Source organism: Aromatoleum toluvorans (assembly GCF_012910905.1).
Lineage (GTDB): Bacteria > Pseudomonadota > Gammaproteobacteria > Burkholderiales > Rhodocyclaceae > Aromatoleum > Aromatoleum toluvorans.
The window spans coordinates 1-115,343 of the sequence record NZ_WTVN01000001.1; the positions used below are offsets into that span (position 1 = coordinate 1).

104 protein-coding genes and 2 pseudogenes are annotated in these 115,343 nt (G+C 64.5%); 27 read left to right on the plus strand and 79 right to left on the minus strand.

Annotated features, from left to right (window positions below; translation table 11 throughout):
• The 12 genes and pseudogenes from GPA22_RS00005 to GPA22_RS00060 all read right to left on the minus strand — a co-directional run.
• A pseudogene (locus GPA22_RS00005) lies at positions 1–1,424 on the minus strand (indolepyruvate ferredoxin oxidoreductase family protein); the annotation flags it as partial.
• 37 nt (positions 1,425–1,461) lie between these two features.
• Positions 1,462–2,160, minus strand: coding sequence for a glutathione S-transferase N-terminal domain-containing protein (locus GPA22_RS23000; protein WP_169254054.1), 699 nt, complete (start codon positions 2,158–2,160; stop codon positions 1,462–1,464).
• Positions 2,161–2,176: 16 nt separating this feature from the next.
• Complete coding sequence (locus GPA22_RS00015; RefSeq protein WP_169254055.1) at positions 2,177–3,586, minus strand: FAD-binding oxidoreductase; 1,410 nt, start codon at positions 3,584–3,586, stop codon at positions 2,177–2,179.
• Between the two features lie 304 nt (positions 3,587–3,890).
• Entirely contained in the window at positions 3,891–4,670 is a 780-nt protein-coding gene (locus tag GPA22_RS00020) for an enoyl-CoA hydratase/isomerase family protein (protein WP_169254057.1), read from the minus strand.
• 30 nt (positions 4,671–4,700) lie between these two features.
• Positions 4,701–5,933 carry an NAD(P)/FAD-dependent oxidoreductase gene (locus GPA22_RS00025; protein WP_169254058.1) on the minus strand — a complete coding sequence of 411 codons (1,233 nt, stop codon included), beginning with the start codon at positions 5,931–5,933 and terminating at the stop codon, positions 4,701–4,703.
• 47 nt (positions 5,934–5,980) lie between these two features.
• Positions 5,981–6,298, minus strand: coding sequence for a 2Fe-2S iron-sulfur cluster-binding protein (locus GPA22_RS00030; protein ID WP_169254060.1), 318 nt, complete (start codon positions 6,296–6,298; stop codon positions 5,981–5,983).
• A 63-nt stretch (positions 6,299–6,361) separates the two neighbouring features.
• Complete coding sequence (locus GPA22_RS00035) at positions 6,362–7,762, minus strand: enoyl-CoA hydratase-related protein (protein WP_169254061.1); 1,401 nt, start codon at positions 7,760–7,762, stop codon at positions 6,362–6,364.
• A 10-nt stretch (positions 7,763–7,772) separates the two neighbouring features.
• Positions 7,773–8,981, minus strand: a complete 1,209-nt coding sequence (locus GPA22_RS00040; protein WP_169254063.1) for an acetyl-CoA C-acetyltransferase — start codon at positions 8,979–8,981, stop codon at positions 7,773–7,775.
• The gene (locus tag GPA22_RS00045; RefSeq protein WP_169254064.1) at positions 8,978–9,760 is read right to left on the minus strand and encodes an SDR family oxidoreductase; all 783 of its coding nucleotides are present in this window, start codon (positions 9,758–9,760) and stop codon (positions 8,978–8,980) included. Before GPA22_RS00045 ends, GPA22_RS00040 begins: the two co-directional genes overlap by 4 nt.
• Before the next feature lie 257 nt (positions 9,761–10,017).
• The gene (aldA, locus tag GPA22_RS00050; protein ID WP_169254065.1) at positions 10,018–11,460 is read right to left on the minus strand and encodes an aldehyde dehydrogenase; all 1,443 of its coding nucleotides are present in this window, start codon (positions 11,458–11,460) and stop codon (positions 10,018–10,020) included.
• Positions 11,460–12,644, minus strand: coding sequence for an alpha-hydroxy acid oxidase (locus GPA22_RS00055; protein WP_343035925.1), 1,185 nt, complete (start codon positions 12,642–12,644; stop codon positions 11,460–11,462). Before GPA22_RS00055 ends, aldA begins: the two co-directional genes overlap by 1 nt.
• A 49-nt stretch (positions 12,645–12,693) precedes the next feature.
• Entirely contained in the window at positions 12,694–13,947 is a 1,254-nt protein-coding gene (locus GPA22_RS00060) for a cytochrome P450 (RefSeq protein ID WP_169254069.1), read from the minus strand.
• A gap of 332 nt (positions 13,948–14,279) precedes the next feature.
• Here GPA22_RS00060 and GPA22_RS00065 point away from each other — a divergent pair, with 332 nt between their 5' ends.
• The 3 genes from GPA22_RS00065 to GPA22_RS00075 are packed head-to-tail and all read left to right on the plus strand — an operon-like array spanning position 14,280 to position 16,391.
• On the plus strand, positions 14,280–14,990 hold the full coding sequence (locus GPA22_RS00065) for an ester cyclase (RefSeq protein WP_169254071.1): 711 nt from the start codon (positions 14,280–14,282) through the stop codon (positions 14,988–14,990).
• Between the two features lie 14 nt (positions 14,991–15,004).
• Positions 15,005–16,051 carry an aldo/keto reductase gene (locus GPA22_RS00070; protein WP_169254072.1) on the plus strand — a complete coding sequence of 349 codons (1,047 nt, stop codon included), beginning with the start codon at positions 15,005–15,007 and terminating at the stop codon, positions 16,049–16,051.
• A 34-nt stretch (positions 16,052–16,085) separates the two neighbouring features.
• Positions 16,086–16,391: a Rieske (2Fe-2S) protein gene (locus GPA22_RS00075; protein ID WP_169254075.1), complete on the plus strand. Its 306-nt coding sequence runs from the start codon at positions 16,086–16,088 to the stop codon at positions 16,389–16,391.
• 108 nt (positions 16,392–16,499) lie between these two features.
• On the opposite strand, the gene GPA22_RS00080 is transcribed toward GPA22_RS00075, so the two are convergent.
• From GPA22_RS00080 to GPA22_RS00100, 5 genes are all read right to left on the minus strand, one after another.
• Positions 16,500–16,952: a nuclear transport factor 2 family protein gene (locus tag GPA22_RS00080; protein ID WP_169254076.1), complete on the minus strand. Its 453-nt coding sequence runs from the start codon at positions 16,950–16,952 to the stop codon at positions 16,500–16,502.
• The gene (locus tag GPA22_RS00085) at positions 16,949–17,902 is read right to left on the minus strand and encodes an EthD domain-containing protein (RefSeq protein ID WP_169254077.1); all 954 of its coding nucleotides are present in this window, start codon (positions 17,900–17,902) and stop codon (positions 16,949–16,951) included. Before GPA22_RS00085 ends, GPA22_RS00080 begins: the two co-directional genes overlap by 4 nt.
• Positions 17,890–18,678, minus strand: a complete 789-nt coding sequence (locus GPA22_RS00090; protein ID WP_169254079.1) for an SDR family oxidoreductase — start codon at positions 18,676–18,678, stop codon at positions 17,890–17,892. Before GPA22_RS00090 ends, GPA22_RS00085 begins: the two co-directional genes overlap by 13 nt.
• A gap of 133 nt (positions 18,679–18,811) precedes the next feature.
• Positions 18,812–19,222, minus strand: a complete 411-nt coding sequence (locus GPA22_RS00095) for an ester cyclase (protein WP_169254080.1) — start codon at positions 19,220–19,222, stop codon at positions 18,812–18,814.
• Positions 19,223–19,419: 197 nt separating this feature from the next.
• Positions 19,420–22,245, minus strand: coding sequence for a winged helix-turn-helix domain-containing protein (locus GPA22_RS00100; RefSeq protein WP_169254081.1), 2,826 nt, complete (start codon positions 22,243–22,245; stop codon positions 19,420–19,422).
• Positions 22,246–22,684: 439 nt separating this feature from the next.
• Between GPA22_RS00100 and GPA22_RS00105 the strand changes: the two genes are divergently transcribed.
• On the plus strand, positions 22,685–23,788 hold the full coding sequence (locus GPA22_RS00105) for an AraC family transcriptional regulator (protein WP_169254082.1): 1,104 nt from the start codon (positions 22,685–22,687) through the stop codon (positions 23,786–23,788).
• Between the two features lie 65 nt (positions 23,789–23,853).
• Here GPA22_RS00105 and GPA22_RS00110 read toward each other — a convergent pair.
• The 5 genes and pseudogenes from GPA22_RS00110 to GPA22_RS00130 all read right to left on the minus strand — a co-directional run.
• Positions 23,854–24,185: pseudogene (locus GPA22_RS00110) on the minus strand (IS3 family transposase); the annotation flags it as partial.
• A gap of 79 nt (positions 24,186–24,264) precedes the next feature.
• Positions 24,265–25,053 carry an IS21-like element helper ATPase IstB gene (istB, locus tag GPA22_RS00115; protein ID WP_169254084.1) on the minus strand — a complete coding sequence of 263 codons (789 nt, stop codon included), beginning with the start codon at positions 25,051–25,053 and terminating at the stop codon, positions 24,265–24,267.
• Positions 25,054–25,095: 42 nt separating this feature from the next.
• Positions 25,096–26,622, minus strand: coding sequence for an IS21 family transposase (gene istA, locus GPA22_RS00120; protein WP_169254353.1), 1,527 nt, complete (start codon positions 26,620–26,622; stop codon positions 25,096–25,098).
• Positions 26,623–27,470: 848 nt separating this feature from the next.
• Entirely contained in the window at positions 27,471–27,869 is a 399-nt protein-coding gene (locus GPA22_RS00125; protein ID WP_246263968.1) for a VOC family protein, read from the minus strand.
• Positions 27,870–27,950: 81 nt separating this feature from the next.
• Positions 27,951–28,730, minus strand: a complete 780-nt coding sequence (locus tag GPA22_RS00130; protein ID WP_169254086.1) for an SDR family oxidoreductase — start codon at positions 28,728–28,730, stop codon at positions 27,951–27,953.
• A 257-nt stretch (positions 28,731–28,987) separates the two neighbouring features.
• Between GPA22_RS00130 and GPA22_RS00135 the strand changes: the two genes are divergently transcribed.
• From GPA22_RS00135 to GPA22_RS00155, 5 genes are all read left to right on the plus strand, one after another.
• On the plus strand, positions 28,988–30,382 hold the full coding sequence (locus tag GPA22_RS00135; RefSeq protein ID WP_169254087.1) for an aromatic ring-hydroxylating dioxygenase subunit alpha: 1,395 nt from the start codon (positions 28,988–28,990) through the stop codon (positions 30,380–30,382).
• Positions 30,383–30,416: 34 nt separating this feature from the next.
• On the plus strand, positions 30,417–30,986 hold the full coding sequence (locus tag GPA22_RS00140) for an aromatic-ring-hydroxylating dioxygenase subunit beta (RefSeq protein WP_169141840.1): 570 nt from the start codon (positions 30,417–30,419) through the stop codon (positions 30,984–30,986).
• Positions 30,987–31,078: 92 nt separating this feature from the next.
• Positions 31,079–32,395 carry an amidohydrolase family protein gene (locus tag GPA22_RS00145; protein WP_169254088.1) on the plus strand — a complete coding sequence of 439 codons (1,317 nt, stop codon included), beginning with the start codon at positions 31,079–31,081 and terminating at the stop codon, positions 32,393–32,395.
• A 113-nt stretch (positions 32,396–32,508) separates the two neighbouring features.
• The gene (locus tag GPA22_RS00150; protein WP_169254089.1) at positions 32,509–34,092 is read left to right on the plus strand and encodes a phytoene desaturase family protein; all 1,584 of its coding nucleotides are present in this window, start codon (positions 32,509–32,511) and stop codon (positions 34,090–34,092) included.
• A 72-nt stretch (positions 34,093–34,164) separates the two neighbouring features.
• On the plus strand, positions 34,165–34,386 hold the full coding sequence (locus GPA22_RS00155; protein ID WP_211168871.1) for a hypothetical protein: 222 nt from the start codon (positions 34,165–34,167) through the stop codon (positions 34,384–34,386).
• 66 nt (positions 34,387–34,452) lie between these two features.
• On the opposite strand, the gene GPA22_RS00160 is transcribed toward GPA22_RS00155, so the two are convergent.
• The 18 genes from GPA22_RS00160 to GPA22_RS00245 all read right to left on the minus strand — a co-directional run bounded on the left by GPA22_RS00160 (position 34,453) and on the right by GPA22_RS00245 (position 55,155).
• Positions 34,453–35,607 carry a Bcr/CflA family efflux MFS transporter gene (locus GPA22_RS00160; protein ID WP_169254091.1) on the minus strand — a complete coding sequence of 385 codons (1,155 nt, stop codon included), beginning with the start codon at positions 35,605–35,607 and terminating at the stop codon, positions 34,453–34,455.
• A gap of 48 nt (positions 35,608–35,655) precedes the next feature.
• Positions 35,656–36,699 carry an aromatic ring-hydroxylating oxygenase subunit alpha gene (locus GPA22_RS00165; protein ID WP_169254092.1) on the minus strand — a complete coding sequence of 348 codons (1,044 nt, stop codon included), beginning with the start codon at positions 36,697–36,699 and terminating at the stop codon, positions 35,656–35,658.
• Positions 36,696–37,652, minus strand: coding sequence for a Rieske 2Fe-2S domain-containing protein (locus GPA22_RS00170; RefSeq protein ID WP_169254094.1), 957 nt, complete (start codon positions 37,650–37,652; stop codon positions 36,696–36,698). Before GPA22_RS00170 ends, GPA22_RS00165 begins: the two co-directional genes overlap by 4 nt.
• Positions 37,653–37,677: 25 nt before the next feature.
• A complete protein-coding gene (locus tag GPA22_RS00175; protein WP_169254095.1) occupies positions 37,678–38,604 on the minus strand; it encodes a quinone oxidoreductase family protein in 927 nt (308 codons plus the stop codon).
• A 10-nt stretch (positions 38,605–38,614) separates the two neighbouring features.
• Positions 38,615–39,445: an SDR family NAD(P)-dependent oxidoreductase gene (locus tag GPA22_RS00180; protein ID WP_169254096.1), complete on the minus strand. Its 831-nt coding sequence runs from the start codon at positions 39,443–39,445 to the stop codon at positions 38,615–38,617.
• Positions 39,446–39,485: 40 nt separating this feature from the next.
• A complete protein-coding gene (locus GPA22_RS00185; protein WP_169254097.1) occupies positions 39,486–40,322 on the minus strand; it encodes an enoyl-CoA hydratase/isomerase family protein in 837 nt (278 codons plus the stop codon).
• Position 40,323: 1 nt separating this feature from the next.
• Positions 40,324–41,289, minus strand: coding sequence for a VOC family protein (locus tag GPA22_RS00190; protein ID WP_169254098.1), 966 nt, complete (start codon positions 41,287–41,289; stop codon positions 40,324–40,326).
• Positions 41,290–41,370: 81 nt separating this feature from the next.
• Positions 41,371–43,812 carry an efflux RND transporter permease subunit gene (locus GPA22_RS00195; protein ID WP_169254099.1) on the minus strand — a complete coding sequence of 814 codons (2,442 nt, stop codon included), beginning with the start codon at positions 43,810–43,812 and terminating at the stop codon, positions 41,371–41,373.
• Between the two features lie 36 nt (positions 43,813–43,848).
• Complete coding sequence (locus GPA22_RS00200; RefSeq protein WP_169254100.1) at positions 43,849–44,976, minus strand: WD40/YVTN/BNR-like repeat-containing protein; 1,128 nt, start codon at positions 44,974–44,976, stop codon at positions 43,849–43,851.
• Between the two features lie 134 nt (positions 44,977–45,110).
• On the minus strand, positions 45,111–46,466 hold the full coding sequence (locus GPA22_RS00205; RefSeq protein WP_169254101.1) for a DUF1329 domain-containing protein: 1,356 nt from the start codon (positions 46,464–46,466) through the stop codon (positions 45,111–45,113).
• Positions 46,467–46,492: 26 nt separating this feature from the next.
• On the minus strand, positions 46,493–48,193 hold the full coding sequence (locus GPA22_RS00210) for a DUF1302 domain-containing protein (protein ID WP_169254102.1): 1,701 nt from the start codon (positions 48,191–48,193) through the stop codon (positions 46,493–46,495).
• 272 nt (positions 48,194–48,465) lie between these two features.
• Positions 48,466–49,317, minus strand: a complete 852-nt coding sequence (locus GPA22_RS00215; RefSeq protein WP_169254103.1) for an SDR family oxidoreductase — start codon at positions 49,315–49,317, stop codon at positions 48,466–48,468.
• A gap of 37 nt (positions 49,318–49,354) precedes the next feature.
• Entirely contained in the window at positions 49,355–50,527 is a 1,173-nt protein-coding gene (locus GPA22_RS00220) for a thiolase family protein (RefSeq protein ID WP_169254104.1), read from the minus strand.
• Positions 50,524–51,429, minus strand: a complete 906-nt coding sequence (locus GPA22_RS00225) for a 3-hydroxyacyl-CoA dehydrogenase (protein ID WP_169254105.1) — start codon at positions 51,427–51,429, stop codon at positions 50,524–50,526. Before GPA22_RS00225 ends, GPA22_RS00220 begins: the two co-directional genes overlap by 4 nt.
• Positions 51,430–51,446: 17 nt before the next feature.
• Complete coding sequence (locus GPA22_RS00230; protein WP_169254106.1) at positions 51,447–52,319, minus strand: fumarylacetoacetate hydrolase family protein; 873 nt, start codon at positions 52,317–52,319, stop codon at positions 51,447–51,449.
• On the minus strand, positions 52,316–53,407 hold the full coding sequence (locus GPA22_RS00235) for an amidohydrolase family protein (protein ID WP_169254107.1): 1,092 nt from the start codon (positions 53,405–53,407) through the stop codon (positions 52,316–52,318). The genes GPA22_RS00230 and GPA22_RS00235 overlap by 4 nt, the downstream gene beginning before the upstream one ends.
• A gap of 184 nt (positions 53,408–53,591) precedes the next feature.
• Positions 53,592–54,293, minus strand: coding sequence for a TetR/AcrR family transcriptional regulator (locus GPA22_RS00240; protein ID WP_169254108.1), 702 nt, complete (start codon positions 54,291–54,293; stop codon positions 53,592–53,594).
• Between the two features lie 61 nt (positions 54,294–54,354).
• Positions 54,355–55,155 (minus strand): SDR family NAD(P)-dependent oxidoreductase, encoded by an 801-nt coding sequence (locus GPA22_RS00245; RefSeq protein WP_169254109.1) that lies wholly within the window; start codon positions 55,153–55,155, stop codon positions 54,355–54,357.
• Between GPA22_RS00245 and GPA22_RS00250 the strand changes: the two genes are divergently transcribed.
• Entirely contained in the window at positions 55,136–55,984 is an 849-nt protein-coding gene (locus GPA22_RS00250) for a DUF2889 domain-containing protein (RefSeq protein ID WP_246263969.1), read from the plus strand. The genes GPA22_RS00245 and GPA22_RS00250 overlap by 20 nt on opposite strands.
• Before the next feature lie 162 nt (positions 55,985–56,146).
• On the opposite strand, the gene GPA22_RS00255 is transcribed toward GPA22_RS00250, so the two are convergent.
• The 7 genes from GPA22_RS00255 to GPA22_RS00285 all read right to left on the minus strand — a co-directional run bounded on the left by GPA22_RS00255 (position 56,147) and on the right by GPA22_RS00285 (position 63,097).
• Entirely contained in the window at positions 56,147–57,382 is a 1,236-nt protein-coding gene (locus GPA22_RS00255; RefSeq protein WP_169254110.1) for an NAD(P)/FAD-dependent oxidoreductase, read from the minus strand.
• Between the two features lie 37 nt (positions 57,383–57,419).
• Positions 57,420–57,740, minus strand: a complete 321-nt coding sequence (locus GPA22_RS00260; protein WP_169254111.1) for a 2Fe-2S iron-sulfur cluster-binding protein — start codon at positions 57,738–57,740, stop codon at positions 57,420–57,422.
• 27 nt (positions 57,741–57,767) lie between these two features.
• Entirely contained in the window at positions 57,768–59,039 is a 1,272-nt protein-coding gene (locus tag GPA22_RS00265; protein ID WP_169254112.1) for an MFS transporter, read from the minus strand.
• 102 nt (positions 59,040–59,141) lie between these two features.
• Positions 59,142–59,705 (minus strand): 3-phenylpropionate/cinnamic acid dioxygenase subunit beta, encoded by a 564-nt coding sequence (locus GPA22_RS00270; protein WP_169254113.1) that lies wholly within the window; start codon positions 59,703–59,705, stop codon positions 59,142–59,144.
• A 39-nt stretch (positions 59,706–59,744) separates the two neighbouring features.
• Positions 59,745–61,139: an aromatic ring-hydroxylating dioxygenase subunit alpha gene (locus GPA22_RS00275; protein WP_169254114.1), complete on the minus strand. Its 1,395-nt coding sequence runs from the start codon at positions 61,137–61,139 to the stop codon at positions 59,745–59,747.
• 172 nt (positions 61,140–61,311) lie between these two features.
• On the minus strand, positions 61,312–62,298 hold the full coding sequence (locus tag GPA22_RS00280) for a fumarylacetoacetate hydrolase family protein (protein WP_169254115.1): 987 nt from the start codon (positions 62,296–62,298) through the stop codon (positions 61,312–61,314).
• 97 nt (positions 62,299–62,395) lie between these two features.
• The gene (locus GPA22_RS00285; RefSeq protein WP_169254116.1) at positions 62,396–63,097 is read right to left on the minus strand and encodes an SDR family NAD(P)-dependent oxidoreductase; all 702 of its coding nucleotides are present in this window, start codon (positions 63,095–63,097) and stop codon (positions 62,396–62,398) included.
• A 150-nt stretch (positions 63,098–63,247) separates the two neighbouring features.
• Between GPA22_RS00285 and GPA22_RS00290 the strand changes: the two genes are divergently transcribed.
• The 9 genes from GPA22_RS00290 to GPA22_RS00330 all read left to right on the plus strand — a co-directional run bounded on the left by GPA22_RS00290 (position 63,248) and on the right by GPA22_RS00330 (position 71,839).
• Complete coding sequence (locus GPA22_RS00290; protein WP_169254117.1) at positions 63,248–63,646, plus strand: Zn-ribbon domain-containing OB-fold protein; 399 nt, start codon at positions 63,248–63,250, stop codon at positions 63,644–63,646.
• Positions 63,643–64,836 carry a thiolase family protein gene (locus GPA22_RS00295; protein WP_211168850.1) on the plus strand — a complete coding sequence of 398 codons (1,194 nt, stop codon included), beginning with the start codon at positions 63,643–63,645 and terminating at the stop codon, positions 64,834–64,836. The genes GPA22_RS00290 and GPA22_RS00295 overlap by 4 nt, the downstream gene beginning before the upstream one ends.
• A 74-nt stretch (positions 64,837–64,910) precedes the next feature.
• On the plus strand, positions 64,911–65,780 hold the full coding sequence (locus tag GPA22_RS00300; protein ID WP_246263970.1) for a cache domain-containing protein: 870 nt from the start codon (positions 64,911–64,913) through the stop codon (positions 65,778–65,780).
• 234 nt (positions 65,781–66,014) lie between these two features.
• A complete protein-coding gene (locus tag GPA22_RS00305) occupies positions 66,015–66,803 on the plus strand; it encodes an IclR family transcriptional regulator (protein WP_169254118.1) in 789 nt (262 codons plus the stop codon).
• Between the two features lie 147 nt (positions 66,804–66,950).
• Positions 66,951–67,175, plus strand: a complete 225-nt coding sequence (locus GPA22_RS00310) for a ferredoxin (protein ID WP_018990607.1) — start codon at positions 66,951–66,953, stop codon at positions 67,173–67,175.
• 60 nt (positions 67,176–67,235) lie between these two features.
• Positions 67,236–67,994, plus strand: coding sequence for an SDR family NAD(P)-dependent oxidoreductase (locus GPA22_RS00315; protein ID WP_169254119.1), 759 nt, complete (start codon positions 67,236–67,238; stop codon positions 67,992–67,994).
• A 130-nt stretch (positions 67,995–68,124) separates the two neighbouring features.
• Positions 68,125–69,066 (plus strand): VOC family protein, encoded by a 942-nt coding sequence (locus tag GPA22_RS00320; protein ID WP_169254120.1) that lies wholly within the window; start codon positions 68,125–68,127, stop codon positions 69,064–69,066.
• Between the two features lie 114 nt (positions 69,067–69,180).
• Positions 69,181–70,233 carry a universal stress protein gene (locus GPA22_RS00325; protein ID WP_169254121.1) on the plus strand — a complete coding sequence of 351 codons (1,053 nt, stop codon included), beginning with the start codon at positions 69,181–69,183 and terminating at the stop codon, positions 70,231–70,233.
• Between the two features lie 19 nt (positions 70,234–70,252).
• Complete coding sequence (locus GPA22_RS00330; protein ID WP_169254122.1) at positions 70,253–71,839, plus strand: MFS transporter; 1,587 nt, start codon at positions 70,253–70,255, stop codon at positions 71,837–71,839.
• Positions 71,840–71,913: 74 nt separating this feature from the next.
• Here GPA22_RS00330 and GPA22_RS00335 read toward each other — a convergent pair whose 3' ends face one another.
• The 4 genes from GPA22_RS00335 to GPA22_RS00350 all read right to left on the minus strand — a co-directional run bounded on the left by GPA22_RS00335 (position 71,914) and on the right by GPA22_RS00350 (position 77,745).
• Positions 71,914–72,132, minus strand: coding sequence for a hypothetical protein (locus tag GPA22_RS00335; protein ID WP_169254123.1), 219 nt, complete (start codon positions 72,130–72,132; stop codon positions 71,914–71,916).
• Between the two features lie 277 nt (positions 72,133–72,409).
• Entirely contained in the window at positions 72,410–73,339 is a 930-nt protein-coding gene (locus GPA22_RS00340) for an electron transfer flavoprotein subunit alpha/FixB family protein (protein ID WP_169254124.1), read from the minus strand.
• Complete coding sequence (locus GPA22_RS00345) at positions 73,339–74,100, minus strand: electron transfer flavoprotein subunit beta/FixA family protein (RefSeq protein ID WP_169254125.1); 762 nt, start codon at positions 74,098–74,100, stop codon at positions 73,339–73,341. The genes GPA22_RS00340 and GPA22_RS00345 overlap by 1 nt, the downstream gene beginning before the upstream one ends.
• 87 nt (positions 74,101–74,187) lie before the next feature.
• Positions 74,188–77,745 (minus strand): indolepyruvate ferredoxin oxidoreductase family protein, encoded by a 3,558-nt coding sequence (locus GPA22_RS00350; protein ID WP_169254126.1) that lies wholly within the window; start codon positions 77,743–77,745, stop codon positions 74,188–74,190.
• Between the two features lie 97 nt (positions 77,746–77,842).
• On the opposite strand from GPA22_RS00350, the gene GPA22_RS00355 reads away from it, so the two are divergent.
• Complete coding sequence (locus tag GPA22_RS00355) at positions 77,843–78,754, plus strand: LysR family transcriptional regulator (RefSeq protein ID WP_169254127.1); 912 nt, start codon at positions 77,843–77,845, stop codon at positions 78,752–78,754.
• Between the two features lie 63 nt (positions 78,755–78,817).
• Here the strand turns inward: GPA22_RS00355 and GPA22_RS00360 are convergent, their stop codons facing one another.
• The 8 genes from GPA22_RS00360 to GPA22_RS00395 form a co-directional block, all read right to left on the minus strand.
• Complete coding sequence (locus GPA22_RS00360; protein ID WP_169254128.1) at positions 78,818–79,690, minus strand: AEC family transporter; 873 nt, start codon at positions 79,688–79,690, stop codon at positions 78,818–78,820.
• Between the two features lie 72 nt (positions 79,691–79,762).
• Entirely contained in the window at positions 79,763–80,209 is a 447-nt protein-coding gene (gene aroQ / locus GPA22_RS00365; RefSeq protein ID WP_211168851.1) for a type II 3-dehydroquinate dehydratase, read from the minus strand.
• Between the two features lie 109 nt (positions 80,210–80,318).
• Positions 80,319–81,329: a TRAP transporter substrate-binding protein gene (locus GPA22_RS00370; RefSeq protein WP_169254129.1), complete on the minus strand. Its 1,011-nt coding sequence runs from the start codon at positions 81,327–81,329 to the stop codon at positions 80,319–80,321.
• A 121-nt stretch (positions 81,330–81,450) separates the two neighbouring features.
• Positions 81,451–82,269 (minus strand): shikimate dehydrogenase, encoded by an 819-nt coding sequence (gene aroE, locus GPA22_RS00375; RefSeq protein ID WP_169254130.1) that lies wholly within the window; start codon positions 82,267–82,269, stop codon positions 81,451–81,453.
• 10 nt (positions 82,270–82,279) lie between these two features.
• A complete protein-coding gene (locus GPA22_RS00380) occupies positions 82,280–83,521 on the minus strand; it encodes a CaiB/BaiF CoA transferase family protein (protein WP_169254131.1) in 1,242 nt (413 codons plus the stop codon).
• A 10-nt stretch (positions 83,522–83,531) separates the two neighbouring features.
• On the minus strand, positions 83,532–84,017 hold the full coding sequence (locus tag GPA22_RS00385) for a MaoC family dehydratase (RefSeq protein ID WP_169254132.1): 486 nt from the start codon (positions 84,015–84,017) through the stop codon (positions 83,532–83,534).
• A gap of 27 nt (positions 84,018–84,044) precedes the next feature.
• Positions 84,045–84,443, minus strand: coding sequence for a VOC family protein (locus tag GPA22_RS00390; RefSeq protein WP_169254133.1), 399 nt, complete (start codon positions 84,441–84,443; stop codon positions 84,045–84,047).
• A 10-nt stretch (positions 84,444–84,453) separates the two neighbouring features.
• Positions 84,454–85,395 (minus strand): ketopantoate reductase family protein, encoded by a 942-nt coding sequence (locus GPA22_RS00395; RefSeq protein ID WP_169254134.1) that lies wholly within the window; start codon positions 85,393–85,395, stop codon positions 84,454–84,456.
• Between the two features lie 125 nt (positions 85,396–85,520).
• On the opposite strand from GPA22_RS00395, the gene GPA22_RS00400 reads away from it, so the two are divergent.
• The gene (locus tag GPA22_RS00400) at positions 85,521–86,438 is read left to right on the plus strand and encodes a LysR family transcriptional regulator (protein ID WP_169254135.1); all 918 of its coding nucleotides are present in this window, start codon (positions 85,521–85,523) and stop codon (positions 86,436–86,438) included.
• 515 nt (positions 86,439–86,953) lie between these two features.
• On the opposite strand, the gene GPA22_RS00405 is transcribed toward GPA22_RS00400, so the two are convergent.
• The 18 genes from GPA22_RS00405 to GPA22_RS00490 all read right to left on the minus strand — a co-directional run bounded on the left by GPA22_RS00405 (position 86,954) and on the right by GPA22_RS00490 (position 106,435).
• Positions 86,954–87,388: a bacteriohemerythrin gene (locus GPA22_RS00405; protein ID WP_169254136.1), complete on the minus strand. Its 435-nt coding sequence runs from the start codon at positions 87,386–87,388 to the stop codon at positions 86,954–86,956.
• A 13-nt stretch (positions 87,389–87,401) separates the two neighbouring features.
• The gene (gene folE, locus GPA22_RS00410; RefSeq protein ID WP_050416190.1) at positions 87,402–88,040 is read right to left on the minus strand and encodes a GTP cyclohydrolase I FolE; all 639 of its coding nucleotides are present in this window, start codon (positions 88,038–88,040) and stop codon (positions 87,402–87,404) included.
• A gap of 169 nt (positions 88,041–88,209) precedes the next feature.
• Complete coding sequence (locus GPA22_RS00415) at positions 88,210–89,334, minus strand: acyl-CoA dehydrogenase family protein (RefSeq protein ID WP_096447416.1); 1,125 nt, start codon at positions 89,332–89,334, stop codon at positions 88,210–88,212.
• Positions 89,335–89,371: 37 nt separating this feature from the next.
• Positions 89,372–90,172 (minus strand): crotonase/enoyl-CoA hydratase family protein, encoded by an 801-nt coding sequence (locus GPA22_RS00420; RefSeq protein WP_169141487.1) that lies wholly within the window; start codon positions 90,170–90,172, stop codon positions 89,372–89,374.
• A complete protein-coding gene (locus tag GPA22_RS00425; RefSeq protein WP_169254137.1) occupies positions 90,169–91,224 on the minus strand; it encodes an acyl-CoA dehydrogenase family protein in 1,056 nt (351 codons plus the stop codon). Before GPA22_RS00425 ends, GPA22_RS00420 begins: the two co-directional genes overlap by 4 nt.
• Before the next feature lie 2 nt (positions 91,225–91,226).
• Entirely contained in the window at positions 91,227–92,372 is a 1,146-nt protein-coding gene (locus GPA22_RS00430) for an acyl-CoA dehydrogenase family protein (protein ID WP_169254138.1), read from the minus strand.
• Between the two features lie 133 nt (positions 92,373–92,505).
• On the minus strand, positions 92,506–93,813 hold the full coding sequence (locus tag GPA22_RS00435) for an amidohydrolase family protein (RefSeq protein ID WP_169254139.1): 1,308 nt from the start codon (positions 93,811–93,813) through the stop codon (positions 92,506–92,508).
• Between the two features lie 162 nt (positions 93,814–93,975).
• Positions 93,976–95,250: a cytochrome P450 gene (locus GPA22_RS00440; RefSeq protein ID WP_169254140.1), complete on the minus strand. Its 1,275-nt coding sequence runs from the start codon at positions 95,248–95,250 to the stop codon at positions 93,976–93,978.
• Between the two features lie 266 nt (positions 95,251–95,516).
• Positions 95,517–96,287 carry an SDR family NAD(P)-dependent oxidoreductase gene (locus tag GPA22_RS00445; protein WP_169204545.1) on the minus strand — a complete coding sequence of 257 codons (771 nt, stop codon included), beginning with the start codon at positions 96,285–96,287 and terminating at the stop codon, positions 95,517–95,519.
• On the minus strand, positions 96,278–97,477 hold the full coding sequence (locus GPA22_RS00450; RefSeq protein ID WP_169204546.1) for an MFS transporter: 1,200 nt from the start codon (positions 97,475–97,477) through the stop codon (positions 96,278–96,280). Before GPA22_RS00450 ends, GPA22_RS00445 begins: the two co-directional genes overlap by 10 nt.
• 26 nt (positions 97,478–97,503) lie before the next feature.
• Entirely contained in the window at positions 97,504–98,559 is a 1,056-nt protein-coding gene (locus GPA22_RS00455) for a phosphotransferase family protein (protein WP_169204547.1), read from the minus strand.
• Positions 98,556–99,830: an acyl-CoA dehydrogenase family protein gene (locus GPA22_RS00460; protein ID WP_169204548.1), complete on the minus strand. Its 1,275-nt coding sequence runs from the start codon at positions 99,828–99,830 to the stop codon at positions 98,556–98,558. The genes GPA22_RS00455 and GPA22_RS00460 overlap by 4 nt, the downstream gene beginning before the upstream one ends.
• Before the next feature lie 12 nt (positions 99,831–99,842).
• Positions 99,843–100,580 carry an SDR family NAD(P)-dependent oxidoreductase gene (locus GPA22_RS00465; RefSeq protein ID WP_096447434.1) on the minus strand — a complete coding sequence of 246 codons (738 nt, stop codon included), beginning with the start codon at positions 100,578–100,580 and terminating at the stop codon, positions 99,843–99,845.
• A gap of 26 nt (positions 100,581–100,606) precedes the next feature.
• Positions 100,607–102,838, minus strand: coding sequence for a CoA transferase (locus GPA22_RS00470; protein ID WP_169204549.1), 2,232 nt, complete (start codon positions 102,836–102,838; stop codon positions 100,607–100,609).
• A gap of 4 nt (positions 102,839–102,842) precedes the next feature.
• A complete protein-coding gene (locus tag GPA22_RS00475) occupies positions 102,843–103,352 on the minus strand; it encodes a carboxymuconolactone decarboxylase family protein (protein ID WP_050416200.1) in 510 nt (169 codons plus the stop codon).
• Positions 103,353–103,668: 316 nt separating this feature from the next.
• Positions 103,669–104,025, minus strand: a complete 357-nt coding sequence (locus tag GPA22_RS00480; protein ID WP_096447438.1) for a hypothetical protein — start codon at positions 104,023–104,025, stop codon at positions 103,669–103,671.
• Positions 104,026–104,063: 38 nt separating this feature from the next.
• Positions 104,064–105,095 carry a hypothetical protein gene (locus GPA22_RS00485; protein WP_050416202.1) on the minus strand — a complete coding sequence of 344 codons (1,032 nt, stop codon included), beginning with the start codon at positions 105,093–105,095 and terminating at the stop codon, positions 104,064–104,066.
• Between the two features lie 65 nt (positions 105,096–105,160).
• Positions 105,161–106,435 carry a cytochrome P450 gene (locus GPA22_RS00490; RefSeq protein ID WP_169204551.1) on the minus strand — a complete coding sequence of 425 codons (1,275 nt, stop codon included), beginning with the start codon at positions 106,433–106,435 and terminating at the stop codon, positions 105,161–105,163.
• A gap of 194 nt (positions 106,436–106,629) precedes the next feature.
• Here GPA22_RS00490 and GPA22_RS00495 point away from each other — a divergent pair, with 194 nt between their 5' ends.
• Positions 106,630–107,349 (plus strand): TetR/AcrR family transcriptional regulator, encoded by a 720-nt coding sequence (locus GPA22_RS00495; protein ID WP_169204552.1) that lies wholly within the window; start codon positions 106,630–106,632, stop codon positions 107,347–107,349.
• A gap of 33 nt (positions 107,350–107,382) precedes the next feature.
• On the opposite strand, the gene GPA22_RS00500 is transcribed toward GPA22_RS00495, so the two are convergent.
• Together GPA22_RS00500 and GPA22_RS00505 are read right to left on the minus strand one after the other, a co-directional pair.
• Positions 107,383–108,963, minus strand: coding sequence for a phytoene desaturase family protein (locus GPA22_RS00500; RefSeq protein WP_169204647.1), 1,581 nt, complete (start codon positions 108,961–108,963; stop codon positions 107,383–107,385).
• 189 nt (positions 108,964–109,152) lie between these two features.
• Positions 109,153–109,842: a TetR/AcrR family transcriptional regulator gene (locus tag GPA22_RS00505; RefSeq protein WP_050416206.1), complete on the minus strand. Its 690-nt coding sequence runs from the start codon at positions 109,840–109,842 to the stop codon at positions 109,153–109,155.
• 188 nt (positions 109,843–110,030) lie between these two features.
• Here GPA22_RS00505 and GPA22_RS00510 point away from each other — a divergent pair, with 188 nt between their 5' ends.
• The 5 genes from GPA22_RS00510 to GPA22_RS00530 all read left to right on the plus strand — a co-directional run bounded on the left by GPA22_RS00510 (position 110,031) and on the right by GPA22_RS00530 (position 115,293).
• On the plus strand, positions 110,031–111,662 hold the full coding sequence (locus tag GPA22_RS00510; protein ID WP_169254141.1) for an ATP-dependent acyl-CoA ligase: 1,632 nt from the start codon (positions 110,031–110,033) through the stop codon (positions 111,660–111,662).
• A 35-nt stretch (positions 111,663–111,697) separates the two neighbouring features.
• Positions 111,698–112,090, plus strand: a complete 393-nt coding sequence (locus GPA22_RS00515) for a VOC family protein (protein WP_169254142.1) — start codon at positions 111,698–111,700, stop codon at positions 112,088–112,090.
• Positions 112,091–112,104: 14 nt separating this feature from the next.
• Entirely contained in the window at positions 112,105–114,051 is a 1,947-nt protein-coding gene (locus GPA22_RS00520; RefSeq protein WP_169254143.1) for a putative bifunctional diguanylate cyclase/phosphodiesterase, read from the plus strand.
• A gap of 180 nt (positions 114,052–114,231) precedes the next feature.
• Positions 114,232–114,870: a GTP cyclohydrolase II gene (ribA, locus tag GPA22_RS00525; RefSeq protein WP_169254144.1), complete on the plus strand. Its 639-nt coding sequence runs from the start codon at positions 114,232–114,234 to the stop codon at positions 114,868–114,870.
• A gap of 183 nt (positions 114,871–115,053) precedes the next feature.
• Complete coding sequence (locus tag GPA22_RS00530; protein WP_281374074.1) at positions 115,054–115,293, plus strand: IS4 family transposase; 240 nt, start codon at positions 115,054–115,056, stop codon at positions 115,291–115,293.
• The last annotated feature ends 50 nt before the right edge of the window (positions 115,294–115,343 follow it).

Sequence of the window (115,343 nt, forward strand, 5' to 3'; positions counted from 1 at the left end):
TCCCCGCCCATCTGGGTGTTGGGCAGCATGGCCGGGCCGCTGTACATGGCCATGGCATGGCAGCCGATCCCGCCGGCGGCAATGCTGCCTTCCGTGGTACGGGTGCCCGAGTTGTGGGGGCAGCCGGAGCAGAAATAGGGGGATCGAGCCGCCTCGGCGGGCGCCAGCGCGGCGGCCCAGGTCAGCTCGTCGGCCAGTTGGCGGGCGCGCTCAGCCACACCCACCGACTCCACCCCGAGGCGACGCAGGCGCTCGGCGATCACCACCGCGATCTGGATAGGCTCCAGCTGGACGTCGGAGGGGATCATGAAGGCCCCGTCCTCGTCCTGCTTGCCCACCACCAGGGGCGCGCCGGGACGACCGTAAAGCAGCGCCTTGGCCTGGGCCTCGGTAAAGCCCTCCTTCTCCTCCACGAAGAGCAGTTCTCGCTGGCCCGCGGCAAACTCGAACAGTCCCTCGGGTTCGACCGGGTACATGCAGCCCAGCTTATAGAAGGAAATGCCCAAGGCGGCCGCAGCGGTCTCGTCCAGCCCCAGGAGCTGCAGGGCCTGGATCACATCCTGCACCGCCTTGCCGGTGGCCACGATGCCCAGCACGCGCCGGGGGGCGGCGATGCGAACCTGGTCGATGCCATTGGCGCGGACAAACTTGGCGACCAGGGGCCAGCGGTAGCGCTTGGCCACCACTTCCGACTGCTGGCGGTCCAGGTGGGTGGGATGGTTGTGGAGTCCGCCGGGAGGCAGTTCCCCCCGATCCGGTTCGACCGACGCCGGGGTGGCAACGCCCCTTGCCTCCACGGTCATGGTCTGCTCCAGCACCTCGTTGCAGAGCTTGAAGCCGGTGTAGAGGCCGGTATAGCGGGACATCGCGAAGCCGAGGAGGCCCAGGTCCAGCACGTCCTGGACATTGGACGGCGCGAGGACGGGCATGCCCGCGTGCATCAAGGCCATTTCGCTTTGATGGGCCAGGGTGGAGGACTTGCCGGAGTGGTCGTCTCCCGCCACGACCAGCACGCCGCCATGGGGATGCGTGCCGGCGATGTTGCCGTGCCTGAGGGCGTCGCCGGAGCGATCCACGCCGGGCCCCTTGCCGTACCAGATGGCGAAGACACCGTCCTTGTTGGCTTGCGGCGTGGTGGCCAGCATCTGGGTGCCCCACACGGCGGTCGCGGCGAGGTCCTCATTGACCCCGGGCTGGAACAGGATGTCCTGCTGTTCCAGCAGTTCGCGGACCCGCCACAACTCCTGGTCGTAGCCCCCCAGCGGCGAACCGCGATAGCCGGAGATGAAGCCGGCGGTGTTGAGCCCGGCCTGCCGGTCGAGCGCCCGCTGGATCAAGGGCACCCGGACGAGGGCCTGGGTGCCAGTCATCATCACGGTGCCGGTTTCGAGGGTGTACTTGTCTTCAAGCTTTACGTCGCGCATGGCAGTTCCAATCAGGGGCATCAAGGGCGTTTGGGGGTCACGCGGGGCGATACACGGCGTTCTTCTCCGCCAGGTAGTCGGAGAACGCCTCGTCGAAGGCGGCCAGCACCACCCGGGCGCTGTCCCGCTGCGCCATTCGAGCCGACCAGCCGGAGAGCCCGTCCACCTGCGCCAGGAGGGACTCCCCGTACACGAAGCGGCTCAGCCGCTCGGCGATGTCCAGGCAGTAGAAGGCGAAGAGATCGGCGTAGGTCAGGGCCGGACCAAGGAGGAAGGGCCCGGGGGCAACCAGCTGGCGCAGAGCCCGCATCGCACGGGCGAGGACCGGGCGCGCGGCGGCGACCGTCGCCTCGCTGTTGCTGCCACCCATGAATACCCCGGGGAACAGGGAGCGGGCCGGCACCTCCACGTACATCTGGACCACGTTGATCGTCTGGCGGACCTTGGCCCGCTCGAAGGGATCCCGCGGGTGCAGCCGAGGCTCGGGCAGCACGTCCTCCAGGAATTCGAGGATCGCCACCGTTTCGGCGATGCAGCCCCGCGGGGTTTCCAGGAAGGGGATCTTCCCCATCGGGCTCAATTCGAGGAATTCCGGCTCCTGGCTGGCGCGCCGGGTAATCACTTCGAATTCCACACCCTTTTCCAGCAGGGCGGCGCGCGCGATATTGAAGTAATTGCTCACCGCATAGCCGTGAAGGCGGAGGTGCGATTGGGCGGGAAATTGGACGTTGTTCACGGTCGGCTGTCCGTCATCAGCTTTGCGCGGCCGGTTCCAGATCGAAGATCTTTCCCGGATTGAGAATCGAATGGGGATCCAGCGCACGCTTGATGATCTGCATCACGAACCGCTCATCCCGGCTGCGGCTGATCGGGAACCAGGCCTTCTTCTCCAGCCCGATGCCGTGCTCGGCGGAAACCGAACCGGCATACCCCGCCAGCGGCTCGTACACGCAGGCTTCCACGGTCTCCCGGTCCTCCGGCCCGCCGGCGCCGATGGCGATGTGGAGGTTGCCGTCCCCGACGTGGCCGAGAAAGGCGATCGCACCGGCCGACCAGCGGGCCGCCAGCCGGGCCTTGACCTGCGCCATGTAGCCCTCCATCGCCCCAACAGGAACGGAGATGTCGAAGGCGTAGAAGGGACGAAAGTCCCGCACCACGTGCTCCAGATCTTCCCGGATGGCCCAGATGGCGTCCCGCTCCCGCTCGGAACGGGCGATCACCGCATCGCTCGCCAGGCCGCGCTCGAACGCGGTTTCGAGGGCCTGCTCGAACAGCTCGGAATCCCGCGCCTGATTGGCCCCCAAGGCTTCGATGATCGCGTAGTAGGGCTTGTCCGTCGGCAGGGGCGGGGTGTGGCGCCCTTCCTTCGTGTTCAGGGTGTAGAAGCTGTTGTCCAGCATCTCGAAGGCGCTGAGCTGGCCGCCCAGAGCGCCATCCATATGACGAAGCAGGCCGGCGATCTGCTCGAAGCGATCGGCGCACACCATGGCCGTGTTGCTGCTCGACGGCCGCTCCCGCAGCCGCAGGACCAGGCGGGTGATGACGCCCAGTGTTCCCTCGCTGCCGATGAAGAGTTGCTTGAGGTCGTAGCCGGTGTTGTTCTTGATCATCCGATTGAGGGAGGACACGACCCGGCCGTCCGCCAGCACCGCTTCGACCCCCAGAACCTGCTCCCGCATCATCCCGTAGCGGATCACTCGCACGCCGCCGGCGTTGGTCGAGGCATTGCCCCCGAGCTGGCAGGAGCCCCGGCCTCCCAGGTCCAGGGCGAAGATCAGGCCGTCCTGCTCCAGCCGGTCCTGGAAAGCCTCGAGCACGACTCCCGCCTGGACCGTCGCGGTCCGGTTCGCCAGGTCGATTTCCTCGATGGCGTTCATCCGCTCCAGGGAGAGGATCAAATCTCCGCGACGGCTTTGCGTGGCCCGCACCCAACCCGACATCCCCCCCTGTACCACGACCGGCTGACGGGCCTCATGGCAAAGGCGCAGGACTTGGGAAACCTGGGCCGTAGTGGACGGCCGGACCAGGATGGAGGCCTCGATGCGGGACATGAAGACGCCGGGATTGCGGGCATGCACATCGTCCCCGGTCAGGATCCCTTCACTACCCACGATATCCCGCAGCCTGGAAATGAACTCGCGGTCGATGACTTCCCGTTCCATGCCACTCACCTCTTCTTGTGCGGCGCGCGAGGCGCCTTCGTCTCTCTGTCCGTATTGCCGGGACCCCGCCCGCCTGCTCCACTGCCGGAATCGGGCCGACGTTTCATGGGGCCTATTCTTCGTATTCCACACAGGCGATTCGATGGCACCTCGGCGGCCGAAAATGCAATTCGTGCCAAAATCGGCCATCCGGAGTCGGGGACCAGCAACTCGATGTGCAGGCTGAAAAAACGAAAATCCCGCCGGCGGCGGGATCTTTTGAACTGCTGGGCACGGGGCGGAATGCCCGTGGCGGATACCGCGCTCAACGGCCTTGGAACTGAGGTCGGCGGCGTTCGAAGAAAGCCGCAACCCCCTCGCGGAAGTCCGGGCCCGCGGCGCATGCACGGAATTGGTCGTGCTCGCTTGCCAACTGGGCAGCGTAGTCCCGGTTGCCCGCCTCCCGCAGCAGGCGCTTGACTCCGCCATATGCGAAGCTTGGACCGGCTGCGAGACGTGCGACGAGGAGGTCAGTTTCTTCCGCCAGGCGCTCCGTGGGCACCACCCGCGCTATGAGTCCGAGGGCAGCCGCTTCGTCGGCGGAAATGCTGCGATTGGTATAAGCCAGCTCCATTGCGCGCTGCAAGCCCACCTGCCGGACCAGATGCCAGGAACCACCGCCGTCGATGGTGGTGGCGATGCCCAGATAGGCCAGGCAAAATCGGGCATCCTGGGCGGCGAGGGTCAGGTCGCAACCCACGGCCAGACTGAAGCCGGCCCCGGCGACCGCCCCATGGACACTACCGATCACCGGCACCGGCAAGGCGGCCAGGATTTCCAGAGCGGCGTGGAGCGGGCGGATGATGGCCGAGGCCAAACCCGCCGGATCCTCCGTGGTGCTGAAAGCCGCCAGGTCGCCACCTGCCATGAAGGCGCGGCCGTTGCCCGCGAGCACCACCACCCTGACATCGTCCCGCTGCTGGAGTGCCCGACAGTGCGCCAGCAGGCATTCGGACGTCGCCACGTCCACCGCGTTGAGGGCCTCGGGGCGATCGAAGATCAAGCGCGCCACCCCATCCGATACCACCAGGTTCACTGGCTCCATCCGCTTCTCCATGCTTGCAGACAGGCGCGGTCAGGCGGCCGCCAGGGACTTCAGGGGGGTGGCACCGTCCGCCAGGAGGGGCGGTTCCACCTTCATGCGCGCCTTCACGAGCGCCTTGCCCTGCACGTAGTCGCGCACGATATTGACGCAATCTAGAGCGATCACCGCCCCGTCCTTCAGATATACGATCGAGAAGGAGCGGGTCGCCGGATCGCCGCGAACCACGGTCTCGTCATAGCCGGTCGACAGCCCCACCGTCTGAAGCCGCAGGTCGAACTGGTCGGACCAGAACCAGGGCACCGCGTCGTAGGCCTCCGGCTGGCCGGTGAGGAACTTGGCCACCACCTTTGCCTGATCGTTGGCGTTCTGTACCGATTCCAGACGGATCGGCGCGGCGCTGGCCGCGTAGGGGTTGCGATGGGCGGCGCAGTCGCCCACGGCGAAGACGTCCGGAAGAGCCGTGCGGCAGTACTCGTCCACCTCTACGCCGTTGGCAGGAGGCAACCCGGCCGCCACCAGGGGCTCCACCGCCGGAACGATGCCGATCCCGACGATCACCATGTCGGCGGGCAGCAGGGAGCCGTCCACCAGGCGCACCCCCGTGACGCGGCCGTCCTCGCCTTCCAGACGTTCCACAGCCACCGACAGCCGCACGTCCACCCCGCGGGCCCGGTGCTCCGCCTCGTAGAAGCGGGACAGGGCCTCCCCCGCCACCCGGGCCAGGACCCGATCCTGGGCCTCCAGCACGGTCACCGACTTGCCGAGTTTGGTCAGCACGGACGCGGCTTCCAGGCCGATGTAGCCGCCACCGACAACCACCACGCGCTTCGTGCGGTCCAACCCCGCCATCATCCGATCCACGTCCGCACGGGTACGGACGGAATGCACTCCTTGAAGGTCGTGACCCGGGCAACTCAGCTTGCGGGGCGCTCCCCCGGTCGCCCATATCAGGGACCCGTACCCGAATTCCTCTCCACTGGCGGTTCGCACCCGGTGGGCCTTTGCATCCACCGCGACTACCCGCCGGCCCGGCACGACCTCGATTCCTTGCTCTGCCCAGAAGGAGAGAGGACGCAGCGCCAGGCGATCGAAGGTCTTTTCGCCGGACAGATAGTCCTTCGACAGAGGCGGACGTTCGTACGGATGCTCCGGCTCATCGCCAAACATGGCCACCGAGCCCTTGAAGTTCTGCTGCCGCAGGAGGGAAGCCACCTGCGCCCCGGCGTGGCCGGCCCCGACGATCAAAACGTCCCAGTGTTGCATTCTGCTACTCCCGTTTGGCAAATGATTGATGGATAGGCGAAAGGTCTTCAGTCCTCGGGAGCAATCTTTACCCGGAGACCGTCCATCGTCTCTTTGAAAACGATCTGGCAGGCCAGTCGGGACGTGGGACTGCGGTGTTCCGAGTTATCCAGCAGATCGTGCTCGTCCGAACCCATCGGGTCCAGGCGGTCCACGAAGGCCGGGTCGATGATCACGTGGCAGGTGGAGCAGGAGCATGTCCCGCCGCACAGGGCGAGGATCTCGCCCACTCCGCCCTCGCGCATGACTTCCATCAGGTTCCGGGAAAACTCCGCCTTCAACGTCGTTTCCACGCCTGCCCGGTTCTCGACAAGAATCGTTCCCATATCGCACTCATTTATTTGATCAAGCGTTCATCTCGGAACGTGCTCCCCGCGGGGAGACAGCGTTCAGCCATAAAAGCCTTGCCCCGCGACAACACGCTCGCGCAGGCTGGGCGAAACCTGAAAGCGCGGCCCGAACCACGCCGCCAGGTCGTCCGCCCGGGTTACGAAGGCTTCCATTCCTTCCATCTCGACAAAGGAAACCGGTCCTCCCGTCCAGGCAGGGAAACCGGCGCTCACCGCAATGGCATCGGCTTCCAGGGGATCGGATACCAGGCCTTCGTCTAGAGCCTGCAGCGCCGCCAGAACCTGGGCGTAGAGCAGGCGCTGCTCGACGCTGCCGGCCTCGGCCAGGTCGAAATCCGCCGCGCTGCCGTTCGCCACCGTCTCGCCGGCACCTTCGGATCGAACGGCGACCTGGGCGCAAAGTCTGTTCAGGACGGTTTCCGGTACGTCCTCCTGCGCCAAGGCCTTGCATTCCCGCGCCACCGCCAACCGCAGGCGCTCCAACAAGGGGGCCGGATCGTCCCGGTGCGGGCGCTTAGCCAGCTTCTGACGCGACAGGAAGAAGGTGCGCACCATCGCCCGGGACCGCGCGGACCTGGCCGTATTGAAGAAGTAACGGGCCTCGATCCGCAGGCCGGAGTCGATCGGCACCTGCGTGCCTTCGTAGACGCACTTCAGGATGTTGCCAGTGGCCGGAAGCCGGTCGCCCCCATCCGCCAGCCGTGCCGCCATGGCCGGCGCGAAGTCGCGATAACCGTCACTGCCCTGGGCGCCGCCGCCGGGCACGCGGAAGCCCTTTTCGTCCCAGGGTGCGACCGCCCCCGGGTGCTCCAGCACCCAGCGGCGGGCCATCTCCAGCAGCTCGCCGGCGGGAGCGGTGGCATGCACCACGCCGCTGCTCAAAGCGTCGGCCAAGCCGATGGGCTTGCCGTCCAGCAGATGCGGCAGCGTGGCCGAGACGCCCATGATGCGCGGCAGGCGCTGAGTCCCGCCGGCGCCCGGCAGCAAGCCGACCCCGGCTTCAGGGAAGGCCAGACGCAGAGTGGGGTCATCCACCGCCACCCGGTAGTGGCACGCCAGGGCAAGCTCCAGGCCGCCCCCCAAGGCCATCCCGGCGATCACCGCCGCCACCGGCTTGCCGCAGGTTTCGAGGGCGCGGACGCGCCGCGACCAGCTGCCGGCATCAGCCACCCCCGCCTTCAGTTCCTCCTGACTGCGGGCCTCACTCCAGCGGGCCATGCTATCCACCAACTCGGCGAGATCGGCTCCGGCGCAAAAGCCGCTGGCCTTGCCCGACACCAGCACCGCGCCGCGGATCGCCGGATCGGCGCGCAGGGTTTCCACCACCTCGTCGAACTCCCGCTGCACCTCGTCGGAGATCACGTTCATGCCCTTGCCACGCACGTCGAAGCGAACCACCGCTACGCCCTGTCCGTCCACATCGATCGAAAAGTTGTTCATGATTCAGGCCTCAAACACGCTCAATGACGGTGGCGGTACCCATTCCGGCACCCACGCACAGGTTCACCAGGGCCGTGCCCTTGCCGGTGCGCTCCAGTTCGTCCAGGGCTATGCCCAGGATCATCGCGCCGGTAGCGCCGAGGGGATGGCCCATCGCGATGGCGCCGCCATTGACGTTCACCTTTGCCGGATCGAGGTTCAGAACCTGGAGGTAGCGCAGCACTACCGAGGCGAAGGCCTCGTTGAGCTCGAACAGATCGATGTCCCCGACCGTCATGCCCAAGCGGTCCAGCACCTTGCGGGTGGCCACAGCCGGCCCGGTCAGCATAATGGTGGGCTCGGAACCCACCGAAGCCGCCCCCAGGATGCGGGCGCGGGGCTTGAGGCCGATAGCCTCCCCGGCCTCCCGCGAGCCGATCAGCACTGCCGCCGCCCCGTCCACGATCCCCGACGAATTCCCGCCGTGATGGACGTGGTTAATCTGGCTGACCTGGGGGTAGCGGCGCAGCGCTGCGGCGTCGTAGCCCGACGCCCCCATGGCGAGGAATGCCGGCTTCAGTCCCGCCAAGGTTTCCAGGCTGGTCTGGGGACGGATGGCTTCATCACGGTCCAGCAGCACCACTCCGGCTTGATCGGTCACCGGCACCACCGAACGCGCAAAACGTCCTTCCGCCCACGCCAGGGCGGCGCGACGATGGCTTTCCACCGCATAGGCATCGACGTCCTGCCGGTCGAAGCCGTAAAGGGTCGCGATCAGATCGGCCCCGATACCTTGGGGCGCATAGCAATGATCGAAGGCGAAGCTCGGGTCCACCATCATGGCCCCGCCGTCGGCAGCCAAGGGCACGCGGGACATGGACTCGACACCACCGGCCACCACGAAACGCGCTTCGCCACTGGCGACCTTGCCGGCGGCCATGTTGCAGGCCTCCAGGCCGGATGCGCAGAAGCGGTTTACATGCACTCCAGGCGTGGTGACGTCGTAACCGGCCACCAGCGCCGCGATGCGGGCGATGTCGCTGCCCTGCTCTCCCACCGGCATCACACAGCCAAGGATTACGTCGTCCACCAGGCGCGTATCCAGCCCGTTGCGATCCCGGATGGCGCCCAGCACTTGGGCGGCCAGGGCCAGCGGGGTGAGCTCGTGCAGCGCCCCGTCGGGGCGGCCCCGCCCTCGGGGAGTGCGGACCGCATCGAAGATATAGGCGCCGGTACTCATCGCGGTGCCAGCCTGATGGCGCCGTCCAGCCGCACGGCTTCACCATTGATGTAGCGGTTGCTGACCATGAAGGCCACCAGATCCGCATATTCGGCAGGATCGCCGAGACGCCGGGGGAACGGCACACCGGCCGCCAGCGGCTCGCGGACCGCATCAGGCAGGGATGCCATCATGGGGGTATTGAAGAGTCCGGGCAGGATGGTGTTCACCCGGATACCTTCGGTCATGAAGTCCCGCGCCACGGGCAGGGTCATGCCCAGCACGCCGGCCTTCGATGCGGCGTAGGCGGCCTGCCCTATCTGGCCGTCCTGGGCCGCCACGCTCGCGGTATTGACGATCACCCCCCGCTCGCCGTCGACCAGCGGTTCGGCGTCCATCATGCCGGCGGCGGACTGGGCCATGCAGCGGAAGGTGCCCAGCAGATTGATCTGCACCACCCGCTCGAAGTCCGCCATCGGAAAGATCTTGACCTCACCACTCTTGCGGTCCCGGGCGGCGGTCTTGACACCGGTGACGATGCCGGCGCAATTCACCAGGATCCGCTCCTGGCCGTTGACCTTCCGCGCACGGGCGAAGCCCGCTGCAACCGATTCGTCGGAACTGACGTCCACCTTGCAGAACACCGCCCCCAGTTCCCCGGCGAGGATCTCTCCCCGCTGCCCGTTCATGTCGAAGATCGCGACCTTGGCCCCCTCGGCCGAAAGGCGTCGCACCACCGCTTCCCCCAGACCCGAAGCGCCGCCCGTCACCACGGCTGAAATCCCTGCTCCAAGCTTCATCGATACGCCCCTCGCAATATGCACTTTGGAAATCCCTTGCTCCGGTACCGGAGGCCCGGGCTTGGTAGTAAATGTGCCCGTCCGCACCGCTGCGAGACAGAACCCAAGGTGCCAGCAGCTAACATTTCATGCCAATAATGCGAATCACCCGGAGAAGCCTGCTCGGATTCGCCCGGCACAAAAAAAATCGGACGGCCGCCGGAAACCCGCCTTTCGGCGAACCCCGGACGAACCGCCCGCAAAGTGGAGAGTTCGGATCAGTTCTGGACGTAGGCAACCTGGGTGTGAGTGAACTCGTACAGGCCGTGCTTGCCGTCGGCACCACCGATACCGGACCGCCGAACGCCGGCATGGAAACCCTGGATCGCCTCGAAGTTCTCGCGGTTCACATAGGTTTCGCCGTACTTCAGGCTGTTCATGGCCTTGAAGGCCGCCCCTAGGTTGGTGGTGAAAATGGAAGACGTCAGGCCGTATTCGCTGTCGTTGGCGCGGGCGATGGCTTCATCGAGGTCGTCCACCGGGTCCACCAGCACCACCGGCCCGAAGATTTCCCGCTGGAGAAGCTGCATGTCCGGACGGGTACGTGTCACCAGCGTCGGCTGGAAGAAGCAGCCGCTGCCGACCGCCGAACCTTCACCGCCCGCCAGGATCTCGGCGCCCTTGGCCCGGGCGTCGGCGACCATGGCGCCGATCCGCTCCACGGCCGCGCGGTTGATGACCGGCCCCATTTCCACCGGCGTCGTGCCAAGGGGATCGCCGTACACCACCGAGCGCAGGCCCGCCGCCAGCTTGTCGCAGAACTCGGCATAGACTTTGCGCTCGACATACACCCGCTCCGCACAGTTGCAGGCCTGGCCGCTGTTGAGGGCCTTGGCGCCGCGGACCGCCGCCACGGCCAAGTCCAAATTGGCATCAGCGAGCACAATGGCCGGGGCCTTGCCGCCCAGTTCCAGGCTCACCTTGGTGATGTTGCGCGCGGCACTGGTCATGATTGCCGAACCCGCCGCGGAGCTACCGGTGAAGCTCACCATGTCCACGTAGCGATGCCCAACGAGGGACTGGCCCACCGTCCTGCCGAGCCCCCCCACCAGGTTGAACACACCCGGGGGCAGCCCCGCCTCATGAGCGATCCGGGCAAATTCGTAGGCGCAGTAGGGCGTCTCCTCGCTCGGCTTGACGACGATCGTGTTGCCCGTCACCAGGGCTGGCGCTACCTTGCGGGCGACCATGAAGAAGGGAAAGTTCCAGGGAAGGATCCCCGCCACCACGCCCAGTGGCCGGCGAAACAGGAAGATGTTCTCGCCCTTGCGGTCGCTGGTGATGACCTCGCCTTCGATCCGGCGCCCCCACTCGGCGTTGTAATCGAGGTATTCGGCCGTGATGAACACCTCCATCTCCGCCAGCGGCAGCACCTTTCCCTGCTCCAGCGCCACCACGCGGGCGAGCTCGGGCAACCGCGCGCGTATCAGCTGGGCCATCTTGCGCAGGTAGTTGCCCCGTTCGTTGGCCGGGATTGCGGCCCAGCCGTCCTGGGCCGCCCGCGCGGCGGCCACGGCCTCCTCGGCCAGGCCCTCACCGCCGTCGCTGACGGCGCCGATCTCTCTCTCGTTTGCGGGATTGAACACCGGGATGCTTGCCGATGGCCCCGACACGAATCGTCCGCCCAGGTAATGCTGAAAATTCAGTTCCAAATTAGCCATCAAGTCCTTCCTCCGATTTCTGTGAATTCCGTCCGGACACGCCGCTCCCGAAGGAAATCGGGCACCCGGGCATTAACCGTCAGGTGATGACGACCCACCTCGTCCACGCTGGCGCAACCGATCAGCGCCAGGGTTCGTTCCGTTTCCTTGCGCAATAAGGTCAGCGCCCGTGCCACCCCGGCTTTGCCGAAGGCCGACAAGCTGTACAGGTAGGGGCGCCCGATCATGCACGCGCGGGCCCCCATCGCCAGGGCCTTGACCACGTGGCTGCCACGCCGGACGCCGCCGTCCATCACCACCTCGAGCCGATCCCCCACCGCATCGACGATGTCGGCCACCAGGTCGATGGTGGCCGAGCCGCCATCCAGCTGACGGCCGCCGTGGTTCGAGACGATGATTCCTGCAACACCGCAGGCGGCTGCATTGCGCGCATCCTCCACCGACTGCAGCCCCTTCACGACGAAGGGCTTGCCCCAGTAGGCCATCAGCCGCTCGAGGCGCGACCAGGTGATGTTCTGTTCCATCTTGCTGGCGAAGTAGGCCGCCAGGCTCCCCAGATCGCCGCCGCTTGCGGCTGGCACGTTGGGCAGGCCGACTCCACCCGCGGCCAGATAGCGCAGGCACCAGGCCGGTCGCTGGACGAAGTGGCGCAGGTTGCGCCGGTTCAGGCGGGGCGGCACCGTCAGTCCGGTACGGTGGTCCCGTTCCCGGTTGCCGGCCACGATGGTGTCAACGGTCACGCAGATGGCATCGAAGTTCGCCGCTTTGCACCGATCGATCAGGCCGAAATTGAGCGCATCGTCGTTCAGCAAGTAGAGCTGGAAGATCTTGGGTCCCTGCGTCGCCGCCCCCACTTCCTCGATGCTGCTCGTAGCCATGGTGGAAAGTGCGTAGGCCGTCCCCGCCGCCGCTGCCGCCTCGGCCACCCCCACCTCGCCGTCGGGATGGAATACCCTGGTGAGGCCCGTGGGGGCCAGCATCAGGGGCCATTGCAGCTCGCAGCCGAACACCGTTCGGCGCATGTCGATCGCGCGGATATCGCGCAGGTAGCGCGGAATCAGGTGGTACTGCTCGAAGGCCGCAGTATTCGCCCGCTTCGTCACCTCGTCGTCGGCACCGCCGTCGATGTAATGAAAGACGGGGCCGGGCAATACGTCCCGCGCCGCACTCTCAAAATCGACCACGTTCAAACAGTCCTCGAGTCGCCTCATTGTCGGGCCCCGCTTCAGTCCTTCAACGAACCTTGAACCGCACCGGCAAGGTGTGCGGACCGCGGGCGAAGTAGGAGTCGATCCAATGCACGTGATCCGACACCGGGCTCAATTCGGCGAAGCGCCGGAACACGACCTCCAGCGCCACCTTGGCTTCCATGCGGGTCAGGTAGCTACCCAGGCAGAAGTGGGGCCCCTGACCGAAGGACATCAGCGGCGACTCGATGCGGCGGTCGATGTCGAACACCTCCCCGTTGGGGAAGCGGGTCTCGTCCCGGTTGGCGGAAGCCAGTAGCGGAATCATCGTGGAACCCTTGGGAATCTTCACCCCGCCCAGTTCGGTATCCTTGGTCGCGTGGCGGAAGATCATCTGGACCGGGGGGTTGTAGCGGAGCACCTCCTCGAGCAGCGGGCCGATCAGCGACGGATCCTGACGCACCCGCGCGTACACCTCGGGATGGCGATCGAGCTCCACCAAGGTATTGCCGAGCAGGTTGGTGGTGGTTTCCACCCCGCCGATGAGGAGCAGCACCGACATCTGGAGAACTTCGGAACGGGTCAGCTTCTCCCCATTCACCTCGGCCTGGATGAAGGCCGAGATCAGGTCCGGACCGGGATTGGCGGCGCGCAGGTCGTACAGTTCCTCGAAGAAGGCGCGCAGCGAGTCGCGGCTATTGGCGATGTGGGCCAACCGCTCGGGGCTATAGGCCAGCCGGTTCGCGGCGGAGAGGATGTCATCCACCCACACCTTGAACTCTGCCCGCCGCTCGGTGGGCACCCCTAGGAATTCGGCGATCACGGTTACCGGAAACAGGGCGGTGAATTCCCAGGCCCAGTCGAATTGGCCTTCCTGTCCATGCTTCGCGATGATGTCATCCACCAGGGCGTTCGCGATCTCGCCGGCGCGGTTTTGGAGTTGGGCCACCTTCGAAGGCGTGAAGGCCTTGGTGGTGAGCTTGCGCAGGTGGGTGTGGTTCGGCGGGTCCATGGAGATCATGGGAGGCACTTCCGGCACCGGATCGTATTCGCCGAGAAGCTCGGGCCAGAACTTGGTCGAAGTGTAGGTGGCGGGATCCTTGAGCATGGCATCCACATCGTCATAGCCCGCGACCGCGAATGCCTTCATGTTCTCGAGCCAGATGATGGGCTGCTCCCGGCGCATCTTCTCGTAATACGGATAGGGACTCTGCTTCACCTCCGGGTCCAGGGGATCGTACTTCTTCCCGGATTTTGCATCGGGGCGCATCTCATGTTTTTGTGCGGCACTCTCGATCATGATTTTCTCCTCCTGACCTGTTTGAAGTCCGACCCCGGCCTCGCCGATTTCCTTCCGGAAGGTTGCGCGGACTCGATGTGTTGAATGGCAGGGCGAGATTAGGCCTGCCCCCTTGGGCCCCGAAGAGCCGAACGTGCCAACGGCAAACAAGCCGTGACAAATCAAGGCAGCTGACTACCTTTTCTGCTCCGCCACACCCCGCGAAATCGAAGTTGTCACGATCAGCCACGCCATGACTTCCAATGCAGTGGAGTCCGCTTGAGGGACGGGCTAAAACTCTGCTCGCTGCAACGCACGGCATTTGACGATTCCGATATTTCGAGGAGACAACCATGCATATCCTTTATGGCCATCAGGTTCGCGACGAGCACATGTCCCGCGAACAGCAGGAGTTCGCCCGCAGGCTGCGCGGCGGCACTTCCCCCTCCATCCACGGTGAATCCGCGATGGCAGGCGGCCGCCCGCGCAAGAATTTCGCCTCCGCTCAGGACTGGGTGACCGCCTTCTTCGAAAAGGGCGCTGATGAGGTGCTGGGTTACTACGCCGACGATTTCGTCTGGGAAGACATCGAATTTGCCCAGACCATCACGACCAAGGAAGAGCTCTACAAGGCCTTCGTGGTGTTCAACAATTCCGGTCCCGACTCACCGTTCGGCGTACACCTCTTCGAGATGATCAGCTACGACGGCGGCACTGCGCCCAGGGGCAGCAAGCCCGAAACGCGCAAGGACGGCGTGCCCGCGGGCTGGAACGCCAAGGACTATCACCGTCTGGCGGACAACATCCTGATCGGCTCGGATTTTGAGTACGACGAGTGGGGCTACATGCAGTGGGTCTGGAAAGCCACTCACAATTCGGACTTCTTCGGCATTCCCGCCGCCGGCAAGACCACTGTCACCCGGGGCACCACGACCCAGTTCTACCGCGACGGGAAGATCGTTCGCTGCCGCACACACTGGAATTTCCGCGAATTCGCGATGCAGCTGGGCGTCATCCCGGCCCCCGACGAAAGCTGGCGCAACAATCCGGAGTTGGTCCGCTGAGCCGGGAGACGAGCATGCGCTATTCCATTCTCGGACGCAGCGGCCTGCGGGTCTCCCGACTGTGCCTGGGGTCCATGACCTTCGGCCCCGGCGCCGACTGGTCCCGTCCCGAAGGAGACGTCCGCGCGGTGTTCGACGCTTACGTGGAGGCCGGAGGCAACTTCATCGACACGGCCAACATGTACACCGGCGGCGAGAGCGAACGCATCGTCGGCCGGCTGGTTGCCCCCGAGCGGGAGCGATTCGTCGTCGCCACCAAATATGCGAACGCGACTCCCGGCAGCGGCAATCCCAACGCGGCGGGCATGCACCGCAAGAGCCTGCGGCAGTCCCTGGACGAGAGCCTGAAGCGGCTCAACCTGGACTACATCGACCTTTACATCGTGCACTGGTGGGATTTCACCACGCCGGTGGAAGAGGTTCAGCGGGCTCTGGACGACGCGGTACGGGCCGGAAAGATCCTGCATGTGGGTTTGTCGGACGTGCCAGCCTGGGTGGTATCCCGGGCCCAGACCTTTCATGAGCTGCGGGGCCTGGCACCGGTGAGCTGCATGCAGCTCGAGTACAGCCTGGTGCAGCGCTCGATCGAGCGGGAACACTTGCCGCTGGCCAAGACATACGGGATGGGCGTAACCGCCTGGTCGCCGCTGGCAGGCGGCATCCTCAGCGGAAAGTACACTCGCCCCCGGCGCGCCGACGGGCCGGTGCGGCTCGACTCCATGCAGCTGCAGGCCCTAACCGAGCGCAATCGGGAAATCGCCCTGGCGGTGGACTCGGTCGCGGACCGGCTGGAGGTGGCGTCCTCCCAGGTGGCCCTGGCCTGGATCATGTCGCGGGGCGTGATCCCCATCGTGGGGGCGACCACCGCCGCGCAGATGCGGGAAAACATGCGGGCCGCCGACCTGCGTCTGGACGACGCCTCCCTCGCCATACTGGACAAGGCCAGCACCTTCGATCCAGGCCACCCCTACAACATGCTGGAATGGGACATGTCCATGTCGCTGGGCTACGGCGGAATGTTCGAGCAGATCGACGTCCCCCACTTTCCCTTATCCCGCTAGGCACGTTCATTTCGTACTTGAAAGGAGATCATTCATGTGTACTTTCCATCGGGTTTGCTCTGTCGCCGAGTTGCAGAGCAAGGGGCAGCTCGGCGCTGAAGTGGGCAATCAGAAGCTCGCGCTTTTCAAAGTCGGCGAAGACTTCGTCGCCACCAACGGCCTGTGCCCGCACGCCAACGGCCCGCTAGAGGAAGGAGAGCTGGACGGCACGACCATCAGCTGCCCCTGGCACGGCTGGACCTTCGACCTGACCACCGGCGTATCGCCGGACGACCCCTGCATGATGCTGCAGCGCTACGAGGTCAAGGTGGAAGGGGACGACGTGCTGGTGGGACTATAGAGCGACCCGTAACGACAAGAAGAGAGGGGCGGATCCTGCGATCCGCCCCCTCTCCTTTGCCCCCTTGCAGCCCCGCCATGCCGGTGACGGGCTGCCGGGTGACAGAGGCTAACCCGCAGGCATCACGCCCCGCAAAGCAACGCCCACATCCCCCGCCACGTGCTGCACCACCAAAGTCCGATGGACGATCCGCCAACCCTGCGGACGTCGCTCCAGGCTATCCTGGTACTCGCCCCACACCGTCATCGTATGCCCGGCATGGGGGCCGATACCGCCATGGGTGGCCTGAAGGTAACAGCTGGACCGCGCCGTGCTGCCCTGGAGCTCTATCCGGATGTTGGTGATCATGTGCTGCGTCGGGCCGCAGGCCCCGAGAAAATCCTGCACCACGGCAACGATCGCCTCGCGCCCCTCGAACACCCCGATGCCTCGGTAGTCGGTCACCGCGTCGGTGCTGAACACCTCTTCCAGGCCCGCCCAGTTCCGCTCGTCCAGCGCTGTGGCATAAGCCAGCAGCACCCCCTCGACGTTCTTCTGCTCCAGCAGCACTTCCAGTTTCACGATGTCACTCCTGTCTCCATGTCGCAGGTAGACGCGGGCGCGACCCCGTAGATCGCTTCCAGCACCGGGGTACTGCGCTGGTTCTCCGCTCCGGCGGCCGCAATCGTGTTCATCACACTGAACCCACGGAGACCGAGATGCGTGGGGCGTCCGCCGCGCACCATCTGGAAACGGCCCCGCACCTCATACGCGTGCAGCTTCCCCAGCGTGTCCAGCTGGCTCGGGGAAATCCGCCCCAAGCCCTGATTGACCAGTTCCACGACCCGGCTACCCGGCTCCCCCGTCAGCTGGAGCACGATGTCGAAAGCGGTGGCGGATGTCTGCCGGTTTTCGACGCCGGTCGTACACCACAGGCTCGGATCGCCGGATGCCAGGGCATGGGTGCGCAGCTTGCGGATCCCCTCCTCTTCTGCCAGGGCCGGAATCAGACCGGCCTCCAGGCTTGCGGCAAACTCGTCAGGCGAGCAGCCCTTGCGACGCCCCAGCAGCAGGAACAGGGTGGCGTTGGCCGCCGTGCTCACGGTTGCATCGGACTCCGCGCGCCCCCGGCACACATGCGTCCGGCTCGCCCCCGGCGCCAGGTTGTAGAGCAAGGAAGTCCGGAAGACGTATTGCTCGTCCCCCTGGATATGAGCGGCTACCGTGCTGGACGCGAGCCCAGCCCGATCCTCCTCCGCATTGAGGATCACTTCCGCGATCCCGTGGATGCGCGTGCCCGACGGCACCGCCGTGGACACCCCCTCGGGCAGGTTCAGCCATCGTTGCATGGCTCGGCCGAGGTGGAACTGGGTGTAGGCCTCGAATCCCGGGATGCGGGCGGCAAGAATGCCGTGCACATCGCGCCAATAGGCGCTGAACAATTCGGGCGACAGGCCATTCTTCCTCGTCAGCAGGGCGATGGTTGTCACCTGGCTCGCGGGCCCCACCTCCGGGTTATTCACGCTGCGCATAGGAAGCCCCCATCCACCTGGGTGATGGTGCCGGTCAGGTAGGCACCGGCGCGCGAACACAGGAAGATCACCATGCCCCCCAGGTCCTCTGCGGTCCCGAGCCGATGAGCCGGGATCTTCCCGATCACCGCCTGCTTCAGGTCCGGGACAGCCTCGAAGAAACCTGCAGTCATGTCGCTCGGGAAAAATCCGGGCGCAATGGCATTCACATTGATGTTGCTGGCTCGCAGGTCCGACGCGAGCATCCGGGTCAGCTGGTGCACGGCCGCCTTGCTGCACCCGTAGGCGTAGGCGCCATTGCTCTGGGGCATCAGGCCACCGATGGAGCCGATGTTGATGATCCGGGCCGGATCCGCGCCGGAGGCCCGGGCGGTCAGGAGCGGCATTAGCGCCTGTACCAACAGGAAGGGCGTACGCAGGTTGAGGGCCATCAGGCTGTCCCAGTCCTCCGCCTTGACTGAAGCGATGTCGGCCGCGTTGAAGCTCCCGGCATTGTTCACCAGGATGTCCACCGCGCCGGCTCGGCGCCCGAGTTCCGCCGCCAGGACCTCGATTTGGGCGGGGCTGGCCAGGTCATGCTGAAGATAGGTGCACGACCCATGGGCCGCCATCCGCCGGGCAAAGGTTTCCCCGGCGTCCCGCGAGCGGCCGGTGACGAACACCCGGCAACCCGCCCGCACCAGCGATTCGGCAATGAAGGCACCAACCCCCTTCGCGCCGCCGGTGACCAGCGCCGTCTTGTCGGCCACCGAAAACAGTTCTTCGTAAATATTCATGTTCGCTCAGACCCATCCGCACTGGAAAATGAAGGTCGGGAGCCGGTCTGCTCCACGACAAGCCGCCCCGGCCGACGCTGGCGTCGTCGGGGCAAGAGCCATTCCGAGCCGGCCTCGGAGGGCCGGCCCTAGGTCAGGCTATGACTTCAAGTTGGCGGAACACGGGCACCGCGTCCCAGATGCTGCGCTCCAGAATGATCTTGCCGTCCCGCCAGCCCATCACCGTGACGCCCCGGGTCTTGGTCACCTTGCCGGCCGCCGGCACGCCAAGGAAGTCCCCCGCGTGTTTGGTTTCCCACGTCCACTGGAAGGAGCCGAGCTTGTCGTCGCCCATGTAGTCGAAGACCTCGAACTTGTTGTAGGACTCGTCGGGGTTGGCGATCACGAAACCGGAGAAGAACTCCCGCAAGGCCTTGAGATCCCCGTTGATACGGAGGTCGAAATTCACGTCCTCGAACTGGATATCCGGGGAATAGAGGGACATCAGTTCATCGGTGCGGCCGGCAAAGAGGCCGATCCAGTTTTGGGCCCATTTCAAATTCATCTACGTCTCCTCGGGGAACGGCTCGGCGGCGCGCCGGTGCGCGCGACGATGGCGGTTCAGTATTCGTGGGATCGACGGGCGGCACGAAGCCGGCGTCGATGAGGAGACGTTAGACGACGCGCTGCGGAGACGGGATGGCAAAGGGCGCCACGGCAGGGCCGGACACGCCAAATATCATCACCAGGTCCCTCCTCCGCTCAGGGCAGGCGGGCGATGAGCCCGGCAAGTCGCGCCTTCTCGATGACCTGGAAGCGGTCTGCTGCATCCAATTTGCTGAAAATGTTCTTCAAGTGCCATTTGACCGTGTCGATCGAGACGTTCATCGTCGTCGCAATACGCTTGTTGGGCATCCCCTGGGCGAGGAATTGAAGAACGTCTCTTTCGCGCATGCTCAACTTGAACGATCCGACCTCGGGAGACATCTCCCGTCGAGTCGGCACCGTCTCAGGCATCGGTTGTTGGGGTGCACCGAACGAGGCCAGAATCCGATCCAAATGAGCGCGCACATCATCGAGGTCCCGCTTACCCCCATCGAACTTTGCAGCAATCGCTCTAAGCACGGTCTCGCAGGACTTTCCTTCATCGGTAAAGCTGCGCACCACGCCTGCCGACGCACTCAACCGCAGTGCGACATCCATTTCCTGCTCTGCCCCTTCCCTTTCCTTCTGACTTTCCAGCGCCATCGCCCGCAGTATGTGAACCCGAATCGAGATATCGAAGCGCTCTGAAATCACCGGAAGACGTGCAAGCGAATCCAGGAATTGCAGCGCGTTGGCCGCATCGCCACTGGCGATCATGCAGCGGATACGTGACAGACGCGCCGTCAGCGGTATCTCAAGGGCGCTACCCAGAGACGGCCAGCAACTCTCGTCGCCATAACCATCGGCGATGCCATCGAGTCGGCTTTGCAACGACTGCGCACTTGCTCTGTCTCCCTGCAGCAGCGCCATCCGGACCCGTTCACCTATCGCTGCTGCGACCGGCCGCACGAGGCCCTTGCTGTTTCCATAGCTCTTGAGTCGGTCCAGCAGGTCATGGGCGCCATGCACATCACCCTGCACGAACCGTCCCCTCGCGCCCATCACGTACGCGCGAACAAGGCTTTCGAAGAAAAGCATCCGGTTCATCACGTCCAATCTGCCTGCCAACAGACCTTCCAAGTCGTCGAGTGCATTAGTCACATAGAGCACTTCGGCGAGATAGCCTGCAACGGCGCATGCCGGAATCGATCGCCGCCCGTACTTTTCCTCGGTAATCGAGACGGCGTCACGGAGCATCCTTTCAGCCGACGCAAGATCGCCCTGAATCACCGAAGTCCAGGCGATGACACCACGGTTGTATGCGAAAGTGATATTTGGCGCACGCACATTCTCCATGAGCCACGCCTGAACCTCCCTCACCTTCTCATGCCGTCCGGCAAAGGAATAGGCATAGCTCAGTGCGTTGCAAGCCACCTCATTATGAAATGTGTCGCCCGAAGGCGGCCAAAGTTCGTCGAGCTCCAGCACGTCCGCACTCTGTTCAGCCACGCAAGCGAACGCGGCCCGGCACACGGCAAACTCGAAGGGGGTGATTCCATTCGGAACAGAAACGCCAGCAGAGAGCTTCTGCAGATCGACTGACGAGGCGCGCAGATCATTGCTCAGCACCGCTGCCCAGTACTTCGCCAGACGCAGGCGCCAGCGCTTCGACAATTCCGCCTCCGGCATGTTGGTCAGCCAGGCGAGCACGGTGTTCAAGTCCCCGTCCGCCACGACCGTCATCGCGCATCGTTCAATCAGGTCGTAGGCATACTCGTCCTCATCTGCGCCGACAGCATGCTGCACAGCCTCGATATAGTAGCCGTGCTGCTCGAACCACACGCTGGCCTTGAGATGCAGGGATCCAAGATCTACGGTGGAAAGCGCGACGCGGCATTCCCGAATCAAGGCGATGAACTCGCGCGAAAGAGACGCGTCCTTACGCTCCAGGTGGGCGCGCGCCCTAGCATGCAATACACCCAAGTCGTCGACAACACCTGCCACCAGACGACGACCCAAGTAGTCCGCGAAGAGCGGATGAAAGCGATACCAACGGTCCTTGTGATCCAACGGCACGAGCAGTGCGCAATCCGCAGCCAACTTTTCAAGCGCTTCTTCCGCATTGCTTATGCCAATTACAGCTTCGCAGAGCTCTGCCGAGAAACGGTCGAAAATGGATAGCCGCTGAAGCATGTCGGCAATTTCGGGTGCCATGCTGTCGAGCGTGCTCTGCAAGATCGCTTCCGACATCTGGGGGCGCAGGGCACTGAGCGCCGTATGCGCGACGTCAGGATCGTCCGCACGCCAGGCCATCGAAAGCATCTGAATGCCCGCCACCCAGCCTTCCGTGGCGTCGTGAATCTCACGACTTTGCTCCTGACTGACCTCTGCGGGCACGCGCTTGGATAACACCTCGCGAGTCTCGTCGTGGGTGAACCTCAAAGCCTTGATCCCGACCTCGGTGACCCGATCGTGAATTCTTAGCTGCTGCAGCGCAAAAGGCGGTTCAGTGCGGGATGAAATCGCCAGATGAAAGTTGGTTGGCGCATACGCAAGCACACGCTCGAGCAATGCATGGATCTCGTGGTTGGTGATGCAGTGGTAATCCTCGAGCACGAGATAGATTTCGCTGTCCAGGGTGGACAGGTCATTGATGAGCGCAGTCACGAACAATGCCGCCGCGTTGGGCTCACCCCGCTGATAGACTGCCAGTGCTCCCTGGCCGAAATCGCAGCCTGCCTGTTGCAGCGCCGCCATGACATATCCAAGAAACTGGCTCTCCTCGTTGTCCGAGTCGTCCAGGTTTATCCAGCCGACCTTGCAGCCCTGCGCCAGCAAACTCTGGCGCCACTGGCTGAGCAGCGCCGTCTTGCCGAACCCGCTAGGAGCCTTGATCAGGAAGAGGCTGCGATAAGCCTCCTCATTCAACCGATCGACCAGGCGCGGCCGTTCGACGAGCTTGACTCGGTATGACGGAGGGACAAGTTTGGTCGCAATCAACACGGGATTTCAAGCCAGAACGGGTTGAAGAAAGCGATGCCGCAACGGGAACGTGCGCTATCACTAATGGAATTTGGTCGGGCCGGGCGGTTCGCACAGGGACCCACAGCCCCTGTGTCGAGTTGACGCCACCTGTTACGGGGCCACCGACCGTTCGCCCCCACTCTACCCAAGGAAGCCGGCGGGACGCCACAGACCGCAGCGGCGGCGCAAATGCATCAATCGCCGCAGTGAGGCGGGACAAGAAGCCCCAGTTCATCCCAAGCTCGAATCGAAGTCAAGTCGCGGAAGTGCGGCCGACCGTCAAGACCCGGAAGCCCGAGGGTGCCGCCACCCACCCCAAAACCACTCGTTCGGAGTGGGCCAAATTCCCCACCAACGCTCTAAATTGCACTCAACAAAAACAAAACCGATTGCACAGCCAACGGAGTGAGAGAGACAAATGAAAACAGGAATGTCGGGATGGGTGCTTGCCATTGCTCGCACCCTTGACGCAGAAGGCGTACCTCATGAGCGGATCTTTCGTCAGATCGGGATGGATCCCCGGCGCCTGAGCGACGGCGTAAACCGCTACTCGCAAGAGGCCGTCAGCAGCCTGTGGCGCGCCGCCGTAAGCGAAACGTCGGATCCGTACTTCGGCCTGAAGCTTGCCGCGCACATTCGGCCTTCGACCTTCCACGTCGTGGGTTACGCAATGAGTTGCAGCGCTTCACTCGGCAATGCCCTGCAACGCTTCGCGCGCTATGCAAAGCTGGTTTCCAGTTCCGCGACAGTAACGCTGACCCAGACCCCCGGTCACCGCCGACTCGCGTTCAGTTTCGACACCGGCGATGCGCCCCCCATCTTCCAGACGATAGACGCCGTTGTGGCCGGCATCGTGCATTTCAGCACTTGGATCGTGGGTGAGGATATCGTTCCCGCCGCGGTGCATTTCAGGCATGCGCCACCCGACGGAAGCGAGGAATACTCCAGAGCATTGAAGTGCCCCGTCGCTTTTGGCCAACAGGAAGACTGCATCGTCTTCGATGCCAGCGACATGGATCGCCCGATCCTCGCCGCCGACGAGCAGCTTGCGTCCTTGCTCGACCACATGGCGCTCAATCACATGGCCCAGATGTCGAGGCGCTTTTCGAGCAAGGTGCGCGACTACTTGTTGAAGGAGCTTTCGAACGGCGAGATCTCGAAGAGAGGAACGGCGTCCGCGATGCACATGACAGAGCGAACCTTGCTCCGCAGGCTGAAGGATGAAGGAACGACCTTCCAGGAAATACTGGACCATCTTCGCGAGCAGCTCGCCTATGACTACCTGCGTCGCTCCGACCTGACCGTTCAGGACGTCTCCGCGATGCTGGGATTCTCCGACGCTAGCACCTTCTCGCGCGCGTTCAAGCGCTGGACAGGCCGCCGACCGAGTTGCGCGCAACACGATCGCGGGTATCACGAAGAGGTTCCGAAGGTCGCAGATGATGAGCTTCCATCTACGTCGCCGTGGTCGCGGGGCAGTTTCAGCCGACGGCACGTCCCTGTCATGCAAGCGGGCTGCTGAACGCGAGCAACGCGTCACGACGCGACGTTATAGTCCCGGCGCCAAGCTGCGATGAGGACACGCCCGAGACCCTGATCAACCGCGAACTCGATCGCCTTCTTCGTGAAATGGTCGACGATGGTCAGGATCTTGATCCGTCGTCCATTGGCCAGCGTTTCGCGTCGCCGATACCCGAATCGGCGCCGCTCGGCTGCCAATTCAATGAGCCGGCCCCACAAGGCGGCAGTATCGGCCCTATCGCTGAGTCGATAGTGCAAGACGGTGCGCGAGATCCCCACAAGACCGCACGCGCGGCGCCCAGAGAGCGTCGTCTGCGCCTGCGTTGCCATCACTGCCTCTCGTCGGTCCTGTGGGGTCAGCGCTTTCGGCCCAGCGCAGCTTTGAGCGCCTTGCTGTCACTGACCGGCACAATAGAGCCACCGATGATCGGCATATAGGAGCCAGCAGGAAGGGCTCTGACGAACGTCTTCGGGGGTTCAAGATTGGCTGTTTTTCGGGGTGCCGGCAAGGGCTGTTTTGGCCTTGTTCGGGCCCTGTCGCGGAGCGCGGTAAGAGGCCCCGTCGAGCGTCAGGCAATAGGCGTTGTGGCGCAGGCGATCGACGGTGGCGGAAGCCAGCAGGCGATTGCCGGGGAAGGCCTGGTCCCACTCGGTGAAGTCGAGATTGCTGGTGACGACGGTGGCGGACTGTTCGTAACGCTCGGCGATCAGGTCGTGCAGATCTTCGTCGGCGGGTGAACGAAGTGGTTTCAGTCCGAAGTCATCAATGATGAGGACCGGAACGCGCGCGAGTTGTTGGAGCTTCCGTTCATAGGCTCCCGTTGCCCGCGCGGCGTTGAGGCTCGCGAGCAGTTGCGAGCAGGAGGCGAAGACGACGTCGTGCCCCTGGCGCACGGCGCAGTGCCCGAGCGCCTGCGCGAGGTGGCTCTTGCCGGTGCCGCAGGGGCCGACGATCAGCACCGGGGCACGCTCGTCGATGTAGCGGCCGGTGGCGAGATCATGCACCAGCGCGCGGTTGGTCGAGGGCAGCCGGTCGAACTCGAAGCCTTCGAGCGTCTTGGTGGCGCGGAAGGCCGCGCGGCGTAGCCGTGTGGCGAATTTCTTCTGCTCGCGCCGCGCGACCTCGTCCTGGATCAGCAGCGCGAGGAATTCCGTATAGGCGAGCTTCGCGTCGATCGCTTGGCGGTTGCGGGCATCGAGCGAATCGAGGATGCCGGAGAGGCGCAGCTGCTTGAGTTGCGGCGCCAGTTCGGTGGTGGGATTCATGGTGGCAGACTCCTTGGGTTAAAAAGGGCGCGACGCGCCCGGTCAGTGACAGGTGGTGGATTCGTCGGCGAAGAGCGCCGCGGTGGCGCGGGCGAACCGGGCGCGGCCGGCATACGGTTCGGTGCTCATCGGGGTGAGCGGCTGCAGGTCGTGACCGCCGGCGAGGATGGTCTTGACGGTGCGGTAATGCGGGCTGTCATGGGCGAGCGCACGCTCGCAGGCCGCCTCCAGACGGGCGGCGCCGTAGCGGGCCTTCAACTGCAGCACGCCCTGCGCGGCACGTAGCCGCTCACTGATGCGGTCGCTGAGCAGGCGCCCAATGAGCCGGGCGCAGGCCTCGCCGATCTCCCCGGCCTGCTGCAGACACCAGCTGCGGTCGTGCGCGAAGAAACGCTGGGCGGCGAGCGGTAAATGATCGGCGACGGTGCGTCGCTCGCCGGGACGACGGGCGCGGGCATGCGTGGCAACGGGCTTGAAGTCCAGATAGACCGTCACCACGGTGTCGGTCGCCCGCAGCCACAGGCGCTTGCCGACCAGCGCGCAGGGCACCGAGTACAGCGCACGCTCGAAGCTGACGTGGCAGTCGCGATGCACCGACACCTGATGCCACGAGCCCAGATCCGGCGGCACTGCGGGCAACGGCCGCAGCACGCAGCGCTCGACGGCGAAGCTCGCGAGCGGTTTGACGCGGGTCGTGCCGTGAATGCGCAGCCCCGCTTCCTTCAACACCCAATCGCGCACCTGGGCGTTCAGGTCGGCCAGATCGCGGAAGTTGCGCGTGGGCAGGAAGTTGCCTTTGACATATTTGACGCCCGCCTCGACGACCCCCTTCTTCTGCGGATCCTGGGGCGGACACGCGTCGATCCGGAAACCGTAGCCTTCGGCGCACTCGGCGTAGGCGCGCTGCACTTCGGGGTCGTGCGCGCAGGCCTTGGTGATGGCGCACTTGGCGTTGTCGATGATGAGCCGTGCAGGGACCGCGCCGAACCACTCGAAGGCACGCCGATGGCAACCGAGCCAGGTGCGCACGCTCTGGTCCCACACGAACTCCACGTACTGATGCCGCGAGAAACACAACGTCATCACGAACGCCCACGTGCGGCGCAGCTCGCCGGTGGCGGGATCCACAAGGTGCGGTCCGGCGCCGAAATCGACCTGTGCTGCTTCGCCCGGCGCGAACGACAGGCGCACGGTCGCCTCAGGCGGGCGCTCGCGCTCGATCGCCGCGACAAGCCGGCGCACGCTCGAATAGTGCCCGGTGAAACCGTGCTCGCGTTTGAGCGTGGCGTGGATCACCACGCCCGACACCCCCTGCGCCAACCATTGCTCCACCAGCGGCCGGTAGGCGGCGATCGACGATTGCGCGCTCGCCGGCAGCCGCGGACGGCCGATCGCCGCTGCGATCTCGGCATCCTCCGGCACCGGACTCGCCGGATCGAGCCAACCGCGGGCCGCGGCCAGCTCGCGGAAACGGGCGGCCTTCACCCGTCCCATCAGTTTCGCGCGCGCAATCTCGCGTTCGGAATCGCCCTGACGCATGCGCATCAGGGCCTGGCGGTACTCGTACATCTCGATGCTCCTGCGGGCCACCGGCTCCCTCCTGCCAAACCAAAACCCGGCAGGGTAGCGATGGACCGCTCAAGGTCGAGACGTCCGTCAGAACATCGCTGGCTCCATTACGCCGATCCGGCGCTGGCGCCTATGTGCCGATCCGTGACTGGCTCCAATATGCCGATCACGCGCTGGCCTCAATGTGCCGATCACAAGGTGGCTCCATTGTGCCGATCATCAACTGGCTCCTATGTGCCGGTCGGTGACACTTGCCATCAAGTATGGTCTCGGCCAGCAGCATTTTGGGGAGAGCCGTGGAAGTTTCAAAACAACCTGCGACCTTGGGGTAGCGTCGGCCTAGATGTATCCCACATCATGCCCGGCACAAGCCGGGACGGAGGGGCTGAGAGCCGTGTGAGAAGACGGCTACGCGGGATCTAGGACCGTGGCGCACAGGAACCGGAGAGCTGCGCTCCTGTGCTCGCGTCTGGTAAAATAGGCACTTACAGCGCATTTCGTAATTTTCATAAGATGCTCTAAGCATCTCGAAAACACGTAAGTGCTTGAAAAAATGGGGCGACATACCGGGATCGAACCGGTGACACCTGGAGCCACAAGACTGGGGCCTAACGCGTAAAATCAAACACTTGCGCCACTTTTTTTTCAAAACAACGTCTCGCCAACCCCAGCAACGGCACCGAACTACGCCGGACTTTTGAAAGTTTCTTGGGTGCAATCTGACCTTTCCAGCGTCCTAATCAAACGCCAGTCACCGCGGTCACTGCGGCTGGATTACGGCCACTCACCGGGCAGCAATAATAGGTCGAGCAACGGCGGTGCGGGTATGACTTGTGATTCAGCACAATTCAGAGCGCCCTTGTCCGGAGAGCCCAATCATCGGGACCGCTCTCGGCCGGGTCGAAGTCGAGTTCGACTTCGACCCCGTTCGGATCCATGAAAAAGACCTGCCACGTGCGCAGTTCGCCCGGCGCGCGAATGATGCGGTAGCTGACGCCCGCAGCATCCAGGCGCTCCAGCGTGGGCATCAGTCCCTCCGCGCGAAATGCCATGTGGTCGAGAACGCCCCGACGCGGCTCGGGCATCTCCTTGACACTGATGACGTGCAGCACGGGTTGCTGCGATATGTAGAGCCAGCAGCCTGGGACGGGAAAAGGCGGACGCGGCCCTTCCTCCATCTCGAGCAGTTCCGTGTAGAAGCGACGCGTCACATCGAGCCGATCGGTAACGATCGTGAAGTGGTCCATTCGCGTGATCATGAATTGCTCCGTCGGAGGTTGAATTCTGTAAGGCGTCCGGACGCCGTGAGTTGCAACGGGTGAATGCTCTTACATGAGCCCGCTGTAGCTTCCCCCATCTACCTGCAGGTTCTGTCCCGATATGTAGGAAGCCTGCATTGAACAAAGAAACGCACATGCGGCGGCGAACTCCTCGGGGCGGCCGAATCTGCCTGCAGCGACGGGCTTGAGCATGTCGTTCCGGGCCTCCTCGAAGCTGCACCCGGCTCTCCTCGCCTGCTGTTCGATTATGTAGCGCAGCCGGTCGGTTTCGATCCGCTCCGGCAGCAGGTTGTTGATCGTGACATTGTCACGCGCGACAGCTCTCGATAGCGCCTTGGAGAAGGCGGTCAATCCGGCACGCGCGGCAGTCGAGAGCCCTAGCGGGAGCTGCGGCGATTTCACCATCGCGGAGGTGATATTGACGATGCGCCCGAACTTGCGTTTCCGCATTCCCCCCACGACGGCCTGGATGAGGAGTATCCCGGACAGCATGTTGGCTTCGATAGCGCCCAGCCACGCTGCGTGATCCCAATCCTCGATCCTGCCGGGCGCGGGCCCACCGTTATTGGTGACGAGGATGTCCGGTTCGTCGCATGCGGCGAGCAGAAGCTGCCGCCCTCGCTCGGTATCGAGGTCGGCGACGACGGTGGCGGGCCTCACTCCGGTCTCCCACGCGATCTCGTCTGCCGCCAAGGTCAGGCGCTCCTCCTCGCGTCCGTTGAGGAAGACCGTACAGCCTTCCCGCGCCAACTCCAAGGCACAGGCTTTTCCAAGTCCTCGCGAGGAGGCGCACACGATCGCCCGACGTCCATTGATTCCGAAATCCATTCAGCTCTCCTGCCGTCTTGAATTTGCCTCGCAGGGACGGCATTGATTCACTTTTTGTAAAAAGTGTTCAACTTCACCAAAGCCACGCAAGCCTGCGCATGTCGCGTTTAGTCGAGGCACCACTGCCCGTTTTGTTGACATAGATCAAATCGAACCGTGAACAACGGTAGGATACTGCGCTTAAATTATACATCTTTTGTGTTTGTGTTCAGTTTTTAAGCGCAGACGAACGGACAACCTTCAAGGAGGAGGAACACATGGACAGAACATCAAACCCCAAACTCTCGGACGGCACCCTGCTTTCCGACCTGATCAACCTCGAAACCCGCGAAGTCAAGATGCGGGCGCTTTCCGATCCCGAACTGTTCGAGCTCGAAATGGAGCGCATCTTCGCCAAGACGTGGGTATTCCTGGGGCACGAAACCGAAATCCCGAACAAGGGCGATTTCGTCGTCCGCGACATGGGATCGGATTCCGTGCTGATGGCACGCGGGTCGGACGGCGAGGTGTACGTCTCCCTCAACGTATGCCCCCATCGGGGCATGAAAATCTCGACCCATGACGTGGGTAATACGATGACTCACGTCTGTATCTACCACGGCTGGGCATTCAAGCCGAACGGCGACTTCATCGGTGCGCCGGTCGAGAAGGAATGCATGCACGGGAAGATGATGACCAAGCAGGAACTCGGCTTGAAGAAGGCGCGCGTCGCGATCTATGGCGGCTTGGTCTTTGCGACGTGGAACATCGAGGGCCCCAGCTTCGAGGACTTCCTCGGGGACGCGAAATGGTATTTCGACACGCTCTGGTGCCGCACTGACAAGGGCATGGAAGTGCTCGGCCCCCCGCAGCGTTTCACCATCCGTGCGAACTGGAAGACCGCCTGCGAGCAGTCGGCGTCGGACGGATTCCATGTGCTGACCTTGCACCGCTGGCTGTCGGAAGTGGGTCCCTATCGCAAGCCAGGCAGCGAAGGTGGTGGTGGCGACCTGACGCCGGAGATGTACGGCACCGAGGTCTACACCGCGCACGCACACACGATGCGATGCATCGAGTTGGACCGCAAGATCCGACGCCTGACGGGGAAGGACCCGAGCGAGTTGTCGATCAAGGAGAAACTCGAGGCGCTGCCCCCGCCGGGCATCACGCCCGAGATGCTGCCGGAAGTGCTCCGTCGCTTCAGTGATGACCAGCTGCGCGTCATGGCCTGGCGTCCGCCCCAGGTGGGCAACTTCTTTCCCAACGGGCTGTTCGAGTTCGTCTACATCCCCTCGCCCGATGGCGTGATCGGGGTCATGGCGCTGCATGCGTATGTCCCGAAGGGGCCGGACAAGCTCGAATTCGTGAACTGGATCCTGGCCGAGAAGGACACTCCGCCGGAACTGAAGGCCAAGATGCTGCGCCTCGGCGTCCAACTCCTGGGCACCTCGGGCATGGTCGAGCAGGACGATTCGGACACTTGGCCGCACCAGACGCTCGCGGCGAAGGGTGCCGTTAGCAAGCACATCACGATGAAGTATCAATCGATGTACGAGAACAAGCGGCTGGAAGGCTGGCCAGGCCCCGGCGATGTCGGCGACGGCTTCACGAAAGACGACACCCAGTGGCGCTGGTGGGAATACTGGTACGAACTGATGACTGCCGAGAACTGATCACGAGTACCTACACCTATTTCAGGAGACCTCCATGCTTCAGCAACTGCTCGAACCGACTCCGCTGCCGCCCTCGATCAAGGCGAACCGTATTCCCTCCGGCAGCGACACTTACAACGAGGTGCTCGACTTCCTCTATGACGAAGCCGAAATGCTCGACAACCTGCGCCTCGGCGAATGGGCGGAACTGCTCACCAAGGACCTCGAATACAACGCGCCCCTGCGCCACACACGTTCGACGTCCCAGTTCGACCAGACCTATTCGCGCAACGTCCAGCACCTGCACGAGAATTACGGCTCGATGCTCATGCGGGTCAAGCGCATTACCGACACCAAAAGCGCCTGGGGCGAGGATCCGCCATCGCGCATCAAGCGTCTGGTCACGAACGTACGCGTCTACCGAATCGACGACAGCGATGACCTGAAGGTCGAGAGCTATCTGCTCCTCACACGCAGCCGCTTCGATTTCGACTACTTCGACCTGATCCCCTGCGTCCGCCACGACATTCTGCGCCGCGAGAATGGCGCGCTGAAACTCGCGCGCCGCGAGATCCTGCTCGACCAGGTCGTCATCGGCACCCCCAATCTGGGCGTGATCCTTTAGACGCGCGACGGCGGCCACTACCACAAACACACCGCCTGCATGCCGCTCGGCCACGTGCGCGGCATGCCAGGCGGGATCGGAGACAACACGCCATGAAACTTGAAGATCTCATCCTCGTCAGCATCGACGACCACGCCATCGAACCCCCGAACGCCTTTGCGCGCCACATGCCGGCCCGCTTCAAAGGGCGCGAGCCTCACATCGAGAAGCATAAGGGCCGCGATGTGTGGGTTTTCGAAGGACGGGCCACCGGCTACATGGGCCTCAACTCGGTCGTCGGCCGTCCCAAGGAAGAGTACGGCATGGAACCGCTCGGTTACGAACACATGAGGCGCGGCACCTGGGACGTCCAGGCGCGCGTCGACGACATGAACGCCAATGGCGTGCTCGGCTCGCTGTGCTTCCCGACCTTCCCCGGTTTCGCGGGCCAGCGCTTCCAGCAGTACGAGGACGCGCGCGACGTATCGCTCGCCGCCATCCAGGCCTACAACGACTGGCACCTGCACGACTGGTGCAACGCCGCCCCGGGTCGCTTCATCCCGATGGCGCTGATTCCCTGGTGGGATCCACAGGCGGCCGCCGCTGAAATCAACCGCATGGCGAAGGACGGGGTGCATGCGATCTCCTTCTCCGACAACCCCGCCCTGCATGGTTTCCCGTCGATCCACGATTCGTACTGGGACCCGGTGTGGAAGGCCTGCGCGGACAACGCGGTGGTCATCAACTGCCACATTGGCACCGGCGTCAAGGCCGAGCACGCCTCCGACCTGTCGCCGATCGACGCGTGGATCACTTCGATGCCGATCTCGATCGCGAACTCGGCGGCCGACTGGATCTGGGCGCCGATGTGGAGGAAGTACCCGACGCTGAAGATGGCGCTTTCCGAGGGCGGCATCGGGTGGATTCCCTACCTGCTCGAGCGCGCGGATTTCACCCACCGGCATCACAAGGCCTGGACGAATGCCAGCTTCGGCGGCAAGAAGCCGAGCGACATCTTCAAGGAGCACATCATCACGTGTTTCATCGAGGACGACTTCGGGCTGCAGAACCTGAAGCACATCGGTGAAGACATGGTTGGCTGGGAATGCGACTACCCGCATTCCGATTGCACCTGGCCGAATTCTCCGGAAGTGGTGTGGGAGAGCTTCAGGCACCTCCCCGACGAGACCATCGTCAAGGTCACTCACCGGAACGTGATGCGCGAATACAGCTATGACCCGTTCGCGATCCTCGGCCGCGAGAACTGCACCGTCGGCGCGCTGCGCGCGCAGGCTCGCGCCAAGGGCATCGACACCTCGCCCACGCAAGGCATGGGGGGCGCGGCACCGAAGCGGGAAGCCGGCAAGCCGGTCACTTCGGGCGACATCAACGCCATGTTCAAACAGGCGGACGCCGAAACCGCACTCTGATCCGGGGGCGCTTCACGGCGCCCGCAGCATGAGAGGAAGACATCCCGCGCTATCCGCGATAGCGCGGCGGGCGCCCTCACGCCCGACGATGGAACCGATAACGGGAGAAATCCATGAGCGAACAATACGACATCGTGGTCGCCGGTGGCGGCCACAACGGTCTGGTGGCCGCGTGCTACCTGGCGAAGGCGGGACTGAAGGTATGCGTTGTCGAGAAAAACGACAAGGTCGGCGGCGGCGTCATGACGCGCGAGCTGACAGTGCCGGGCTTCAAGCATGACGTCTGCTCGGTCGCACACACCCTGCTGCAGGCCAACCCATTGCTGCGCAACGACGAACTACAGCTGAAATCGAAGTTCGGGCTGAAGTACATCAATCCCGACAAGATGACTGCGATCTTTTACGACGATGGGACCACGCTCGAGTTCTACACCGACCTCGAGCAGACCGCCCAAGCGATTGCAAAATTCTCGCAGAAGGACGCGGAAGCCTACCGGCGCTTCAACAAGGAGGTTTTCCAGAACCTCGACATGATGGTGATGGGCATGTTCCACGCGCCCCCGAACGCGGGGGCCCAAGCCGTTATGATGGAGCAGAGCGTGGTCGGGCAATCGCTGATGCGAACCCAGTCGATGAGCGCATGGGACTTCATCTGCGAATGGTTCGAGCACCCCAAGGTGCGCATCGCGCTGGCCCGCTATGCCTCGGAAGCCATGATGAACCCGTTCAACAACGGCACGGGATTCGGCTTCTACATCATTCTGCCCTTCATGCACCGTTACGGCGTCGGCATTCCGGTCGGCGGCTCGGGTGCCTTCGCGGACAAGCTGCGGGAGTGCTTCGAATCGCATGGCGGCGCGGTACGCGTCAATGCGCCCGTCAAGCAGATGCGCATGGATGGTAGCAAGGTGACGGGCGTCGTGCTCGAATCGGGCGAGGAGATCGTCGCGAAGAGAGGCGTCATCTCGACGATGCACGTGCAACAGGTGTTCCCGCACATGGTGCCGGGCGCAAATCTGCCGGAAGGATTCGAGCCGCGGATTCGGGGGCTGAAACGCAACAGCTTCCAGCCCTTCAACCTGCACCTCGCGCTGCACGAGGCGCCGCAGTACAAGGTCGGTCCGGCGGTGGACGATTTCTTCTGGGTCGAGCGTTCGCACTCCGACTGGGAGGAGTTCGCACGCGCCTTCTCCGATCTCGAATACGGCATCCCGCGCCGCGACTTCGTCGCCTACGTGATGCAGGACGTCTATGACAAGACGCGGGCACCCGAGGGCAAGCGCGTACTCAACATGTACGCTTTCTGCCCCTACAACGTGAAGGGCGGCCCGCAGCGTTGGGACGAGATCGGCAAGGAAATCGCTCACGGATTCCTCGACGACCTGCGCAAGCTCACGACCAACATGAGTGACGACAACATCATTGGTTTCTCGTGGTTCACCCCGCTCGATATCGAGCGCCACAACAACGCGATGATCGGCGCGGACATCCTGCACTTCGGCTCGTACAACTGGCAGATCGCGGGCAACCGCCCTGCCCCGGGCTACGGGCAGTACAAGTCGCCGGTGGCCGGTCTGTACATGGCGGGCGCCTCCACCCATCCGGGGGGCGGGGTCACCGCAGCGTCCGGACGCAACGCGGCGCAGGTGGTGCTGGAAGACCTGGGCATGGATTTCGATGAACTCATCGAAAACTGACCCGTGGAACGCCGCGACCGCGTCACGCGGTTGCGGTCATGTCCAAAGTGATGGAGAGCGGCAGCCGTGAAGATGTTCAGCAAGGAAGGCGTGGAGATGGTCGAAGTGAAGTCCATCCAGCGAAAGGACGACACTTTGGTCATGAAGGGCAAGGTCATGGGCTCGATGGCGACGACGATCCTGATCCGCCCCGAAGACTGCTGGCAGGCGCTCCAGCTGCTCGGGTGGCGGACGCTGCTGCGAATGCCGCTGATCCTGTTCAGGGGCTACCGCCAGGCCGCAAGATCAAGCTGATTCGCGGTCGCTCGCAGATAGCGCAGCCGTAAAGGAGCGCCCCCCTCATTGATGGGCCGCGGATCTTCAGCTGGACAGGCGGCCTGCCGCGACCACACCGACGACGCCGCACAGGGCGAGAGCAGCCGCTCCCAGCGCGAGCGACAGCAGCGAATGCCACATCAGTGGCGCCAGCACCGCGGCAATCCAGGCGTTGAATCCCGTCTGGATGAACAGCTGAACCGATGAGCCGGTGCCGCGGCGCTCGGGTACGCAATCCAAGCCGCGCACCGTGATCGTTGGAATCATCACCGACATGCCCAGATTGAAGAACAGGAGATACGCTACATACCACGCCGTGCCCGCGGGTTCGACGAGGCACACGGAGAGATTCCAGAGGGTGGCGGCAGCCATGATTGTGAAGCCGGCCTTCAGCGTGGCGGCCGTGGACCAGCGCTGCGCAAGGCGGCCTGCAAGCGCGGAGCCCAACATTAGACCCACCGTCGCAGGTCCGAACATCCACAGGAAATCGGTCTCGCCCAGGCCAAGGTGCTCCATGAGAAACACTGGCGCAGACAGGACGTAAAGGAAAAAGCCGCCGAACATGCAAGCATAGGCCAGTGCCCAGCTCATGAAGCGAGCGTTTCCGAGCACGGACGCGTAACCGCGAAGCACACTCCCTGGATTGAACGGGTGACGCTGCGCGGCTGGCAGGGTCTCCGGTAATCCGAAAAACACGGCGACGAGCAGGCTGGTAGCAAGCAGGCACAGGAACACGAAAACCGAGCGCCAGCCCAGTGCGACCTGCAACCAGCCGCCCACCAAAGGAGCGACGGCGGGCGCGATCGAGAACATCAATACCACCTGCGACATCATGCGCTGCGCACGCGGCCCTTCATGCAGATCCCGGACGACGGCGCGACCGATCACGATCCCGGCACCGGCCGAGAAGCCCTGGAACGCCCGCAGAACCCACAACTGTTCCACTTGCGTCGCAAGCGCGCATCCCAGCGACGCTAACGCATAGACGACCAGACCGGCCAGCACCACGCGGCGGCGCCCGAAGGAATCCGAGATGGCGCCATGCCACAAGGCCATGAAGGCAAAGGCGGCGAAGTAGATCGCCACTGTCTGCTGCAATGCGACTCGATCCGTGCCCAGCACCACCGCCATTTCCCCGAAGGATGGCAGGTAGGTGTTGATCGAAAACGGGCCAAGCATCGCCAAGCCCGCCAGGATCACGGTCGTGCCGAGTTGCCCTGTACCGGGACGGGATCCGGATTGCAGAAATCAGCCCCGCATGCCGAGCACTGCCGAAATGTCGGCACTCGGGTCGGCGTCGGCGCCATAGCCGAAGTCCCCGCGCTGCTGCCTCTCGGCGAGACGCACCATCAGCAATCGGTAGCGGTTGCCGGGGCCGTCGAAACGCGAGCTCAGGTCGCGGCGTTCGGTGGACTCGAAATAGCGTGCGTTCTGAGGGCGCAGCACCGAGTTGTCCTGGGGCTGGATCACGTAGGAGATGCGCGGCATCAGCCAGCGAAATGGTGCCGGCGCATGGACAGTGTAGTTCGTCTGGTCAACACGAGAACGGTGCTTGCCGACAGGCACAAAGGGCTGCACGTTCGGAATCGGGTAGCCTGGGGTGAAGTTCGGGTAGGAGATGCATACGTTGTTGCGCAGATGGACATGCAGCACTGCACGCAAATCCTGGTACTGGGCGCGTACGCCTCCGATCCAGCGCATCACCGGTGCAACCGACTTGCGGGTGACGTTGCGGATGCGAGTCACCGTCTCGGAGGTCGAATGGACCTCGACGACGTCGTTTTCAGACTGGCTGTCACCGATCGCATTGGCATGCAGGAAGTCGGCATGCGTCAAATCGATGAGGTTCTCGACGGACAGCGGCGAGGCCGCATCGAAGCGCACCGCGCGCTGTGTGTAGCGCGGGATCCCCTGACCATCGGGCGGCAGGAAGGGGATGTTCGGGATCAGTTCCTCGTGCGCGTTATCGGGGTTTCCGTACCACGCCCAGATATACCCGTAGCGCTCGACAGCCGGGTAGAAACCGGAGCCGTTCGTGAAGGTACTTGCGCCGGCGCGCATCGCTTCAAGGCGGTCGGGGCGAAACTCGGCCGCATATAACCTCCCGCCGTCGCGCCATAGATATACGTCCTGCGCATGGACGATACGCCGTACCGCCCGCTCGCCGATGTCCGCACTGTAGGCGACCGGAAACCAGGTGTCGCGCAGATCGAGATTGATCGGTACCCAGTCGCGCTTGGACGTCACCTCCGCTTCGCGCCCTGCCGCATCCATCATCGGGACTTCGCTCATACTGCGCACCTCTCCTGCACGGGCACCACGCGCTCGGCCGGCGTGCTCGCATCGGTCTTCGCCAATCTGCGATCGCGTGACGGTGCAACTTCGAGTGCCGCCACGGCTGCGCCGTCGATATGGGGGAAGATTGCGAACGGAGCACGTCCGATCGCCCGCGCCATCCGCCACCGCCACGACAGCGGAGCAGGCGCGGTATGAAGAAAACCGCGCCAGACCAGACTGGTGGTACCGCGCCTGTTCTCGCTGGCAGCGATGAAGATCGTGACGAGCGGGTCTTCGTCGGCGCTGAGGAGTTCCACGCGAATGTCGCCGCCCGTTAGCGGTACGCGAGTACGTACCCACAACGAATGGTCTCGCACGAAGGCCGGCCCATTTCCCTTGCCCTTCCACACCGCGCCTCGATCGAGGACAAGATGCCCGCCGTCGCGGCGCGCATCGCCGAGGAAAAAATCGGTGATGTGCACGCTGGGGAAGGAAAGCAGGCATTCCGGGCCGTCGAGCATCACGTCGAGATATTGCTCGAACGCGATATTGGCCACCGCTGAACCGGTATGTTCGCGACCTGCAGCCCGATACGACGCGCCCGGCAATTCGGCGGCAGGAGTTCCCTTCCCCCGCCAGACGTGGATGAAGCCGTTCGCCTCGGACGCCGGAAAGACGCGCGCCGCATAACGCGCGGGCACCCGCTCATCGCGGCGCAGATTGGGGATGTCATTGCACAGGCCCGTCGCGCCGTCGAAGGTCCAGCCGTGGTAGGGACACTGCAGACCGGCGGGTTTCACGGGTCCGGGCGATAGCGGCACACGCCGGTGCGGACACCGGTCCTCCAGCGCGAACACTGCGCCCCTCCCGTCGCGAAACACGGCGAGTTGCTCGCCTTCGCACGTCACCGCGAGCGCCTTGTCACCTTGCACCGCCTCGGACAGCGCGACCGCCCACCATCGTCCCATGCCCAGCCTCCCCTGCCCTTGCCGGTCAGCCCCTGATCCGCGCGGTGATCTTCGCGTGCGGCCCGGCAATCTGCGACGCCCAGGCTGCGGCAGCCTGATCCAGCGTATAGTCGACGTAGTCGACCTGGATATTTTCTGTGCGTGCAATGCGCAGCAGACGCTCCCAGATCGCGCGGCGATCGGCCGGCGGGCGCTGCCCCGTGCCCACGCACGACAGCGTGCGGAAAAGCAGATCTGCGATATCGAGATTGATCTGACGCCCTGCACCTGTGCCGATCGTCATGATGCGCGCGCCCCAGCGGGTCGCCTTGAGTGCGTTGAGCATCGGTTGCCCGCACACCAGATCGAGCACGACGTCGAAACCGTCGCCCGCCGCGTCCTTCAACGCCGCGACATCGTTCTCGCTACCGAGCGCCACGACTTCGTCGGCAATCCCGCGCGTCTTCAGGCGCTGCAGGGTCTCGGCGGAGCGCGCGGCCGCGACGACCCTGCCCGCGCCGAGATAGCGGGCGAGTTGCAGCGCGACCTGCCCGAGCGTGCCGGTCGCACCGAGCACCAGCACCTGCTCACCCCGCTGGATGTTGGCCTGCTCGAGCGGCACCAGTGCGCCGGTGGCGGCGATGCCCATCGTGATCGCGGTCTTGTCGTCGACCTCGTCGGGCACGTTCCACATCTCATCGGCCGGCACCAGCGTACGCTCGGCCCACGCCCCGAAGGGCATCACCGAGCGCTCGCCGAAATACACGCGGCGGCCGTCCGGCGCCCTGCCCACGCCTTCGCCGCGGATCACGCACGGGTATTGCACGCCCAGCCGGTACGCGCCGAGTACGTCCCAGCCCCCGAGCCCCGCCGTGTCCATGTCGATGAGGACGGCGCCTTCCTGGGGCGCCGGTTCCGGAAACTCCTGCACGACCGGAGCGGCACCCCGCTCGCTGATGACAGCTGCTTTCATGGATGACTCCTCACATGCCCTTCGCGCCGGTCTGCGCGAAGAGGACCTTCATTGCGACAAGCGAGGGCGTGTGGCAGGAGAAACCGCCATCGGCGACCAGCGTCGTTCCGGTCACGAAGGACGACTCGTCGGACGCGAGGAAGGCCACCACGTCGGCGATCTGGCGCGGGGTGCCGACATCCGGCGTGAGGTGATTGTCGCGGAGGATCTGGATCACGGCCGGCGGCATGCTCCCGTGGGCGTTCTCTGCTGGCGCGAGGCCGATCTGCAGCGCGTTGGAGCGGATGCCCTCCTTGCCGTACTGGGTCGCAATCGACTTGCTGAGCATCATCAGCGCCGCCTTCGAGGCGGCGTAGGCCGACAGCGACAGGTCGCCTTGGGCGCCGAGCCCGGAGGTCGCGAAGATCAGGGAGCCTTTCTTCTGCTTGAGCATCTCGCGAATCGCATACTTGGCGCACAGCATCGCACCGCGCAGATTCACCGCCATCGCCCGGTCCCAGGCCTCGACGTCCATGTTGGCAACGTCGCGGTCACGCTGGCGTTGCTCGACGCTCAGGATCGCCGCATTGCTGTACAGGACGTCCACTCGCCCGAAGCGGTCCACCACCGCCGCGACCATCGCCGCGACATCCGCCTCGGACGAGACGTCGGCCTGCACGGCGAACGCACGCCCACCGCCGGACTCGATCTCGGCGGCCACCTTGCGTGCGCCGTCGAGGTCAATGTCCGTGATTGCCACACTCGCACCGTGCATCGCCAGCACGCGGGCCGATTCGGCGCCGAGGCCGCCGGCCGCACCGGTCACGATCGCGACACGGCCATCCAGTTTTCGCTCGCTCATCTGTCTGTCTCCTGATTCTTGTCTGCGCGGAGCGCTTCGCTTAGCGACCGGTAAAGCGCGGTTCGCGCTTTTCGCGAAAGGCGATCGCCGCCTCCGTCGCGTCGTCGCTGGGTTTGAGCAGTGCGAAAAGATCCAGCTCGAGGTCCAGGCCCTTCTTGAGGTCCACGTCCAGTGCGGCACGCGCGGCGCGCTTCACGCACAGCGTCGCCGCCGGCGCCCGTGAGGCGATGCGCATCGCGAACGCGCGCACCTCTTCCACCAGCTTGTCCGGCGCGCTCGCCACCCGGGTGACCAGGCCGATCGCCTTCGCTTCATCGGCGCTCAGGCGGTCACCGGTGAGCAGCAGGTCCATCGCCCGGCCCGGCCCCACCACGCGGGGCAGGCGCTGGGTTCCTCCTCCGCCGGGAATCAGGCCCAGGGCAGTCTCAGGCAGACTGAAAACCGCGTCGGGGGTGGCAAAGCGGATGTCGCAAGCGAGGGCGAGCTCCATCCCCCCTCCCATGCAATAGCCATGAATGGCCGCAATCGTGGGTTTCTCGGCGGCATCGAACGCCTCGACCCAGCGCGCGCCCTGCATGCGCCGGCGCACTTCGATTGAGGTCTCGGGGCCACGCTGTTCCTTGATGTCGGCGCCCGCGCAGAAACCCCGCGGGCCATCCCCGCGAATGACGATCACGTGGATCGCCGGGTCTGCCTCGAGATCCTGCAGAGCCTGCGGAACGCCGGTGCGAATGTCGTCGTTGATGGCATTGATCTGGGCCGGGCGGGTCAGCACGACCCAGCCGATATTGCCCTGACGCTCCACGGCCACGGCGTCGTTGAGCGGGACCGCCATCGATTCGGCGCCCGCATTCTTGACCGCAAGGTCGGATGCCATGTCAGACCTCCTCGAACTCGATGAGCTGCCCGCGCATCTCGCTCGGATCGATCCGGATCATCGCGCCGCCGCCGACGGCTTCGGACTCCTCGATCCATTGGAAACGGGTCCCGCGCGCGCGCAAGTCCTCGGCCTTGGCCTTGAGGCCGTTCACTGCGATGCGGATGTAGTAAAGACCCGGCCCCCAGTTATTCAGGTACAGGCCCGCGTCGCTGTCCCAGCGGCTGGGCTGGATCACGTCGAGGCTGGCGCTGTTGGCGACGGTAAAGGGCATCGTCGCGCGGCGGTATCCCTCGCGATGCAGCGCTTCGACTTCGCCGCTCGGCTCCCAGTCGAGATTCTTCGAGCAGCAGCGCAGCGTCTCGTCCAGATCGCGGACGAGGAATCCGCGCGCACTGACGCGCACCATGTCGCCCGGCTTCGGGTCGCGCGGCTGCACGGGTTCCGCGGCGAATGTCTCGGACGGCATCTGCAGCGGTTCAGTCGGCATCACCTCGATGCACAGGCCGCCATCCACCACCGGGGTGTAACGCGGCCGCTCTGGCGTCGCGCCGAGCCACAACCGGTCGAACGGCATGTCCGGCGTGCGCTGGGCCATGCGGAACGGCAACCCGCGCCGCATCAGCTTGTCGACGAAGGCGTCGAATTTCGGCCCTTGCAACGCGAGCACGACCGAGTGGGTGAGCATCGGACGATGGCGTCCCTGGTAGTCCTTCAGGCTTTCGAGGAACTCGTGGAACATCGGGTCGCCGGGATTCTCGCGATCCAGATGCCATTGCGGTTCGAGCCGGGTCGGAGACACCGCCAGCGACTTGTGCACGCGCAGGAAGTGCGCGACGTAGGGATGATCGTCGAACGCCTGACGCCAGTTCGGATGGCCATGCACGCCGAGCTTGTTCACCAGCCGCGCAGCCATGTCGTCGGGATCAGGCAGCATCATGTCGGCACTCAGCAAGAGGTCGAACATTGTCTTGTCTCCAGTTGTGGTCTGTCTTGTCCGCCAGTCGCCCGCCGGGGCGATGTCGGCTTTCTTGAATTTCTTGAGGGATCAGGCAGCCGCACGCAAAAGGGCTCCGCGTGCGCCGCTCGGTTCGCGCGGGTTGAGCATGAAATGCGACAGCGCCGGAATCAGGATCAGGGCACCGAGCATGTTCCACAGGAACATGAAGGTCAGCAGGATCCCCATGTCGGCCTGGAACTTGATCGGCGACCATGCCCAGGTGATCACGCCGGCAGCCATCGTGAGTCCCACCAACGCGACCACCTTGCCGGTGAAATCGAGCGACTTGCGATAGGCATCGCGCAAGCTTCCCCCGCGACGCTGGACGGCAATCTGCACACTCAGCAGATAAAGCGCGTAGTCGACGCCGACGCCGACCGCGATGACCGGCAGGGTCGCGACCTTGAGTCCGATACCGAGCCAGACCATCAGCGCCTTGCAGAGGATCGTGGTGATGACGAGCGGGATCAGTGCGACGATCGTCGCGCGAACGCTGCGGAACGTGATCAGGCACAGCAGCGCCGTTGCACCATAAACCGCGAGATACATCGTGACGATGCTCTTCTGTACCTCGATGTTGGTCGCCGCCTCGATACCAGCGCTGCCCGCAGCCAGCAGGAACTGCACCGGCTCCTTTGCATCGGGCGCGGTATTGTTGGCAGCCGCGTACGCTTCCGCAGTCTGCAGAATGCGTCCCACGGTATCCGCCTTGTGGTCCTTCAGGTAAGCGACCAGGGGCGACACGGAGCAACTCTGGTTCGTGATGTCCGGCGTCGCGATCACGGCTGCCGACACGGAGCCGTCGGTGATCGACTGGTTACGGCTGATCGTGAGCCACTTGCCACTGCCCTCGAACATCGCCGAGGTCACGAAACGCACCGTTTCGGCCAGTGAGGTCGTCGTCTGGACCGCCGGATCCTGCCGCAGCAGTTGTGCCAGCCCGTCCATCTTCTGCAGGCTCGAATACAGGCGACAGCCCTCGTCGCCGGTCTTCATGATGACCACGAACTGGTCGCTCGAGAGCCCGTAGTGTTCCGTGATGTATGCGTTGTCGCGGTTGTAGCGCGACTCGGGCCGAAGTTCGGGCGCCCCGGCATCCAGATCTCCGATGCGAAGGTCCTGCATGACGATTGCGGAGACGACGGTCACGATCGCGGCAATGGCGATGACCGGAATCGCCCACCTCCGCTCGGTGAGTTCGTCCAAACCGTGCCAGATCCGCCCCGGCAACGAACGTCGGCCGCCCGCCTTCATGTCGTCCGCCGTGGCATGCCGGATGGCCGATTCGCTGACGCCGAGATAGGAGAGTGCGACCGGGATGAGGAAAAGCTTCGTGAAGATCAGGACCGAAACGCCGACGCTGGTGGTCAGGGCCAGATCGCGGATAACCGGGATGTCGATGATGATCAGTACAGCAAAACCGACGATGTTCGCCAGCAGTGCCGTAAGGCCGGCCATGAACAGGCGCCGGAAGGTGTAGCGCGACGCGACGTACTTGTGGGTGCCACGGCCAATGTCCTGGATGATGCCGTTCATCTTCTGCGCGCCGTGCGACAGCCCGATAGCGAAGATCAGGAAAGGCACCAGGATCGAATACGGATCGAGCTCGTACCCGAGCAACTGCATCAGCCCAAGCAGCCACACCACGCCGATCACGGCGACCGTCACGAGAAGCGCCGTGCTGCGCACGCAGCGGGTGTAGAGATAGACGAAGAACGCGGCAACGACGACTGACACCGCGAAGAACACCATCACCTCGCGCAGGCCCGCGATCAGATCGCCGACGATCTTCGCGAAGCCGACGATATGGATGCCGACCGTGTCACTCTCGTAGGTGCGGATCTTCGCTTCGAGAGCGTCCGCAAACTCGCCGTAATTCAGCGCTTCACCGGTTTTCGGATGGGTATCCAGCAGCGGCGCCACGATCATGCTCGACTTCATGTCATTTGCAACGAGTCTGCCGACGATGCCCGCCTTGCCGATGTTCTCGCGCAGTTTCGCGATCTCGTTCGCGCTGCCGTCGAAGCTCGCGGGCATGACCGCGCCGCCGGTGATGCCGTCTTCGGTCACCTCCCGCCAGCGGACGATCGGCATCCAGATCGACTTCATCCACGAACGATCGACGCCGGGAATCAGGTAAAGGTCATCATTGACTTTCTTGAGCACGTCAAGGTACCCGGGGTCGAAGACGTCCCCCGACTTGTTCTCGACGACGATCCGGATCGTGTTGCCCAGACCCGGCAACTCGCTTTTGTTATCCAGGTAATTCTTGATGTACGGGCTGCCGAGCGGAATCATCCGCTCGAAATTCGCATTGACCTGGATGCGCGTCGCGGCGAAGCCGAGTACGAGAGTCGCCACAAGGCATGCCAGGAGCACGACGATGCGATTGTTGAAGATGATGCGCTCGAGCACGCTGCCGGAACCGAGATCGAAATCCTTCAGGTCCCGGATCACCGGCATCACTCTTTGTTCGCTGTGGCCTGCCATGCTGTGTCTCGCAAATTTCAGTATCAGGAGAGGCCGTTACCGGAGGGGCAAACGGATCAGATCAACGCCATTGACTCGGGCGAGCAGGAGCTCTTCCGGACCGGCCATCGCAGCGGCGAATACCTCCCCGCCGCGTTGCACCTCGAGCGCTGCCACGCTCGCCCCATCATCGTTACTCAGCAGAACCTGACCAGATTGGGTCACGAACACCATGCGTCCCGCGCCGCGGTCGAGGGCGGCGACAAGGCTCGCATCGCTGCCCATGGAGAGAGAGGACCAGCTCGCCGCCCCATCGCGGCTAATAAAGGCATTGCCACGCAGCCCGTAGACGATCAGCTTCGAGTCCCCTGCGGTGATACCGAAATACGTGCCCTTATAGGGCGTTTCGACGGTCTGGAACCGGGCCGCGTCTCGATCGAGGCGACGCACCAGACCTTGCTCTCCGGCAAGAAACACCCCACCGTCGGGCGTCGGCTCGATCGCATACAGGTGCATGCGACGCCCGTTGTCCGCGCGCTCGATCCACGGCTCCCATGTGCTGCCACCGTCAGTCGTATGCAGCAGCAGACCGAAAGCGCCAGCCAGAAAACCCTCGCCGCGCTCGTTTACGTTGATGTCGAGAAACGGATAGGCCAGCACGCCCGGCGTCGCGGACTGCTCGGCCGCCATCTCGACGTCCCGCAACACGCGTCCTGCCTCTTCATTGCCCGCATTGGCCAGAGCGCTGTAGTGTTTGGAGAGCAGTTCGAAGAGAGCATGACCGTCCATTACCCGGGACCAGGTTTCCCCGCCGTTATCCGAACGCAGGACGACTGCATCGTGTCCGAGCGCCCATGCGGTGCTGCCCGCCCCGAAGCGCACCGTCGTGAAGTCTGCGCTCAGCGGCGCGACGATCTGGGACCAGTTCCGACCGGCGTCGCGTGACAGCAGAATGATCCCGCGCGGCCCGACGGCCAGGGCGCGCCCATCCTTGCTGGCGATACCTGACATTGCACCCCGCAAGGACTGGGGAGAGATCACCGCGGGGACGGTTAATACGTCGCGCACGGCGGAACCCGTGGCGAGCGCCACGCCTGCCGCGCCGAGAACCGCTGCCGCAAGGGTCAGACGCAGACGCCGGCCCGGGACCATGGAACGGGAGATCGAACTGCTAACGCGATTCAAGAGACAACTCCTTGCCGATGCGATCCCCGCCGCCCACAACAAGCACCGGGCGGGGGTATCTATCTGGAGTGAGCCGGAACCGGAAGGGGCAACACGGCAAGCCGCGATGCCCGCTTCCACATGAGGGCTGACGATCAGCGCGCGGTTTCCTGCGCGACGATTGCCTCGGGGTTGAGTTCGCGGTTGGCCATCGGCGCCTTCAGAACGCCATAACCGCCGACCAGGCCGTCATTCACCAGCGCGTACATGCCCTTGTTGAAGTCATACACCACGTTCTTCACGGTGTAGGGCGCCTGGACGTCATAGAGCTGAACCATCGAGTTGAAGATCGAGCGATACAACTGGCCGCTCTGGTCGAAGGCGTCGTACAGGCCTGCGCCGTATGTATCCTCGTCAAAGTAGTACATGCGCTTGGCGTACACATGGCGGACGCCCGGCTTCAGCGTCGCTTCGACGACCCAGACGCGGTGAAGCTCCCAACGCCAGCAGGCCGGATTCGGGTGCTTGTCCATGAACTGCTCTTCGACGCCGCAACCGAAATAAAGCTTGTAGGCGTTGTAGGGGATGTACATCTCCTTCTTGCCGACCAGCTTAAATTCGAAACGGTCCATCTGTCCCGAGAATACGAAGAGCTCGTCGAACAGCGTGACGCCGCCCATGCTCGCGACCGGCGTGTCGTAGGCGAACTCCGGAGCGAGCTTGATGCGGCGCTGTCCCGGCGTGTAGCTCCACGCGCGGCGTGGCTTCTCGGTCGGATCGAGGAAGTCCGAGAGACCGGTCGCCTCGCCTGCCTTGCGGATCGGCGCCTGCGTTACCGAGTAGGTGCGCCAGTAGAGCTTTGCGTCACGGCCGTCCAGGTCGTCATGGTAGTAGGGCGTCTCTTCCATCGTCTTCTGCTGCGCCGCCATGACCACCTTGCCGTTGGAGTCCACGACCCACGAGCGCGACGACTTGGTCGTCGTATCGGCCTTGTAGCGAAGCTGCTGGTTCCACATCACCTCGTAGCCGGTCTTCGGCATGGGGAACGGCAGACCGCCCCGGCATGCTTCCTCGACGGAGAGGCCGTTCTTGGCGGTGTTGCATGTCGTCGCATTGCGCACCGTGTTGTTCAGGACCTTGGCGGGATACGACGCCGTACGGTGCGACGGATAGATATCCATATAGAAGCTCGGGTACTTCTTCAGGAGCTCCTTCTGCCCTTCCGACAGCTTGTCTGCGTGCTGCTGATAGTTCTTGCCGTCGATCCGGAGCAGGGGCTTTTCGTCCTTGAACGGATCCGCCCAGAAACCGCTGTCGGGCTTGAAGTCGGCCGGAGCCTTGGTCAGCCCTCCGGTGTATTCCGGGATCGTCCCTTCCTTGTTGCCCGCCTGGATCGCGCCGTACTTGGTCAGCGTCGCACCGAGCTGTTTCGCCTCTTCTGCCGTAACCGCCGCCATCGCGTGGCTCGAGAGGACCGCCGCGGCGGCCCATACGAAATTGCGCATCTTCATGTCTCTCGTCTCCTGTTTGCGGCCTGTCAGAAAGCCGTCTTGAACGTGAAGGACAGCCAGCCACGGTCGATCACACCAACCGAGGAGTTGCTGTGGGCCGCACCGCCGGTAATCCGTTCCTCACCGCGAACGACGCCCTTGCGCACCGGCAAGCTGCGGTCAGAGTAGTTGAGGGCGAATTCGTACTTGGACGCATAGGTCCAGGTGGTACCGATCGACCAACGCAGCTCACCCTCTGTGCCGCCACCTGAAGAGGGTGCGTTTCCGGAAAGCCCATAGTTGATGCTGACCGGCACCGCCAGGTCCCATGACGGAAAGATGTTGAGATATTGCGGCGAGAACCTGACCGCGAGCTGCAGGGCATCGACGGTCGAACAGCCATCCCGCTTGGTGCCGGTCCCCGGGCGTCCGACTGCCGAATTGACGCAACTTGCCGCACCGACCTTGCGATACAGCTGCTCGTTCTCGGTCACGCGATCGAGTCGGTTGTATGCGATCTCCGCGATCAATGTCCCGGTATCCCACATCGGCGTCTGCGGTAACAGATAAACGCCATTCACCACCGCATGCCAGGTGTCGCCGCGCGCGCCCGAGTCGAGCGTATGCGACGCCGGCGTATTCAAAGGCCCGTTCTTGCGGTACGACAACTCGGTACCCACGCTTACGCCACCGATCACACGCGAGAAGCTCACACTGTATTGCTCGATGTCCTCGGGATACAGGAAGCGTGCCTTGCTGGGTAATACGGCGGGACCGAGGCGAACGAAGTCCGAGAGCTGCACACCGAGTTCCGGCGCGTAGTCGTCGAACTTGCGGTAGTAAGCACCGAAGGTCGACTCGATCGCCTCCACGTTCCAGCGCGCACCCACGCCCCAATTGCCGCGCTTGCTCGGTTCCTTCGCGTCGATGATCGAGGCCTTGAGCTGGCCGACCCCGAAGGAAAGGTTATCGGACGACGGCGCGGTGTCAGCACCCATCAGGTAAGTGCCGGCGTGCGGTACGCGGGTAGGCTCCCAGTCGTAGAAATACTGCCCGACGACGGTCACGCTATCCGTGAGCTGGGCACTCGCGTGTACCTGCCCGATCGGAAGGAAAACTTCCTTGGTCTCAATGCCGGGGTTGGTTACGGCCTTCACGCCGTCAACCGGGGACTGTCCGTAGGAGATTGCATGCGCACCGATCAGCAGGCCTTCACCCCACACGTTGGTCTGGCGACCGACCTTCAGGTTGAGCGGCACCTTGCCGAGATCGAGGTTGGTCCAGACGAAGGCGTCGAGGATTTCGCCCGAGGGACCATTCACATAGCGCTTGACCGTGCCGTTGTACTTGTCATTGCGATAGGCGGTGGCAGTGCCGGTCGGCGCAGTCACCGAATGATCGTCGTAGGCATGGTCGTACCACGCTGCACCGGTCACACGAGCGCCGATTTTGCCGCGATAGCTGACATCGAATTCGGAGAGCAGATCGAGACGGTTGGTCACGATGTCGCCTCGATCGAACTTGCTGTCGCCCTCGTCATAGACCGGATTGCGCATCAGCTTCTTGTCCTGATCCTCGACACGCACGCCCGCCGTATATCGGATCGTGTTATCCCAACGCATCTTGACGTCCGGGTTGCCGGTTTCGACCTCGAACGCCGACGCCCCCCCCACCCATGCAAGTGCAAGTGCGGCAGTGACGCCCCTCAGCGCGAACCGGGTACGGACAGACCTGCTCCCATTATTCATGAATTTGTCTCCTCTGGTTATATCGATGACCGTGACACCCTGACCTTGTCTTTTCACGCCTCGTTGGAGGGCGAATCCGGCCTGTTTTCAGATCAATCGCTGTGTCCCGGTACGTCGGGTTTTCACACAACTGAATTGTAGCGGGTAATTTCTCTTAATTCTACCCTTGAACGTAGATTCTCTTATTAGAATTTTGCCCCACGCGAGCAATCTGCTTGATAATTCATTTGCCATAGTCAAAACACACACCGATCCGGGTCCGCATCGACGAATCAGACTGACGCCGAGCCCTCGTTGCGCCGCTTCACTGCTTCGGTGAAATCGCGCTTGAGTGTCGGGTAGTACGCGATCTGGCCCTGCAACCCGCCGGCGATATCGATCGAGGCCGCGCTGATGAAGCTGGCGTAGTCGCTGGCAAGGAACAGCGCCATGCCCGCCACGTCTTCCGGCTTGCCGAAACGCCCGATCGGCACCACCTTGAGGACCATTTCGTTGAACTCCTCACGGGAGACGCCGGGGCCGACCTCCCTGAAATGACGCTCCCACTGGCCGGTGTCGATCCAGCCCATGTTCAGCGAGTTGACGAGGATGTTTTCCTTCGCGAGCGACATCCCGAGAGACTTGGAGAGCGCGAGGCAGGACGCACGATTGATGACCGACGGGATGCCGTCCGGAGTCGGGATCGCACCGGCCAGCGCGTTGATCTCGATGATGCGACCCCAGCGCTGCCGGCGCATGTACGGCACCACGGCCTGCACGAAGCGGAAGTGCCCCATCTGGAGAATGTTGGCGTGCTCGAGGATCGCCTCGGGGGTGAGCGTGTCCAGATTGCCCCCCAGCCCCTGGCCAGCATTGTTAACGAGGACATCGACCCCGCCCCAGCTCTCGGCGACCTCATCCACGAAGGCCTTCACACCCGGCGTGTCGGTCACGTCCACCGCGCGCGCGATAACCGCCTGGGCCTGCTGCGCAAGCTCCCTGCCGGTCTCTTCGACCGCTTCGGGAGTGCGTGCGCAGATCGCAACGCGCGCACCTTCCGCAGCGAAGGCACGCGCGATCGCACGCCCGATCCCGCGTGAGGCGCCGGTTACGATTACGCGCCGGTCGCTAAGGTCGATATTCATGTCGTCTCTCCTGTCGTTTGCCTGCCGCGACGCCCGCTTACATGCGTTCGATGATCGTCGCGGTGCCCATGCCGCCTGCACAGCAGATCGCCTGCAGGCCGTAGCGCGCTTCACGTCGTTCCAGTTCGTGCAGCAGCGAGGTCATGATGCGCGAGCCGCTTCCGCCAAGCGGATGCCCGAGGGCGATCGCTCCGCCATTGACGTTGAGCCGGTCATGCGACACACCGAGCTCCTTCATCCACACCATCGGCACCGGCGCGAACGCCTCGTTGACCTCGAACAGATCGATGTCCTCGACATTCAGCCCGGCCTGGGCGAGCACCTTCCGGGTTGCGGCAATCGGCCCGGTCAGCATCAGCGTCGGGTCGGAGCCGACCGTGGTGAAGGCGCGGATGCGCGCCCGGGGTTTGACGCCGAGCCGGTCAATCGCCTCTGCGGACATCAGCAGCAGCACCGCCGCACCGTCGGAGATCTGCGACGAATTTCCGGCGGTCATCTTGCCGTTGTCGCGAAAGCTGGTCTTCAACGTGGCAAGCTTCTCGGCACTGGTGCCGGGGCGAATCGTTTCGTCCGCAGCGAAGACTTCCGGCGCGGGCTCTACGTAGTCTCTATCCTTGAGCGCAGCGACAGGTACCGGCGCGATCTCCTTGCGGAAATATCCCCCTTCGGCCGCGGCCGCGGCGCGGCGGTGACTCTCCACCGCGAAGGCGTCTAGCTGGGCGCGAGTCAATTCCCATTTGTCCGCGACCCGCTCGGCCGCCTCACCCTGGCTGGTGAGCTCGTAGCGCTCGGAAGCCAGCCAGCCGAAGGTCTCGCCGTAGATTTCGCGGTTGCCGCCCATGCGCACGCGGCTCATGTTCTCGGCACCGCCCGCCACGACGACCTGCGCCGATCCGGCGGCGATCAGGCCAGCGGCGACGTGCACCGCAGCCTCGCCGGAGCCGCACTTGCGGTCGATCGTGAGACCGGGAATCGCATCCGGCCAGCCCGCCCCCAGCAGGGAGGTGCGCGCGATGTTCGCGGATTGTTCGCCGACCTGGGTGACGCAGCCGAAGATGACGTCGTCCACCTCGGCCGCCGCGATGCCGGCGCGCTCGACCACAGCGTTCAGGACGTGGGCCCCGAGGTGATCCGCGCGTACGCCGGCCAGACTCCCCCGGTACTTGCCGACCGGCGTGCGGACGGCCTCGACAATGAAGACGTCGCTCATAGGTTGCTCGCCTTCAGGCCCGAGCCCGGAACGCGCTGGCCGGTCTCGTCATATTTGTATACCCCGTGCCCGGTCTTGCGCCCGTAACGGCCGGCCGCCACCATCTTGATGATCAGCGGGCAGGGACGGAACTTCTCGCCGAGCGTCGAATGGAGATAGCGCAGCACCGACAGGCGCGTATCCCAGCCGGTCAGGTCACCCAGCTCGAGCGGCCCCATCGGGTGGTTGAAACCCATCCGCAGCGCGGTGTCGATGTCCTCTGCGCTGGCGGTGCCTTCCTGCAGCATCCACATCGCTTCGTTCCCCAGCATCGCGGACATGCGGCTAGTGGTCAGGCCGGGGGACTCATTCACCAGGATCGAGGTCTTGCCGATCGCATCGCACCATTCGCGGCTGGTCGCGACAGTGGCTTCGTCGGTCGCGATACCGAGCACCAGCTCGACGAGCTTCATCTTGTGCACCGGGTTGAAGAAGTGCATGCCGATGACGCGCTCGGGACATGGCACCGACGCGGCAATCTCGGTGACGCTGAGCGCCGATGTGTTGGTCGCGATCACCGCGTTCGCGGCCAGCACGGGAACTGCCTCGCCCAGCACCGCCTTCTTGACCGCGAGATTCTCCGAGACGGTCTCGATCAGGAGGTGCGCACCTTCGGCCGCCTGTTTCAACACGGTATTGGTGGAAAGACGCGCTTTGGCGGCGTCGGCCACATCCACCGCGAGCTTTCCGAGCTTCACGCCACCATCCAGGATGCCGTGGATGTTCTTCTCCGCCCTGGCGAGTGCCTCTGCGCTGGTATCCACCAGTTGCGTCGCGAAGCCGCTGCTCGCGAACGCATGCGCGATTCCGGTACCCATCAGGCCGGCACCGACCACCACAACCTTGTGATTCTTGTCGAGCATTTGTCTTGCCTCCTTGCTCAGACGCCGGGTTTGGGCCCGACGACGTTCGTGATCGTCCCGACCCCCTCGATTCCGGCTTCGACGACGTCGCCGGGATTGAGGAATCGGCCCGTACCCTGTCCCACGCCAGCCGGCGATCCAGTAAACAGGATGTCGCCGGGCGCGAAACTGGAACGCTCTTCGACGAACTTCACCAGCTGCGCGACGTTCCACGTCATCTCGCCGGTATTGCCGTCCTGGCGCGTCTCGCCGTTCACCTTCAGGGTCAGTCGCAGCTTCGGGCTCCCCTCCGGGAACTCGTCGCGCGTCACGATCCACGGACCCACTCCCGTGCTGCGGTCCTGGCTTTTCGCCGCGAAGAGATCCATGCCGATGCCGGCCGGACCGCTGCGCTGCAGGTCGCGCGCCGATACATCGTTGCCCACGGCATAGCCGAGAACGCTGGCGAGCGGGTCTTCCGGGTCGACCGGCACATCCCCCACGATGACGACGAGTTCGACCTCATGATCGAGTTCGTTCGTCAACGGCGGATAGCGGATCGGATCATTGGCACCGATCAGGGCGCCGTACGCCTTGAGGAACGCGATCGGCTGCGGGGGAGACTTCAGGCCGAAGTCGTCGGCCAAATGCTTCGCGTAGTTCGCGCCCGCGACGACGACCCGATTGACCGGCTCGATCGGCGGCAGCAGCCTTACCGAATCGAGCGGCCGGGCATCGCCGTCGGGCGTCAGCAGCGAATGTGCTGCTCCGCCCTGCCCCGCGGCAATCGCGCGGGTCAAGGCAGGCCCCCAATCCGCGAAGCTGCCGACGATCGGGGTGACCGTGCGGGCTTCGGCATTGACCACGGCCCAGAATGGCGCGCCGCTATCGCTGCAGCGCGCGAGCTTCATGCTGCCACCTCGGCCTTTGCGATGGAGCCTACTTTCGCCGGGTCGAGGTGGAGCAGTTCGCAGGCATTCTTCCAGCGGATCTTCTGCAGATCCTCCTCCGAAAGGCGCAGGCCTTCGGTGAGGTCGTGACGCACCGCATCACTGCCTCCGAAGTTCGAACCGTAGAGGATGCGGTCGGCGCCGATGACGTCGATCAGCGCCTGACGCATCGGCAGTTCGTGCAGTTCCACGTCGAACCAGAAGTTGCGCATGTACTCCAGTACAGGCTTCTTGTTGTGGTACGTGTCGAGGTTGGGGTTGGTTTGCGCCAGTCGGCCGAGCTGATAAGGCACATAGCCGCCGCCGTGCGTGATATAGACCTTGAGCTTGGGGAAGCGGTCGAACACACCGCCGTTCACCAGGTACCAGAAGGCCTTCGTCTCGTCGTAGTTCATGCCGACGATGGCCGTGGTTTCGTAGCGGTCGGTGTTGGCCTTGTTGCCCCACGTGACCGACTGGTTATAGCCATGCACGAACATCGGCAGGTCGAGGTCGCACAGGGCCTCCCACACCGGATCCATCTCAGGCGAATCGAACTCCAGGCCGCCGAAATTCGAACCACCCGCACCCAGACCCTTTGCGCCCAGTTGGGTGCACGCGCGGCGAATTTCCTTGGCCGCCTCTTTCGGATCCTGCAGGGGCGCCTGCGCCCAGAACATCAGCCGGTCGGACGCCGCCGAGCAGTATTCGGCGAGCACGTCGTTGACCTTGCGCGAGAACGGGATCGCGTAGTCGAGCTCCGTCCAGTACATGTAGCAATGCGAAGGCACCGAGACGACCTGGGCGTTCTGGCCGGCTGTATCCATCCCCGCCAGGCGCGTCTTGGGGTCGCGCCAGCGGCTCATGTAGTCCTGCACGTTCAGGGCATTGCCCTCGGCCTTCGCTTTGCGCAAGGCGGCTTTTCGCTCGGGCGCGCCGAGTGTGAGGATCCAGTCGCCGACGCGAAGCTTGATGTCGCCGTCGGGCTGCGACTCGAAAGCCGGCCCCCAATAGGGGTGCTGGTCGTAGTAATCCGGATGGGGGGCGTGGGCGTGGAGGTCGATGAGCATGTGGTGTCTCCCAGTGCAGGTTGGTGGAACCTGCCGAGTGCCGCAATCGCGGACGGGAGCATCGATGCGCCGGACGGACCTCGCCTGGCTATCGGGGATTTGTCTCCTGCCTGCGACACTCGACCGGTGTCTTTGCAACGATGAGATTCATCATGCCAAACATAAACAGATTTTGCAAATCTGTTTATGTTTTTTCTTTTTCGCGGCGTCGAGAGCCCGTGAAACGTGCCGGCGCAGCTACCTGGACAGCGTCATCGCCCTTGGTGGCAGGAAAACCGATCAGCGAGCGCACGAGACGCTCGATGCGCGCCGTGCCTTCGTTTGCGCGCTCATTGGGGACGAGCTGTTCGCTCAATACGTAGCGGATCAGCATTTCGCACACGAGCTCGCGATCGATGCTGATGCCGAGACGCCCATCCCAGGCGTCGAAGACGGTCCTGAGGACGTCCTGCAAGCGCACACGCGCGTCGTTGAAGACGCGGCGAAAAAAGCTCATCGCATAATCGGGCGCCACCACCAGCAGACGCCGCGCCTGTCCGTGCGCCGCGTAGTGCTCCAGGTAACCGATCAGGGCGCGAAATTTCTCGTCGGGGTCGTCGTAAGGGGCGGTGACTTCCTGCATCGCGCTGTGAAAACCCTCGCGTTTGTGGCGCGAAAACGCATCGAGCAGATCATCCTGCGAGGAGAAATAGCGGTAGAACGTGCCCCGCGAGACACCTGCGTCGTCGCACACATCGATGATGGAAATGCGCTCGGCACCTGCCCGGAGGATGATCCTTTCCGTCGATGCCAGGATTCGTGCAATGGTCGCATCCGAGCGGCGATTGCGCCGAGCGGACTCCATTACCGGTCCGTCTTCAGCGACTGCCTCGGTTTCGTCGTTCATGCCTGTGCCTTGGGAATGGACGGACCGCGGGGCGAACCGCAGGGCCCGCCAGAAATTCGATTCAGTATTCGCGCACCGGCACATCCGCCGGACGCGAGTTGTAGCCCGGCAAGTGCAGGCCGCCGTCGACATGCAGCATTTCGCCGGTGACATAGCGGGACATGTCCGATGCGAGAAAGACCACAACGGGGCCGATGTCGAGTTCCGGATCGCCACACCGGCCGAGGGGGCGCATCGCGGCGGAGCGTTCGGCGAAACCAGGGTTCTCCGCGGCCAACTTGTTGAAGGTCGCTCCCATTGCCGTCGGTGCGACGGCATTCACAGTGATGTTGAAACGCCCCCATTCCGCCGCCGCACTGCGCGTGAGGCCGACGATGCCGCCCTTCGCCGTGTTGTAGTCGGCATGCAGCCACGCGCCGATCTCGACGTCGATCGAGTAGAAATTGACGATCTTCCCGCCCCCGCGCGCCCGCATGTGCGGCAGCGACGCCTGCATCGCCCACCACGACGCCTTGATCGTCGAGGTCAGCGTCTGCTCGAGCATTTCGTCCGTCTTGTCTTCGAGGCGCACGTTCGGCGTCGGAACGAAGGCGTTGTTCACGAGGATGTCCAGCCCGCCGAAATGGGCGACTGCCGCCTCGATCGCTCCCGTCACGGACGCCTTCTGCATCACGTCGGTACGCACGAACAGCGCCCGCCCGCCCAACTCCTCGAGTTCGCGCGCCACTTGAGTTCCAGTCTCTTCGTTGATCTCCGCGATCACCACGGCTGCCCCCTCGCGCGCGAAGCTGTGCGCCACGCCGCGCCCGATGCCGCCGCCGGCCCCGGTAATCAACGCAACCTTGTCCTTCAGCAAACCCATTTTCGTCTCCTCGCATTTATTGCACACTATTTTTGTTATTGTACACATTCATAAGAAAGAAACACTTCCAACGGAAGCCATTGCAATGCCCTCCTTTTGCCGACGGATCCAGCTTGAAGGCCGCCAGACCAGCCAAGCGGGCGAAGTCCGTGCCGTCCTCGAAGACGACTTTCACCACTTCCGCGTCGCGCTGCGTCATCGCCTCGGCCGCGTGAGCGAGATCTCCGCCGAGGCTCCGCGACATCCGTTCACCGAGTGCCCGAATGCCGCCGCACCGCTGAACGCACTACTCGGCATGCAGCTGGAACCCATCGCCAGCGCAGTAACCCGCCATACCGACGCCAGCCTGCAGTGCACGCACATGTTCGACCTCGCCGGCCTCGCGATCGCCGCAGCGGCGCGGGGCATCACCCATCGCCGCTTCGACATCGAAATTCCCCGTCATGTCGACGGCGGTTCGCACGCCCGTCTGGTCCGTGACGACGGCTTGCGGCTCGACTGGGAAGTGCAGGAACGTACGATCGTGTCCCCCCCGCCCTATGCCGGCATCGACATGCGCCAAGGCATGGCGCGCTGGGCGCTCAGCAGTCTCGCGCCCGACGAGGCGGAAGCGGCCCTCGTGCTGCGCCGCTGTGCGCTGATCGCGCTCGGACGCCTGCGGGACATCGACAAGGACTTGCACGCCCGCCCGAGCGGCCGTTGCTTCGCGCAGCAACCCGAACGCGCGCCCCAGGCGATTCGCATCGTGGGCTCGACCGGGGACTTCACCGCGCATCCTGAACGCCTTTGCCGCGACGACCAGTCCTGGCTCCACGCTTTCGCAGAGTAAGCGCGCGGTCGAGGTGTCGTCGCGAGCGCCACATGGCGGCCTTCGCCGCTGGACGTCGATCAGCATGTGATCTGCCTCCCACGTGGCGTGCTGCGGCCGGCACGACGGACGCCGGCATGCGATCGGCGCCCCGATTTGCCGGCCGAGCAGCACACCGGACGATCAGGGCCGGTTGGCCGCTTCCCAGGCTTTCAGATCGAAGTCGGGCGCAGCGGCGGCAGCGGGCGTGAGCGCGGGGGGGCGTGCGAGGATCTTGCGTGCAAACACGTGATCGCCGGGACGGTTGCAGGACTCGACCGCGATCAGCTCCTCCCCGCGGAAGCACAGCACCGAGAGCTGTTGCGCGGCGGCGTCACCCAGCGTCACGTAGTTGTCTGCCCCGATCGACAGACCTGCGATCTGCAGCTTGAGATTGCCCTGGTCGGTCCAGAACCAGGGCAGCGCTGTGTATGGGGTGGGTTTGCCCACGAGGCGGGCCGCGATGAGCTTGCCTTGGTCGACCGCGTTCTGTACGGACTCGAGGCGAGTCAGATTTTCGCCGTTTTGCACGCACGGGAAGGCGGCGACGTCACCCAGCGCCGAGATGTGCGGGTCCGAAGTCAGGAGACTGGAATTGACGCGAATCCCGTTATCGATGTCGAGTCCGGCCTCGAGCGCGAGCTGCACGTTGGGAATCACGCCGATGCCGTAGACGACCAGCTCGGCAGGCAGGCGTCGTCCGTCCGATGTCGTCACGGCGCTCACCTTGCCGTCCTCGCCTTCCAGCTCCGCCAGCCCGGTACGGAAGTTGAACTTCACGCCCCAGCCTTGATGTGCGGCACGGAAGAGCTCCGACATCTGCGGGGACACTGCCCGGGCCATCGGGCGGTCGCCGAGTTCAAGCACTTCGACCGCAGCCCCTTCGGCCGCCGCCACCGCGGCGAACTCCAGACCGATGAAGCCGGCTCCGATCACGACGACATTCCTGGCCTGCTTCACCAGCGGCGACAAGAGGTCGGCATCCGCCTTGGTCTTGATGCCGAAGATACCGCTCAGCGTCGAACCCGGCACGTTGAGCGGCCGATTGTGGGCACCCGTCGCGAGCACCAGATGGCCGAAGTCGAGCGCACTCCCCGAGTCGAGCATGACACGACGGTTCTGCCGATCGATCGCCGCTACGCGGTCATGGACGAGCTCGATGCGCTGATCGGCGTAGAAGGTCTCCGGCCTGAAGAGCATCGCAGTGGCGTTGATCTTGCCGAGAAGGTAGGCCTTCGACAGGGGCGGCCGTTGGTAAGGCAGACCGGGCTCGTCGTTCACGAGCACGATGCGGCCCCTGAAACCTTCCTGGCGCAGCGAAATCGCCACTTGCACGCCCCCGTGCCCCGCCCCCACGATCACCACTGAATCGAGCGACATCTTCCCGTCTCCTTGTCGTTTTTTTAGATCGCCGTCTTCAGAACTGCGCAGCCGGCAGGCGCAGCGTGAGGCCGTCCATGTCCGCTCCGACGACCAGCTGGCACGTGAGCCGACTGGTGGGCTGGCGCTCGACGACGTTCTCGAGCATGTCGTATTCGGTGCCTTCGGCGGGCGCAAAACGCTCCACCCAGGCTTCGTCCACGTAAGCGTGGCAGCTGGCGCAGGCGCAGGCGCCGCCACAGTCACCGGGAATGCCGGGAACGCCGGCAAAGGTCGCGGCCTGCATGGCCGACTGGCCGACTTCGGCGTGCACTTCGTGCCGGGTGCCGTTGTGTTCGATGAAGGTAATCGTGGGCATTTATTTGCTCCGATGAGAGGGATGAAATCAGGCCCGCTGCGCTTCGGCGTGCAGGGCAAACTGGGGACTGCGCCCGAGCGTCAGCAACAATGACGCGCCGAGCAGGGTGGCCACGGTGCAATAGACGAGCATCGCAAAGTAGGTACCGGTGACACTCAGCATCGCTGCAAACATCAGCGGCGCGGCTGCCGACGCTACCGTGATGAGCCCCTGATGCACGCCGAACAACCGGCCGTAATCCTTGAGGCCGAAGTAGCGCGCGATGAGGAAGGCCGCGATGTCGAACTCGGCGCCGGCGCCAAGTCCGACCAGCGCCGCGGCAAGACTCATGACAGCCGGATCGGTGGTTCCCGACAGGAAAATCAGACAACCCACCCCGGGCAGGGAAAGGCTCAAGGCCGCCACGCCGGGCGGCCACAGCCGATCGAGCAGGTAGCCGACCACCAGGCGACCGCAAATCAGCGCAATGCCGAAGTAACCGAAGACCAGGGTCGCATCCGCCGCCGACAGCCCCTTATCTCGCAACATCGGCACGGTACTGGTAACGAGGCCCACCACCGCCGACACGACCAGCGACAACGCCACATTGCAGATCCAGAATCGCGGCAGGAGCATTCCTTCCTGGAAGCTCACGCCGCTCCGCACCAGCGGCGGACCGTCGTCTGCCTTCGCGCCGCTCACCGCACGTTCGCCAGGCAGGCGGAACCACCATAGGGTCAGCGGCAGTCCCACCAGCACATTGAGCAGCGCCAGGATGACGAAGGCGGCCCGCCAGTCCCAGTTCTCGACCCCCCAACCCAACAGTCTCGGTACCAGCGCGGCGGTGATGCCGGTGCCCGAAAGCCCGATCGCGAGCGCCAGTCCGCGGTTGCGGTGAAACCAGAGATTGAGGAGTTGCGTCCACGTGACCGCCAGCGCACCCATGCCGATGATCGGGAGCAGGAAAAATGCTGCGTAGAGCGACCAGATCGAGCCGCCAATCTGCGTCGTCGCCAGATAGCCGAGCGCCATCAGCAGCAACGAAAGCACTGTCACGCGCTTCATGCCGAAACGCAGGTTGAGCCAGCCGACGAGTTGCAGGCCGAGCACGGCGCCGGCGAACAGGAAGGTTATTGCCGCCTGCAGCGAACCACGGTCCCAACCGAAAGCCTGCTGGAAGGGGATCACCAGGACGCCGAAGCCATACAGCAATGCGGCGTTGATACTGATCGCCACACCGATCACCGACAGAACCACGATCTGCCAGCCCTGCCTGAACTCGGTCAGATCGATCGCCGCGTGATTTCCGTTTAATGCCATTTTTCTACTCCACTCCCCGTCCCGGCTCTCGTATCAGCCTCGTGGCGAAGGACAGATCGGGCACCGTCCGATCCGTAACCGGGCCGGCGGCGCCCGCGTTGCCTAGAGGAAGATCGCGAGGTTCGGCGTGCCCAGCACCGCCTGGTCGAGAATGACTTCGCGACGCACGAGCTTGAATCCCTCGCCATCGACACGCAGCAGATCGTTGCGCTCGCCGCTGATGAGATCCATATCCGGAAAGTCGAAACGGCTGCGTGTCAGCAGCAGATAGCTCACGACCGCGAACTCGTCGGGCCTGTCGGTAGCGAACACCTGCACGTTGCTGACCATGCGGCGGGTGCGCGAAGGGGGATCCTCGGCCCACGCGCTGCGCGTCTCGGTGAGCCGCATGATGCGCCCCATGATCGAGCGGTAGTTGTCGTGGTAGTGCTGCACCGTGCGGATAACCGACTGGGCCTGCTGGGACATCGGGCGGGTCTGCCGCAGAGGCACGGTGTAGACCAGGTCGGGCGCAAGCGTCGCGCCCCACTCCTTGAGACGGATCGTGTCGAGCAGCGTCGCTTCCTGATAGAGGAAACCGACGATGCGGTTATAGACTTCGGCCCCGACCGGGATCGGGTTTCCGATGACGGGGGCGTTCTCGGCAACTTGTTGTGCGGCGCTCATGTGTCGCTCCTTCGAAGGTGTTGGGTCGGACCGGACGGCTCAGGCCTTGGCGTTCATCAGTTCGTTCCAGTACAGCCACCAGTGCCACTGGGTGTCGTCCTTGGTGAACCCTTCATTGACAATGCCCGGCCCGGGCCAGCCGGCAGGGGCGCCGGTCTCGTACACCGCCTGGTACTTGAGGGTCGAGCGACGCCCGCGCGCGCCCTTGGCGGCGAGGGTCATGTGGGGCCAGGTATCGGAGTCGTCCTGCTCGACCATGCCCGAGGTGCCGAACAACTGGATGCTCTGCATCAGCATCTTGTCCTTGAGCTCCTGCGGGGCATCCTTCTCAGCAAGCACCCAGTTCACGAACTCGAGTTGATCCGGCCCCTTCGGCACGTAGGCGTGCAGCAGCGTGAGGCCGAGCACGGAGCCGTCGGCCTGCGGGATATACACGAACGCGAATAGCACGTTGGGGAAAATCCCGCCCACCTGCGGCGGCATCGACACCATCACTTCGAGTTGCTCTTCGCTCAGGCGCTTCCTGAGCTGAGGCAACATTTCATGCGTCATCCCCGGCGGCGGCAGTGCTTCGAGCTTCTGGTCCACCGTCAGCTCCGCCGGATCGAGGCCAGTGAGCTTCCTGATTTTGCGTCCGAGGTCGATGCAGCGCAGCGCATGGCCGTGCGGCGAACTCACCTCGACGCCGTACATCTCGGGCGACAGGTCGGCGCTGCCGCCCTCGCCACTCTTGGAATAGTTGCCTACCTCACCCAGCCAGCGGTGAAGGGTCAGCGTGTGGTAGCCGTCGGCGGCCGACTGCTCGCCAGCGGCTTTCCAGTTCGCGCGCACGATGAAACGCTGCGGCGGGCCGAGCACTTCGAGCCCCTTGTCGCTGCGCTCGAACAAGGTGTCGAAATACCATTTCGCATCACCGAGGAACTCTTCGAACGACGGTCCCTCCAGGTCCCACGTCGCGAAAATGATGCCGCCGTAGAGCGTCACCCGCGCCTGCGGCAGGCCCAGATCCTCCTTCGGCATCATCTTCCCGTGCATGCACTCCTTCTCGACCGGCGCACCGATGAACTCGCCACTCGGCTTGAACGCCCATCCGTGGTAGATGCACTTGTGAATCTGGGTATTGCCCGCATCGACCGTCGAGATGCGCATGCCGCGGTGGGGACACACGTTGAGCGAGACGTGGATGTTCCCGTCCTTCGCACGCGCGACGATGACCGAATCCGACCCCATGTCGCGCACGACGAAATCGCCGGAGTTCGGCACTTCGGATTCGTGCCCGAGCAGCAGCCAGGTCTTGCCGAAGACGCGATCCATCTCCAGCTGATAGATCTCCGGATCCGACAGGGCCCGCATCTGGACTTCCCGCGTCGGGACGCGAACCAGATCGGACAGCGGCGTACCGTCCGCCAACGTGTAGCTTGCCTTGGTCAACATTGTCATCTCCTGTGGAGTGAAGCCGTCCGTGAGGACGATCCTCGTTCGATGGGCCTGACGGCCACTTCTTGTGGGTTGTTCATTTGCTCGAGCTCCGGTGCTCGGCACCCTGTGTTTCGGCAGCCGTAGCCCGCCGGCCGACGTCCTTATTGCGAAGACGTGCGTGGTTCCGTCATGGCTTCGTCACGCGCGTGCGCAGCGTGCCGATCGCCTCGATCTCCAGTTCGACCACGTCACCCGGTTTGAGATAGCGCAGCTGCTCGAGTCCGCAGCCGTTGCCGACCGTGCCCGAGCCCAGCACTTCACCCGGATAGAGCGTTTCCGAGCGGGAGATGTGCGCGATCACGTCCTCGAACGTCCAGCGCATGTCGCGGGTGGTGCCGCGCCCCCATTCCTCGCCATTCACGCGAGCGATCATTTGCAGGTCGTAGGGATCGGGCACCTCGTCCGCGGTGACGAGGCAAGGCCCCATCACGTTACCGGTGTCGAAGTCCTTGCTCTTCGCCGGGCCGAGCATGCCGGGCATCTCGAGGGCCTGCGCATCGCGGGCGCTCATGTCATTGAAGATCGTGTAGCCCACGATGTAGTCGCGCGCCTTGTCACGCGGCACGTCCTTCCCCTTGCGGCCGATGTAGCACGCAAGTTCGAGTTCGAAGTCCATCGCCTTGCTGTACGCCGGCCACACGACGTCCTCGTCCGGACCGATCACCGCGAAACGATTGCACTTGTAATAGATCGGCTGGCGGTTGAAGGTCTCGATGACGCGTTCGTCGGCGCGCGTGTTCATCTGCCGCAGCGCCTCCTCGGGGTCGGGCAAGTGCGCCACGCGCGCGCGCCGCGCAGCAGCGAAGCTCTGTCGCAGATGCAGCTCGAAACAGGAGCAGTCGCGCATCTGCGGCGGCGGCTGGATGGGTGCGCACAGCTTCACGCCCTCACGCGCGATGACCGCCGCCGACGGAGCTTTCCGGACCAGGACGCGTGCCGCTGCAAGCGCCTCTTCACCGGCCTCGACCAAACCGAGCACGCTCGCGAAGGTGGGGGACACATGGCCGTTTACGACTTCGCAAGCCGTGGCGAGGTCGACGATCGCCGAATCCGATTCGATCAGCGCGCCGGCACGCTGAAAGCCGTGAGAGTCACGATATGTGACGAGTCGCATCTATTGTCTCCTGTCGGGGGACTCGTCCCGCTCGATGCGGGCGAATCCTCTCTTCTTCGAGTTCTGCCCCTCCCCACAGGAGAGGCGCTGGCGGTTGCTACACCCGGCCGCTCACCGGCACGCAGGCTCCGGTGACGGCCGAGGCGTCATCCGAGAGCAGGAAAGCGATCACCGCGGCGAGCTTGTCGGGCGCCACCCAGCGGCTGGCATCGGCGTCCGGCATGTCGGCGCGGTTGGCGGGAGTGTCGATGATGCTCGGCAACACCGCATTCACGGTGACGCCACGGTCCTTGAGCTCTTCGGCAAGTGATTCGGTCAACCGCGCGACGCCGGACTTCGATGCGGCATACGCCGCCATCCCCATCCCGGCCTTCTGTGCGGCCAGCGCGCCGACGTTCACAATGCGCCCCGCCCCGCGCGCCAGCAGATGCGGCAGGGCCGCCCGGCAACTCGCTACGGCGGTACGTACATTCATCGTGTACAGGCGATCCCAGGTCTCGAGCGCTCCGCCTTCGATCGGCTCCCACGCGAAGCCACCTGCCACATTCACCACGCCGTCGATGCCACCAGCGGCCACACGCACGCGCGCATAGGCTGCCGCGCAGGCTGCTTCGTCGCTCAGGTCGACCTCGCCGAGCACAACCGCGACGCCTGCAGGCAGGCCGCCAGCGGGCGCCACCACACGATCCACAAGCGTGACATGCGCGCCGTCTTCCACGAGGCGCTGCGCGACCGCGCGACCGAGCGCGCCGAATCCACCGGTTACGACGATACTTCTGGCTTCGAGTCGAGTACTCATGAGATGAGAGTTCCTTGTATGGCCTCCGCGTCGTTGCACGCTGGCAGGCAGGTCCTTGCGACAAACTTTAGACAGATTTTGCACTTCTGTCTATATGTGCATGTAGAATCCCGCTTGACCGATCGTCAAATCGTCGAGAGCGCGCAGACCATGACCCGAAAACTCCCCCTCCTCACCGAGGACAACTCCCCGTTCTGGCAGGGCGGCGCGCAGGGGCGCCTGCTCATACATCATTGCGCGGACTGCACGCGCTTCTTTCATCCGCCCGCCCCGATCTGCCCGCACTGCGGCAGTTTCGAGGTGACACCGCGGGCGGTCTCCGGCAAGGGCAAGGTCCTGAGCTACACGATCAATCACCAGGCATGGCGCCCCGACCTCACCGAGCCTTATGTCGTGGCGATCGTCGAACTCGCGGAACAGGCCGGCCTGCGCTTCGTCACGAATATCGTGGGACTTCCCGCCGAGGCCGTGCATATCGACATGCCCGTCAGGGTGCGCTTCGAGCAGCACGAGGACGTGTGGCTCCCCCTCTTCGAGAAGGACGCATGATGTTCGATCGAATCTTCGAAAAGGACGTCGCCATCACCGGTGTCGGCCAGTCCGAGGTGGGACGCCCGGTTGCACGATCGGGCATGCGACTCACGCTGGACGCCTGCCTCGACGCCATCGCCGACGCCGGACTCACGCGCGCGGACATCGACGGCGTGGCGTGCTGGCCGGGCGACAACAACAATGGCGATGCCTTCTCACCCGTCGGCCCCAACGCGCTGATAGGTACCCTCGGCCTCAAGGTCAACTGGTACGGCGGAGGCTACGAAGGCCCCGGACCGCTCGCAGGCATCATCAATGGCGCGATGGCGATCGCATCCGGCCTGTGCCGCCACGTGCTGGTCTTCCGCACCATCACGGAGGCGAGCCGACGCAAGGTCGACAAGAATGCCAGCGCCCTGACGAACAAGACGATCGGACGCGACAGCAGCTTCTTCTGGCAGTGGTACACGCCATTCAACGTGCTCTCCGCGATCAACCTCATGGCGCTCTATACCCAACGCCACTTCCATGAATACGGCACGACGCCCGAACAACTCGCCCAGATCGCCCTCACCTGCCGCGCCAACGCCGCGCTTAACCCGAAGGCGATCTACCGGACGCCGCTCTCGCTCGATGACTATTTCGCCTCGCGCATGATCTCGACTCCACTGCGCGTGCTCGACTGCGACGTCCACTGCGACGCCTCGACCGCGATCATCCTTTCGCGTGCCGACGCTGCCAACGACGGGCCAAATCCGCCGATCCGCCTCGAGGCGATCGGCGCCGCACTGCACCAACCCTGGTCGTGGGACCAGATCGACCTCACCGCGACCGCCGCGCGCGATGTCGGCGAAATGATGTGGGCGCGCACCGATCTCAAGCCCAAGGATGTCGGCTCGGCCCAGCTTTATGATGGATTCTCGATCCTCACGATGATCTGGCTCGAAGCGCTCGGGCTATGCCCGCGCGGCGAAAGCGGCCGCTTCGTCGAAGGTGGCCGCCGCATCGCCCGCGACGGCGAGCTGCCGATCAATACCAACGGCGGCCAGCTCTCCGGGGGGCGCACGCACGGCCTGGGCTACGTTCATGAAGCCTGCACGCAATTGTGGGGACGCGCGGGCGAACGACAGATCGCACCGCATCACGTTTCAGTGGTTGCGGCAGGCGGTGGACCGCTGGGCGGCAGTGTGTTGTTGGTCCGGGACTGAGCCCGGCCACGGTGGCAGACGGATTACTGCACAATCAGACTTAGTGTCCAATTTTTGACTACACGGAGGGGAGCATGGCCATAAGAACGCTCGCGCTGGGACTGTTCATTCTTGCGACCGCCTGGCTGCCGCCGGCAAGCGCGGCCGAAGCGCTTTCGGGTAGCCAGGCGTCAGCACCGGATTCCGCCACGCGCGCGCAGGCTTTGCTGGAGAAGGCCACCGCCCGACTTCGTGCCGTCGGCGACCGGGCACTGGCGGAATTCGGCCGGCAGGGCGACTTCATCGACCGTGAGCTCTACGTGTACGTGCTCGACATGGACGGCACCATGCTGACCAGCGGCGGCTCGTCCACGACGCTGATCGGCCGCAAGGTTTCCGAGATGCGCGACGCCAGCGGAAAGGCTTTCTTCGCGGAGATGCTGAACAAGGCGCGTACCGATGGCCGCGGCGAAGTCGAGTACCGTTGGGTCAACTGGACCGACAACACCCTTCAGCGCAAGCATGCGTTCTTCGAGAAGGTCGGCGAACGAGTGGTCGCGGTGGGTTACTACATCAGCCGTTCGTCCCCGGACCAGGCGCAGGCCTTCCTTGAACAGGCCGTTGCGGCAATGAAGGCCGCGCCCACCAGCGCCATTACCGAATTCAACCGCATCGAAGGCCGCTTCGTGCAGGACGATCTCTACGTGTTCGTGATCGACCGGAAAACGGGACGCTTCGTCGCCCACGGCACGATGCCGCGCCTGGTCGGCTCCGACGGCCGCGACCTATACGACCAGGCCGGCACACCCATCGTTCGCAAGATGCTGGAGCAGACCGCCAACCGGCCACGCGGCGAACTCGACTACCTGTGGAAAAACCCGGTCACGAAAAGAACAGAGGAAAAGCACACGCTGTTCGAAGTCGTCGGCGACCACATCGTCGCGGTGGGCTACTTCAAACCCTGAAATCATTTCCCCTTGTCGTAAGCCGGCCCGGCTGTCGCATTTTCGCCGTCGCCGTAGTATTCTGCGGACAGAATTTAATTCTAATACGCAAACACAAAGCCGTTTTGCGTGCAGATTCTCCGGCTCACGGATGGACACCCTGATTCCTGATGCGCCTCGCCTGGGGCGCACGCGAGGAAGAAGTCTCCCGCTTGCCGACCGGGACGCGTGCACGACGGACGGAGGAGACAAGGGATGGACACCACACAAGAGGATGAAACCGCGGGCCGGTCTTCAAGCGGGGTCACCGTCAAGCCTGTCGTCAATGCGGTGCGGATCCTGCGCTTTCTGACGGAGACCGACACCCCGGAGCGCGCAGCCGACATCGCCCGGCAGTTGTCGATCAACCCCAGTACCTGCTTCAACATCCTGCGCACACTGGCAGCGGAGGACATGGTTGCCTTCGATTCCGCGTCGAAGACCTATTCGCCCGGCCTGGGGCTCGCCAAACTCGTAGGACACCTCGTGACGCAGGGCCAGCGGCTCGACATCGCGCGCCCACTGCTGCAGCAATTCGCCGCCCGCTTCCATGTCACGGTCACCCTGTGGCGTCAGATGGGATACGACCGCATCGTGCTGGTGAGTTCAGAGGCAAGCCCGACCGATCTGCGCATCGACATGGCGATCGGTCAGCGTCTGCCCATCTTCATGGGCGCCAGCGGCAGACTGTTCGCGGCGGAGGTGGATCTCGACCCAACCGCGATGCGCGCCGCATTCGACAAGATCCGCTGGGCCCGACCGCTGGAGTTCGACGAGTACTGTCAGCAGGTGCAGTTCGCCAAGGAACACCAGTGGGCGATCGATGACGGCTACTTCTCGGCCGGCATCATGGCTATTGCGGCCCCCGTGCGCGACCGCGCCGGTGCCATTTCCTTTGCCGTATCGGCGGTGATGTTCCGGGGCCAGTACATTGGCGCCGACGCGGACAAGCTCGGGGGCGAGGTGCGCAAACTCGCGGACAAGCTGTCGAACCTGCTGTTTTGAGTGTCGTCGCGAGGGCGGCCGTCGGTCCTTCGGCAACCCTTTTGCGACCCTGCGATACGCACAGCACAAAATAGTGACACTTTTTCGTTTTCTGTGCATAATCATCTCGCAGGCCTCAATGGCCCCAAGCAGATGAGGAGACACGCCATGAGCGAACAGAACGAAAAACTTCACAAGGTTATTGTCGATCGCAGCCGCTGCTGCGGTTACGGATTGTGCGCGGCCCTGTGCCCCGACGTGTACAAGCTGGACGGCGACGGCATCGTCTATCTCGACAGCGAGTTCGTTCCCGCCGGCCAGGAAGAGGCCGCGATCGAGGGGGCTGCCGCCTGCCCCGCCGAGGCGATCCGGGTCGAAGCACCGGGCGCCTGAGTTCTTCGCCGGACTGGTAGCGCGAAAAGCGCTGGAACCGCCCACTTCGCGGAGATCCGAATGAATCGTCTTGAAGGAAAAGTCGCGCTGATCACCGGCACCGGCGGCGGTCAGGGTCGCGTCGCAGCCTTGCGCTTCGCGCGCGAGGGCGCCGTGGTGGTGGGTTGCGACACGGATGCCGCGGCCCACGCCGAAACGCGCCGGCTGGTCGAGGCCGAAGGATTCGAGTTGCACGGCTCCGCCCCGGTGGACCTCGGGGACCACGAACAGGCCCGCGCCTGGGTCGAGTCCGCGGCCGAACAGTTCGGGCGCATCGACGTTCTCTACAACAACGCATCGGCCGCGCGTTTCGGACCAGTGGCGGAATTTTCGATCGCTGACTGGCACTACACGATCCGGAACGAGATCGACCTCATCTTTTACACGACCAAATACGCGTGGAAGCACCTCACCGTGCGCGGTGGCGTGATCATCAACATCGCCTCGACCGCTGCCTGGGGCGGCTCCAAGGTTGCAGGCATCAGCGCCCACTGCGCCGCCAAGGGTGCGGTCGTCTCCTTCACCCGCCAGCTGGCGGTCGAAGGGGCGCCGGTCGGCATACGCGCGGTCAGCATCAGTCCGGGCTTCGTGAAGACGCCCGGCACCGCGGCCTTCGTCGAGAACCCCGTCACCCGCCGGGCGCTACTCGACGGCGTGCTGCAGGATCGGCCGGGGGAACCCGAGGAAGTCGTATCTCTGGCCCTGTACGTGGCGTCAGACGAAGCCGCCTTCATGACCGGTTCCGACCTCGTCATCGACGGGGGCCTGCTCGCAATCTGAGCACGAGCCCGAAAGTTCGTGACCCAACAGTGAACGAACGGACGCCGTGCCGCTGCGGCACTGTCCGAAGTCTGCGTAAAGCGCGGTGCAAATCGCGGGCGCAGGTCGCTCAAAACAGGAGGAAGACAGCATGGACATCATCGGTATCGGCTACCTGGGGTTCGAATCGGCGAACCTCGATGCTTGGCGCGAATACGGCCCGAAGGTCATGGGCTTTCAGATCGGGACATCCCCGACTGCGGATCCGGACACCCTCTACTTCAAGCTGGACGACCGTCGTCATCGGCTCGCATTTCATCCGGGCAAGATCGACCGCCTCGCCTACATCGGCTGGGAAGCCAAGGGCAAGCTGGAGTTTCACGCCGCCGTCGAGCGCTTCCGCAGCCATGGTGTCGAGGTCACCTTCGGCGATCCGGAACTGTGCGAGAAACGCGGCGTGAAGGAGCTGATCCGTTTCCGTGACCCGGTCGGATACCAGCACGAACTGTTCTACGCGCAGAAGTGGAGCCCGCGCTCCTTCGTGCCGGGCCGTCCGCACGGCGGATTCGTCTGCGGCGAACGGGGCGTCGGCCACATCGTCGTGATCACGCCCGAATACACGCCCGAACTCGAACACTTCCTCACCGGCATCATGGGCATGCACTGGTACGGCTCGGGCGCCGGCAAGGGCAAGACGGGGTTCTTCCGCTCCAGGCTCAACGACAAGACGAGCCACGACATCGCTTACGGTTTCGGGCCGGGCAAGGCCGGCGTGCAGCACATCGGCCTCTTCGTGCGCTCGGTTCGCGACGTCGGCGAAACCTACGATCTGGTCAAGAAGAACGGACTGCAGATGATGATGACGCTGGGACAGCATTCGCAGGATCCGCACATGTCGTTCTATCACTTCACACCGTCCGGCTTCGCGATCGAATGCATCACGGAACTCGAACCTTGGCACGATGATGGCTTCGAACTCAATCCGGAGCAGCTCTCGACCTGGGGTCATGAAATCGTCGGCCCCATCCTCGGCCCAAGCGTGCGCACACCGGCGGAGGTCTTCGACCCCGAGGTTCTCCACGCCAGGGGCTGAATGCCTGCGAGCGCACCAGTCGGAACGGGTTCCTCACCGCGCGCGCCGGTTGCGGCGCCGGCCGCTACCGCGCACCCTATCGACATCATCTGAATGCAGACACCGGAGCACGCGATGTACAGCCATATCCTCGTTCCGACCGACGGTACCCATCTCGCCAGCCAGACGATCTCGCAGGCCGTCCAGTTCGCCCGCAGCGTAGGGGCGCGCATCACGTTCTTCTATGCCGATGCGGATGCCGGCGCCTCTCTGACCGACGACGGTGCGCTGATTCACCTTCTCGACCCCGGCCTGTATCAGGACGACTTCGGCGGGCGCGCCCGCGAGATCCTCGCCAAGGCCGAGGTGTCGGCGCGCGCAGGCGACATCGACTGCGAGTGCGTGACCCGGCGGAGCAACCGACCGCACGAGGCCATCCTCGCCGCCGCGACGGAAATGGGCTGCGACCTGATCTTCATGGCATCGCACGGGCCGCGCAGCATCGGCGGCGTCATGCTCGCCTCCGAAACGCTCAAGGTGCTCGCTGGCAGCCGCATCCCGGTGCTCGTGTCGTCAGTCGAAAAGAACGACCCGAACCCGGCGATGACGAAGGTCTGCGCGATCATCAAGGACGAGCACCGCTCGATCGCGGTGGTGTCCTACGGCATGCGGATGCTGGCCGGCGGACTGCGCGACGGCAAACCTGCGGATATCGGGCTGGTGGACGGCATGCTCACCTACCTCGACGAGTTCCCGGCCAAACTGCACCATCCGAAGGAAGATGCCTACCTCTTCGCGGCGCTCAAGCGACGCACGTCCTCGCTCGACCAAGTCATCGACGATCTGCAACAGGAGCATCTGGATGGCGACCGACAACTTGATGCCCTGCGCGCGGCCGTCGCCCACTACCAGGCGTCCCCCGACCCCGACGCAGAAACGCTCGCTAGCGCCATCGACGCCTTCGCCCTCGGGCAGCTCAGGCATATTGCACTCGAGGAGCGGGCGATCATCCCGGGCGCCTGCGAACACCTGGCGGAACAGGACTGGAAGGAGATCGCGGCGGCCTTCGGACCTAACGGCGACGCGCGCTTCAACCATCGCGAACGCGAGACCTACCGACGCCTGTATTCGCGGATTGCCAACCTGCACCAGACGCTGCCCCGCATGAGCACGCCCGGCCAGTCATGACGACTCCGGTGTCCCGCCCGTGAGTGTCGAACGCAACGCCACGGGTGCGTGGGCGCCTCTCCTCCATCGGCCGTTTCGCGCGCTGTGGATCGCGGCGATCGCGGTCAACCTGTCGATGTGGATGCAGAACATCGGCGCCGCCTGGATGATGACCGAACTGCGGCCCGATTCGCCGCTGATGGTGTCCCTCGTCCAGACGGCGATGGCGCTGCCGGCCTTTCTGCTCGGGCTCCCGAGCGGCGTGATCGCCGATCTGGTCAACCGCAGGCGCTTCCTGCTGATCACCCAGACCTGTTCCCTCGCATTCGCCTGCCTGCTCGCCGCCATGGCCCTGGCTGGGGGCATCGGTGCCTGGCTGCTCCTCGGCCTCACCTTCGCGCTCGGATGCAGCAACGCGTTCGGCATGGCAGCGTGGATTGCCGCCAACATCGACAGCGCGCCGAAGGGGCAGATACCGGCAGCGATCGCCTTGTCCACGGTCACGCCCAACATCGCGCGCGTCGTGGGGCCGGCAGCCGCGGGGGCACTGATTGCACTCGCGGGCGTCCCGACGCTGTTCGTCGTGGTCGCGGTCGGTTTCGTGATCTCACTGGGGCTGCTGCGCGCCCTGCCCGACACGGATCTGCGGTCCGGCCTGCCGCCCGAGCGGCTGTGGAGCGGCATCCGCAGCGGCGTGCGTTACATGCGGCACTCCGCGCAGCTGCGGCTCGCGCTGCGCCTGGTCTTCGCTTTCGTGACCGCGGGCAGCGCGATCTGGGCATTGTTGCCGCTCGTCGCCCGTGACCAGCTCGGGCTCGCTGCAGGCGGATTCAGCCTGCTCCTCGGCAGCCTCGGCGCGGGCGCAGTCATTGCGGCACTCCAAGTCACCCGACTGTATCGACGTTTCTCGGTGCGCCGCATCGTGACCGGCGGCGGCATGTTGTTCATGGCTGTCACAGCGCTGATTCCGGTGGTACACAATCTCTTCGTCATGAGCGCGCTGCTCGTGGTCGGCGGAATGGCCTGGATGGCGGTCAATACCACCACCGGGACCGTGATCCAGACTTCCGCCGCAGGCTGGGTGCGCGCTCGTGTTGCGTCGGTATACCTGCTCGTCATCATGGGGGCGATGGCAGCGGGCGGCGTATTGTGGGGCGCGATCGCCGAACGCATGGGCGTCGGGGCAAGCCTGTGGATTGCAGCCGGATCGATTGCGGCCGGGCTGATGCTGACCGGAAGAGCTCGCATGCAACTTGGATCGGAGTCCGATTTCAGCGTAGCCGACGCGGAGGAAACGGGCCCCGCTGCCAGTCCCGCCGACCATGAGCAGGGTCCCATTGCGGTAGAAATCACTTACCGCGTACCGTCCGAACGGCACGAGGAATTCGTGCGCGCTGCCCACGAACTCGGCATCTCACGCCGACGAAACGGGGCGATCGCCTGGCGCCTCTACAGGGATCTCGAACACACGGATTGTCTTGCCGAACGCTTCTTGGTGGACTCGTGGCTCGACTACCTGCGCCAGCGCGCCCGTGTCACCCGGCAGGACCGCGACATCGAGCGCCGCCTGGAGGCACTCACCACCGACGGGAGCTCGCTCACACGCCGTTTTATCGCGGAAGCGTGACGCCTGAAAGCGGTCGGGAGAACCTTCCGCAGCGTGCCGGCGCGGCCGGGGACGCCTTAGCGTCCCCTCGACACTTAGCGGTGCATCAACACCATGCCGACGAACTCGTTCATCGTCTTGTGCGCATAGAGATGCGACACCGCATACGCATGAGTCTCCATCGTTCCATCGCACGACGGAGCCGAAGCGCACGCCTTGGCCACACCTTGCGGGTGCAGCGAAACGAAGGAACCGTCGGTAGCGGTCAGCAACGCCGCCGCGACAGCGCTGATGCCGAGAGTTCTGAGAGCCATGATGTCTCCTCCTGTCGAAGGTGCGCCTCTATCGGGCGATATTTATTTATTTGCACAGTATCTGCGCTTCCGTTCAAGAATAGGCAATACCCTGAACGAGCGCAAGGATTTTCTGCCGCATACCCGGCGTGGTCGAATAAAAAAAAACCCATCGGTTTGCGACCGATGGGCGAAGGGATCTTCGGCGGGGATTGCAGCGGGAGAGGAATAGCTGCCACCGAAGAATCCAACGGGAACGGGTTGGCATCACGGCCAGCCAATCGGCATGGCCTGCAGATCAAAGGGTCGCTGTCAGTTCAGGAACCACGGCGAACAGATCCGCTACAAGGCCGTAGTCCGCGACCTGGAAGATCGGCGCCTCCGGGTCCTTGTTGATCGCGACGATCAGCTTGGAGTCCTTCATGCCCGCCAGATGCTGGATCGCACCGGAGATGCCGATCGCGATGTAGACCTGGGGCGCGACGATCTTGCCGGTCTGGCCGACCTGATAGTCGTTGGGGACGAAGCCCGCATCGACCGCGGCGCGGCTCGCACCGAGCGCGGCGCCGAGCTTGTCCGCGAGCGGCTCGAGCAGGGTGCGATAGTTCTCGCCGTTGCCCAGCCCCCGGCCACCGGAGACGATGATCTTGGCGGCACCGAGTTCGGGGCGTTCGCTCTTCGTGAGTTCGCGGCCGACGACGCGAGTGAGGCCGAGGTCCTTCGCGGCGGGGACGGCCTCGTTCGGCGCGGAGCCGCCAAGCGGCGCGGCGTCGAACGCGGCCGTGCGCACGGTCACGACCTTCACGCGGTCGGCGCTCTTCACGGTCGCCAGCGCATTGCCGGCGTAGATCGGTCGCACAAAGGTATCGGCCGACTCCACCGCGACGATGTCGGAGATCTGCGCGACGTCGAGCTGCGCGGCGACGCGCGGCAGCATGTTCTTGCCGGCGCTGGTTGCCGCAGCGAAGACGTGACTGTAGTCGGCGGCGAGCGCGCGCACGAGCTCGGCGACGTTCTCGGCGGTCTGCGTTGCGTAATGGGCCGCGTCGCATACCAGCACCTTCGCGACGCCGCCGATGGCGGTCGCAGCCTGGGCGGCAGCCGAGCAGCCGCTCCCCGCGACCAGGACGTGAATGTCCGCACCGACCGCCTGCGCGGCGGTCACGGCGTTGAGGGTCGCGGTCTTGATCGACTGGTTGTCGTGTTCCGCAATGACGAGGACGGCCATCAGATCACCTTTGCTTCATTTTTCAGTTTATCGACCAGTGTCCCGACGTCCGGCACCAGCACCCCGGCACTGCGCTTGGGCGGCTCGGCCACATTCAGAATCGCCAGTCGCGGTGCGACATCAACGCCTAGCTCCGCGGGCTTCACGCTATCGAGCGGCTTCTTCTTTGCCTTCATGATGTTGGGCAGCGTCGCATAACGCGGTTCATTGAGGCGCAGGTCAGTGGTCACCACCGCGGGCAGCGTCATCTCGAGAGTTTCGAGGCCGCCATCGATCTCGCGCGTGACCGTGGCAAGGTTCCCGTCCACTGACAGCTTCGACGCAAAGGTGGCCTGCGGCCAGCCCATCAGGGCGGCGAGCATCTGGCCGGTCTGGTTCGCGTCGTCGTCGATCGCCTGCTTGCCGCAGATCACCAACTGCGGGGCTTCCGTGTCGCACAGGGCCTTCAGGAGTTTGGCGACGGCGAGCGGCTGCAACTCCGCGTCGCTCAGTTCACCACAATCGACGAGGATGCCGCGGTCGGCCCCGATCGCCATCGCCGCGCGTAGCGTCTCCGCGCACACCGCCGCGCCGCAGCTCACGGCGATCACTTGGGTCGCGATGCCCGCTTCCTTCAGCCGCACTGCCTCTTCCACCGCGATCTCGTCGAAGGGGTTCATGGCCATCTTCACGTTGGCGAGGTCCATGCCCGTGCCGTCGGCCTTCACGCGGGCCTTCACGTTGTAGTCAAGCACGCGCTTGACGGGTACCAGGATCTTCATGAGTCTCCTTGTTGCTGATTTGTTGGTTGATTTGCTCCGTACGACCATCAAGGGCGCGAGCGCCTCGGTGTTGTCGTCCGGCGCACTTCAGGCTGCCCGTTCCGACCGGCCAGCCTCGAACCGCGCCAGCAACTCCTCGCGACGCCTGGCAGCGCCGGCCATGCTGCGTTCCTTGACGTGGCCATAGCCGCGAATCTGTTCCGGGATGCGCGCAAGCTCGATCGCGACATCCAGCCGGTCTCGTGACAGGCCGTCGCAGATGCGGTCGATGAAGACGAAATAATCCTTCACCTGTTCACGCTCCTGGCGCCGCTCCGCGCTCCTGCCAAAGGGGTCCAGGGTGGTGCCACGCAGGCCCTTCAAGCGGGAGAGCAGGCGGAAGGTACGCATCATCCACGGACCGTAGGCGCGCTTCTGCGGCATGCCGTCAACGCCACGCTTCGCGAACAGGGGTGGCGCGAGGTGAAAGTTGAGCCGGTAATCCCGGCCGGGCTCGCCCTCGAACTGTTCGCGCAACTGGGCGAGGAATTCGGGCGCGCTATGCAACCGCGCCACCTCGTACTCGTCCTTGTACGCCATGAGCTTCGCGAGGTTGCGCGCGACAGCCTCGGTCAGGGCGAGTCGGCCTTGTCCGACCAGCGCTTGTTCGGCCTCTCGCACCCGCGCCACGGCCTTTCGGTAACGCTCGCCATAGGAGCCATTCTGATAATCGGTGAGCAGCGTCACGCGGCGCTCGATCAGCCGGTCGAGCGACTCGGGCATGGCCAGCACCACCGCCTCGCCCCGCTCCGAGGCGTCGACCACCGGCAGCCTTCCCGCGTCATGTGCCGCGAGCCGTCCCCACTCGAAGGCCTGCTTGTTCTTTTCGACCGAGACTCCGTTGAGTTCGATCGCGCGCAACAATGCAGCCTTGCCGACCGGAATCCAGCCTTTCTGCCACGCGAACCCCAGCATGAGCGGATTGGCGTAGATCGTGTCGCCGAGCAGCCGCAGAGCGAGCGCGTTCGCGTCGATGAATTCGCAGGCATCGCCCACACTGGCGCGGATGTCGCCCTCGGCCGCCGCCCCCGGAAACTTCCAGTCTGGATTCGACAGGAACTCCGCCGCCGGGGTCTGCGCGCTATTGATCACCGCTCGCGTACGTCCCTGACGAACCTTGGAGAGCGCTTCGGCCGAAGCCGAGACGATCTCGTCGCAGCCGATCAGCACATCGGCCTCGCCAGTAGCGATCCGGGTGGCGTGAATGGCCGCCGGGGTCGCCGCGATCTGCACGTGGCTCAACACCGCCCCGCCCTTCTGCGCGAGGCCGGTCATGTCGAGCACGGTGACACCTTTGTGTTCCAGATGAGCCGCCATACCCAACAGCGCACCGATCGTGACGACCCCCGTTCCGCCGACCCCCGTCACGACGATACCGCAGGGTTTGTCTAGCCCGGGCAGCGCGGGTTCAGGCAGCGCCTCCGCGGCAATTGCCGGCGCGGCCTTGCCCGTTGCGGGCTTGCGCAATTGCGCGCCCTCGGCGGTCACGAAGCTCGGGCAGAAACCCTTCAGGCAGGAGAAATCCTTGTTGCATCCGCTCTGATTGATCTTGCGCTTGGTGCCTAACGGCGTTTCCAGTGGTTCGACCGACAGGCAGTTGGAGGCTACGGAGCAGTCGCCACAGCCCTCGCAGACTGCCGGGTTGATGAATGCGCGGCGGGCCGGGTCAGGGTAATCGCCGCGCTTGCGGCGGCGCCGCTTTTCGGTGGCGCAGGTCTGATCGTAGATCAGGATCGACACCCCCGAACTCTCCCGCAGTTCGAGCTGCAACGCGTCGAGCTCGTCCCGATGGTGCACCGTCACCGCATCGGGCAGACCGGTGCGCGTCGCGTACTTCTCCGGCTCGTCGCTCACGATCAGGACACGGCTTGCGCCTTCGGCGCTCACCTGCTGCGCGATCTGCGGAACCGTCAGCACCCCGTCGACCGGCTGCCCCCCCGTCATCGCGACCGCGTCGTTGTAGAGGATCTTGTAGGTGAGGGTCGCCTTGGCGGCGATCGCCGCGCGAATGGCGAGCAGGCCCGAATGGAAATAGGTCCCGTCGCCGAGGTTCACGAAGACGTGCTTGTCGCCCGAGAAGTGCATCTGGCCGAGCCAGCTCACGCCCTCCCCGCCCATCTGCGTGAAAGTCTCGGTGCGCCGGTCCATCCACATCGCCATGTAGTGACAGCCGATGCCGGCGAGCGCGCGCGAGCCTTCCGGCACGCGGGTGGACGTGTTATGCGGACAGCCCGAACAGAACCAGGGCTTGCGCTCGACGGTCACGCGAGGCCGCGCCGCTTCGCGCTCCTTCGCCTCGATGACATCAATGCGCGCGAACACGCGGGCGCGAAGGTCCTCGGGCAGCCCCACACGCTCCAGTCGCGCCGCGATGGCTTTGGCGATGATCGCCGGCGACAACTCGTAGCGTGCGGGAAGCAGCCATTGCCCACGCGGCACTGACCACTCGCCACCCGAGTTGTCGCGCTCGTCGAACTTGCCGTAGACGCGCGGGCGGACGTCGTCGCGCCAGTTGTACAGTTCCTCCTTTAGGGCGTACTCGAGGATCTGGCGCTTCTCCTCGACCACCAGGATTTCTTCCAATCCGGTCGCGAACGCGCGCGCATCGTGGGCGTCGAGCGGCCACACGCAGCCCACCTTGAAGAGGCGGATCCCGATGCGTCGGCAGGCATCGTCGTCCAAACCCAGGTCCACCAGCGCCTGACGCACGTCGAGATAAGCCTTGCCTGCCGCCATGATCCCGAAGCGCGCTTGGGGCGAATCGATCACGATACGGTTGAGCTTGTTTGCGCGGACGTATTCGAGCGCCGCATACCACTTGTAATCGAGCATGCGCGCTTCCTGCGCGAGCGGCGCATCCGGCCAGCGGATATTGAGCCCGCCTTCAGGCATCGCGAAGCTATCCGGAATGACGATCTGCAGGCGGTCCGGATCGATCTCGACCGAGGCGGATGACTCGACAACGTCGGTGACGCACTTCATCGACACCCACAACCCGGAGTAGCGGCTCATCGCCCAGCCATGCAGGCCGAAGTCGAGATACTCCTGCACGTTCGCCGGATACAGCACCGGAATGCCACAGGCGATCAGCAGGTGCTCCGACTGATGCGCAACCGACGACGATTTCGCCGCATGGTCGTCGCCGGCGAGCATCAACACGCCGCCATTGGGCGAGGTCCCTGCGGCGTTCGCATGCTTCAGAACGTCGGCAGAGCGGTCCACGCCCGGCCCCTTGCCGTACCACATGCCGAATACCCCGTCGCGCTGGGCGTGGGGGTAAAGATTCACCTGCTGCGTGCCCCAGACGGCGGTCGCGGCGAGGTCTTCGTTGAGACCGGGCTGAAAGACTACGTCGTGTGAGGCAAGATGCTTTTTCGCCTTCCACAGCGCCATGTCCAGCCCGCCCAGCGGCGAGCCGCGATAGCCCGAGATGTAGCCGCCCGTGTTCAGACCGGCGCGCCGGTCGCGCTCCTTCTGCAGCATGGGCAGGCGCGCCAACGCCTGCGTACCGCTCAGGTAAATGCGCCCGGACTCCTGGGTGTACTTGTCCTCAAGCGTGACCGAAAGCAGTGCATCCCTCGCCTCGGCAGACAGCGGTGAGTTCATCATCCCCTCCAGACTCTCTATTTATATCGACACATAGTACGAATATGTACATATATCGTAAAATCACCAATACTGAGTTCTGGTATTAGGAAAACGGATGCCAGCCGACAGCAATGTCACCCTGCGCCAGCTGCGCTACTTCATCGCCGCCGCCGAGACCGGCCAGTTCTCGATGGCCGCCGCGCGCGCCCACGTTTCGCAATCGGCCATCACCAATGCGGTACTGCTCCTTGAAGAATCGCTCGGGGTGCGTCTGTTCGACCGCAAACCTCACGGCGTGGGCCTCACCGCCGAGGGGCACAGCTTCTATCGACGCACGCGCGACATCCTCGACGCGCTCGAAGACGCTCTGCGCGAACCGCGCTTCCAGGCCCACCACTTGAAAGGCGCGATCCGCATCGGTGCTTCGTACACCGTGCTCGGCTATTTCCTGCCCCCGCTACTCGCCCGCTTTCGCGCAAACTATCCGGACGTCGAACTCGACCTCCACGACATGAACCGCGAAGCCATCGAAGCCGGGGTCGCGGCCGGCGACATCGAGCTGGGCGTGGTGATCCTGTCCAACGTCGTCGAACGCGAACGCTTCGGCCACCACGTACTGCTGCGCTCGCGCCGCCAGCTATGGACTTCGGCCGCCCACCCGCTCCTGCAGAAAGACAACGCGGCCCTGGCCGACGTCGCTGCCTATCCCTACATCCAGGTCACCGTCGATGAAGGCGAACTGTCGACGCAGCGTTATTGGACAGCCAAGGGTATTCGGCCCGACATCGCGTTTCGTACCGGCTCGGTCGAAGCGCTGCGCGGGCTCGTCGCACACGGCTTCGGCGTCACCATCCTGTCGGACATGGTGTATCGGCCGTGGTCGCTGGAAGGCAAGAAGATCGAGGCCCGCCCCATCCTCGATGTGGTACCCGACATGGAAGTCGGGCTGATCTGGCGGCACGACGGCACGCTAGAACGACCCGCCGACGCGTTCAGGCAGTTCCTGATACAGGCTTGCGGGAGCTGAGCTGCGCGACGGTCTGAAGGGGAGTGGCGGCCTTACATGGGAGTCGTAATTGCCGCCAAGGGACTAAAGTCGCAAGGCAAGCACCAGCGACACGAAGAGCAGCGCCGAGGCGTTGCCGATCATGACGATAGAGGCGACTTTGTCGGGCTCCTGATTGAAGCGTTCGGCGAAGATGAAGTTTACAACCGCAGGTGGCAGGGCTCCGAAAACGACGAGGATGTCCTGCTCCACCGTTGTCAGGCCTCCGAACGGGCCATAGACCCAAGCCACAGCCATGCCGGTGAGCGGTGTCAGGATTGCCCCGACGATACCGATGCGCCAAGCCCCCACCGATGCATTCGACAGCCGCACGCCGAGTGAAAAGATCATCAGGCCAATCGAGATGTCGCCGAGGATTTTGCTGGCAGTCATGATTGGCGGCAAGACAGTGAAACCGGAGAGGCTCACGGTGATACCCAGGGTCGCCGCGACGAATACCGGCTCCTGCCAGAGTGCGCCGAGCCGCATCTGGCGACTCATCAGCCAGGGATGAAGGGCGAACTGGAGCAGTGTTTCCACCAGCATCAGCACCAGCGCCGCACCGAGCGCCTGCTCGCCGAAGGCCAGCACGATCAGCGGCAGCCCCATGTTGCCGGAATTGTTGAACATGACCGGTGGCACCAGCGTCTTCGGGTTGAAGCCGAAAGCGTGAGCGAGAGGCCACGCCAGCAGACCGGACCCCAGCACGACAACTGCGGCACCGATGGCCAGCGAAACGTTTTGCGCCAGATCAAAACTCTTTCCGGCCAGCGCCGAGAAGATCAACGCCGGCAAGAAGACCTCCATGTTCATTCGGTTCGCAGCGATCATCTCCGGCCTGTGTTTGCGCCCGTAGGCGTAACCGGCAAGCACGATGATGAAGATCGGGAAGACGATACTGACGATGCGAAGCAGCATGGCGGGCTCGAGCACGAGACGAGGCCGTCTGGCCGGCGTCCTCCGGTACCTGGACGATGTTGCGGGAGATGCTTACTTCGCGGCCGCACGCGCGGCGGACACGCCCGCGCGCAGCGCCAGCAGGTAGCTATCTACGCCGAAGCCGCAGATCTGGCCCTTCACGATCTCGGCGAATACCGAGTGGTGACGGAACTGCTCGCGGGCATGGATGTTCGACATGTGCAGTTCCACGATCGGGCAGGTGAGGATCGCCAGCGCATCGCGGATGCCGTAGCTGTAATGCGTCCACGCTCCGGCGTTGATGAGCACGGCGTCGACCTGGTCGAAGAAGCCCTGATGGATGCGTTCGACCATCTCGGCTTCGCTGTTAGTCTGGAAGCTTTCGATTTCGGCGTCCAGTTCGCGGCCAAGCGCACGCAGTTGCTCGTCGATTTCCGCGAGCGTGATCGTGCCGTACTGCACCGGGTCGCGCTTGCCGAACATGTTGTGGTTGATGCCGTGGAGCATGAGCACTTTCATGATGTTTCCTTGTGGCTTAGTGCTAAGGGCGCACCCGTGCAATCACTGGACTACACAGGCGCGGTTTCCGTACGGACTGCACGGGTATTGGTCGTCCAGCTTCAGCGGTCTACTTGCGGCGGATCGCTTCGAGGTCTGCGTACATGGCCTTGACGGTGTCCTCACCGACGCTGGCGGTGTGCTTGTCGATCACCGGCTTGACTTTGTCGCGCAGGCGCTGCGTCTCGGCCGCCGACAGTTCCGTTACCTGCATGCCGGCCTTCTTCAGATCCTCGAGTGCCTCGGCCGCCTGCTGGCGCGACACCTCGCGCTGGTAGCGTGTGGCCTCTGCTGCTGCGTCGGACATGATCTTCTTCTCGTCCGCGCTCATCGCATCCCACAGTTTCTTGCTGATGATGACCGACTGCGGGTTGTAGACGTGGCGGGTCACGGCGACGTGCTTCTGCACTTCGTTCAGCTTGGCCGCGCGAATCACGGTGAAGGGGTTTTCCTGCCCGTCCACCGCCTTCTGCTCGAGCGCGTTATAGACCTCCGGCCACGCGAGCGGAGTCGGGTTCGCACCCAGTGTGCTGAACAGGTCGACATAGATCGGGGACTGGATGACGCGCAACTTCAGCCCCGCGATGTCTTCGAGCCTGGTGATCGGATGCTTGCTGTTCGTGATATTGCGGAAACCGAGCTCCCAATAGGCAAGGCCAATGATGCCCTTGTCGGCGAGCTTGGCATGCAGGCTTTTGCCAAAGTTGCCGTCGGTAACCGCGTCGACTTCCTGTGGGTTGGCGAACAGGAAGGGGAAGTCGTAGATGGCGAATTCTTTCGCCTGGGCCTGCAGGATCCCGGAGTTGAGCACGGTCATCTCGATCGTGCCGCCTTGGATTGCGGAGACGGTCTGGACGTCGCCGCCGAGCTGGCCGCCCGGGAAGAGCTTGACCTTGATCTTGTTGTCGGACTTCGCGCTCACGAGGTCGGCGAACTTCTGGGCGCCCATTTCCTGCGGATGGCCTTTGTTGTTCTGGAACGCGAACTTGATCGTGCGCTCCTTGATGTCCGCGGCGCTGGCGGCGACCGGAAGCAGTGCGGCGACAGTGACGCAAAGCGCGCTGCGTAGAAATCCTTTCATGTGTGTCTCCTCTGGTTTGACTACATCGAGGGCAGATCGCCTCTCAAAATAAAACACGGTTTCTGCAGAAGCGGCGAAGTCGCGATTCTGGTCGCTGGTTGCACGAAACTCGATGCCGGCTTCAGGTCAGCGGTACGGTGAGCTGCGCAATCATTGGGCGGGTATCCGGCCGCACACCCCGCCACCAGAAGAACGCCTTGGCCGCCTGCTCGACAAGCATTCCGACACCGTCAGCGAGCCGGCCCACGCCGGCCCCCTGCGCAAGACGCAGGAATGGGGTCAGCCCTTTGCCATAGGCAAGTTCGTAGGCGAGGCTGTCGGGCCGGAAGACGTCGGTGTGAACCGGTGGCAGCTCGCTGCGCAGGCTTGCCGAAGTCGCATTGACGACGATATCGAACGAGCGATGATCGAGATCGGCATAGCCGAGGCCGACGATGTTCCCGTAGGGCGCGAACTGTGCTGCGAGCGCCTGCGCCTTCTCCGCCGTGCGATTGACGAGCACGAGTTCGGCCGGCTGCGCCGCGAGGAAGGGTTGCAGCGCACCGCGTGCGGCACCACCGCCCCCCATCAGCAACACCCGCTTGCCGCACATCAGCCGGCCGAGGTTTTGTTCGACGTCGCGCAGCAGGCCGACGCCGTCGAAGTTATCGGCGTACACCTTGCCGCCTTCGAACTTCAGCGCATTGACCGCACCAGCGAGGTGCGCGCGATCGGTAAGGTCCGTCGCGTAGGCGAATGCGTCGAGCTTGAAGGGGGCGGTGACGTTCATGCCCCGGCCGCCCGCTTCGCGGAAAGCCGTCGCCGCGGCGGCAAAGCCACCAAGTGGGGCTTCGAGCGCGGTGTATTCGAGCGCCTGGCCGCTGTTCTTGGCGAAGGCGGTGTGGATCAGCGGCGATTTCGTGTGGCCGATCGGACTACCGATCACGGCGTAACGGTCCATTGTTGGCTCCTTACAAACGGGATACGGCTTCTTCGGCGTACAGCACGCCGTCGCGCACCATCGCGTCGATGTCGGCATCCGCGTAGCCGAGGCTCGCGGCGATCTCGCGGTTGTGCTGGCCAAGCAGCGGCGCCGCCTCGGTGATCGTGGTGTCGCAACCGGAGAAGCGGTACGGCAGATTGGCGAGACTGACCTTGCCGAGCACCGGATGCTCCTGTTCGACCAACATGCCACGCGCCTGGATTTGCGGGTCGGCGAGCACCTCGGCGATGTCCTGCACCTTGGCCGAGGGCACGTCGATCGCGTCGAGCGCGGCGAGGCACTGCGCGACCGTGCGCTCGGCGGTCCATGCCCGCACGACCGGCAGGATGTCGAGACGGTGCTCGTTGCGACCGCCCGCACTGTGGAAACGGGTGTCCTGCGCGAAGCCGGGATTTCCGGTCTCCTCGCCCACGAGCCTGGCGAAGCGCTTCCACGCATCGTCGACCTGCGCCGCGATCACGAGATAACCGTCCTGCGCGGTGAACACGCCGTAGAGCGTCGAGTTCGGCATGTCGTGGCCGGTCTGCACCGGAACCTCCTTGCCGCCGGAGAGCGTGTAGCACTGCACCGCATACTCGTGCATCGACACCAGGCAGTCGTACAGCGCCATGTCGATGTGCTGGCCACGGCCCGATTTCACGCGTCCGAGAAGCGCTGCGCAGATGGCGCCGACCGCATTGCTGCCGGTGAAGATATCCCCCAGCGCAATGCGCAACAGCGGCGGCGCCTCGCCCGGTTCGCCGACCATCGCCATGATCCCGCTTTTTGCTTCTGCGATTAGGCCGAAGCCGGCGCGGTGCGAATCCGGCCCGGTGTGCCCGTAGGCCGAGATCGAGCAATAGACGAGACCGGGATTCCTTTTCGACAAGTCTTCGTAGCCGAGGCCCAGCTTCTTCAGCGCGCCGGGGCGATAGTTCTCGATGAAGACGTCGGCGCCGTCACACAGCTTTTCCAGCATCTCGCGGCCGCGCGGATCCTTGATGTTGATGCACAGGCCCTTCTTGCCCATGTTCTGCTGCAGGTAGTAGCCGCTCGTCAGGCCATCGACGAGCCAGGCATGCTGGCGGCCGGCGTCGCCGGTGGTCGGGCGCTCGATCTTGATGACCTCGGCACCGAGCGCCGCGAGGCAGCGGCTCAAGTAGGGGCCGGCGAGGAAGTGGCTGTAGTCGATGACGCGGATGCCGGAGAGCGGTTGCGCTTGTGCGTTCATGGACTGCTCCTTACGCGGTCGCCTGCGGGCGGCGCGGGATCATCAGGCGGTGCTCGCCGCGCTGCACGACTTCACCGTTCTGGTTGATCAGTTCCGACGGCAGCACGACGATGCCCCAGCCCGGCTTGCTTTTCGACGCGCGCATCGTGCCGACACGAAACTTCACGCGCAGCGTGTCGTTGATCCTGATTGGCAGCAGGAAGTCCCACGTCCAGCCGAGCGACATGCCAGGCAGGAAGCGATATTCGCACTGGGTCTTGAGGCCGTCGGCGATCGAAAGACCCAGCAGGCCGTGCGCGACACGGGTGCCGAAGGGCGTCGTCTTCGCGTAATCTTCGTCGACGTGCACCGGGGTGAAGTCGCCGGTGAGTTCAGCATAGGCACTGATGCGCGCCTCGGTCACGGCGTAGGCCGGACTGACGCATTCGTCGCCCTCCTGCGCGTCGTCCCAGTAACGTTCGGGGGTCTGGAATTCCCGTTTGGGGATATTGATCATATCGTTCTCGGGTACGGGGTTATTGGTTCAGGCGCGCGGCTTGAGCGCGAGCGCCTCGGCGACGGCATTGCCGTTCGCCTGGATGAGTTCGATGGCGAGGCCGTCGGGCAACTGCAGCCAGTTGCGTCCCTGCGGCAGTTCCCTGACCTCCCAGGCGCGCGCCGCGTCGAGCGCCGCTTCGAGGTTCTCGACCATGATCCCGAGGTGGGCGAGCCAGCCGGCATCATTGCTCGGCGGGGCCTTGAAGCCCGGCACCGACATCAGCTGCATGCCGCCGATGGTCCATACCTGGTAGGGCGCCTGCCCTTCCGGCGTGGTCTCGCGGATCGTCATGCCGAGCACGTCGCGGAAGAAGCGGATATGCCAGTAGATGTCGGCGACGCGGATTGCGACGTGCTCGACGTAGGCGCGGTGAGTGGTCGTCATCGTCGTCACGTCATGCCTTGGCGGCGAAGTTCGCGAGCCAGTGCTCGATCCCCTTGATGCTCGCGACCAGCGCCTGATTGACTGGCGTGGACACGGCGGTCTTTTCGCCCCAGCGCACGACCGAACCGTTGATGAAATCGATCTCGGTGGCGTCGCCCTTCTCCAGGCTCTGCAGCATCGAGGCCTTGAAGTCCGGCGGCAGGCCTTCCGCCGCCTTGATCCAAGCGTCCTTCGGCGCGCGCGTCGACAGTTCGACCCCGGCAGCCTTCGCCACCGCCATCGCCTCGCCGACCGCCGCCAGCGCGCAGTCCATCACCTCCGGAATCTTGTACAGACCGCCGTAGGGCAGGCGCGTGATGCCCGAGAGCGCGCCGGTCGCCACATTGACGAGCAGCTTGTCCCAGATCGTGCCCATGATGTTCGCGCTGACGGTGGTCTCGAGGCCGGCGCGGTTGAACTCCGCCGCCACCGCTTGCACGCGCTCGCTGACCGTGCCGTCGAGTTCGCCGATGATGGTTTCCTTTCCGCGCGTGCCGGCGATGATGTGCCCCGCCCCCAGCAGCACGCCGCCGACATAGGTCTTGCCGGCGAGCACGCGGTGGCGGCCGACGACTTCGGCGAGGATATCCTCGTGCCCGAGGCCGTTCTGCAGCGACAGCACCAGCGTGTGCTCGCCGATGATCGAGGTCGCGCCTTCGATCGCTTCCTGGGTATGGAAGGACTTCACCAGCACGATCACCAGGTCCACCGGGCCGATGCCCTCGCACGAGGTGCGCGCCTTGGCCTTCACGAAGCGCTCGCGGTCGCCGTCGCGCACCCGCAGGCCGTCGCGGTTGATCGCGTCGACGTGTTCCTGCAGACGATTGATCAGGACCACCTCCGACCCGGCTTCCGCCAGCACGCTACCGATCGAACATCCCAGTGCGCCTGCACCGAGCACGCAAATCTTCATGTCCCGCTCCTTTCCATTCGTTCGACTCGTCATCGAGTGATGGGCGAACTTTAGGGGTGGCTGGACATGTCGTAAATGCAGCACATACAATAGATCACATTGCAATTCTCAATATTGCGGGACAGATGAACCCAGCCGCCGACGGCGATGCGGCCCTGCTCGACATCAAGCTCCTGCGGCTCTTCGACCTGCTCTACAGCACCCACAGCGTCACCCGCGCGGCGGAGCAGCTGGGCCAGAGCCAGCCGACCGTGAGCATCTGGCTCGCAAGGCTGCGCGAGCAGTTGGCGGACCCCCTTTTCGTCCGCACACCGGCCGGCATGCAGCCGACGCCGCGCGCCGACGCGCTGATCCCGATCGCGCGCGAGGCGCTCGAAGCGTTGCGTCGTCTCTCGACGGAGGACACGAGCTTCGAGGCGGCAAGCGCGGAGCGGCGCTTCTGCATCTGCATGACGGACGCGAGCCACGTCACGCTGCTGCCTCAATTGCTCGCGCACGTGAGATCCGCGGCGCCGGGCGTGCGCCTGGAAGCCGGCCGTATCGACGCGACGACAGGGGAGCGCCTGCAGTCGGGCGAAGCCGACCTTGCGCTGGGTCTGATTCCGGAGCTGGGCGCCGGCTTCTATCAGCAGGTGTTATTCACGCAGGACTGGGTATGCCTCGCCAACCGCCACCACCCGCGGATCGGAGAGGCGCTTACGCTAGACGACTACCGCCGCGAAAGCCATGTCGGCATCGTTTCCGGCACCGGCCATCGCTTTCTCGCGAGCGCGCTCGCGTCGCACGGCGTCGAGCGCAGAGTGGTGCTCGAACTGCCAGGCTTCCTGGGCCTAGCTGCGATCGTATCGACGACAGATGTGATCGTGACGCTGCCGCTGCAGATCGGCGAGACGCTTGCGCGCAGCGCGGACCTGCGCGTATTCCCCTGCCCCTTCGCCATCCCGTCGTTCACGGTGAAGCAGCACTGGCACGCCCGCTATCACCACGACGCGGGCAACCGCTGGTTACGTGGCGTGTGCGCAGGTTTGTTTCTGCGCAGCTAGAGCAGCGGTGCTACACGGACAAGTCCGACGACTCCAACCTCCCCGGCGAGATGGTGACGACGGTCACCCTGCGCGAGGTCGCCAGCAGGGCGGAGGTGAACATTGCGCAGGAAGGCGTTCCGGAGCCGGTTCCGGTGGAGTTCTGCTCCCTTGGCTGCCAGGAGTCGCTCCACCATCTGGCGACGGCTCGTCGAACTGGAAATTCCGGATTGAAGTTCCTGCCCAGACCCTTCCGCGGGATAGGGCGCGGCCGTCATTAGAAGGAAAGGCGGGCGCTCGGGATGATTCCATGGCGGAGTGACTGCTCTAGGCCGCTGCGTCCCAGCGGTTCAACCCTCATGCCACCGCCGACAGGTCAGGCCGAACCGCTGACGAGGTCATTGCCGAGGGAACATCACAACTGAGTGATGAATGGTCGCACGAAGTGCCCTTTGGATACCGCAGCAGACAGCACCGAGCGAATCCCGCTGCCATAGCCGCCGCGACCAATCGCAGCGCGCCGACCTACCCGACCTTCAGGTCGTCACCGTGCGCTTCAGGACCAGCGGCACGCCGCCCGTGCTGCGCTTGACCATCCATTGCGCCAGCGCCGAATCCATGTAGGTCGCATGGCCCGGAAACCAATCCTCGAGCGCGACAGCGAGGCGGCGCCCGACCTCGATGTTGCCCGCCGCGACCATCTGCTGCACTTCGCGCACTGACGCCATGACCTTCTCGTGTTCCTCGACGTGGCAGTCCCGCGCCGGGAAGTTTCCTGCCGACATCCAGGCGGCTTCCTCCGCGAAGTGGTGCTCGGCGTGGGCGGCGAAACGGTCGAGCAGCACCGGGAAGACTTCGTCTCCGACAACCTGCATGGCGTGCACGAGCTCGACGAACTCGTGGTGGATGTCGTCCATCGGCCCATAGCCGAGGAGGAATTCGTCGCTCCAGGGGGTCGCCTGCTCGCTCATTTCCGGTCTCCGTTCAGGTATTCGGCAGGCCGCGCGGGCCGCCCATGCCGATCATCGCGAGGAATTCGCGGCGCGTCGAGGCGTCTTCGCGAAACGCGCCGACCATCCGGCTGGTGACGAGGCCTGCGCCGGGCTTGTGCACCCCGCGCGTGGTCATGCACTGGTGGGACGCCTCGATGACAACCGCGACGCCCTTGGGTTGCAGCACGGAGTGCAGCGTGTCGGCGATCTGCACCGTCATTTTTTCCTGGATCTGCAGGCGTTTTGCGTAGATCTCGACCAGCCGCGCGAGCTTGGAGATGCCGACCACGCGGTGGTTCGGGAGGTAACCGATGTGCGCCTTGCCGATGATCGGCGCCATGTGGTGCTCGCAGTGGCTTTCGAAGCGGATGTCGTTCATGACGATCATCTCGTCGTAGCCCTCGACCTCGGAGAAGGTGCGAGCCAGGATTTCGGCCGGGTCCTGCGAATAGCCGGCGAAGAATTCTTCGTAGGCGCGCACGACGCGCGAGGGCGTATCGACGAGCCCCTCGCGGCCCGGTTCGTCGCCGGCCCAGCGGATAAGGGTGCGTACGGCGTCTTCCGCCGCCTCGCGCGATACGCCACCGCGCAGGTCCGCGTCACCGGCGTCGTCGGTTTGCCCTTCTTTCATGCTGCGTTCTCCCGTTTGTCCTGCGGCGTGCGGGGGCGCCCGTGACGCAGGGCGTCCCCACAGAAGAAAGAGCGGGACCGTGTTGCCGAGGTCCCGTAAACCGGCAGCGCACCGCGCACCGTCGGAGGAGAAGACATAATCTGCGTCACGCCCGCGCGGTCTGGTCTGCTCAGAGCGAGCGGGCGATGATTTCCTTCATGATCTCGGACGTGCCACCGTAGATACGCGCGACGCGTGCATCGACCCAAGCACGGCTGATCTTGTACTCGCTCATGAAGCCGTAGCCGCCGTGCAGCTGCAGAAGTTCGTCGAGCACCTTGCCCTGCATCTCGGAACCGACCAGCTTGCACATCGCGCCGACCTCGGGCGAGAGTTCGCCGCGCATGGCCTTGCCCAGGCAGTCGTCCACAAACACGCGCAGCATGGTTGCCTGCGCCTTGCATTCGGCGAGCTTGAACTTGGTGTTCTGGAAATCGAAGACCGTCTTGCCGAACACCTTGCGCTCGCGCACGTACTCGAGCGTGTCGTCGATCAGCGCCTCGATGGAGGCGGCAGCGCGAATGCCGATGATGGTGCGTTCCCACGCGAGCTGGTGCGTGAGATAGCCGAAGCCCTTGTTCTCGTCGCCGAGGCGATTCTCGACCGGGACACGGACGTCGTCGAAGAAGAGTTCCGAGGTGTCCTGGCCCTTCAGTCCGATCTTTTCAAGCAGCCGGCCTTTGGAGAATCCGGGGCGATCGGCCTCGACGCAGATCAGCGTGAGCTCCTTCGCATTGGGGTCGAGCTTGGTCGCGGTGACCATCAGGTCCGCGTTGCCACCGTTGGTGATGAAGGTCTTCTGGCCGTTGATGACGTATTCGTCGCCATCGCGCCGTGCGCTGGTGCGCATCGAGCGCAGGTCGGAACCGATGCCGGGCTCGCTCATCGCGATGACGCCGATGATCTCGCCCGCAACCATCCGCGGCAGCCACTTCTTCTTCTGCGCCTCGCTGCCGTAGGCAACGATGTAAGGGGCGACGATCTCGGAGTGGGTCGTGAAGCCGATCGCGGTCGCATTGACCCGCGCCAGCTCCTCGATCATCACCGCCGAGTGGCCGAAATCGCCACCCGCACCGCCGTATTCCTCCGGCACCGTCGAGCACAGCAGGCCGACCTCGCCCGCCTTGCGCCAGACCGACTTCGGCACGATCCCGACCGCCTCCCACTCGTGCAGGTGGGGGACGATCTCGTTCTCGATGAAGCGCCGCGCCATCTCGCGGAACATTTCATGATCTTCACGGAATACGGTCCGCATCCTTGTTCCTCCGCCTGTTCTCGTGCAGTTTCCCGGCTCAGCGGCCGGTGAATTTCGGTTCGCGCTTCTCGACGAAGGCTGCGACCGCTTCCATGTGATCTTCGGTGTGATGGGCAAGCGCCTGGTAGGCCGCCGACATCTCCAGCAGCGAATCGAGACGCATGTGCTGGCCTTCCCGCAGCAGGCGCTTGGTAAGGCGCAGGCCGTGGGCCGGATTAGCCGCCATGCGCCGGGCAATGCCCAGCGCCGCGGTCTCGAGCTCGGCTGCGGGTACCACCTCGGTCACGAGGCCCCACGCGAGCGCGGTCTGGGCGTCGATCATGTCGCCGGTGAGCGCCATCAGGCTGGCCCTGGGCATACCGACGATGCGCGGCAGCAGCCACGCACCGCCATCACCCGGCACGATGCCGAGCTTCACGAAGCTTTCCGCGAACTTCGCGGTGTCGGCGGCGATGCGCACATCGCACATGCACGCCAAGTCCAGGCCCGCGCCGATCGCCGGTCCGTTCATCGCCGCGATGACGGGCACGTCCAGGTCGTAAAGGCACAGCGGGATGCGCTGGATGCCATTGCGGTAGCTCTCGCGCACCTCATAGGGCGACCCGGCAAAGATGCCGCCGCGTTCGCGCATGTCCTTGACGTTGCCGCCGGCACAGAAAGCCGGTCCGTTGCCGGTGAGTACGACGACCTTGATCGAGCGGTCCGTGCGGACGTTGGCGCACAGGTCGACGAACTCCTGCATCTGTGACGGGTCGGAGAGCGCGTTGCGCGTCTCCGGGCTATCCATGCGGACGGTGAGGATGGCGTCCTCGCGTTCGAGGATCAGAAAGGGTTTCATGCTGCAGTCTCCTCGTATGCGGCGAGCACGCCGGCGGTAACCGATGGCCACAATGCCTGGGAGCCGGCGCCGCAGAGCGCGCGACCGAGCTGCTGCGACCAGTCGGTGAGCGAGCCGAACTCGCTGCGCCACGACCACAGCCTGCGGGTCGTCAGGTGCAGGGCGTGTTCGTGGGTGAAGCCGATCGCGCCATGCACGGCGTGGGCGACACCCGCCCCGATCCCCGCGGCCTCGGAGGCGCAGATCTTGGCCGCCATCACCGGCAGGCGTGCGAGCCGATCGTCCGACTCGGCGAAGGCCGCTTCGGCGGACATCACGGAGGCCGCCGCATGTTCGGCGAGGACTGCAATCTGGTGCTGGATCGCCTGGAAACTGCCGATCGGCTTGCCGAACTGCACGCGCTCACCGGCATACGTGGTGGCCATCGCCAACACGGTTTCGAGCGCGCCCGCAATCTGCGCGGCACGCATCATTGCACCGCCAAGCTTGAGCACGTCGGCCGACAGTGCCGTCGGCAAAGCCGCGCTTGCGAGCGGCACCACCGCTTCGAATTTGAGCGTGTCGCGCGGTTCGGCGGCCGTATTCACGGTACGCACCACCGTCGCCGCCTCGGTCGGCAGGAGCACCACCGCCGGCGCCGCGCCCGCTGCGACGGCCACCACGTGGCGGACGTGGCGCCCCCATGGCACATCGACAGCGGCCCCGGTCACACGGCCGTTTTCCAGGCGCAGTGTGCCGCGCGCGGCAACACTCAGCGTTCCCAACACGGCGGCCAGTCCGCTCGCACCCAGCAACCAATTGGCGAGCATCGCTTCGGGCAGCGGCAGCGGGAGGTTGAAGCGGCCGGCCAGACGCAGCACACCACATACATCCGCCCACGTGGCACCTGCACCGCCGAGCGACTCCGGCACCAGTGCCAGCGTGAATCCGGATGCTTCGACAGCCGTCCACAGCTCCGTCGGCCATTCGCCGCCCTCGCAAGCCAACACCGCGTCGGCGGTGACGAGGTCCGAGAACAGGCGCTCGACAGAGGAATCGAATAGGTCTCTCATGATCAACGCAGCCCCAATCCGCGCGCGATGATGCCGCGGAGAATCTCCCGCGTGCCGCCGCGCAGTGAAAACGATGGCGCCATCTGGGTCAGATAGGCCAGCACCTGGGCGTGGTCGCTGCCGCCCTGAACGGTTGGCGGAAGCTCGCACAACAGCTGCGCGACTTCCGGAATCTCTTGCTCGAAAACCGCACCGAGATCCTTCACGACCGAGGCCTCCCACGCCGGGTTGTTGCCCGCCGCGAGTTGGGCCGTCACCGCCAACGACATGTTGCGCAGCGTCACCAGTCGCGCGGCGAAGCGGCCGATCTCCTTGGCCTGCAGGGCATCAGGACTACGGCCCACCGCGTCGATGAGCGTGTGGAGCAGCGCGATCGAGCTGAGGAAGCGCTCGGGACCGCTGCGTTCGAAGGCGAGTTCGGCGGTGACCTGCCCCCAGCCCTGCCCTTCGGTACCGATGATGGCGTCGGCATCGAGTACGAGTTCGTCGAAGAAGACCTCGTTGAAATGCTCGGCGCCCGTCAGGTCCTTGATCGGCCGGATGGTGATGCCCGGCAGACTGAGGTCGATGATGAACTGCGAGAGTCCTTCCTGGCGCTTGCTGTTCTCGCCGGTGCGTACCAACGCGATCATGTAGTGCGAGCGGTGGGCGTTGGTGGTCCACACCTTCTGCCCATTCACCACCCACTTGTCCCCTTCACGGCGTGCGCGCGTCTTGATCGAAGCGAGGTCGGAGCCCGAATTGGGCTCGCTCATGCCGATGCAGAAAAACTGTTCGCCGCGGCAGATCGCCGGCAGGTGGCGTTCTTTCTGCGCATCGGTGCCGTAGTGCAGGATCTGCGGGCCGCTCTGGCGATCGGCGAACCAGTGCGCGGACACGGGCGCGCCAGCGGCGAGCAGCTCCTCGATCACGACGTAGCGCGCGAAGGGACTCGCCTCGCCACCACCATGGCGCTTGGGCAGGGCCATGCCGACCCAGCCCTTCGCTCCCAGGCGACGGCTGAATTCGGCGTCGAACCCCATCCAGGAATCCGCACGGCGGACCGCCGGGTAATCCTTCAGGGCTTCGGCGAGGAAGGCGCGCACTTCCGCACGAAGTGCTTCGGCCTCCGGCGGAATGCGACTGTACTTGAACTGGTCTATGGACATGGCGCGTTCGATAGTGGGCCGTCGGCTTGAGCAACGGCGTGGATGACCCGGGTCGCGTCGCCCGCTAATGGCACGGACGACCATCGGCCGGCGGACACGCCGCGCGTGCCCGCCAACCGCACTGCAACCGGACTCAGAGCGCGGTCTGCGCGTCCGCCGAGGCGAACATCTTGTTGATGTCGCCCGAGGTCACCGGCTTGCTGGGGTCGCGTTGCGGAGCTGCGCCGCCGAGACCCAGCGCCGGCTCGATGCTGACATGCGTCGCCTGCGCGCGCAGCGCGCCGACGGTGCAGTTCTCGCGCCCCAGGATGGCGAACGGGTCATACGAGAATTCGCGCATCGCGTTGAGGTGGCTGATCTTGTTGATGATGTCGTCGGGCAGGTTCTTCGCCTGCTGCCAGAACACGTCCGCGGAGTTCGGCCAGGTGCAGTCCGAGTGCGGGTAGTCGCACTCCCAGGTGACCATATCGACGTTGATCGAGTCGAGGTTCCTGAGCCCGAACGCATCCTCGATGAAGCAGGTGATGACGTGCTCGTTGAAGATGTCGCTGGGCTTCTTGCCGCCGAAGTTCGAGTTCGTCCAGGCGTGGTGATGGTTGTGCGTGAAATCGGCGCGCTCAAGCAGATACGGGATCCAGCCGATGCCGCCTTCCGACAGGGCCATGCGCAGCTTGGGGTACTTCTTCCACATCGGCGCCCAGATCCAGTCCGCCGCCGAGTTGGAGATCGAGATCGGCATCGAAGTGATCCAGGCGTCGATCGGCGATTCGTCCGAGGCGTGAGCCGCCTTCACGCCGGTGCCGATGTGGCAGCAGATCACGACGTTGTTCTCTTCGCACGCCTTCCACAGGGGATCCCAGTGCGGGTTGTGGATGGACGGGTAGCCATGAACGGTCGGGTTGTCGGACAGCGTGATGGCATGCACACCCTGATCGGCCATGCGCTTCACCTCGGCCGCAGCGGCCTGCATGTCCCACCATGGCACCATCATCAAGGGGATGAAGCGACCCGGAGCAGCATTGCACCAGTCGTGCAGGTGCCAGTCGTTGTAGGCCTGGATGGCTGCAAGGCTGACGCCCTTGTCCGGCATGACCTGGAAGCGCTGACCGGCGAAACCGGGGAAGGTCGGGAAACACAGCGACCCGAGCACGCCGTTCGCATTCATGTCGTCGACCCGCGCCTTGATGTCCCAGGTACCACGGCGCATCTGTTCGTAGGAGAGCGGCTCCATGCCGTACTCCTCCTTCGGACGCCCGACCACCGAGTTCAGCCCCATGTAGCCCGTTGCCTGCTCCTCGAACACCCAGATGTCGCGGCCGTTGCGGTTTTCGACACGCGGCTGGCGGCCCTTGTACTTGGCGGGCATGTGGCGGTCGAAGGCGCCACGCGGTTCGATCGCATGGTCATCGACGCTGACAAGGATGAGATCTTCGAGCTTCATGTGTGTGTCCCCTGTTGGAGTGGCGTCCGCGTTGGGCGCGAACCGGTTATGAGCCTCTATCTTAGAGCAAGAAATTCGTTTTGTTAAACACTTTTTTGTATTGTGTTCATGTTTAACAAAATTTCCATCTCGGCCACTGGCTCAGCCGGTCCGCGCGTCACCTCAATCCCAGATGACCGGGACGGAGTGAGGGCCGCGAAGCTGTGCGCCGGTAATCCGCGGCTTCGGCTGGTCCGGGTCGAGGCGGATGTTGGGGAACAGATCGAGAATGGCGTTCAGCGCCACCTGGAGCTCGGTCTTGGCGATGAACTGCCCGATGCACATGTGAGGGCCGAAGCCGAAGCCGAATGAAGGCTTGAGCTTGCGATCGATGTCGAACTCTTCGCTGTTCTCGAAGGCTTCCTCGTCGCGGTTGGCGGAAGAAACGATGCACTGGACCATGGCACCCTTCGGGATCCGGACGCCGCCAAGTTCGAGATCCTGCGCCGCCTGACGCACCTTGAAGGTCGCCACGGGCTCGAACCGGATCGCTTCGTCGATGGCCTTGCCGACCAGACTGCGATCCTTGCGGACCCTGTCGAGCACGTCCGGGCGCTCGAGCAGCAACACCATCAGCGAGCCGAAGGTCCGCGTCGTGGTCTCACCGGCTGCCGGGAGCAGCGAACGCACGAAGGTGGTGATCTCGTGGTCGTCGAGCTTGCGCCCTTCGTATTCGGCACGGATCAGGCGGCTGATGAGGTCGTTTCCTTCGGCACCGCGTTGGCGCACGGCGACGACGGCTTCCTTGACCGCGTCGTAGAGCGCCTTTGCGGCTTCCATTGCAGCCTTGCGTGCAATCGCGGCCTTCTCGGCATCGACCTGGGGGCCGGCAAGGATCGCCAGCGCCCACGCCGCATACTGTTCGACCTTCTCGGGTTCGTCGTCGGGAAAACCGATCAGCGCGTAGATCAGGCGAATCGGGAAGTGGAGGCCGAAGTCCATCAGGTCGGCCTTCTTCTTCGGCACCAGCGGCAGCAGGTACTCGTTGCGCACGATGGGATCCATCTTGCTGTCGCGCCACGTGTTGACCACGTCGGGCATGAAGATGGGCTGCAGCAGGCCGCGTGCCTTCTTGTGCGCCTCGCCGTCCATGCCGGTGAGGATCAGGCCGTCGAAGAAGGCCCCCAGCCCTTCGGCGATGAAACCGCTGGTGTAGTTTGCGGCATCGCGCAGGACGGTCATCACGTCCTTGTATTTGAACACGGTGTAGGTCGGCCGGTTCGGATCCAGCCCTGCGATGTTCGGCACGCCGAGCTTGCCCATGAAGTTCTCGGCAATGATCGGCGAGTTCTTCCGCATCTCGCGGTAGATCGCATGCAGATCGACATCCTCACCGCGGTAGTTGTCGGCCACTCCGGCGAACGCGCTCTCCAGCGTAACGTCCTTGACACTGCTCATTTCGTCTTCCTCCGTTGGCGCACCGCCCGGTCGTGAACGAACACGCTGTGCCGGCCATGTGCAATGGCCTCGACACGGTGCCTTCACGCCGGATAAGACGGCGCTGTTTCTGAACACTTTTGCGCATAGTGCTCCATTTAATGCGTACTGCCAAGTGTTCAAGCAGGGACCAGGGCAGGCCGGAGGACACCTGCCCTGCCTGGGGCGGGAATGCGGACGTGGCGCGCGTTAGTGCAGCCGACAGTGCAACGGTTCTCGCTCCTGCATCACGGAATCATGAGTCCACCGTCGACGGCTAGCGTCTGGCCGCTGATGAAGCGAGCCCCGTCGCTCATCATGAACACCACGAAAGGCGTCATGTCGCGATCGGGGTCGCCGAGCTTGCCGCCGAGCGGGATCAACCCGGCCATCATCGCGTCGTGCGCCCGCAGGGCATCTTGGTCCATTCGTGCGCGGTGGGCGTCGTACATGGGTGTCCACATGCCCGGCGCAGCGGCATTCACGCTGATGCCGTGTCGCCCCCACTCCTTCGCCACCGTTCGGGTCCAGCCGAGGACCGCTGCCTTGGCGGCCGAATAGTGGGCACACCCGGGCAGCCCCATGACCCCCGCCGCGGAGCCGAAGTTGAGGATGCGACCGCCCTTCTCCCGCAGATGCGGAAAGACGGCCTGGTTGGTGTTCAGGGTACCGCGCGCATTGACGTCGAATATGAGGTCCCAGTCGGCCTCGACGATCGCTTCGGCCGGCGCCGCGCGCTCGACGCCGGCGATGTTCACCAGTCCGTCGAGGCCGCCCAACCAGGCGACGGCCTGCGCGACGATCCTATCGACTTCGGCACGCTCGCGAATGTCGCAGTGGAAATACCTCGCCTCGCCCGAGGCTCCCACATTGGCGCGCGCCACTTCCGCGCGGCCAGCCTCGTCATTCACGTCCAGCGCCGCCAGCCGCGCACCGGCCGCCACCAGTCCGCGCAGTGCACTCGCACCGATGCCCCCTGCGGTGCCGGTCACGATGAGGCGCTTTCCGCTCAGCTGCATGTCCTCTCCTCCTGTTGTGGATGTTCCTCGCGGCGCCCGGGAGCCCCGTTGTCCGTGTCGATCCGCCGGGCCTGCAGGCCCCCGAGACCGAGCGCCGCGGCCATCACCCAGAACAGCACGGCCGCGCCGGCACTCGCCCCAATGGCGCCAAAAAGGAGGGGCATCGCGGTCATCCAGGCGTGCACCGTCATCGAGCGGAAAGCCAGCGCCTCGCCGTGCCGCTCGCGGGGCGTGACCTGATGCAGCGTCGCGAGAATCGTCGGTTGGATCGCGCCCAGCGCAAGGCCGAGGGTCGCGGCGCACAGCGCCATGGCCCATGCACTCTGGAGCAGTGGATACAGCACGAACACCAGACACGTGATGAAAAGCGCCCCCGCAAGCAAATGGCGTCGCGGCAGGCGTTCGGCCACAAACGGGATCACGACGCGCACCGACATCGACGCCACCGCATAGGCCGCCAGCACCGCCCCCAGCGCCGATGCGCTGAAGCCGCGTTCGACCCCGAGAATCGGCAACGCGAAGCCATGCACGTCCCAACTGGCCGACACCAGCCAGTTGACGAGGAGCAGGCGCCGGAACGACGGCAGGCGGAGCAGGCCCCAAGCGGACGGCTGCTTGCGGTTCAACGCGGAGACCGGCGCCCGGCTTTCATGCGGGACCGCCTGGGCGATCACCAGGGTCGCGAACGGAAGCAGCGCGAGCGCGGCGAACGCCGCCGAAAAGCCGAGATGATCGATCAACACGCCGGCCATCATCGGCCCGAAGAGTCCCGCCACGGCCGGAGCGAGCGCGATCCAGCTGAACACGCGAAGTCGATCCGCCTCGTCCCGCGCGAATCGGCTGGCCGTGCGCTGGATCGCGATCATGCCGAAGCCCGAGCCCGCGCCGCACAACGCAGCGGCCGCACACAGGGCAATGAGATGGGGTACCGACGCTGCGAGCAACGCACCCGCGAGCGACAGGCCGGCCGCAATGCGCAGCGGCAGATGGTAGCCGTGCCGATCGGCAAGCCGTCCGGCCGGGATCGCGAAGATCGCGGGAAATAGCGCGAACATCGTCATGACGAGCCCCACTGCCCACTCGGAATGCCCCAGCCGCAGGACGCTCAGCGGCGCGGCCAGGCGAGCCCCCTGCACGCAGGCGTGCAGTCCGACCTGGCATGCGACCAGCGCCACCAGGGCGCTGCGCATGGATGCCGGGGAAACCCCGTGCCCATTCACGCCCGCACCTCGATCCCCGCGATCGCCGCTTCGAGCAGGCGCACCGCGGACGAATGATGCTGCGCGCCGGTTTCCGCCGGAGCCTTGCCTGCGCAGGATCGCGCATGGCTGGCCTCGAGCATGATGCCGAGCTTGAAGCGTGCCATCGCGACGTACCAATTGATCGCCGACAGATCGCGCGCGCTGCGCTGGCGATAGTGTTCGACGAGTTCGGCGGTCGAGGGAAGACCGTCGGCGGGCGCGATGCGGATGGTGCCGGCGCCCCGCCCGTCGCGGTCGGGCCAGGTCGCGACGAGCCAGCCGAGGTCGAGCAGCGGATCCCCCAGCGTCGCAAGCTCCCAGTCGATGATCGCTGCAAGCGCCGGCCGGTCATGCCGGAACATCACGTTGCCGAAGTGATAATCGCCGTGCATCAGCCCCGGAACGTTGGCTGCCGGCACGTGCGCTTCGAGCCAGTCGGCCACCTCGCGCACACCAGGCAGCGCCTGCGGCCCCGGCCAACCGGGCTGCTCCGCGCAGCGCTCGAGGTGCATGAGCCAGCGCGGCACTTGCCGCTCAAGAAACCCTTCCGGCCGCCCGAAGTCCGCCAGTCCGACCGCATCGGGCGCGACCTCGCCCAGGCGCAGCAAGGCATCGACCATCGACAGCCCCATCGCATGGCGCCACGTCGGATCAGTGGCATAGAGCCCCCGGAGCGGCGTGGGCGTTGCGGTAAAGCCATCCACCGGAGCCATCAGGTAGAACGGCGCACCGAGCACCGACGCATCCCTGCAGGCAGCAATCAGGCGCGGGTGGGGTACCGCCGTGCCGGCAAGTGCTCCGAGCAGCCGCGCCTCACGGAGAAAGGTCGCGTGGATCTCGGGCTTTGCGCCCGGCGGCGGGCAGCGCAGGACGTACTCGGCGCCGTCCCGAAAAAAGCGCAGCAGGACGTTCTGCGTGCCCCCGGTGAGCGGCGTGACCGAGTCGATCGCCCCACTACCCAGCCCCTGCGCATCCATCCATTCGGCGAGTCGTCCGAGATCGACCTCCGCCGCCCACCCGTGAGCGCTCATCCCAGCACCGCGCTGAACTTCGCCCGTGCAGCGGCCTCGGCCGTCGGCCGGTGATAGTCCGGGAACAGGTCCTCGCAACCGGTGTACTCGCGCAGCAACTGCTTGGCGACGGTGACCTTGTGCACCTCGGTGGGACCGTCCGCGAGCCCCATCTGGTAGGCGCGCACGATCAGGCCGACGAAGGGCATCTCGCACGACACCCCTATCGATCCATGCACCTGCAATGCGCTCGACGCGATGTCGTGCAGCACCTTGGGCATCGTCGCCTTCACCGCGGCGATGTCCTTGCGCACCTTCATGTAGTCCTGGTACTTGTCGATGCGCCAGGCAGTGCGCATGACCAGCAGGCGGAACTGCTCGAGCTGGATCCACGCATCGGCGATCCTCTCCTGCACCATCTGCTTGTCCGCGAGCAGCGAGCCCTGGGTGCTGCGCGACAAGGCCCGCTCGCACAGCGCGTCGAGCGCCTTCTGCGACTGGCCGATGACGCGCATCGCGTGGTGCACGCGCCCCCCGCCGAGGCGCACCTGCGCGACGACGAAGGCCTCGCCCGGCGCGCCGAGCATGTTCTCCGCCGCCACCCGCACCCGGTCGAAGTTCAGGTAGCCATGAGTCGCCTCGGGATCGTCAGGGACGCCGACGTTACGGACGATCTCGATTCCCGGCGTGCAGGCAGGCACGATGAACATGCTCATGCCTTTGTAGGGCGACACGGTCGGATCGGTGATCGCCATGACGATGTAGAACGCGGCATAGCGCGCGTTCGACGCGAACCACTTCTGCCCCGAAATCAGCCAATCATTGCCATCCTGTTCGGCGCGCGTCGTGAACACTTTCGGATCGGCGCCCCCCTGCGGCTCGGTCATCGCAAAACAGGACACGATGCGGTTGTCGAGAAGCGGCTCGAGGTAGCGCGCCTTCTGTTCGGGCGTGCCGTAGTGCGCGAGGATCTCGCAGTTTCCCGAGTCGGGCGCGTGCGCACCGAACACGATGGGCGCGAACAGCGCGCGACCGAGGATCTCGTTCATCAGCGCCAGCTTGACCTGGCCATAGCCCGCCCCGCCGAGTTCCGGTCCGAGGTGGCAAGCCCACAGATTCCTGGCCTTCACCTCGCGCTGCAGTGGGCGGACCAGCGCCTCGAAGCGCGGATCGTGGATATTCCAGGGACTGCCGAGGACATGCTCGAGCGGCTCGACCTCCTCGCGCACGAAGCGGTCGATCCAGTCGAGTTCCTGCTGGAATTCCGGGTCGGTCTCAAAATCCCATGCCATCTTCGATCTCCATCAGGCGAGCAGCAGGCCACCATCGACCAGCAGGGTCTGGCCGAGCATGTAGGACGCCAGCGGCGAAGCGAGAAAGAGCGCCGCACCGGCCATCTCTTCCGGCGTGCCGAGGCGGCCGAGGGGAATATTCTTGAGCGATGCCTCCAGGCGCTTGGGGTGATCCGTCGTGATGCGGGTAAGCTTGGTCGCGACGAGCCCGGGGGCGATGCCGTTCACGCGGATGCCGTCGCGTGCCCACGCTTCGCCCAGCGTGCGGGTAAGGCCGTAGGCCCCCGTCTTGGAAGCGTTGTAGGCCGGGGTGCCGACCGTGGAATGGAAGGCCGCGGCCGAACTCACGATGATCATCGATCCGCGGCTCTCGGCGAGCATGTCGTGGAACTTGTCGCCGCAGGCCATGAGGCTCACGAGGTTCACGTTCACGACCTCCCGAAAGGCCGGCACCTTGAACTCCTCGCGGTTGTAGCGCACCGTGCCTTGCGAGCAGATCAGCACGTCGAGCCGCTCGAACGGCACCGGCGCGCACGCCACCGCATCTGCGTCGGCCACGTCCACTTGCGCATACGCGAGTCCCTCGAGGTTCGAGTCGGCCGAATCCGCATAATCGGCGGCGGTCGGTCGCGTGCCCCAGACGTGGACGCTCGCCCCGCGCCGACGGAAGGCCTGCGCCATGCCGTTGCCGATCCCGCTCGATCCTCCCACCACGAGTACCGTCTTGCCGCTGAAGTCCAGTTCGTTCACGTGTTCGTTTCTCCTTCGTCCATGCGTCAGGGATTGGTCACGGCCGCGGCGACCATGCTTTGAATCTGCCCTTCGTCGAGCCCGACCGATCGCCACACCCTGTGGCTGTGCTCGCCCAGCGCCGGCGGTGCCCGGTCAAGGGCGAGGGGCAGGTCGCAAAAGTTCCAGTACGCGCCGACCTGTTCGAGGTGCCCATACACCGCGTGCGGATAGGCGGCGTGCAGCCCCGCCCGTCGGCAGCCGTCGTCGTCGAGAAAGCTCAGACCGGGGTTTTCGAGCGCGGGCTCGCAAGGCACCCCCGCCGCGGTCAGACACTCGCAGGCCGTCTCGCGGCTGAACGCCGCAAACCAGGCCTCGCGATCGTTCCCGGCCAAGGCGGCGAGCGCCCGCGCTTCCTCCGGCCGCAGCGCGGCGACAGCCAGCCAGCCGTCCGCGCAGCGATACAGACGGTGATCCGGCGACACGCCGGTCTGCGCCGCGTCGAGGTGATCGATCGGGGACAGACTGCCGTCGGCGCGCATCACGGCCTCGCCCACGGTCAGTAGCGTCGCGCCGAGGAGCGATGCCGCCACCGCCTGTCCGTCGCCCGTTATCTGGCGCTGAAAATGCGCGAGCAGGAGTGCGAACACTGACGACAGCGCGGCGAAGTAGTCCCCGACGCCGAAGCGCAACCACATCGGCGGCCTCCCCTCGCCGCCGCATTCCACTTCCCAGCCGCAGGCCGCCTGCATCAGCTGGTCGAACCCGGGCCAGTCCTTGCGCGGTCCCAGCGGACCGTAGGAGCTGATGTGGCAATACACAAGCGCCGGATTGATCGCCTTCAGCGTTTCGTAGTCGATACCCAGCTTGTGCGCGGCCGGCAGGCGGACGTTGTGATGAACCACGTCGGCCCAGCGCACCAGCGCCGCGAGTGCCGGTTGTGCGGTCGGATCCCCGAGCTTGAGCGTCGCACCGAGCTTGCCACGCTGCGTGCCGGCGAAGATCCGTTCCAGACGGCGCATCGCATCGCCACCGGGGGGTTCCACCTTGATGACTTCGGCGCCGAGGTCGGCGAGGAGCTGCGTCGCGAAGGGCCCCGCAAGGTAGGCGCCCAGGTCGAGCACCCTGAGGCCAGTGAGGGGTGCGCTCCCCGACTGCCCCTTCGGCACGCCGTCGAATGCTTGCGCGCGCGGGACGCTCCAAGCCGGGTCCGATTCAAGCGGCAGCAACCCGCCGCGCAGGCGCGGGGGAGGGTCGGTGGTGTACGCCGGCCCGGGTTCGAACACGCGACCGAGGACGGGATCATCCACCATCACGACAAATCCGTTGGCACGCGCCTGTTCGTCGCGGTATATCTCACCGAAAGGGGCCGCCACCTGTGCGGCCACGTCGTGCTGCCAGAAGTGTTCGACCCATTCCTGCGCGGGGCGCGTGGCAATGATTGCTCTATTCGCGCCGAAGTTTGGCGCAACGTGGCTGGGCGGATATTTCGCGTTCTCCGCCGCGACCGCCTCGGGCCCCATCGCTGCGAGCGCCTCTGCCATCCAAGGCGCCTTGTCCGGCGAGTAGTGCACATGGATCCAGCGCCCGTCGAAGCATCGGTGCAGCGGAATAGGCGTCGTCTTGTCGAGCCCTTTCGCGAACACCGGTGTCGGAGTCTCGGCGCGTGACCAGTGCATGCTCATCGGTGCGAGCGCGGCCTGGGCGAGGCTGGTGTGAGCCGCCCCGCCGCGCCCGTCGCGTCGACGTGCGATCAGACGCGCCATCACCCCGATGACGCAGAACCAGGCGGCGAGCCAACTCGCGAATGGCATGCGGACGAAGATCGGGCCCGGCCGATGACCAGGCTGCTCGTCGAGCAGACCCAAGCGCGCGAGCACGAGCGATTCCCGCGGCAAGGCCTCGGCGAGTGGATGCCGGGATGGCCAGCCGGTGATTGCCGAGACAACAAGCTGCGGGCATGCTGCAGCAAGCACGTCGTCCGCCAGCCCCAACGCTGCCGCACGGCGAGGTATGAAGTCGTGGATCAACACGTCGGCGTCGGCCAGCAAGGCACGCAGACGCCCGCGCCCATCATCGCGATCCAGGTCGAGCTCGACCCGACGCTTTCCCCTGTTGAGAACGGAGAACAAGGCCGTGCCCTGCTCCGCATCGCTGCCCGGCGCTTCGATGCGGATGACTTCCGCACCCGCCTCCGAGAGCAGCAACCCGGCCGCCGGACCGGGGATGCCGCATGCGATCTCGACGACGCGGATACCGGCGAGGATGCCTTCGTGCATCGCCCTACTCCGCGTACGCCTGCTGCACATAGGTCATGCGCCCACCCGCTAGCATCAGCGCGCAGAACATGTTCAGCTCGACGATCTGGGCGGTGGAAAAATGGCGGCCGAGCTCGGCGAATACCGCGTCGTCGATGGCCATGTAGTCGGCCGCAAAGAGCTCGGCGTATCGCAGCGCCGCCTTCTCGTGCGGCGAAAAACGAGCATCGTCCGCGCTCAGGCAGGCGATATCCTCCTCGCTCACCGCGTCGTCCTTGCGCGCGAGCTGACACGCCTTGCAGGTCGTGATCGAGGCGATCCTGAGCCGCACCAGCTCGCGGAGGCGGCCGTCGAGCACCCCACTCACGTGCATCGTTTCCAGGGTCGCGAGCCAGGCTTGGGCAAGCTCGGGGCGATGTGCCCAGACCTGCACCGGAACGGTGGAACTCAACATGCGATTGGCGCACCCCCGCGCCACTGCGTCGGCAAGCGGTGCAGGCAACGCATCGAGGGGAATGGGCTGGATTCTCGCCATGGTGGGTCCTCGGTTGGGATGAACGGATTGCCCGGCGAGACGTCGGTCAGAACGCTCAGGCAAGGCTGCAGAACTTCGACGAGCCACCCGACCCTGCATGAAGCGCTCGATCGCGGGGTCGAGCGGCCTCACCGATGCACAGCCTCTCGTAGTTATATGTTCAGTTTTTGCATTTTTGTTCAAATATACGACTGAATCCCCTCCGAAACAAGAACGGCGTGATCTGACCGGGTGTCAGAACACGCCGCACCTGCCTCAGGATGTAGAGAGGACGTTCGCAATCGCGGTTTTTCCCGACCGCGCCGTTACTGCCCGTTCAGGGCTGACGAATGAAGTAGCGCACGTGGAGCTTGCCGCCCTCGTCGAAGCGATAGAGCTCGATGGTTTCGATCGTCACATCGGTCCCCTTCACCCTGTTGCGGTTGTGACAGGCCGCCTCGCAGCCATTGATGATCATCGCGACCTCCTCGATGTCGATCTTGGCGTTCTGTGCGGTCCACATCGCTTCAAGCACCGGCCACCCGTCAGCGGGCGGTCGGCCGACGTATTCGATTGAGAGACCGCCGGGCGCGACCTCGCGGTAAGCAGCCAGAAAACCTTCCTTGTCGGAGGCGTTCCATCGGGCAAGCTGTGTGTGCAGGAAATGCTCGATGGCCTTCGCGTCGATGCTCATGGGAGCTCCTTTTTCGTGTCTCGTGTTGATTGGGCGCGTCAGAGTTCGCTGCCGCGCACATTGCGCGCGCTGCCGTTGCGGCGGTCCGATTCGCCCCAGGCCATCCAGCGATCCGGCTCGCGCGTATCACCCACACGCCTCCAGCGGCCTTCCTGTTGCGCGGTGATCGGGAATCCGCCGACAAAGTCCATCATTTCGCCTTTCGGATCAGGCAGGAACTCCCACTCCTCCCGGCCATCGACCACGATACGGGCAGTTTCGGCGAAATAACTTCCCTCCTTGTGTCGCACCTCGCCCTCGATATCCGTCGTGCAATAGATCTCGCCCTTGTGGTTCTGGAAGATCGCGTAGCCCAGATTCTCGTGACCGACCATAAACGAGCCCGCATCCCAGGTCCCGTCCTTGTAGATCGTCGCGAACGACCACCAGATGACGTGCATCTTGTTGTTTACGACGAGGTCCTTCTGGAAGTGAATGGCGCCGCCGTCGGCCATCCACGCCTGGTCGAGCGCGATGACGCCCTTCACCGGACGCCCCTCGCAGATGCCGGACACGTCGTAGAGTTGCGACACGTAGAAGGTGCCCCAATCCTCGCCGGGCAGGTACCACTGCATGCCGTTGCCGATAAGCGGCCCGCCGATGTCGAGAAGCCCCTCCTCCTTCCAGCTGAAGCGCTCACCCGACGCGGTGATCAGCCACGGCTCGCCGGGTTCGCCGTCCAGGCTGGACCAGCAGGCGGTATCTCCTTCCAGCCAGCGTTTAGGGAACATCGTCATCGCGCGAGGCAGGATCCTTTCCTTGTCGACCCGAATGTGGCGCTCGTCAATCCGGGTGGACTGATAGATGAACTTTGTCGGATTGGGGGAGCTGCCAGGCGCATTTACGGCACGGACGAAGGAATAGATGTGCCCTTCTTCGTCGCGCACACTGCCGAAGGGCATGTGCTTGGTGAGCTTGAGCCCAAAATGATCACGCAGGTCCGCGAGCTTGGCGCCGCTGACTTTCTGCGGTCCGACCAGGCATTGATAGGCGAAATCGCCCCGTTGAGGAACGGTCTGGAAGATTCTCATCGTTGAATTCCGGAAGAGGTCGGGAAGCCGCCCGTGCGCGCGACGGGCGGGAACGGTGCCCGGGTTCAGTCCCAGATCACATGCACGTGGGACGCGCCGCGCAGCTGGGCACCTTCGATGACCGGTGCGGGCTTGTCCGGGTCCAGCCGCAGGTTCGGAAAGAGATCGAGGATCGCGTTGATCGCGCAATTGAGCTCCACCTTGGCAACGAACTGTCCGATGCACATGTGCGGGCCGAACCCGAAACCGAAGGAGGGCTTGAGCTTGCGGTCGATGTCGAACTGGTCCGGGTTCTCGAACACCTCCTCGTCCCGGTTCGCCGATACCACCATGCACTGCACGAACGACCCCTTGGGGATCGTCACGCCGTGCAGTTCCACCTCCTTGGCCGTCTCGCGCACCTTGAAGGTCGCCACCGGCTCATAGCGGACGGCTTCGTCGATCAGCTTGGGCACCAGCGAGCGGTCGGCCCTGACGCGATCGACCAGCCCCGGCGTCGTCAGCAACAGGGTCATGACGGAACTGAACGTGCGCGTGGTCGTCTCGCCCGCCGCCGGCAACAGCGAGCGCACAAAGGTGATGACCTGGTGGTCGTCGAGCCTCTCGCCCTCATATTCGGCACGCAGCAGGCGCCCAATGATGTCGTCGCCGTGGGAGCCCTCGGCGCGGCGCTTGACCACCACCTCCTGAATGGCGTCATAGAGCAGTTTGACCGCAACCCCGGCATTGCGGCGCGCCTCATCGATCTTCTCGGGGTCGACCTGGTTGCCTCCGACCATCGCCAGGGTCCATGCCGCGTACTTCTTGTACTTCTCGGTGTCGTCCGTCGGGAAACCCATCAGCGCGTACATTTCACGGATCGGGAAGTACAAGCCGAAGTCCATCAGATCCGCCTTCCTCTGCGACACCATCGGCTCGAGGAAGTCCTTGCGGATCACGTGGTCGATCTGGCCCCGCCACTTGTTGACCGTATCCGGCATGAAGGCCGGTTGCAGCAAGGCCCGCACGCGCCGGTGTTGCTCGCCGTCCATCGCGAGAATGATCAGGCCATCGAAGAATGCCCCCAGTCCCTCGGCAATGAATCCGTTGGTGTAAGTGTCGGCATCACGCAGCACGTTCATCACGTCCTTGTAGCCGAACAGCGCGAACGTGGGCCGAGTGCCCTGTTTGAGGCCGGCGTTCGTCGGCACGCCGAACTGCTTGATGAAGTCCCCGACGTAGATCGGGGACTTGCCGCGCATCTCCCGGCACGCGGCGTGAATGTCGCCTTTGCCCTTGTAGGTTTCCGATACGGCCGTGTATGCGGTTTCGAGGTCGAGGTTGAGGATATCGGTGCTCACGGTTGTCTCCTGTGTGGCGCCCGTTGCTGCGGTTATCGAGAAACAACCGCCAGACACATGCGCATTTTTTGCAAAAGCGTCCACATCCTAACCATCAAATCGAAGCGGTGGCCGATTCGGCAGCGACTGTCGTTTGACCTCGAGTCAACTGCGCTAAGCTTCGCGGACAACAAGCGGAAACGAAATCTTCCAACATGCCCAGCTCTTCCCGAAACCCGAGCAAGTCGACCGAACGCGCGGCACCCGATAAGAGGGAGACCTTGCGCCGCATCAGCGCTGCGGCGCGACGGGAATTCGCCGCCAAGGGACTGGCGGACGCCCGCATCGACGATATCGCCCATGCCGCCGGCGTCACAAAACAGCTCGTTTATCACTACTTCCGGAGCAAGGAGGAACTCTTCGCCTGCGTGCTGGAAGACTCGTCCGCGACGACCATGGGCGAACTCGTCGCGGTAGAACTGGATCACCTGGCGCCGCGTGACGCGCTGCGGGCACTCCTCAACCACATGATCCGGCCCTATTGCGACCCCATGCTGAGCGCGCTCGCACAGGAAGGGATCCGCTACCACGAGAGCCATGCCACGCCGCGCAACAGCTTTGTCGACCTAGCTCCCGAGCTCAAGCGCAAGATGCGCAGCGTGCTCGCGCGCGGGGCCCAAAGTGGCGATTTTCGTGCGAACGTCGACCCGGACCTGTTCCTCGCCGCAGCCGCGCAGGTGACCACCAGCGCCTTCGTCAGCCGCTACACCGTCGTCACCCTGTGCGGCCTGGACGTGGCGAACGCCGACGACGCGGACACATGGCGACGCTTCGCGGTCGCCTTCGTGCTGGCTGCCGTCGAGCGCGAGCGCAGCGACCAACATCCGCTCATGCGGCCCGACGCCCCGCCGAAGACGCCGCCCGAAGCGGCCTGACAGCTACGGCCACCTTGCGCGACGCGCGCCACATCAGCGTGCGAGGAAACGCTTCACCCGACTGGCGGCGATCCGTCCCGGCAAGCCGTTGACCCCACCACCCGGGTGGATGCCCGCGCCTCCGAGGAAGAGTCCTGCAACCGGCAGGCTGTCCCCACCCAATCCCGCCGCCGGCCTCATCATCGCGGAACGCGTGGTGCTCGTATCCACATGCACCACGCAGCCGCGATGCACATTGAGCCGTTTCTCCAGGTCCGGCGCGGCCTCGACCCGACGACCGATCTCGAATTCCTTGAGACCCAGCATGTATTCGGCGGCCTGGTCGATGACCGTCTGCCCTACCCGGTCCCTGATGGCATCCCATCCTTCGCGCGGCTCGACCGGCGTCGCAACGGGATAGAGGTAGGCCACGTCCTGCCCCTCTGGCGCCTGCCCAGGATCGACAGCGGTCGGCACCGTGATCCACATGTAGGGCAGCTTCGACACCTCGCCGCTCGCGGCGCAGCGGAAGTTGTCGAGCACGGCATCGGAGGTGCCGATCAGGAGCACGCTCTTGCGCAGACTCAGCCCGTCGGCCCGCAGGGCTTCAATGCGGCGGTAATTCACCTGGCTACTGAGCGCGACATCGACCTTCAGTGGCGATGCCCCGTGGCCGTTGGCCGGCGCAAGTGCTACGCGAGTTAGCGTGCGCCGATCGAGCGCCCCGGGCGTAACCATTTCCAGCGCCATCTTCGGGTGGATCGACGCCACCACGGCTTTCGCCGACAGTACACGTCCGTCCTTGAGTCGCACCCCCTTCGCCCGACCATCGCCGGCAATGATCTCCGCCACCGGCGCAGAAACCAGGATCTCCCCACCCAGCTCGCGCAACCGGGCTGCCAGCGCATCCGACAACGCCTGGGTCCCCCCCACGGCGCGACCCAGCCCGAAGCGATGGATGAAGCCCAACAGCGCGAAGTAGATCCCCGTCGCGTCGTTCGCGATGGGTCCGGCCGCGCCAAGCAGGCAGCACAGCGCCGACTGTACGACCGGATGCTCGAAGCGCTCCATGATCGACGTGTACGCCGGACTGCCGATGAGCGCCATGATTTCCGGTTTCAGATGGCGGTTCCTGAGGACCGCCTTCAGGGCCTGCCATTTCGCGCCCAGGTTGCGCTGCGCGGGGTCGACACGCATCATCGGAATGGCCATGTCGATGAAGGCATCCACGAGCTTCATCAGTGCCAGGAACTCCTCCGCGTCTCGGGACGAGAAGCGCCGGATCTCGGCCGCAGTCTTTTCCGGCTCGCGCCAGAACACCAGCGAATTGCCATCCGGATGGACGTACACATATCCGGGAGACATTTCGACCTGACGAAACCCATGACGCTCGAGCTGCAGCTCCTGCGGCATCATGGGATGAACCCGGAGCGACATAAGATCAAGCGCGCAGGGGTTGATCAGATGCCGGGGCGCCTCCGGAATCAGGTAACCACTGGAGGCCATGCCGCCGATCTTCTCGCGGGCCTCGATGACGACGACACGTTTGCCTGCCTCGGCCAGATAACAGGCGGCCGCCAAGCCATTGTGCCCGCCACCGACGATCGCCACGTCATAACTGTTTGCGCCACTCATTCTGTCTCCCTCCGGGGTGTGCCGGATGCGCTTGTTGGTGAAATGCGTCCGATTCGACGAACCAACCGATTGAAGCACAGCGCCCCGGCCGGACACGGCGGAGCGGTTTGACGCGGAGTCAAAGCGCAGTGGAAGACGGACGGATGCCGCACCCTCGCTCGTCCGCAGCGGCGGGCGGACGCGGCGTGTTCAGCGGCGGGAAACGCGGCCCTGCATCAGCATGGCGAACATCCGCTCGAGGCGGCGCGGCAGGCTTCGGCGCTCAGGGCCGGCGGGGACGAGAATCTCACTGAGGATGTATCGGACCAGCAGTTCGCAGGTGAGCTCGCGGTCGATTTTGATTCCCGCACGCGACTCCCACGCATCGAAGACCGGCCCAAGCACGTCCTGGAACCGGATCACCGAGTCGGGGAAGATGCGCTGCAGCCAGCGCATTGCGTACTCCGGCGCGACCACGAGCAGCCGTCGTGCATTGCCGCGCTCGAGGTAATCATCGACGAATCGCAATACGGCGTCGAAACGTTCGTCCGGATCGGTATACGGAGCAGTCGCCTCGATCAGCGCGGCATGGAAACGATCGCGCCGATGACGTGAAAACGCGTCCAGGAGATCGTCCTGCGACGAAAAATACCTGTAGAACGTCCCACGCGAGATGCCTGCGGTCTCACAAACGTCGAGGATATTTACCCGGTCTGCTCCGGACTCGAGAACCACCGCTTCGGTAGCGTCGAAAATGCCCAGGATCGTGCTTTCGGACCGCCTGTTCCGGCGAACTGCCTTCACGGCCTTGACCGGCGCGGGCTCGGCGCCCTCCTTCGCAGAGGCGGTCGCGCGAGGCTTCTTCACCTTTGCCTTTCCCGCCTCGACTGCTTCCGCCATCTCCGCTCCCCGAGAATTCACCGACGGTGATTGTAGCGTGCCCCAACCGCATGAACATCCGAGCCCCCATCAAAATGATCACTCCGCCTCCTTATATTTGACAGTTTTTCTGTTTGTGTTTATGTTTTACCATCACAAGGAAAGCTGCACATCACCCCAACACGGCGAATCGGGACAGGAGACATTACATGGCAGGCATGGGCAATCAGGAAAGCTGGTCGGTCGGCCCACAGGATACGGTCATCGCGGCACTCGACCGGGCAGTTGCAAAGCACCCCGAGCGGGTGCTGCTCGACTTCGGCGGCGAGTTTTACACTTACGGCCAGGTCGACCAGCTTTCGACGCGCCTCGCCCACTCGCTCGCAGCATTGGGCGTCCAGGCCGGGCAGACGGTCCTGAGCATGCTCGACAACAACATCGATGCAGTCGTGGCCTGGCTCGCCATCAACAAACTGTGTGCCGTGAGTGTTCCTGTCAACACTGCGCTGCGGGGCGAGTTCCTCCGCCATCAGATCGCGGACTCGCAGGCTGCAATCGTGATCTGCGAGGCGGATTACGTCGAACGCATCGCGCAGGTGGCGGACGGATTGCCGGAAATGCAGCTGATCCTTCACCGCGCCCACCTCACCAAGGTCCCGGAGTGCCGCGCCCGCATCGCGCCGCTGGACGAACACCGGGGCCGGCGCGACGGCGCGATCGAGACGAAGCCGAATCCCTGGGACCTCGCCTGCATCGTCTATACGTCGGGCACCACCGGGCCGTCCAAGGGCTGCATGCTGAGCTACAACTACATGTGCAATCTCGCCCGCCTCCAGCTGCGCGCGGGACCGGCAACCGAGAATGACATCACCATCACCCCGCTGCCGCTCTTCCACATGAACGCGCTGTGTGTCGGCATCCTCTCGAACATCATGGTCGGCGCCCGGGTCGCGATCGTGCAGCGCTTCTCGGTATCCAATTTCTGGCCCGAAGTCGAGCGCAGCGGCGCCACCATCGCGTCGATCCTCGGCAGCATGGGCGGACTGCTCGCTCAGGCGCCGGACAACGAGTCGATGAAACGTTGCGTCGGACAGATCCACACCGTGCGCGGCAATCCCTTCACCGAGGAATCGAAGAGGATCTGGCGCGAACGCTTCGGCGCCAAGCAGGTGGGCGGCAATGGCTACGGCCTCACCGAAGCGAGCGTCATTACCTCGCTACCCGGCGGCGAGTACGCAGCGCCGGGCTCCTCCGGGAAGCGCATCCCCGACTTCGACGTGCGCATCGTCGACGACCTCGATCGTGAGCTTCCGGCCAACACGCCAGGCGAGATCGTCGTTCGCCCCCTGCGCCCCGACATCATGTTCATGGGCTACTGGGGACGCCCCGCCGACACCATGAAGCTGTTGCGCAACATGTGGTTCCACACCGGCGACATCGGAAAATTCGACGAAGAAGGTTTCTTCTATTTCGTGGACCGCAAGAAGGACTACCTGCGCCGGCGCGGCGAAAACATCTCGAGCTTCGAGATGGAAGCCGCCTTCGCAGCGCATCCGGCCATCGAAGAAGTTGCGGTCCACGCCGTGCCTTCCGACAAGGGCGAGGATGACGTCAAGGTCACCGCGATTCTCAAGCCCGGCAGCGCCCTCATGCCCGAAGAATTGTTCAAGTGGGCAATCGACTCCGTTCCCTATTACGCCCTCCCCCGCTATATCGAATTCCGCAGCTCGATGCCCAAGAACCCGCAGGGCCGGGTGCTGAAGTACCAGCTGCGCGAAGAGGGCAAGACGCCAACGACCTGGGATCTGGAAGAGACCGACATCACGGTCAGCAAACGCTGATCCCCATAAGGCAGAAAAACGGAGAGGAAGACACCATGAGCATCTTTACCCACGTCACGCTCGGGACGCGCGACATCGCGCGCGCGAAGACCTTCTACGACCAGGTTCTCGACCCGCTGCAGTTCAAGTGCCTGCTTGAGGTCGAAGGCAAGGCCTGCGGCTGGGGTATCGAGGCACCGCAGTTCATGATCCTCTACCCGCGTAACGGAGAACCTGCCACTACGGGTAACGGCATGACCATCGGCCTCACAGCCCCGAACCGTGCTGCCGTGCGCGAGTTCCATCGGCGCGCGCTTGAACTCGGGGGTACCTGCGAAGGCGCCCCCGGCCCCCGACCTTTCGCGCCGCATGCCTACGCCGCATACATACGCGACCTCGACGGAAACAAACTCGTGGCCTCCTGCCGCAAATCTGAAGAAGAGGGATAGGCTGTCTATACTGAATGATGAGTACGCCAGCCAATGCTCAAATCACACGACCCAACGCTTCGGCGACGATAGCCGACAACGAGAAGGAACTACTTCGCGTCAACCGCGCTCTTAAGACGCTCAGCGCGGGCAACAGGACGCTGTTGCGGGCCGGCGATGAAGGCGAACTGGTGAGTGCGATGTGCCGCGTCATCGTTGAGCAAGGCGGCTACCGCATGAGCTACGTCGGCTACGTCCAGCACGATGAGCGAAAGTCCGTCTCCCTCGCGGCGTTCGGTTTCGACGACCACTATGAGCAGGAGGAGGAGACGCTTCGAAACCTGTATGCGAGCTGGGCCGACAACGAGTTCGGTCACAGCGTGACCGGTACTTCAATCCGCACGGGCAAACCGTGCATCGTGCGCCACCTGCTGACCGACCCCGATCACGCGCCGTGGCGCGCGGAGGCGCTTCGCTTTCGCTACGAATCCGCCAGCGCCTTTCCGCTGCACGTCGACGGTGAGGTGATCGGCACGCTGGGGATTGCGGCCTCGGAGCCGGACGCCTTCGACGAGGCGGAGGTGAAACTGCTCGCGGAGTTGGCCGACGATCTCGCTTACGGCATCAGCAACCTTCGCTCGCGGCTTCGCCGCCAGGAGGCTGAAGCCACCATTCACCGCATGGCCTACTGCGATGCGCTGACCGGTCTGCCCAATCGGGCGAGCTTATGCGAGCGGTTCGAGTCCGTTCTTGCCACCGCGGTCGCGCAGAACCAGCCGCTCGCGCTCATGATCGTGAGCCTCGACCATCTGCAGGAAGTCAATGACACCCTGGGTTACGCTCAAGGCGATCGGCTCATCCAGACATTCGCTCGCCGACTGATCGAGGCCGAGCTTGCCGAAACAGTCGCCCGCGTAGGCGAAGGCGAATTCGCGCTGCTGTTACCGAATGCCGATTCGGCTCGCTCCTCCGCGACGGCACAGCAGCTTTCAAAGTTGTTGCACACCTCGATTGACGTCGAGGGGTTAGCGTTCGATGTACACACTCACACCGGTCTGGCCCTGTTTCCCGGCCATGGGGCGGACGCGGAGGTATTACTACGACGCGCTCGCGTGGCGATGCGCGATGCGATGCAGGCCGGTCGGGACTACGCGGTCTTTGCACCGGCGCTCGATCAGGAAGCCTCGCGCAGGCTGGCGTTGATGGGGGAGCTGCGCCACGCGATCGAGAGGCACCAACTCGCACTCCAGCTTCAGCCCAAGCTGCACCTGGCTTCGGCAGCGATCTGTGGCGCCGAGGCACTTGTTCGGTGGAAGCATCCACTGCTCGGCCAGGTCCCGACGTTCGAGTTCATCACGCTCGCGGAACAGGCGGGAATGATCACCCCCGTCACTCACTGGGTCCTCGAAGCGGCGTTCCGCCAGCGCTACGCGTGGCACATGGCAGGAATCGAACTGCCGCTGTCGGTGAATCTCTCGGCGCACGATCTGCGAGACCCGACGCTGCTCGACAAGCTCAAGGGCCTGGTCGAGACCTGGGGAGCCCAGCCAGGCTGGATTCAGCTGGAGCTGACGGAGAGCGCGCTGATGGTGGACGCCTCGGCCGCGGTCGAGATCCTTCACTCCCTGAAGCGGCTGGGTTTTCAACTTGCCATCGACGACTTCGGTGCCGGCTATTCGAGCCTGGGTTATCTGCATCGCCTGCCAGTCGATGCAATCAAGATCGACCAGTCGTTCGTCATCCCGCTGGTACAGAGCGAGGATTGCGCGACCATCGTCGGCTCGGCCGCACAAATGGGGCACAAGCTGGGCTTCGAAGTTGTGGCGGAGGGCGTGGAAAGCCAGGATGCGTTGCGGCGCGTGACGGAACTGGGATGTGACATCGCACAGGGCCATTTTGTGAGCCATCCCATGGCGGCCGACCAGTTCGGGGCGTGGCGGGCAGCTTCACCTTGGGCGAGCCCGGCTTCACCCGCGCACTGAGCCCGCGCGGGGCGTTTTCACCCATTGCACGATGCCCGGCAAAGACTCACATTGATCTCAACCACCTCGACCTGCACCGACCGTCAATCGCCGATCCTGGCTGCTTTTCCCGAAACCGTTCGAACGTCCGGCGATAACACGTCGTCCGGCCTGGCAGCGCGGAGCCAACAGAGAACTAGCATGCAGAACAAGTTCAACGAAACGGACAAAACGTCCGGCGCTGAGGTTCTCCACGTCGCCTCGTGTCACCTGCCGACACCGTGGGCGACGTTCGAGCTCCACGGATTCGAAGAAGTCGCCAGCGGACGCGAGCATGTCGCCCTGACCCTCGGCGCCGTGGCCGACGGGGCGCCGGTGCTCACCCGCGTCCATTCGGAATGCCTGACCGGCGATGCGCTGTTCAGCCGGCGCTGCGACTGCGGCCCGCAGCTCGAAGCAGCACTGGACGCGATCGCCACCGAAGGCCGCGGCGTGCTGCTGTACCTGCGCCAGGAAGGCCGCGGAATCGGGCTGCTGAACAAGATCCGCGCGTACGCGCTGCAGGATCAGGGCGCCGACACCGTCGAGGCCAACGAACGTCTCGGCTTCCCTGCGGATAGGCGCGACTACTCGGTCGCGGCGGCGATGCTGCGCAGCCTCGGCATTGCGACGCTGAAGCTGATGACGAACAATCCCCGCAAGGTGCACGCGTTGGAGCACTACGACATTTCGGTGGCCGAGCGCGTCCCCCACATCATCGAGCCCAACCCCCACAACGCCGGCTACCTGCGCACGAAGACGGTGCGGCTCGGCCATCTGTTCCCTTGGCCGGAAGCCTGACCGGGGCGCATGTGTGCGCTGGACATTACGGCCCAAGTACCAAGAGGCGACCCGACCGCACGGTCGTTGCATGTCCCGAACACGGTGCGCGCCGTATAGCGCGCAACGCCTCCCCGTTGAACACCGCGATACTCAAATCCCCGGGGACGGCGCCCACCGTCGCGCGCTGCCACGAGCGCCACCTTGGTCATCCCACCGCGGTCGGCGGCGTCCAGCTGTCTAAACAGGCGGAACGGCATGACAACCGTCCCGGTCTCTCCGCCAACGATCCGCGAGGTGATCCGGCAGATCGCTACGCTCGGCAGGTCTCTCGGCCGCAAGTGCGACGGCGAACCCCGCGTGAAGACCCTGCGGCGGGGTCTCCAGCGCGTCAGAGACTTCGTCGAGGGCGTCGAGCATATGCGGGCTGGTCATGCGATATGAGCTGTGCGAAATCCTATGCGGATAACGCGGCGGACCCCATCGCTGACGCA

Bases quoted from the DNA above. Each gene is read 5' to 3' on its own strand.
- GPA22_RS00090 (WP_169254079.1), bottom strand. From the start codon at position 18,678: ATGAATATTTACGAAGAACTGTTTTCGGTGGCCGACAAGACGGCGCTG.
- GPA22_RS00325 (WP_169254121.1), top strand. From the start codon at position 69,181: ATGTACAGCCATATCCTCGTTCCGACCGACGGTACCCATCTCGCCAGC.
- GPA22_RS00225 (WP_169254105.1), bottom strand. From the start codon at position 51,429: ATGCTCGACAAGAATCACAAGGTTGTGGTGGTCGGTGCCGGCCTGATG.
- GPA22_RS00095 (WP_169254080.1), bottom strand. From the start codon at position 19,222: ATGAATTTGAAATGGGCCCAAAACTGGATCGGCCTCTTTGCCGGCCGC.
- GPA22_RS00435 (WP_169254139.1), bottom strand. From the start codon at position 93,813: ATGAAGCTCGAAGATCTCATCCTTGTCAGCGTCGATGACCATGCGATC.
- GPA22_RS00060 (WP_169254069.1), bottom strand. From the start codon at position 13,947: ATGATCGAGAGTGCCGCACAAAAACATGAGATGCGCCCCGATGCAAAA.
- GPA22_RS00315 (WP_169254119.1), top strand. From the start codon at position 67,236: ATGAATCGTCTTGAAGGAAAAGTCGCGCTGATCACCGGCACCGGCGGC.
- GPA22_RS00130 (WP_169254086.1), bottom strand. From the start codon at position 28,730: ATGGATTTCGGAATCAATGGACGTCGGGCGATCGTGTGCGCCTCCTCG.
- GPA22_RS00230 (WP_169254106.1), bottom strand. From the start codon at position 52,319: ATGAAGCTCGCGCGCTGCAGCGATAGCGGCGCGCCATTCTGGGCCGTG.
- GPA22_RS00425 (WP_169254137.1), bottom strand. From the start codon at position 91,224: ATGAGAGACCTATTCGATTCCTCTGTCGAGCGCCTGTTCTCGGACCTC.
- GPA22_RS00455 (WP_169204547.1), bottom strand. From the start codon at position 98,559: ATGAGCGCTCACGGGTGGGCGGCGGAGGTCGATCTCGGACGACTCGCC.
- GPA22_RS00450 (WP_169204546.1), bottom strand. From the start codon at position 97,477: ATGCGCAGCGCCCTGGTGGCGCTGGTCGCATGCCAGGTCGGACTGCAC.
- GPA22_RS00445 (WP_169204545.1), bottom strand. From the start codon at position 96,287: ATGCAGCTGAGCGGAAAGCGCCTCATCGTGACCGGCACCGCAGGGGGC.
- GPA22_RS00180 (WP_169254096.1), bottom strand. From the start codon at position 39,445: ATGAGCGAGCGAAAACTGGATGGCCGTGTCGCGATCGTGACCGGTGCG.
- GPA22_RS00135 (WP_169254087.1), top strand. From the start codon at position 28,988: ATGGACAGAACATCAAACCCCAAACTCTCGGACGGCACCCTGCTTTCC.
- GPA22_RS00500 (WP_169204647.1), bottom strand. From the start codon at position 108,963: ATGAGTGGCGCAAACAGTTATGACGTGGCGATCGTCGGTGGCGGGCAC.
- GPA22_RS00185 (WP_169254097.1), bottom strand. From the start codon at position 40,322: ATGGCATCCGACCTTGCGGTCAAGAATGCGGGCGCCGAATCGATGGCG.
- GPA22_RS00385 (WP_169254132.1), bottom strand. From the start codon at position 84,017: ATGATCAATATCCCCAAACGGGAATTCCAGACCCCCGAACGTTACTGG.
- GPA22_RS00155 (WP_211168871.1), top strand. From the start codon at position 34,165: ATGTTCAGCAAGGAAGGCGTGGAGATGGTCGAAGTGAAGTCCATCCAG.
- ribA (WP_169254144.1), top strand. From the start codon at position 114,232: ATGCAGAACAAGTTCAACGAAACGGACAAAACGTCCGGCGCTGAGGTT.
- GPA22_RS00415 (WP_096447416.1), bottom strand. From the start codon at position 89,334: ATGCGGACCGTATTCCGTGAAGATCATGAAATGTTCCGCGAGATGGCG.
- GPA22_RS00295 (WP_211168850.1), top strand. From the start codon at position 63,643: ATGATGTTCGATCGAATCTTCGAAAAGGACGTCGCCATCACCGGTGTC.
- GPA22_RS00030 (WP_169254060.1), bottom strand. From the start codon at position 6,298: ATGGGAACGATTCTTGTCGAGAACCGGGCAGGCGTGGAAACGACGTTG.
- GPA22_RS00485 (WP_050416202.1), bottom strand. From the start codon at position 105,095: ATGAGAATCTTCCAGACCGTTCCTCAACGGGGCGATTTCGCCTATCAA.
- GPA22_RS00310 (WP_018990607.1), top strand. From the start codon at position 66,951: ATGAGCGAACAGAACGAAAAACTTCACAAGGTTATTGTCGATCGCAGC.
- GPA22_RS00520 (WP_169254143.1), top strand. From the start codon at position 112,105: ATGATGAGTACGCCAGCCAATGCTCAAATCACACGACCCAACGCTTCG.
- GPA22_RS00420 (WP_169141487.1), bottom strand. From the start codon at position 90,172: ATGAAACCCTTTCTGATCCTCGAACGCGAGGACGCCATCCTCACCGTC.
- GPA22_RS00170 (WP_169254094.1), bottom strand. From the start codon at position 37,652: ATGGGACGATGGTGGGCGGTCGCGCTGTCCGAGGCGGTGCAAGGTGAC.
- GPA22_RS00245 (WP_169254109.1), bottom strand. From the start codon at position 55,155: ATGGGTTTGCTGAAGGACAAGGTTGCGTTGATTACCGGGGCCGGCGGC.
- GPA22_RS00205 (WP_169254101.1), bottom strand. From the start codon at position 46,466: ATGAAGATGCGCAATTTCGTATGGGCCGCCGCGGCGGTCCTCTCGAGC.
- GPA22_RS00065 (WP_169254071.1), top strand. From the start codon at position 14,280: ATGCATATCCTTTATGGCCATCAGGTTCGCGACGAGCACATGTCCCGC.
- GPA22_RS00235 (WP_169254107.1), bottom strand. From the start codon at position 53,407: ATGCTCATCGACCTCCACGCCCACGCCCCCCATCCGGATTACTACGAC.
- GPA22_RS00510 (WP_169254141.1), top strand. From the start codon at position 110,031: ATGGCAGGCATGGGCAATCAGGAAAGCTGGTCGGTCGGCCCACAGGAT.
- GPA22_RS00070 (WP_169254072.1), top strand. From the start codon at position 15,005: ATGCGCTATTCCATTCTCGGACGCAGCGGCCTGCGGGTCTCCCGACTG.
- GPA22_RS00340 (WP_169254124.1), bottom strand. From the start codon at position 73,339: ATGGCCGTCCTCGTCATTGCGGAACACGACAACCAGTCGATCAAGACC.
- GPA22_RS00360 (WP_169254128.1), bottom strand. From the start codon at position 79,690: ATGCTGCTTCGCATCGTCAGTATCGTCTTCCCGATCTTCATCATCGTG.
- GPA22_RS00150 (WP_169254089.1), top strand. From the start codon at position 32,509: ATGAGCGAACAATACGACATCGTGGTCGCCGGTGGCGGCCACAACGGT.
- GPA22_RS00370 (WP_169254129.1), bottom strand. From the start codon at position 81,329: ATGAAAGGATTTCTACGCAGCGCGCTTTGCGTCACTGTCGCCGCACTG.
- GPA22_RS00240 (WP_169254108.1), bottom strand. From the start codon at position 54,293: ATGAACGACGAAACCGAGGCAGTCGCTGAAGACGGACCGGTAATGGAG.
- GPA22_RS00280 (WP_169254115.1), bottom strand. From the start codon at position 62,298: ATGCGACTCGTCACATATCGTGACTCTCACGGCTTTCAGCGTGCCGGC.
- GPA22_RS00210 (WP_169254102.1), bottom strand. From the start codon at position 48,193: ATGAATAATGGGAGCAGGTCTGTCCGTACCCGGTTCGCGCTGAGGGGC.
- GPA22_RS00285 (WP_169254116.1), bottom strand. From the start codon at position 63,097: ATGAGTACTCGACTCGAAGCCAGAAGTATCGTCGTAACCGGTGGATTC.
- GPA22_RS00125 (WP_246263968.1), bottom strand. From the start codon at position 27,869: ATGGACCACTTCACGATCGTTACCGATCGGCTCGATGTGACGCGTCGC.
- folE (WP_050416190.1), bottom strand. From the start codon at position 88,040: ATGAAAGAAGGGCAAACCGACGACGCCGGTGACGCGGACCTGCGCGGT.
- GPA22_RS00265 (WP_169254112.1), bottom strand. From the start codon at position 59,039: ATGGCATTAAACGGAAATCACGCGGCGATCGATCTGACCGAGTTCAGG.
- istB (WP_169254084.1), bottom strand. From the start codon at position 25,053: ATGAATCCCACCACCGAACTGGCGCCGCAACTCAAGCAGCTGCGCCTC.
- GPA22_RS00215 (WP_169254103.1), bottom strand. From the start codon at position 49,317: ATGAATATCGACCTTAGCGACCGGCGCGTAATCGTAACCGGCGCCTCA.
- GPA22_RS00355 (WP_169254127.1), top strand. From the start codon at position 77,843: ATGCCAGCCGACAGCAATGTCACCCTGCGCCAGCTGCGCTACTTCATC.
- GPA22_RS00040 (WP_169254063.1), bottom strand. From the start codon at position 8,981: ATGAGTACCGGCGCCTATATCTTCGATGCGGTCCGCACTCCCCGAGGG.
- aroQ (WP_211168851.1), bottom strand. From the start codon at position 80,209: ATGAAAGTGCTCATGCTCCACGGCATCAACCACAACATGTTCGGCAAG.
- GPA22_RS00105 (WP_169254082.1), top strand. From the start codon at position 22,685: ATGAAAACAGGAATGTCGGGATGGGTGCTTGCCATTGCTCGCACCCTT.
- GPA22_RS00320 (WP_169254120.1), top strand. From the start codon at position 68,125: ATGGACATCATCGGTATCGGCTACCTGGGGTTCGAATCGGCGAACCTC.
- GPA22_RS00300 (WP_246263970.1), top strand. From the start codon at position 64,911: ATGGCCATAAGAACGCTCGCGCTGGGACTGTTCATTCTTGCGACCGCC.
- GPA22_RS00470 (WP_169204549.1), bottom strand. From the start codon at position 102,838: ATGCACGAAGGCATCCTCGCCGGTATCCGCGTCGTCGAGATCGCATGC.
- GPA22_RS00015 (WP_169254055.1), bottom strand. From the start codon at position 3,586: ATGGAACGGGAAGTCATCGACCGCGAGTTCATTTCCAGGCTGCGGGAT.
- GPA22_RS00035 (WP_169254061.1), bottom strand. From the start codon at position 7,762: ATGAACAACTTTTCGATCGATGTGGACGGACAGGGCGTAGCGGTGGTT.
- GPA22_RS00270 (WP_169254113.1), bottom strand. From the start codon at position 59,705: ATGAGCGCCGCACAACAAGTTGCCGAGAACGCCCCCGTCATCGGAAAC.
- istA (WP_169254353.1), bottom strand. From the start codon at position 26,622: ATGTACGAGTACCGCCAGGCCCTGATGCGCATGCGTCAGGGCGATTCC.
- GPA22_RS00345 (WP_169254125.1), bottom strand. From the start codon at position 74,100: ATGAAGATCCTGGTACCCGTCAAGCGCGTGCTTGACTACAACGTGAAG.
- GPA22_RS00400 (WP_169254135.1), top strand. From the start codon at position 85,521: ATGAACCCAGCCGCCGACGGCGATGCGGCCCTGCTCGACATCAAGCTC.
- GPA22_RS00350 (WP_169254126.1), bottom strand. From the start codon at position 77,745: ATGAACTCACCGCTGTCTGCCGAGGCGAGGGATGCACTGCTTTCGGTC.
- GPA22_RS00440 (WP_169254140.1), bottom strand. From the start codon at position 95,250: ATGAGCAGTGTCAAGGACGTTACGCTGGAGAGCGCGTTCGCCGGAGTG.
- GPA22_RS00025 (WP_169254058.1), bottom strand. From the start codon at position 5,933: ATGCAACACTGGGACGTTTTGATCGTCGGGGCCGGCCACGCCGGGGCG.
- GPA22_RS00165 (WP_169254092.1), bottom strand. From the start codon at position 36,699: ATGAGCGAAGTCCCGATGATGGATGCGGCAGGGCGCGAAGCGGAGGTG.
- aroE (WP_169254130.1), bottom strand. From the start codon at position 82,269: ATGGACCGTTACGCCGTGATCGGTAGTCCGATCGGCCACACGAAATCG.
- GPA22_RS00290 (WP_169254117.1), top strand. From the start codon at position 63,248: ATGACCCGAAAACTCCCCCTCCTCACCGAGGACAACTCCCCGTTCTGG.
- GPA22_RS00305 (WP_169254118.1), top strand. From the start codon at position 66,015: ATGGACACCACACAAGAGGATGAAACCGCGGGCCGGTCTTCAAGCGGG.
- GPA22_RS00020 (WP_169254057.1), bottom strand. From the start codon at position 4,670: ATGGAGCCAGTGAACCTGGTGGTATCGGATGGGGTGGCGCGCTTGATC.
- GPA22_RS00430 (WP_169254138.1), bottom strand. From the start codon at position 92,372: ATGTCCATAGACCAGTTCAAGTACAGTCGCATTCCGCCGGAGGCCGAA.
- GPA22_RS00085 (WP_169254077.1), bottom strand. From the start codon at position 17,902: ATGCGCAGCGTGAATAACCCGGAGGTGGGGCCCGCGAGCCAGGTGACA.
- GPA22_RS00475 (WP_050416200.1), bottom strand. From the start codon at position 103,352: ATGGCGAGAATCCAGCCCATTCCCCTCGATGCGTTGCCTGCACCGCTT.
- GPA22_RS00260 (WP_169254111.1), bottom strand. From the start codon at position 57,740: ATGCCCACGATTACCTTCATCGAACACAACGGCACCCGGCACGAAGTG.
- GPA22_RS00480 (WP_096447438.1), bottom strand. From the start codon at position 104,025: ATGAGCATCGACGCGAAGGCCATCGAGCATTTCCTGCACACACAGCTT.
- GPA22_RS00195 (WP_169254099.1), bottom strand. From the start codon at position 43,812: ATGGCAGGCCACAGCGAACAAAGAGTGATGCCGGTGATCCGGGACCTG.
- GPA22_RS00275 (WP_169254114.1), bottom strand. From the start codon at position 61,139: ATGTTGACCAAGGCAAGCTACACGTTGGCGGACGGTACGCCGCTGTCC.
- GPA22_RS00460 (WP_169204548.1), bottom strand. From the start codon at position 99,830: ATGGCATGGGATTTTGAGACCGACCCGGAATTCCAGCAGGAACTCGAC.
- GPA22_RS00335 (WP_169254123.1), bottom strand. From the start codon at position 72,132: ATGGCTCTCAGAACTCTCGGCATCAGCGCTGTCGCGGCGGCGTTGCTG.
- GPA22_RS00045 (WP_169254064.1), bottom strand. From the start codon at position 9,760: ATGAAGCTTGGAGCAGGGATTTCAGCCGTGGTGACGGGCGGCGCTTCG.
- GPA22_RS00515 (WP_169254142.1), top strand. From the start codon at position 111,698: ATGAGCATCTTTACCCACGTCACGCTCGGGACGCGCGACATCGCGCGC.
- GPA22_RS00145 (WP_169254088.1), top strand. From the start codon at position 31,079: ATGAAACTTGAAGATCTCATCCTCGTCAGCATCGACGACCACGCCATC.
- GPA22_RS00220 (WP_169254104.1), bottom strand. From the start codon at position 50,527: ATGAGCGACGTCTTCATTGTCGAGGCCGTCCGCACGCCGGTCGGCAAG.
- GPA22_RS00395 (WP_169254134.1), bottom strand. From the start codon at position 85,395: ATGAAGATTTGCGTGCTCGGTGCAGGCGCACTGGGATGTTCGATCGGT.
- GPA22_RS00505 (WP_050416206.1), bottom strand. From the start codon at position 109,842: ATGGCGGAAGCAGTCGAGGCGGGAAAGGCAAAGGTGAAGAAGCCTCGC.
- GPA22_RS00140 (WP_169141840.1), top strand. From the start codon at position 30,417: ATGCTTCAGCAACTGCTCGAACCGACTCCGCTGCCGCCCTCGATCAAG.
- GPA22_RS00405 (WP_169254136.1), bottom strand. From the start codon at position 87,388: ATGAGCGAGCAGGCGACCCCCTGGAGCGACGAATTCCTCCTCGGCTAT.
- GPA22_RS00390 (WP_169254133.1), bottom strand. From the start codon at position 84,443: ATGACGACCACTCACCGCGCCTACGTCGAGCACGTCGCAATCCGCGTC.
- GPA22_RS00495 (WP_169204552.1), top strand. From the start codon at position 106,630: ATGCCCAGCTCTTCCCGAAACCCGAGCAAGTCGACCGAACGCGCGGCA.
- GPA22_RS00380 (WP_169254131.1), bottom strand. From the start codon at position 83,521: ATGAACGCACAAGCGCAACCGCTCTCCGGCATCCGCGTCATCGACTAC.
- GPA22_RS00255 (WP_169254110.1), bottom strand. From the start codon at position 57,382: ATGTCGCTCGATTCAGTGGTGATCGTGGGGGCGGGGCACGGGGGCGTG.
- aldA (WP_169254065.1), bottom strand. From the start codon at position 11,460: ATGGCTAATTTGGAACTGAATTTTCAGCATTACCTGGGCGGACGATTC.
- GPA22_RS00075 (WP_169254075.1), top strand. From the start codon at position 16,086: ATGTGTACTTTCCATCGGGTTTGCTCTGTCGCCGAGTTGCAGAGCAAG.
- GPA22_RS00190 (WP_169254098.1), bottom strand. From the start codon at position 41,289: ATGTTCGACCTCTTGCTGAGTGCCGACATGATGCTGCCTGATCCCGAC.
- GPA22_RS00175 (WP_169254095.1), bottom strand. From the start codon at position 38,604: ATGAAAGCAGCTGTCATCAGCGAGCGGGGTGCCGCTCCGGTCGTGCAG.